Raw genomic sequence first — 115343 nt, forward strand, 5'->3', positions numbered from 1 at the left:
TTGATGCAAGAATTAACCAAATCAAAGCTCAAATTGCTGAAACAAGTTCAGATTATGATAGAGAAAAATTACAAGAAAGATTAGCTAAATTAAGCGGCGGTGTAGCGGTGATTAAAGTTGGTGCGGCTACTGAAACTGAAATGAAAGAGAAAAAAGATAGAGTTGATGATGCATTAAGTGCTACAAAAGCTGCAGTTGAAGAAGGTATAGTAATAGGTGGTGGCGCTGCATTAATCAAAGCAAAATCAAAAATCAGCTTGAATTTGCAAGGTGATGAAGCTATTGGTGCAGCTATTGTAGAAAGAGCATTAAGAGCACCTTTAAGACAAATTGCTGAAAATGCTGGATTTGATGCTGGTGTAGTTGTAAATACAGTAGAAAATAGTAAAGAAGAAAATACTGGTTTTGATGCTGCAAAAGGTGAATATGTAAATATGCTTGAAAGCGGTATTATCGATCCTGTTAAAGTAGAAAGAGTAGCCTTACTTAATGCGGTATCAGTAGCTAGTATGCTTTTAACAACTGAAGCTACAATTAGCGAAATTAAAGAAGATAAACCTGCTATGCCTGATATGAGTGGTATGGGCGGTATGGGAGGCATGGGTGGTATGATGTAATACCATCTTTTTTACTTCTTTTTGGAGTTGCTTTTTATAGCAACTCTTTTAAATTCTTTTATATTTTTTCATACTCGTTTTATTTTGTTATAATAGATGTAAAATTATAAGGATTTTACATGAAAAATTTACAAGAAGAGCAATTTTCTAACTCAAAATATATTAAACCTAAAAGATATACTTATATAGGTAAAGATAACAAAAAATATACTTGGGATTTTATAGAAGCATTAGATAGTGTTTCTGTTTTTTTATATCATACTCAAAAAGATTCTTTTGTTTTTGTAAAGCAATTTAGAATTCCTTTATGGGATTATCAAAAACGCAATAACTTAAATTTAAACGAGATGGGATTTAGCATAGAGCTTTGTTCAGGTCTTGTTGATAAAGATTTGAGTTTAGAGGAAATAGCTAAAGAAGAATGTGTTGAAGAACTAGGTTATGCTCCTAAGGTTGTAGAAAAAATAGGGGAATTTTATACAGGTTTTGGTTCAGGTGTTAGTAGACAATTTTTATTTTTTGCTGAAATTAATGAAGATGATAAAATTGGTAATGGTGGTGGAATTGAGGGGGAGGATATCCAAGCAGTATGGATAAAAAGAAAAGATTTTGAAAAGTTTTCTAAAGAAAATCCTATAAAAACTCCTTTACTTGAGTATGCGTATTTATGGTTTAAGGGTAAGAATTAATCTTACCTCTTTTTATTTTTCCTCTTTATTTTCAATATTTAGATCTTTTTCATCAAGCATTTCTTTAAAGATTCCAAATAAATCTTCAGAAGCCTTTTCAGCATTAGAGCATTTATCTAAAATTTGATTTTGTACTAGTTTATCACTTGTATCTTCATTATGTGCTAAAGCAACGGCTTGGTTCATATTTTCATGTACTTTTTGATGTGGTAAATTTAACTTACCAAAAGCTCTTCCGCCAGAAAATCTTTCCTTGCCAATACCAGCAATCCATTTTGCAAGTCTGCAACTTAAGTGATCAGATAAAGTTTTTCCTGAAGCATGAATAATTTCATTATATCCATTTAATTTAAATGCAATATGATCTAGTTTTGCTAGTGATATGAATATTTCAGAGGTAATGCTTTTAGCGTGAGAACTAGTTGAATTTGCATTAGAAATTAATTGAGCAAAATTACTAGAGAATTTTACTATATGCTCATTAGATTCTAATGATACTTTTTCTACTTGTTCACTTTGTCCATACATCTCATCAGCATTTTGTTTTAATAGGTTAATATTTAATTCTACTTCAGAAGTTGCTTTTTGTGTTTTTTCAGCAAGTTTTCTTACTTCATCAGCAACAACAGCAAAGCCTCTGCCGTGTTCTCCTGCTCTAGCAGCTTCGATTGCGGCATTTAGTGCTAAAAGATTGGTTTGATCGGATACATCTTTGATTAAGTTAATAACATTAGTAATCTCATCAACGCTGCGGTGTAAATTTCCCGCTGTATCTCTTGAGCGATTAGCTGATTCTATAATGCTTTGAAGTGAAGATATGATAGAGTGAGTTATTGAATTTAACTCTTGCATATCTTTTAAAGAGGAATCAGAATATTGAGAAATCATTTCCGCTTTATTAACATTTTCCTGCATATCACTTTGAACATTTGCAATACCTTTTAAAACACCATTTAATAGCATTTCCAAAAGATTTGTTTCAAGTTCAGTTTTTCCGCAATTTCCTTGAAGTTGTTTTTCATAATTTTTAATTAATTCTTGTTTTTCTGAAAGAAGTCTTTTGTTTTCTTCTTCTAGTTCTTTGATTTTATTTTGTAAATTTTCAAAGTCTTGTGATAATTGACTTTTTTTCCCAAACATATTTAATCCTTAAAAGTTAAAAAAATCGGTAGAAATTATTTTTTATAATTTGATAAATAAGTATTTAATTCATCCTTTAATTTTAACTTTTCTTTCTTTAGATTTGCTATTTCTAAGCTATCTAGATGAATTCTACCTTCTTCTGCATCTTTGATTTTGTGATCAAGTTTGTTGTGCTCTTCAAACAACTTATCAAAATGCATATCCTTGCCTTTTAACTCGGTGATTAAATCCCTAAATTCATGTAGCATGTAAGCCTCCTTTTTTTGAAATTTTATTGTTATTGATTATAGCTTAAATAAGTTAAATGTATTTTAACTCGTCAGGTTTTTGTTTATTTTTAATAATCTTTTTAGCTATTTTTATACTATCTGCTGTACCAACGATTAACAATTTTGCACCAGTGCCTATTAAAGTGTCTCCTCTTGGCATAGGGGTAAATTTTTTATTTTCCAAAATTCCTACTATGCTAACATTTGCCATATCTCTTAAATGGATTTCTTTTAGTCTTTTAAATCTTACCCATGACTCGTCAGGAATTTTAACCTCTTCTAAATCAATAGGGCTATTTTTTTTGTAAAGATAATTTTCTAATAAATTTTCCATATCAGGTCTTGCTGACATAGCACTAAGTCTTTGTGCGACCAATTTTGTAGCAGAAACTATGGAATTTGCTCCAAGTTTTTTTAGTTTTTCAGTTTCGTCTTCATTGCTTGAGCTAGCTAGTATAAAATAAGGATTGATTCTTTGTAATTCTTTTTCAAACAATCTCACTGAAGCAATGATGGCTATATTATCTGCTATGTTATTGCTAAGAGTAATTACACCTTTTGCGCTAGAAAGATTGGTCTTTAAAAAGGCTATATTTGTATGTGGAGCACTTTCTATATAATAAGGATAATTGTATTTTTCAGCTATCTCGCTAAAATTTTCTATTTCATCAACAACAACAAAAGGAATGTGATTTTCTTTGAATTGCTGTGCTAGTTCTATGGTAAAATCATTGTGATAGCATATTACAAAATGATTTTTTAATCTTGCAACTTTATGAAGCATTCTTCTCTCCTTGATTATTTTAGACAAGATTCCTTTTTTTACTATTTCTATCACTAAACCCATGCAAAAAGTAAATATTGTAAAAGTTAATAATACATATATAACGGTAAAAATTCTACCCGCTGTTGGTATGGGATTGACTTCAGTGTAGCCTAAAGTGGTAAATGTCATACCAGCTTGGTAAATAGCATCATTGAGATTATAATTACTTGTAAGCATATAACCAAAAGCTCCAATTAGTGTCATTATTACGACAGCAATAAGAGGAATTCTTAAAAATCTAAGTTGCTCGTAAAGCTCGTCATTGAGGTTGATTGAAGGTTTTGGAGAAGGGGACCAATTGAGGAATTTTTGTAGCTTTTTCAAAAAAGACATAATAATTCCTCGTTTATATTAAGGATTATTTGCTACTCTGTTTTTTAAGTGTTCTTAAAGTTGAAGCAGCAACTCTAACTTTTCTAGTAGTTCCATCTTCTAAAGTAATACGAACTGTTCTTAAATTTGGCAAAAAGCGTCTTTTAGTTTTGTTGTTAGCATGGCTAACATTGTTACCTACCATAGGTCCTTTTCCTGTAATTTGGCAAATTCTTGACATAAATTTTTCCTTATGAAATAAAAATAATTTTTAGCATTATATCTAAAGCAAGCTTAAAAAAATCAAATATTATTAAAAATACATAAAGAAAATTTGATAATAAGTATGATAAAATTATTTTTTATTTTATTGGAGATATATAATGTATGTAGCGCCAAGTTTATTGTCTGCAAATTTTTTAAACTTAGAAAATGAGATTAAAGAAGTATCTCAAGCGGGAGCTGATTTGTTGCACATTGATGTGATGGATGGACATTTTGTGCCAAATCTTACTTTTGGTCCTTGTGTGATTGAAAATATTTCAAAAATTACTTCAGTACCTTTAGATGTGCATTTAATGGTGCATAATGTTAGTAGTTTTGTAGATTTATTTATACCTATAAAACCAAAATTTATTAGTTTTCATTTAGAAGCTGAAAACCATCCTATTAGGGTGTGTGAGTATATAAGAAAAAACGGCATTCATCCTGCTATTGTATTAAATCCACATACTCCAGTTTCAAGCATAGAACATATTTTAGAATTTGTAGATATGGTGCTTTTAATGAGTGTTAATCCAGGCTTTGGCGGGCAAAGTTTTTTACCTTTGGTGTATAATAAAATTCGCCAGTTGAGAGAAATGATAGATAGGAAAAATCTTAAAGTTTTTATAGAGGTTGATGGTGGGGTAAATGGCTTAAATGCACCTGATTTGGATGAAGCAGGAGCTGATATTTTGGTCGCGGGTAGTTATATTTTTTCTTCGCAAGATAAAAAAACAGCAATTAATTCTTTAAAGCTTGAATTTTGAGCCAACAACAAATCGATGATTTAATCATCAAGCTAAGCAAAGAAAACAAACCTTTTCCTTGGGTTTTAAAAGAACTTGCAAAAATAGAAGAATTAAACCACTATGATTTTGATTTATATATTTTTGAGCTTTTAGGACTAGGGGTAGAGCTTAATGCACAAAATTGTTTGTGTTTAAAAAGTAAAAATAAAAAAATAAAAGATGAGATATTTTGTGTTGTAGATATTGAAAGTACCGGCGGGATAAAAAGTGGTCAAATTTTAGAAATAGGTGCTGTAAAAATTCAAAATTATAAAGAAATTGATAGATTTGAGAGTTTTGTAAAAGTAGAAAGCATACCTGAAAATATTACAGAATTAACTGGGATTAGTTTAGATATGGTAGAAAATGCTCCTTCTTTGAAAGCTGTGTTAAATGATTTTAAGTTATTTTTAAAAGATAGCATTTTTGTAGCACACAATGTGCGTTTTGATTATCATTTTATATCTAAAGCTATGTATGAAAATGATTTTGGAGTGCTTTTAAATAGAAGATTATGTACTATTGATTTAGCTAAAAAATGCATTGAAAGTCCCAAATACGGCCTTGATGCTCTAAAAGAGTTTTTGTGTATTGAAAGTAAGCATCATAGAGCTTTAAGTGATGCTTTGGCCGCAAGTGAAATTTTGAAATACTGTCTTAAAAAAATTCCTTTTTACATTAAAACTACTGAAGAATTGTTACATTTTAGCAAGCAAGCTAAAAATCAAACAAAAAAATAAACTTTGTTTTGTATTTATTGCTATACTTCTTTTGCATAAATGACGGGAGCTTGTGATACAGGCTGAGAGTAAGCTAAAAGCTTAGACCGCACCAGAACTAGGTAATACTAGCGTTGGGATAATTTATCAACTACTCACATACCCTTCATTTATCCAAAATTATTTCAAGGATAAATTCAAATGAAAACTCAAATGTCTTATGCAAAAGAAGGAATTTTCACAAAGCAAATGCAAATTGTTGCACAAAAAGAACAAGTAAGTGAAGATTTTTTACTTGAAAATATAGCATGTGGAAAAATCATCATTCCTGCAAATATCAACCATAAAGCATTAGATCCAAATGGTATCGGTTATGGACTTAAAACAAAGGTAAATGTAAATTTAGGTGTTTCAAATGATTGTGTAGATTATAGTGAAGAGATGAAAAAGGTAGAATTGGCTCACAAATTTAATATAGAAGCTATTATGGATCTTAGTAATTATGGTAAAACTAGTCGTTTTAGAGATGAGCTAATTGCTACTTCAAAAGCTATGATAGGTACTGTGCCTGTTTATGATGCGGTAGGTTTTTTAGAAAAAGATTTAAAAGATATTAAAGCAAAAGATTTTTTAGATGTAGTATATCATCATGCTAAAAGTGGAGTGGATTTTATGACAATTCACGCAGGGATAAATTCTCGTGCTGCTAGGGTTTTTAAAGAGTGTGATAGGATTACTAATATAGTTTCAAGAGGAGGTTCAGTTCTTTATGCTTGGATGCAAATGAATGATGCTGAAAATCCATTCTATGAATATTATGATGATTTGCTTGCTATATGTAAGGAATTTGATGTGACACTTTCTTTGGGTGATGCACTAAGACCTGGTTGTACTCATGATGCAAGTGATGGAGCTCAAATTGCTGAACTTATCGAACTTTCGTTATTAACTAAAAGAGCATGGGCTCAAGATGTACAAGTAATGATAGAAGGACCTGGTCATATGGCTATTAACGAAATAGAAGCTAATATGCAACTTGAAAAAAGAATTTGCAATGGAGCTCCATTTTATGTTTTAGGACCATTAGTTACTGATATAGGTGCAGGATATGATCATATAAGTGGAGCAATTGGTGGAGCAGTTGCAGCAGCAGCTGGCGCTGATATACTTTGTTATGTAACTCCTGCTGAACATTTAAGACTTCCAAATTTAGAAGATGTAAGAGATGGTATAGTAGCAACTAAAATAGCAACTCATGCAGGAGATATAGCCAAGCTTCCCAAAGAAAGAAAAATAGATGATGAAATGAGTAAAGCAAGACAAGATATTGATTGGGAAAAAATGTTTAAATTAGCAATTGATGGAGAAAAGGCTAAGAAAATGTTTAATGAAAGAAAGCCTGAAGAACTTAATTCTTGTTCAATGTGTGGAAAAATGTGTGCTATGAACACTATGAATAAAATTTTAAAAGGTGAGGATGTAAGTTTGATAAAAGAATAAACCCTCGATTGCGAGGGTTTATTTTGATTAATCTATTACTTTATAATTATAAGGTTTTAGATTTTTATCATCTTCAAGAAGTTTTGCTGGTGGATTACCATTTACTTCTTGGTGTTTATAGTAGCGATCACCTGCTTTATTACCATTTAGATCTACTTTATAGTGAATTTCACCTGGATTTAATTTTTGAATATCTTCAAAACCTAAATTTGAAGTTTTGAAATCTTTAATGCCATTTTTGGCTGCAATTTCTGCTAGCTTAGTTTGTCCTTGTCTTGACATATCAACTGATTGTAAAAGCATTCTTGAAGCTTCTCTAGGATTGTGGAAACCTGTTGAGTTTTCAGCACCTACAAAGTCTGCTCTAATTTGAGATTTTCTATGTAGTTCTAATACTTCTTTTAATTCAGTCGAAATTTTAGCATCATCTGCTTTGCCATCAGTTTGAAATTTAGGCATTTTTCCAAGTTCTGCACGAATAGTTTCTATATCTTTAATCAAGCTTACTAAAGAATATTCAGCTGTTCTTAAATCATGGGCTACTGAATTTTGAATATCTTTTACTTGTTTAGCTAGATAGCTTTCGCTTTGAGTGTGACAAGTTTTACAAGCTGAGTTAATATCAACTAAAGGTGAAGTAATATTGTGGTTAGTAACTTTTTTTGCACCTTTTCTAATATAAGGCATATGACAATCTGCACAACTTATACCATTTGCAGCATGTACTCCACCACTATAAAGTTCGCTTTCTGGGTGTTGAATTTTAATCATTGGCGCTTTTGTGATTTTATGAACCCAATCACTTGGAAAATTTTCTCTATTTTTTTCATAATAATCATCAATCATTTCTATTCTAAATGGCTCGCCTTTTTTCCACTCACTCCATGGAAATGCTAGCTCTATACCATCAACTTCGATTTCAACTGGCTTGTTACCATCTCTCCAAGAATCAAACTCATCATAAGTTTTTTGAGTGCCATTCCACCATTTTTTAGAACTATCATTAGCAATACTTTCGCCTATAGTTTTCACTTTAGTGCCTGTTGGTTTGAAGTAGTATTCAACATGACATTGAGAGCATACTAAAGTTCTCATTTCGCTTCTTGAAGCTTTAATGCCTTGTTTTTCGTCTGCTTCATAACCTCTTGAAATTAATGCTTTAATTAAAGCTGGTCTTGTAAGTCTTAAACTCATATCTGTTGGGTTGTGGCAATCTGCGCATGTTACACCCATTCTTTTTCCACCATGAGGTCCGCTGTGTTCAGGTGAGTTTTCTTTAGCTCCATTTACAGCTGGGATAGTTTTAACCATAGTCCAATATTTTGCAGAGTTAAATGCTACCCAATCACCTTTTGCAGTGTTGTTTAAAAGCCATGGAGTCCATCCGCTATGGCAGTTCATACAAGCCGTTGGTTGACCGCCAAATCCTGTAAAACCATGTGCATTTAAGAAATCTTTATTATTTCTAGCTGTATCCATTTGATCTACTTGAACCCAAAAGTGTCCTCTTTCTTCATTTGCATCAATGCTAAATGGATAACCTGCCCAAAGAACAGTTAGTTGTGGATAGCGAATAAGCTTTGAATAAGCTAAATTTCCACCAAATTCTGTTGCATTAGGTGTTTGTTTTTCTACTGCTGTGTGCATGTCTAAATAATCAGGAAAGTTCTTTCCCCAGTAATCAAAAGTAGGATTTTCATCACCAAGTTTTACAATTTCTTGTGAAATGATCCCGCCTACTGAATCATTTGTTTTAGCTGTAATGTCCTGATTAAGCCATAATACACCTGCAATAGCTACTATAGTAGCACTTATAGCACTATATAAAATGCCTTTGTTATTCATTAAATACTCCTTTCATTTAAAATCCTCTCTTGTGACCAACACCTTGGTGGCAAGATACACAACTTAAAGCATTATCTTTATGTGGATCTAGGGTAGGGTTGATAGTGTTACTCGCAATTTCTTTGTGACATTCTATACAGTTATTTTGGACTATTTCTTTACTTTTTGCATTTGCACTCAAATGTGTAGGTAAAGAATCTAGTTTGAAAGTAAATGCATAAGCATGTCCTAAGCCACTTTGAGCTTTAGCAATCCATTTTTCAAAAAAGCTATGTGGCAAATGGCAATCATTACAGGTTGCTCTTGGTTTACCATCAACTTCTTTAGAGTGCGAAGCTTTTAAATAATCATTATAAACCTCGTTCATAATATGGCAATTATTACAGCTTTCACTAGCATCGCTAAAATAAGAAGTGCCCTTAGCATTATGGAAAGTATACATTCCAACTCCTGCTAAAATTACAAGTAAGAAGAGGAAAACAGCAAAAAGTTTTGAGTTTGCTTTTTTCAAAGTCTCTCCTTTGAATGAAGTTTAAGTTACAAGAACTTGTGTATAATTATATAACACCATAAAGGTAAAAAAGTAAATATATATTTATTAATCATTTATTATTTTTTTAATAAGATAAAAAAAGTGTTATTTTTTTTTATATAATTATATTTACTATTATACAAATAAAATAAATTTTAATGAAAGAAATACTAAAATATAAATATCTAGAAATAAAGGTAGGTATATCATGCAAATTCAACCATCAATGTATATTAACAGAGAACTTTCTTGGCTTGCGTTTAATTCTCGTGTTTTAGATCAATGCTCTAAAGATCTTCCTTTGCTTGAAAAACTTAAATTTATTGCTATATACTGTACAAATTTAGATGAGTTTTATATGATAAGAGTGGCTGGATTAAAACAACTTTTTGTGGCAGGAATAAGCACAACAAGCAATGATGAAATGACTCCTCTTGCGCAACTTAAAGCTATTAGAAATTATCTACATGAAGAAAAATATGTAGTAGAGCAGTATTTTACTAAAATTACCCAAGATTTAGAAAAAGAAAATTTATTTATTCGCTCATACGAAGAACTTGATGAGGATTTAAAACAGCAATGTAATGAGCATTTTTTTTCTAATATTTTTCCTGTGATAGTTCCAATTGCAGTTGATGCAACTCATCCTTTTCCGCATTTAAATAACCTTTCATTTTCTTTAGCGGTAAAACTTTGTGATCCTATGCACCCTGAACTTTTAAAATTTGGCATGATACGCATACCTAGGGTTTTACCAAGATTTTATCAAGTAAGTTCTAATATTTATGTGCCTATAGAAAGTATAGTACGCTATCATACTGAGCATATTTTTCCTGGCTATAAGCTCTTATCTTCTGCTGCTTTTAGAGTAACTAGAAATGCAGATATGGAAATAGAAGAAGAAGAAGCTGATGATTTTATGTTGATTTTAGAGCAGGGTTTAAAACTTCGTAGAAAAGGTGCTTTTATACGCTTGCAAATAGAAAAAGGCGCAGATGAGCAGTTGATTGAATTTTTAAGTTCTCATATGAATATTTTTCATAAAGATATTTATGAGTATAATATACTTTTAAATTTAGCTTCATTATGGCAAATCATTTCCAACAAAGAATTTACACATTTGCTAAATCCTATGTATACACCAAAAATTTTACCACCTTTTGGGGATAATGTATCTATATTTAGTGCAATAGATAAACAAGATATTTTGGCTATACAGCCTTATGAGAGTTTTGAGCCTGTATATCAATTTATCAAAGAGGCAAGTAAAGATCCTAAGGTTGTTTCTATAAGAATGACTCTTTATAGAGTAGAAAAAAATTCAAACATAGTTCAAGCTTTAATTGATGCAGCAAGCGATGGCAAACAAGTTACTGTAATGGTAGAATTAAAAGCGCGTTTTGATGAGGAAAATAACTTGCATTGGGCAAAATCATTAGAAAATGCAGGGGCTCATGTGGTATATGGAATCACTGGTTTTAAAGTGCATGCAAAAGTAGCTCAAGTGATTAGAAAAGAAGGGGATAAATTAAAAATTTATAATCATTTAAGTACGGGTAATTACAATGCAAGTTCAGCTAAAATTTATACTGATGTGAGTTATTTTACTTCAAAAGAAGAATATTCTCAAGATACTACAACTTTTTTTCACATACTTTCAGGATATAGTAAAAGTCGTCGTTTAAAGACTTTATCAATGAGTCCAAAGCAAATCAAAGAAAGAATTTTAGATATGATAGCTACTGAAGCAAGCTATGGAAAAGATGGAGTAATCATAGCCAAAATGAATGCTTTGGTAGATGGTGATGTGATTAAAGCTTTATATGAAGCTTCAAATAAAGGTGTTAAAATAGATCTTATTGTGCGTGGAATTTGTTGTTTAAGACCTGGAGTAAAAGGATATAGTGAAAATATAAGAGTTAGAAGTATAGTGGGAAAATATTTAGAGCATGCTAGAATTTTATATTTTAAACATACAACACCAAATTATTTTATTTCAAGCGCTGATTGGATGCCAAGGAATTTAGAAAGAAGACTAGAATTAATGACTCCTATTTTTGATGAGCATTCTCGTGCAAAATTGGCTCAAATTTTAAAACTACAATTAAGCGACAATGATTTAGCTTATGAGTTAGACAACGAGGGAAGATATCGTAAGGTTATTTTAAATGAGACAGAAAAAATCAACAATTCTCAACAAACTTTAGAAGAGTATATTAGTAGAATTTTTAATACCTTGAAAAAAGATACTGATCACAGCAGGGCGACGCACTTAGCAACGAAGCTTTTTAGAGATAGCTAATCCTTGCTTTTTTAGCAAGGATTATTTCCAACCTTCTATGTAGTTTTTAAGTTTTCTACCAACTTTTGGGTGTTTAAGTTTTTTTATAGCTGAGCTTTCTATTTGTCTTACTCTTTCTCTTGTGACATTTAATTCTTTACCGATTTCTTCTAAAGTTCTATCACTTTCATCATCCATTAAGCCAAAACGCATTCTAATAACAGCCTTTTCTCTATCATTAAGCTGATCTAAAACTTCATCAATTTGTTCTTTTAAATCATCTTTTAAGATGTGATCCATAGGTGAAATTGAGGTTCTATCTTCTACAAAATCTCCAAATTTACCATCATCCTCGTTGCTAATAGGTGCTTCTAGGGAAATTGGTTCTTTAGTAATTTTAATAACTTGTTTTACTTTATCTATACTAAGTCCTACTTCTTTTGCAATAATACTTACATCCGGTTCTTTACCTTCTTTTTGTAAATACTCGCGAATGATTTTATTGATTTGATTGATAGTTTCTATCATATGAATAGGAATTCTTATAGTTCTTGCTTGATCGGCAATTGCTCTTGAAATAGCTTGTCTAATCCACCAAGTTGCATAGGTTGAAAACTTATAACCGCGTTTGTATTCAAATTTATCTACCGCTTTCATTAAGCCTATGTTGCCTTCTTGGATTAAATCTAAAAATGGTAATCCGCGGTTAGTATATCTTTTAGCAATGCTTACAACTAAGCGTAAATTTGATTTTGCCATTCTAGTTTTAGCCTCATCAGATATTTTTTTACCGCGTTTGATTTGCTCTAGAATTTCTTTTAATTGATCTTTTTCTAAATCAAAAGAATTTTGACTAGCTTCTTTAGTTTGAATAAGTTTTTTAATCTCCATATAAGTGCTTACCATGGTAGTTTCTAAAGCACGCTCGGCTATTTCTTCTTTGCTAAGTTTGGTAATATCTTTTAAAATATCTTGGTGTCTTTGTTTTAATTCTTCTGAAAACATCGGTAAGCGATACTCTAAGCGTTTTAATTCTTTATCAAATTCCTCATCACTTTTTAATGCCGTTTCCATAGATTTTACTATTTCAGAAATAAGTTTTGATGTTGGACCTAGATCCATTAGTTTTTCTTTTAGTATATTTTTCTTAAAAGCAATTATGAGTTTATCTAATAGTTCATCGTCATTTTTTTCTGCATTAATAGTAGATATAGTTTTTAACCATTCTTTTTTTGCTTTTTCTAATGCTTTAAAGCTTTCTATGACTTTTAGAGTTCTTTCATCTTCTTTTTTATTTGTTTTTTTAGGTTTTTTTTCATTAGAATTTTCATTTTCCTCATTTTCGTTTTCTTCTTCAGAGTCTATTTCTTCATCGCTTTTATCATCATCGCTTTTATCATCATCCTCAAAGCTTTTAAAAAGCTCTTTCACTCTTCTTTCTCTATTAATTAAAGGTTCTTTATAATCAAGTATAAAATCAATCAAATAAGGCACAGAACAAAAAGCATCGATGATAATGTCTTCGCCTAGCTCAATCTTTTTAGAAATTTCAATTTCTTCATCTTTGTTTAAAAGAGCAATTTGTCCCATTTCTCTTAAATACATTCTTACAGGAGAGTCTGATCTGCTCCACTCAAGTAAATCATTTTCATTGGCTAAATCAAATTCATTTTCCAAACTTGTATCTTGTAATTTTTGTTTTTCCTCTTGTAGCTTTTTTGCTTCTTCTAAATTTCTTTTTTTGGCAATTTCAGCTGAAGAGATTAATTCTACTTTATATTTATCCATTAGATCACGGATTTTTTTCGCACTTGTTGCGTTTGGAAGCTTTGCAAAATACTTGACAAGTTTTTCATATGTGATATAATCTTTAGAATTTTCTTTGAAAAGTTCTTCTAAAACATTAGTTTCATTAGCCATGGATACCCCTTGTATTTAAGTAATGAGTGTAAAACTAAATATTATGCCTAAAAATTAATTAAAAACAAATAAAAATATTTTGGAACGACTTTTGCTTTGTTAGTGAAAAATTAAGATTTTAGTTAGGAAAAATAATGCAAAATGGGTATTATCAAGCCACCGGTGCTATGGTTACGCAATTTAATCGCTTAGATGTTGTAACTAACAATCTAGCAAATGTAAATACAAGTGGCTATAAAAGAGATAATGTTGTTATTGCAGATTTTAAAAGGATTTTTAAAGAAACTCAAGATGAGTTACCTATACAAAATCACACAAGAGATGCTGCAAGATTTGTTAATACAACTATAGATAGAGTTCCGCAGGTTAATCATGTCTATACAAATTTTAGTGTAGGTTCTATGAAAATGACGCATAATCCTTTGGATTTAGCTCTTACTCGCGAAGATACTTTTTACTTGATTAAAACAAATAATGGAGAAATAAGATTAAGTCAAGATGGAAATTTCCAACTTGATGATGAGGGTTATTTGGTAAATCGTCAAGGATACAGAGTTTTAAGCAGTGATTATTTTAATAATCCCGAAAATGATGGCGTACGCATAGGAGATTCTACTTCTTTTATTAATGTGGATAAAAATGGAATCATCAGTGCAGCCAATCAAAATATTGCAAGATTATTTGTAGCACAAGTTGATGATTTAAGAGATTTGCAAAAAGATGGCGATAATATGTATAAAATTGATAATTTAAACAAGATTAGAGATTTACCAAATTCAAATGCCATTAAGCAAGGTTTTACTCAAGGATCAAATGTTAATCCAGTTACAGAAATGGTAGGATTAATTGAGGCAAATAGAATGGTTGAGATGTATCAAAAAGTTATGACATCTCATATGGATGATTTAAATCAAGAAGCTATTAATAAATTAGCAAGTACTAAATAAACTAAGGATAGATAAAATGTTAAGATCATTATACACAGCAGCATCAGGGATGGTATCGCAACAAACACAAATTGATGTGACTTCAAATAATATTTCAAATGTTAATACAGTAGGTTATAAAAAATCGCGTGCAGAATTTGCAGATTTGATGTATCAAACGATGAAATATGCAGGAACTTCAACCTCAAGCACCACAAAACATCCAAGCGGCATTGAAGTAGGGCTTGGAGCAAGAGTAACAGCTGTAAGTAAAATTTTTAGTGAAGGTAGTTTAAAACAAACATCAACTTCAGGTCTTGATATGGCAATTGCTGGTAATAATGGCTTTTTCCAAATTCAAATGCCTGATGGAACTATAGCTTATACTAGAAATGGTCAATTTACTAAAGATGCTGAAGGAAACATAGTAAATTCAGATGGTTATAGACTTTTACCGGAAATGACTATACCTGAAGATGCTATTGCTATAAATGTTGCAAGCGATGGGACAGTTTCAGTAATGCAGCCAGGAAATACAGCTGAAACTCAAATAGGACAAATTGAACTTGTAAATTTTATCAATCCTGCAGGTTTACATGCTTTAGGGGATAACCTTTTAGTAGAAACTGATGCAAGTGGGGCGCCTATTGCAGGTATAGCGGGCGAGAACGGTTTTTCTGTCATCAAACACGGCTTTGTGGAGCTTAGTAATGTTCAACTTGTAGAGGAAATGACTGATCTTATTACAGGACAAAGAGCTTACGAAGCAGGCTCAAAAGCAATCACTACAAGTGATGATATGCTTGGAATTGTAAATCAATTAAAACGCTAGAATTAACTAGCGTTTATAATATGTAAAAATATTTAAAAATATACTAAAAAACTCCTATTTATAAATACTTATAAAATATTCTTTTTTATAATTTAAATTTTATCATTAATGTAGTAATATTTTTTAGATGTATTAAAATACATTGAATAAACAATAACGAGGGATATAATGAACAGAAGAGATTTCATTAAAAACACCGCTATTGCTAGTGCTTGTGGTGTTGCAGGTCTTAGTGTTCCAAGTAGTGTACTTGCTAATACTGAGAATAAATGGCGTTGGGATAAGGCTGTTTGTAGATTTTGTGGTACAGGCTGTGGAATTTTAGTTGCAAGTTTAGATGGTAAAATTGTTGCTGTAAAAGGAGATCCAGCAGCTCCTGTAAATCGTGGATTAAATTGTATTAAAGGTTATTTTAATGCAAAAATTATGTATGGAGAAGATCGCTTAGTAACACCTTTACTTCGCGTAAATGCAAAAGGTGAGTTTGATAAAAATGGAAAATTTCAACAAGTTTCTTGGCAAAGAGCCTTTGATGAAATGGAAAAACAATTTAAAAAAGCTTACAAAGAAAAAGGTGTTGAAGGAATTGGAATTTTTGCAAGTGGTCAATATACTATACAAGAAGGATATGCTGCTGCAAAATTAGTAAAAGCTGGTTTTAGATCAAACAATATAGACCCAAATGCACGCCATTGTATGGCTAGTGCGGTTGTTGGTTTTATGCAAACTTTTGGAGTTGATGAGCCTTCTGGTTGTTATGATGATATAGAGCTTACTGATACTATTATTACTTGGGGTGCAAATATGGCAGAAATGCATCCGATTTTATGGTCAAGGGTAAGTGATAGAAAATTAAGTAATTTAGATAAAGTCAAAATTGTAAATTTATCTACTTTTTCTAATAGAACTTCTCATATAGCAGATACTGAAATCATCTTCAAGCCAAATACTGATTTAGCTATTTGGAATTATATCGCTAGAGAGATTGTTTATAATCATCCTGAAGCTATGGATAAAGAATTTATTGAAAAACATTGTATCTTTACAACAGGCTATGCTGATATTGGTTATGGAATGAGAAATAATCCAAACCATCCTAAATTTAAAGCAAGTGAGAAAGATACAGTAGCAAAACAAAATGCTATTATTGTAGATGAAGAAGAAGCGGTATCTTTGGCTTATTTAGGAGTAAAAACAGGTGATAAATTTGAAATGAAACACCAAAGTGCTCCTGATGCGCATTGGGAAATTTCATTTGAAGATTTCAAAAAAGCATTAGAGCCTTATACGCTTGATTATGTTGCTAAAGTTGCTAAAGGTAATGAAGATGAAAGCATTGAAGAATTTAAGAAAAAACTTCAAGAATTAGCAAATTTATATATAGAAAAAAATAGAAAAGTTGTAAGTTTTTGGACTATGGGCTTTAATCAACACACAAGAGGTACTTGGGTAAATGAGCAAGCTTATATGGTGCATTTTTTACTTGGCAAACAAGCTAAGCCAGGTAGCGGTGCGTTTTCATTGACAGGGCAACCAAGTGCTTGTGGAACTGCAAGAGAAGTAGGGACTTTTTCGCATCGTTTACCTGCTGATATGGTCGTTGCAAATCCTAAACACAGAGAAATTAGCGAAAAAATTTGGAAAGTTCCGGCAAAAACAATCAATCCTAAACCAGGTGCTCCATACTTAAAAATCATGAGAGATTTAGAAGATGGAAATATCAAATTTGCTTGGGTGCAAGTAAATAATCCTTGGCAAAACACTGCTAATGCAAATCACTGGATAGCAGCAGCTAGAGAAATGGATAATTTTATCGTTGTGAGTGATTGCTACCCAGGAATTAGTGCTAAGGTGGCAGATTTAATTTTACCAAGTGCTATGATTTATGAAAAATGGGGTGCTTATGGTAATGCTGAAAGAAGAACTCAACACTGGAAACAGCAAGTGCTGCCTGTAGGTGAGGCTATGAGTGATACTTGGCAAATTATGGAATTTGCAAAACGCTTTAAATTAAAAGAAGTTTGGGGTGAAACTAAGGTAAATGATAAACTTACTCTGCCAAGTGTTTTAGAAGAAGCTAAAGCTATGGGTTATAGTGAAGATGATACTTTATATGATGTATTATTTGCAAACAAAGAAGCAAAATCTTTCAAAGCAAACGATTCTATTGCAAAAGGATTTGATAATAGTGATGTTAATGGCGATGAAAGAAAAATTATAGGTAGTGATGGTAAAGAATTTGAGGGTTATGGCTTTTTCGTTCAAAAATATCTATGGGAAGAATACCGTAAATTTGGTTTAGGTCATGGGCATGATTTAGCTGATTTTGATACTTATCATAAAGTAAGAGGTTTAAGATGGCCTGTGGTAAACGGTAAAGAAACACAATGGAGATTTAATACTAAATTTGATTATTATGCTAAAAAAGCAGCTCCAAATTCAGATTTTGCATTTTATGGTGAATTCGCTAAAGAACTACCAAAAGGAGATTTACTGGCTCCGCAGACTAAAGAAAAATATAGCTTGAAAAACAAAGTGAAAATTTTCTTTAGACCATTTATGAAAGCTCCTGAAAGACCGAGTGAAGAGTATCCATTTTGGTTATGTACTGGTAGGGTTTTAGAACATTGGCATAGTGGAACAATGACCATGAGAGTTCCTGAGCTTTTCCGTGCAGTACCTGAAGCACTTTGTTATATGAATGAAGATGATGCTAAGGCAATGAAAATTAATCAAGGTGATATCGTATGGGTACAATCACGCCGTGGTAAAGTAAAAGCTAGAGTAGATTTTCGTGGTAGAAATAAACCTTCTAAAGGGCTTGTGTATGTGCCTTGGTTTGATGAAAATGTATATATAAACAAAGTTACATTAGATGCAACTTGTCCATTGTCTAATCAAACAGATTTCAAAAAATGTGCCGTAAAAATTACTAAAGCATAAAAATGAAAAATAGAAGAGAATTTTTAGCCTTTACTTTTAAGCTTTTATGTATAGGAAGCGGAAGTGCATTTTTAGCAAGTTTAGCATTTAGCTCAAATCAGGAGTATTTTTTAAGACCTCCTGGGGCAGATGATGAAAAAGAATTTTTATCAAAATGTATACGATGTGGACTTTGTGTAAAAGCTTGTCCTTATGATGTTTTAAAACTAGCAAATTTAGAAAATAGTGCTAAAAATGGCACACCCTTTTTTATAGCAAGAGAAAATCCTTGTAGATTGTGCGAGGATATACCTTGTATAAGAGATTGCCCTACAAATGCGCTAGATCATAAATATTTAGAGCAAAATGATGGAATTTATAAAACAAAAATGGGTATAGCTATAATTGATAGTGCAAGTTGTGTTGCTTATTGGGGAATTCAATGTGATGCTTGTTATAGAGCCTGTCCATTGATAGATAAGGCATTAAAGCTTGAAATAAAACGCAATGAAAGAACTGCAAAGCACGCATTTTTATTACCTGTAGTAGATCATGAAGTATGCGTGGGATGTGGGATTTGTGAGAAAGCCTGTATAACGCAAAAAGCTGCTATTAGAGTTTTACCTAGAGAATTTGTCTTGGGAAAAGCTGGGGATAATTACATCAAAGGTTGGGATGAAAAAGATGAAAAACGCTTGCAAGATGTAAACACAGATAAAAATTTCAATAAAAACAAGGCTAAAGATTATCTTAATGATGGAGAATTGTTATGAAATATCTTATTTTAAGAAGAATAGTGCAATTGTCTATCTTAACTTTTTTTTCTTTTGGTGTATTTAATTTTATATTAAAAGGAAATTTAAGCTCTTCAGTTTTATTTTCTTCGGTGCCGCTAAGCGATCCTTTTGCGTTTATTCAACTTGCTTTAGCAAGTTTGCAAGTAGATTTAATGGCTTTAAGTGGTGCTTTGATAGTATTTTTATTTTATGCTATTTTTGCTGGAAGAGCGTTTTGCGCTTGGGTTTGTCCTGTAAATATCATTACTGATTTTGCTTATTTTATTAGAAGTAAATTAGGTTTTAATCAAGCAAGGATTTTTAATGTAAATAAAAATTTGCGTTATTATGTTTTGGCTTTTGTTTTGATTTTTTCTTTTCTTTTTTCCTTTCCTGTTTTTGAGGAATTTTCTTATATAGGAATAATCCAAAGAGGAATTATTTTCGGCGGTATTTCTTGGCTTTTTGTAGCTTTGATTGTTTTTTGTATAGATACATTTTTTAGTCCAAGATTTATTTGCTCGCATTTTTGTCCTTTAGGAGCTTTTTGGGCTTTAAGTTCGCATTTTTCATTACTAAAAGTAAGATATAACTTACAAAAATGTACTAAGTGTTATAAATGCCTTGGAGTATGCCCTGAAAAGCAAGTGCTTTGGATGATAGGTAAAGAAAATCAAGATGTAAAATCAGGTGAGTGTATAAGATGTGGAAAATGTGTTGATGTTTGCGGTGATGATGCTTTAGGTTTTAGTATAATAAATTTAAGGAGAGAAAATGAAAAATAAAATCTTTTTATCCTTAGCAGCAGCTGTTTTAATAAGTGCTTGCGGACTTGCTGTTAAAAGTGTTGATTCAAAAGATATAGGTTTAAGAAAAACAAGTTTAGAAAGTGAAAATGTAGAGTTATTGGATGCAAAGTATTCTCAAGCAATGGCTGGAGAATCTGTTTTAATTGAGAGATCATTTGAAAATGCTCCGCCATTAATTCCACATACTTTAGAGGATATGCTTCCAATTACTAAGGATAATAATATTTGTTTAAGCTGTCATGATAAAGCTATAGCTAAAGATGTTGGAGCCACTTCGCTTCCAAGTAGCCATTATTTTGACTTAAGAAAAAACAAATCTACTAAAGATATGATAAGTGATGCAAGGTTTAATTGTACACAATGCCATGTGCCACAAAGCGATGCAAAACCTTTAGTAGGAAATAGTTTTGAAGCTAAATTTAAAAATGAGGAACTAAAGAAAAAATCTAATCTTTTAGATGTTTTAAATGAAGGCGTAAAATAAAACTATGAAAAAAATATTTTTAATCTTACTAATGAGTGTATATGTATTTAGTTATGAGCTTAAACTTGATTCAAATTTAAATGCCTTAAAACTTGTTGATAGTAGTTTGCTTATAGGACTTGATAATGGAGAATTAAATCAGTACTTTATTAAAGACAAAAAAATGCAAAAAATCACTCAACTTGATAAGATTAAAAATTTTTACGAAGAAAATCTTAGCCCTAGAATTTATAGTATTGATTACTTAAATGGGGCTATTTTGATTTTAAGTGAAGGTGATTTTGGTAGTAAAAGGCTTAGTATTTATAAAAATAAACAACTTTACAACTATAAGCTTTTAAGTGATGGAGTAAAAAAAGCTTTGTTTTTAGATGATGATACTATTTTATTAGCCTTGCTAGGTTCTAATATAGAGCTTTTTGATTTAAAAACAAAAAATATTATAAAAAATTTTACTTTCTCTAACTCAAGTTTAAGTGATGTGGTTTTAAATGAGGCAAAAACTCAATTAGTAGCAGGTTTTGAAAGTGGTGAAATAGTACTTTTTGATGTGAAAAAGTGGCAAAAAATAAAAAGTTATAAAAATCTTCATAAAGATAATATTTATCAACTTGATTTTAAAAATGCAATTATTACAAGTTGTAGCACTGATAGAAAATTAGGCATAGTGCGAAATGATCAAGAAAAAAGCATAGAAAGAGACTTTTTAATATATGCTTGTAGTCTAAATAAAAGTGGTTCTATAGCGGTTTTTGGAGATAATGAAAAAAATATTATAGAGCTTATAGATACTAAAAATTTAAAAACAATAAAAAAATTCCAAAATAAAGATTTTTTGCTAGAATATCTTATATTTTTAAACGAGCATGAAATTATTAGTGCTGGTTATGAAGATAAAATTATATTTTGGAGTATAGATGAATCTTTCTAGTGTATTGATTTTAACTAAAGAGGAAAAATTAGAAAAACTTAAAGAACAAATTCAACAAACACCATGTTGTAGTGTGGAATTAGCTCAAGAAGAAAAAATTATAGTGGTAATAGAAAGTGAAAATTTAGATGATGAGTTAAAAGCATATAAACAATTAGAACAGCTTGATGGGGTGATAAGTATTAATATGGTATTTTCGTATCAGGATTTGGATGAAGAAAGAGAAAAAATTTTAAAAGCAAATTTTGAGGCAAATACTTTTGATGAAAATTTAAAAAAAGATAATTTAGAATACTATGGTAATGTTTTTAGAAAGTATTGATTATGATTTTTTTAATTCCTTTAATTGTGATTATTTCTTCTATTTTTATCATTGATCACTTTTATTTTTCCAAAGAGAATGAAGTTGTAAAAGAAAAAAAACAAGTAGTGCAAAAAAATACCGATTCTGATAAACAAAGATATCTTGAAAATATATTAAATCAAAAATAATCATGCACACACAAATTTCATATAAAAAATTCTTTTGGATTAATATTTTAGTTGTGATTACTCTTGCTTTAAATTTAAGAGCACCTATAACTTCCATAGGTCCTATGATAGAACATATTCAAGAATATTACAATATCAATTCTACTTTAGCAGGTATGCTAACAACCTTACCTTTAATAGCTTTTGGTCTTATATCGTTTTTTGTAGCGTATTTTTCACAAATTAAAGCTTTGTTTTTTGCCTTAATTTTGATTGTCTTTGGAGAAGTTATTAGAAGTTATGGAGGAACTATAGGTTTATTTTCTGGGGTTTTTTTGATAGGAGCAGGCATTGCAATAGCTAATGTTTTATTACCTTCTTTTGTAAAAGAAAAATTTTCTAAAAATACTTATAAGATAATGGGTTTATATGGATCAATTATAGGCTTATCTTCAATTGCTGGCGTGGCCTTATCGCTTCCTTTGCTTAAATTTTTTGATGTACCTCAAGCTATGTTTTTTTGGGCTATATTGGCTTTAATTGCTTTGATTTTTTATTTTCCACATTTGAAAAATAAAAGATTATTACGCCCTAAAAAGAAAAATATTAATAAAGTGAATATCTTTTTAAACTTAACAGCCTGGAAAGTTACTATTGTAATGGGATTACAAAGTTTTTTATCTTATAGTCTTTTTGCATGGCTTAGTGTGATGATTAGTGAAAAGGGCTTTGGAATTGACTTTGGTTCTAATGTTTTATTATTATCTCAAATCATAGGAATGCCTGTGGCATTTTTACTACCTATCATTTTAGGAAAGCTTAGATCTCGTGCTAAAAGTTTTGCTATAGTGATGTTAGGGTTTTTGTATTTTTTAAGTTTTATGATGATTTTTCTTTTTAAAGTAAAAGCGATTTTGTTTTTAGCGGCTATTTTTTTAGGTTTTGCTTCTAGTGGAGTTTTTACAATTTCGCTATTATTTATTGCTATCAAAAGCTCAAATTCTATCATAGCGGCTAAACTTTCTGCTATGTCACAAGGTATAGGGTATTTAATAGCTGCTCAATCACCTTGGATTATAGGCATGCTTCATGATAATTTTAGAAATTTCACTTCAGGCTTTATTATGCTTATTATAGTAGCTATAATACTTAACATTTTTGTATTTTTGGCATATAAGGCTCCTGTGATTAAGTGAAAATTAAAAATAAATTAAAGCCTTTTTTGTTAGAATTTTAGGATTTTATTTTTGTGAGTTAATAATGCGATATACAGTAACAGAGGCTTCTATTTATGAAGCACAAGGCTTAAAAGATGAGGCTTTGGAGATTTATAAAAATATATTAAAACAAGATCCACAAAATAAAAATGCCATTGATGCTATAAGGCGTTTGAGTGGCTTGCGTTCTAATCATGAAGATTTAAATTATGATATGCTTGATTTTTTTGTCAATATGAAAAGTGAAGAAGAAATTAATGAATTTAAAAGGTGGTTGATAAAACTATGAATATAGAAGATTTAGCAAAAATGGCTATTAGTGAAGTTAATTCAGAGTTAGATAATAAAAAAAATAAAAACGATGAATTTGCCCCTATGGTAGAAGAAATTACTCAAGAAAAAAATGTTAATACTCAAGAGAAAAAAATCAAAGAAGAAATTAGTAAGGTTACACAAGAGCTAATCCAAGAACTAGATGATTTAGAAGTAAAAGTAAAAGATGATAAACAAAATGTCGCTATTAAGGTTGAAGCTTTAGAAGAAAAAGAAGAAAGCATTATAAATAATGAAGAATTTTTCTTGAAAAATCTTAGAGAGCGTATTTTGGTTTTATTTGAAGGATTAAAAAATACCAAAGATGAGCATATGGAAAAAAGACTAGATATGACCATTACTTTTTTAGAGTTTTTACTTGCAAAGATTGAAGATAGACTTAAAAAATGACCAAGATTTTTTAAGAATTAAAAATATACTTAAGCCTTACACACAAAGGGTTTATTTAGTAGGTGGTTGTGTAAGGAATTCTTTTTTAGATTTATCTAGTGATGATTATGATATAGAAATTTATGATATTGAGCCTATGCTTTTTGATGAGCTTATGCAAAAACTTGGTGCAAATGGAGTAGGAAGAAGTTTTTTTGTGTATAAATATAAAAAATTTGATTTAGCTCTAGCACGCTATGAAAATAAAATTTCTACAGGCCATAGAGGTTTTGAAGTTAAAGTTTGTAATAATGAGCAAGAAGGAGCAAGAAGAAGAGATTTTACCATTAATGCATTGATGGTAAATATTTTTGATTTTGAATTTTTGGATTTTTTTAATGGTTTGCAAGATTTGCAAGCAAAGATTATAAGACATATTGATGATAAAAGTTTTATTGAAGATAGTTTAAGAGTGCTTCGTGGAATTTCTTTTGCATGTAGGTTTGATTTAACAATTGCAAAAGAAAGTTTAAAATTAATGCAAACTATGGATATAAGCGATTTATCTAAAGAGCGTATTAATAATGAACTTTATAAAATTTTTAAAACTTCAAGACTAAATAAAGCTTATGAGTATTTTAAAATTTTAAATTTAGAAGAAAAAATCTTTTTTTATCAAAGCTGTAATAAAGAATTTGAGAGACTTTTAGAGTATAGCCAAAAGTTAATTTGTGATGAGGCTTTGTTTTTGTATTTGTATTTGAATTTTTTTCATATAAATAAAGAGGAATTTTTTAAAAAAACAAAATTAAAAAAAGAGCTTTTAAAAAAATGTGAACAAGAATTTATTTTAGGTAAAATTGATGATTTTAATTTAGCTAAAATTGCTTTAAAAATACCACTTTGCAAATGGCTTGGGCTTTGGAATAATGAGCGTATAACACAAGCAAAAAAAATAAATTTATATCATCATGCTTTTGAAAGTAAAATTAGCGCCAATGACTTACTAAAGGAAGGATTTAGCGGGAAAGAACTTGGAATTGAACTTGAAAAAAGAAAATTACAAGAATTAAAAAACTATATAAAGGAGTAAAAATGAATGAGTATATTTTAAAAATTTCATGCAGCGATGAAAAAGGATTGATTTATAGAATTTCAGATGTTATTTTTAAATATAGAATCAATATTATAAAAAATGATGAATTTGTTGGAGAAAATCGTTTTTTCTTTAGGGCACATTTAGAAGGTGAGCTTGATATAAAAGCTTTTAAAGGAACACTTGAAGCTATGCTTCCTGATAATGCACAAATTGAAATTACTTCAAAGAGAAAAAAAGATATTATTGTTTTAGCTACTAAAGAAACTCATTGTTTAGGTGAGTTACTTATCCGTCAATTTAGTGGAGAATTTAATGCAAATATTAAGGCAGTTATTGCAAATTATGATGTATTAAAACCTTTAGTGGATAAATTTAACATACCTTTTCATACTATTTTAGCACAGGATTTAAGCAGACAAGAGCATGAAAAAAAACTACTAGAGTGTTTAAAACAATATGAGTTTGATTATATTGTTTTAGCAAAATATATGAGAATATTATCTCCATCTTTTGTAGAGAATTTTGAGGGAAAGATTATTAATATCCACCATTCTTTTTTACCTGCATTTATAGGAGCTAATCCTTATAAGCAAGCTTATGAAAGAGGGGTAAAGATTATAGGCGCAACAGCACATTTTGTAAATAATAACTTAGATGAGGGGCCAATTATTACCCAAGATGTTATACCAGTTACTCATGAATATTCTTGGCAAGCTATGCAACAAGCAGGGCGTAATGTAGAAAAAAATGTTTTTTCTAAGGCCTTGGATTTAGTGTTTGATGATAGGATTTTTATATATGATAATAAAACAATAGTATTTTAATCTTGATGCTAAAAAGCATCAAGATTAGCATGAATAGCAAGTTTTAAACTCATATGCAGTTGGTCTAGCTTCTACAGGCCATACTTGGGTTTCAAATTTCATATGTTGATAATCATCAATAAATACATCACTCATAACAGGCTTTAAGAAGGCATTTTTTCTAATGAGTGCTTCCAAAGATCCTCTTAAAGTGTGAGGTAATTGCTCTATACCTTTTTCTCTAATTTCATCTAGGGTTAGTGCAAATAAATTTTCATCCATAGGACCTACCGGTATGGTTTTATTTTTAATACCATCAAGTCCTGCCATAAGCAGGCTTGTAAAAGCTAGGTAAGGATTGGAAGTGCTATCAGGAAATCTTATTTCAACTCTTGCGCTTTTTTCATTAATACCATAAGGCACGCGACAACTTGCAGAGCGATTTTGGCAAGAATAAGTTAGTATGCAAGGTGCTTCAAAACCTGGAACTATTCTTTTATAAGAATTTGAACTAGGATTGGTAAATGCAGCAACACTTCTTGCATTAGCTAAAATTCCACCGATGTAATTAATCGCATATTCACTTAATTTTCCATATCCTTCTTTATCATAAAATAAATTTACTCCATCTTTCCAAAGGCTCATATGCACATGCATACCACTTCCATTATCTCCATAGAGTGGTTTTGGCATAAAGGTCGCTGTTTTTCCATTTAAATGCGCTACCATTTTAACTACATATTTATAAATTTGTACATTATCAGCAGCTTCAACTAAATTCCCAAATTCTACACCAATCTCAGCTTGTCCTTGTGCTACTTCATGATGATGTACGAAAGTTTTTAAACCAACTCTTTCTAAAACTTGTACCATTTCAGCTCTAATATCCACACTAGAATCAATAGGACTTACAGGAAAATATCCACCTTTATTTCTTGGGCGATGTCCACTATTGTAACTATCTGTAAAATCTTTATTATCATTCCATTCACCTTCTTCAGTATCTACTTCATATTTTGCACAGTGAGAAGAATCAACTATTTTTACATTATCAAAAATAAAAAATTCATTTTCAGGACCAAAATAAGCAGTATCAGCGATATTGCTTGTGCTTAAGTGTTGCATTGCTTTTTTAGCAATACTTCTTGGACATTTTTCATACATTTGATCTTTGTAAATATCATATACATCGCAAATTACTATGATAGTAGGATCAGCTGTAAAAGGATCTAAAAACGCACTTTCCACATCAGGTTTTAAAATCATATCTGATTTTTCTATAGGCTGCCAACCATGCAAAGAGCTTGCGTCAAAAGGAATTCCGTTTTCAAAGGTTTTATCATCAATTGCTTTTATATTATAAGTGATGTGATGCCAAGTGCCTATCATATCAGTAAATCTAAAATCAACAAATAAAACTTCATGTTCTTGACAATAACTAAAAAACTCATCAATGCTATTTACAAATTTACCCATTTTTTCTCCTTTTTATTTTTTGGGTTTTTTAATTTATTTTATAGATTGTAGTATATTTTTTTAAATTAAGTTTAAATTAATATTTTTTTATAATCAAATTAAAAAAAAGATTATTTTGTGTAAAAAAATAATTAATTGGTAAAATTAATGTTGATTTATATTTTTTTGTAATATAATCTCGCATTAGTTTTTTTATTAAAAAAGGTGTAACAATGACTCAAGAAGAATTAGATGCTTTAATGAATGGCACTGAAGACTTAGATCTTGATTCTGTAGAAGAAACAGAAGAAAAACCAGATACAGATTATGAAGATGAGGAAAAAAATAAGCAAATTGTCAATGATATGATTAATGGTGATTATAAAGCAAGAGCGGATATGGCTTGGCCACCACCACCACCTAGTAAAGAACATAAAGTTGTACATCAACTTGATGATGTTACAAGAGATAGTGAAATAAAAGCCACAGAGATGATGGAAAAATTAGAAGCTATTAACGATTTTTTTGCAAATTCTGAGAGTGATCTTTGTGTAATCAGTGATGCTTTAAATAAAAATATAGAAATTTTTGAAAAATTAAATGCAAAATTTCCTAATGTGGTAAGCTTTAAAGAAGCTATTGAGATAAATAACAATGCTAAAAATATCATAGATGAGATTACAGGTTGTTTGCAAACTGGACAAGATGAAGTTATGATGGCAATGGATGCTATGCAATATCAAGATATTCATCGTCAAAAAATTGAGCGTGTTATTAACGTTATGAGAGCTTTAAGTAGATATATGAGTAGTTTGTTTGAAGGTAAAATTGATGATGAAAAACGCGTGGGATCTGCTGTGCATATCGAAGGAGATACAACTGCAGATGTTGTAAGTAATGATGATATTGAGGCATTAATTGCAAGTTTAGGAAAAAAATGATTATTCCTGAAATAGTAGCTCCTGCAGGTAATTTTACAAAATTAAAAATAGCTTTAGCTTATGGAGCTGATGCTGTTTATGCAGGAGTGAGTAATTTTTCACTAAGAGCAAGAACTGCTAGAGATTTTAATTATGAAACTTTTAAAGAAGCTATTGAGTACACGCATGCAAAAGGAAAAAAAATTTATGTAACGATTAATGGATTTCATTTTAGCTCACAAATTGAAGGTTTGAAAAGGCATATTTTAAAATTAAAAGAAATGAAACCCGATGCTTTTATAGTAGCTTCTGTAGGTGCTATGCGTTTGGTTAAAGAGCTTGCACCTGAAATCAATCTTCATGTATCAACCCAAGCTAATATTTTAAATTACTTAGACGCTCAAGTTTATAAAGATATGGGAGCTAAGCGTGTTGTTATAGCAAGGGAACTTGGTTTAAAAGATGCAAAAGATTTGAAAAATAATTGTGACATAGAACTTGAAAGTTTTGTCCATGGTTCTATGTGTTTTGCGTATTCTGGCAGATGTTTGATAAGCTCAGTGCAAAGTGGACGCATGAGCAATCGTGGATCATGTGCAAATGATTGTAGATTTAACTATGAACTTTATGCAAAGAACCCAGAAACTAATACACTTTTTAGACTTGAAGAAGATGAGAATGGCACGCATGTGTTTAATTCTAAAGATTTAAATTTAAGCTCGTATATTCAAAAAATTATGCAAGAAGATTGCATTCATGCTTTTAAAATAGAAGGAAGAACGAAAAGTGAGTATTATGTAGCTTTGACTACAAGAACTTATAAAATGGCAGTGCAAGATGTGTTGCAAAATACTTTTGATGCGGCTAAGTATGAAAAAGAAATTCATACTTTAAAACACAGAGGTTTTACAGATGGATATTTAGTTTCAAGAGCTTATGAAAAAACCGATTCAATAAATCATAATACAAGCATAGAAGAAGGAACCCATCAAGTGCATGCTATTAGCGAAGATGGTGAATTTTTTAAATGTAAGGGTAAGATAGAATTAAACAAAGAATATGAAATTCTAGCTCCGGTTGATTCTAATATAGAATTAGGGGAAAATAAACTAGGTTTAGTATATGAAAATGAAGGAAAAAAATTCATAGTGTTTAAACAATTGTTAGCAAAAAACAATAAAGAATTTAGTGAAATTCATAGTGGTAATGAAAATGAAATTACTTTGCCGTTTAAACTTCCAGAATTTAGCTTTTTAAGAAGGAGTGTTGAATGAAATTTGTTTCCATATTGATGGGAAGTAAGAGTGATTATGATATAGTAAAAGAAGCTTTAGGAATTTTGGAAAAATTTGATGTTAAATATGAAATCTTGATCACTTCAGCTCATAGAAGCCCTCAAAGAACCCAAGAATACATCAAAAATGCTGAAGAAAAAGGCGCAAAAGTATTTATTGCTGCAGCGGGTATGGCAGCTCATTTAGCAGGAGCTGTTGCAGCACATACAACAAAACCTGTTTTAGGTATACCTATGCCAGGAAGTAATTTAGCTAGCATGGATTCTTTATTTTCTACTGTGCAAATGCCAAGTGGAATTCCTGTAGCAACTGTGGCTATAGGTAAAGCAGGGGCTATTAATGCAGCTTATTTGGCAGTACAAATTTTAGCAATAGAAGATGAGTCTTTAGCGCAAAAATTATTAGAAGATAGACAAAAACAACAAGAAAAATTAATCCAAGATTCTAATACAATCGAAGTTTTTCTTTAAGGAGCGTATATGCAAACTTACTTGGAATTAAAAGAATTTTGTCAGTTAGTTCATTTATCCGAAGATGTTGTAAAAGGAATGATGGCAAATGGTGCTTTAAATTTCAAAGAAGAAGAAGGTAAAATTTATATAGAAGCTAATCAAGGTACTTTTAGTGTAGTTCCTTCAAGTTCAAAGCAACCTGCTATGGTAAATTCTATGACCTTGGCAGGAGAAAGTTTTGTAGAAAAAACTATAGGGACTATTTTAAATTTACATGAAAAAGTTCTTGATGCTAAGGATGAAACCTTAGAAGCTTTAAAGGGTGAAAATAAATTTTTAAAAGATGCTCTTTATTCTATGCAAGAGCTTTATGATGAGGATAGAAAAACTATAGAAAATCTTAACGAGCAACTTAAATATGCGCGCAATGAAGTTGAATTTCTAAAAAGAAAATATAAAATGATGTGGAATAAAACAGTGGAATTATATGCAAATTCGCCTGAGAAGTCTGAAGAATTAAAGGAAGAAAAATGACTTTTTCTCAAATGATTTTAAATTTACAAGAATTTTGGCAAAAGCAAGGTTGTGCTATTATGCAACCTTATGATTTTCCAGCAGGTGCAGGGACTTTTCACCCGGCAACTTTTTTAAGAAGTTTAGGTAAAAAACCTTGGGCGGCTGCTTATGTAGCACCAAGTAGAAGACCAACTGATGGAAGATATGGTGAAAATCCTAATAGGTTGGGTGCTTATTATCAATTTCAAGTTTTAATTAAACCAAGTCCTGATAATATCCAAGAATTATATTTAAAAAGTTTAGAAAATTTAGGCTTTGATTTGAAATCACATGATATTCGTTTTGTTGAAGATAATTGGGAAAGTCCAAGTTTAGGTGCTTGGGGTTTGGGCTGGGAAGTTTGGCTTGATGGTATGGAAGTTACACAATTTACTTATTTTCAACAAGTTGGTGGTATAAGCGTAGATTTAGTTAGTGCTGAAATTACTTATGGCTTGGAAAGACTTGCAATGTATTTACAAGATGTAGATAATGTATATGACATAGTTTGGAATGAATTTAACGGCGAAAAAATTACCTATAAAGATGTTCATAAGCAAGGTGAGTTTGAATTTAGTAAATATAATTTTGAAGTAAGTGATGTAAAAACTTTAAATATACAATTTGAAAATGCTTACAATGAGTGTAAAAATGCATTAGATGCAAAACTTGCTTTACCGGCATATGATTATTGTATGTTAGCAGCACATACTTTTAACTTGCTTGATGCAAGAGGAGCTATTTCAGTAACTCAAAGACAAGATTTTATGCTTAAAATTAGAGAATTATCTAAAAATTGTGCTTTAGTATATAAAGAAAGTTTAGATGAAAATTAAAGAAATTTATGATTATTTAGATACTATTAGTCCATTTAATACGCAAAGTTCATGGGACAATAGTGGTTTATTGCTTGGAAATTTCGATCAAGACATAAATAAGATTTATCTTGCGCTTGATGTAGATATGCATTTAATTGAAAATGCAAGCGAAAATTCACTTTTTATAGTCCATCATCCTTTAATTTTTAAAGGTTTGAAGAATTTAAGTGGAGTGCTTTATCCGCAAAATCTTCTTACAAAAATGATACAAAAAAATATAGCCTTGATTGCTATGCATACAAATTTTGATTTAAGTCATTTAAATACTTATTTTACTAGCGAAATTTTGGGTTTTAAGATCAAAGAACAAAATGAATTTTTGATCTATTGTGATGTAGATTTTCAATTAGATACATTAGTTGATCATGTTAAAAAGTGTTTAAAACTTAATCATATTAGGGTTGTTAATGCTCATCAAGAAAAAATAAAAACTTTAGCAATATGTACAGGCAGTGGTGGAGATTTGATTTCTAGTGTAAAAGCAGATTGTTTTTTAAGTGGGGATTTTAAGTATCATCAGGCCTTAGAAAGTTATCATAATAAACTCAATTTGATTGATATAGGTCACTATGAAAGTGAGTCATACTTTGGTGAAATTTTAGCAAAAGATTTGCAAAAATTTCATTTAGAAGTTATAATATCAGTTTCAAAAAATCCATTTCAATATTTTTAAGGAAAAAATCAATGAATAAATATTTAGAACAACTTATAGCTTTATCGCAAATTGATAAAGAGTTAGATGGTTTTGCAAATAAAGTAGAAGATGCTACAAAGGATTTAAAAGAAAAGCGTAATTTGCTTGATAAAACTGAAGAAGAAATTGCAGGTTTTGAAAAAGATATTAAAGATATAGAAAATCAAAAAATACAAAACAATAACCATATTGCAGAATTTGGTGTGAAAATTAAAGAAATAGCCAAAAAAAGTGCTGCAGTGAAAACTGAAAAAGAAGCAAATGCTTTAAAAATCGAAGAAGATATAGCTAAAGAGCAACTTGATGCAGCAAATGAAGAGATAGAAAGATTAGATAAAATTTTAGAAAACAAAGAAAAATTTATACAAGAATTGCAAACTAAGAGAACTGAACTTGAAAATGAAGTGGATCAAATAGATGCTCAAACAAAAGTTGTATTAGTTGATATTGAAAAAGAAAGATTAGAGATTTATGATAAAAAAGTAAAGCTGGTTGGCGAAATAAATCAAAAAGTTTTAACTTTTTATGAGAAAATTAGAAAATGGGCGGGAAATAGTGCTGTAGTTCCTGTGAAAAAACATGCTTGTTATGGCTGTTTTATGAGAATTTATGATAAAACTTATTTAGCAGTTTTAAAAGGTGATGAAATCGTAACTTGTCCGCATTGCGGAAGAATTTTATATAAAGAAAAAGAAGAAAATCAAAATTGATTTTTTTTTATTACATTTTTGCTGTGATTATATATGTAATCGCAGTTCCTTTTTTGTTGATTTTAAGTTTTTGTAAAGAAAAATATAAAGCGTCTTTAAAATCTAGATTTTTTCTTTATAAAAACTTAAAACAAGAACAAGGGGATATATATTTTCATGCTTGCTCCTTTGGGGAGATTAAAAGCATTGTTCCCTTAATAAAACTTTTTCCAACTTGTAAAATTTCAACTATCACGCAAACCGGATTTAATGAAGCTTTAAGACATTCTAAAAAAGTAAATTTTTTACCATTTGAAATTTTTATACCATTTTGGATGAAACCTTGCAAAGTTTTGATTATTTTTGAAGCAGAGCTTTGGCTTATGCTTGTATTGATGGCTAAATTTTATAATGCAAAAGTTATTTTATTAAATGCTAGGATTAGTGATAGATCTTTAAAAAACTACAAGCGTTTTAGCTTTTTTTATCGTTTGATTTTTAAATATATTGATGTTGTGTTTGCGCAAAGTCAAAAAGACAAAGAAAGGTTAGAGTGTTTGGGTGCTAAAAATGTTGCAGCATATAAAAATATCAAAGCATATATAAAACAAGAACAAGTGAAAAATTATTCAAAACCTAAGGCTAGGGTTATTATATTTGCTAGTACGCATGAAAATGAAGAATTATTATTGCTTAATGAGATTAAACTAGAAGAAAATGATAGATTAATTATCGCTCCAAGACATCCGGAGCGTTTTGGCGAGGTTGAGGGGATTTTAAAAGATTTTTGCCAAAAAAATCATTATAATATGCAAAAATTTTCAGACTTTACTTTAAGTGAAAATGATTTTGCAAATTTTTTTAAGACCAAGTGCTTATTACTAGATACTTTGGGTGAGCTAGAAAGTTTTTATAAGATTAGTGATGTGGTTTTTTTATGCGGCTCTTTTGTAAATAATATAGGCGGGCATAATCCTATAGAGGCAGCTAGATGGAATAATGTTATTATCTCAGGGAAATATTATTTTAATCAAGAAAGTTTATATCAAGAAGTTGATGATTTGTATATTTGTGAGAGTGTAAAAGATATAAATGATTTTTTAAAGCAAAAATTATCACAAGCACGAGTCAAAGAGCAAAATGATTTAAATGAAGTTATATTAAGTATAAAAGAAGGTTTAGATGCAAGAAAAAGCTTATAAATTGCTTGCAATGCAAGAAAAAATTTCCAATAATGCAGCAAAAGATTTGATTGATAAAGGTTGTGTTTTTGCTATGGGAAAAAAGGTTGTTATAGCTAGAGCTTTGATGAGCTCAAAAACAAGATTTGTCGTGCAAAAAATAAAAAAAGCAAAAATACTTTTTGAAGATGATAAAATCATAGCTTTAAATAAGCCTTATGGGGAAATTAGCGAGAATTTAGAAGGTGTTTATAATGCTAAATTAATTAACAGGCTTGATAAAGAAACAAGCGGGGTTTTGCTTTTAAGCAAAGATGAGGAATTTAGACTAAAATGCATTCAAGAGTATAAAAAACAAAATGTTCATAAAAGCTATTTAGCTATTGTCGATGGAGTAATTGCTGAAGAACTTGAAATTTGTGAAAAAATAACTACTATAAAAAATAAATCCGGAGCTTTTAGTAAAATCGATAAATTTGGCTTAGAAGCTCATACTCAGGTTATACCTTTAATGGTAAATGCAAAAAAAACTTTAATAAAAGCAGTCATTAAAACAGGTAGAACACATCAAATCAGAGTGCATTTAAATCATATAAAACATGGTATTATTGGCGATGAAAAATATGCAAAAAATAGCTCTTCTAGAATGTATTTGCATTCTTATGAAACGCATATTTTTGATTATCAATTTAAAGCTTTACTTGATGAGAGTTTTAATGCTTATGGTTTTGAAATAAAAAATTTAAATTTTTAAAGGCGTTTAAAGCTAAAAGGGTTTATAATTTAGCTTTTTAAAATTTTAATAAAGGGAAAATAAAGTGTTTGAAATAGTTAGTGAGTCATTTAAATCCGCGGTTAATAAACTTCGTTTTGTTGATGATGAAAAAGCTTTAAAAAATGCTCTTGACACTTTAAAAAAAGCCCTTTTAAAAGCAGATGTACATCATAAAGTTACAAAAGAATTACTCACTTTAGTAGAAAATGATGTAAAAACTAATGGCATAGGCCAAAAGCAATTTTTAGACTCAATTAAGAAAAATTTAGAAGAAATTCTTAGTGTTAAAGGTAAAAATCAAGGTTTTGTATTTGCTAGTAAGCCACCTACGGTTGTTTTGATGTGCGGTTTGCAAGGTGGTGGTAAAACTACTACTACGGTAAAAATTGCTAATTACTTAAAACTAAGAAATAAAAAAGTATTAATTGCTGCATGTGATTTGCAAAGATTAGCTGCGGTAGAGCAATTAAGACAACTCACTCAAGCTAATGAGCTTGATTTATTTTTCATAGAAAATGAAAGTAATCCTTTAAATGTAGCTAAACAAGCTTTAGAAAAAGCAAAAAATTCTATGTATGATGTTTTGCTTGTAGATACTGCCGGCCGTTTGGCAATTGATATAGCTTTGATGAATGAGCTTAAAGAAGTAAAAGCTATTTTAAATCCTGATGAAGTATTTTATGTAGCTGATGCTATGAGTGGTCAAGATGGAGTTAAAACAGCAAGTAGCTTTAATGAAGCTTTAGAAATCACTGGGGTTATTTTAAGTAAATTTGATGCAGATACTAAAGGTGGTGTTGCGCTAGGTACAGCTAAACAAATTGGTGTGCCTTTAAGATTTATTGGTGTTGGTGAGAAAGTAGCTGATTTAGAAGTATTTATCCCTGATAGGATTGTTAATCGTATCATGGGTGAAGGTGATTTGGCGACTTTGGCTGAAAAAACTGCCGCTATTATAGATGAAAAAGAAGCAAAAAAACTTAATAAAAAAATCAAAAAAGGTGAATTTAATTTCAATGACTTTTTAAATCAAATGGAAAGTGTTAAAAAACTTGGTAGTATGAAATCAATCATTGGTATGATACCTGGTTTATCATCTATGGCAGCAAATATTAAAGATATTGATTTGGATAATTCTAAAGAAATTATTCATATTAAAGCAATGATTTCATCAATGACGCCAAAAGAAAGAGAAAATCCTGATTTATTAAACAACGCAAGAAAGCGTCGTATTGCAGAGGGTGCTGGTTTATCTCAAATGGAAGTAAATCGCTTTTTAAAACAATTTAGTAATGCGGCTAAGTTGGCAAAAAAATTTTCAAACAAAAAAGGAATGGAAAATTTTATGAATATGTTGCAGCAAGCTAAAAGACCGCAATAATTAAAGCTTTTTTATGGATATATGAGTTAAAATATCTATAACAAAATTTTAATTTTTTTAGGAGTATTAAAATGACGGTAATTAGACTTACAAAAATGGGACGCAAAAAAAGACCATTTTATCGTATAGTTGTAACTGATAGTAGAAAAAGACGCGATGGTAGTTGGATAGAAAGCATTGGATATTATAATCCTATGGTTGAACCTGAAGTAGTAAAATTTGATGCTGAGCGTTTAGCTTATTGGAAGAGCGTAGGTGCTAAATTAAGCGATAGAGTAGCAGCTATTACAAGCAAATAAAAATGGTTGAAAATTTTTTAAGAGAATACGCAAAATTAATTGTTGATTTTCCTGAAAAAGTTGATATACAAAAACAAAATTTAGAAAACAATTTTGCTGAAATTATCATTTATGTTGATCCGACTGATACTGGTAAGTTGATCGGAAAAAATGGGAAATTAATCAACGCAATAAAAACAGTTATTATGGCTTATAAAGTTAAAGATGCAACTTCATATCGTATAACGGTAAAAGCTATTGAAGAATGATTTGGTCCAAGTTGCTAAACTTGGGAAAAGTGTTGGTTTGAAAGGTTATGTAAAATTACATAATTTAAGTGATTTTTATGAGCAGTTTAAAGCAGGTGCTAAATTTTTTGATGGTAATCAAAAAATTTACACCATAAAAGCTTTCGATAAAACAAGATCTTTGGTTTTATTTGAAGATTTTGAGAATTTAGAATCTGCAAAAAAACTAACTAATATTACACTATTTCAAAGCATAAAAACTACAAAAGAAACTTGTAAGTTAAAAAAAGATGAGTATTTTTATTTTGATATTATAGGCTGTGAAATTTTTGAAAATAAACAAAAATTAGGTGTAGTTGAAGATATTTTAGAAAATGGAGCTGGATTTTTATTCTGTATAAAATGCGATGAAAAACTACAGACAAAGGTTAAAAACTTTTATATTCCTTATGTTGATAAATATATTCAAAAAGTTGATATAGAAAATAAAAAAATATTCACACAATCTGCTTTAGATATTTTAGAAAATTCATGAAATATACTTTTGTAAGTTTATTCCCAGAGCTTATTGAGCCTTATTTTAAAACTTCTATTTTGGCAAGGGCAAAAGAAAAAGGAATTTTAGAATTTGATTTTGTTAATCCTAGAAATTTTACTACAAATAAACATCTAAAAGTAGATGATTATAAAATAGGCGGTGGTGCGGGACTTTTATTACAAGCTCAGCCTTTATATGATTGTTTAACGCATATTAAAAGCCAAGATAAAAATACGCATTTTATTTTTCTTTTACCATGTGCTAAAACTTTTAAGCAAATAGATGCTAAAAGATTAAGCGTCAAAGAGCATATTTGTTTTGTATGTAGTAGATATGAGGGTTTAGATGAGCGTATTGTGGAAGAATTTGCTAATGAAGTGTTTTCTATAGGAGATTTTATACTTACAGGTGGAGAGTTGGCATCTTTGGTGATGTGTGATGCTATTAGTAGAAATATTCAAGATGTTCTTGGAAATAGTGAAAGTTTAAGTGAAGAAAGTTTTGAAAATGATTTATTAGAAGCACCATCATTTTCTAAGCCATTTGTTTTTGAAAAGGAAAATAAAAAATTTTATGTTCCTTCAGAGTTTTTAAAGGGAAATCACGCTAAAATCACAGCTTTAAAAACTACTTTGGCGTCTTGCAAAACGAAATATTTTCGTCCTGATTTGTATCAAAAGCATGAACGCAAATTTTAAGGAATATCGTTATGAAAAATAAATACATTGAGCAATTTGAGCAAAAACAAATTGAAGGTAAAAATGTTCCAGAATTTCGTGCTGGAGATACTTTAAGACTTGCTATTCGCATTAAAGAAGGCGATAAAACAAGAATTCAAAATTTTGAAGGTATTTGTATAGCGCGTAGAGGAAATGGTGTAGATGAAACTTTCATTGTGCGTAAAATAGGCGCTAACAATGTAGGTGTTGAAAGAATTTTCCCTATTTATAGTGAAAGTTTAGAAAGTATTACAGTATTAAGAAGAGGTTGTGTACGCCGTGCTAGATTATTCTATTTAAGAGATAGAAGAGGTAAGGCTGCTCGTATTAAAGAACTTAAAAAATAAAATGAAATTTAGAACTCAAATGCATGAAGTAATTTCTTGGAAACAAGAAATTGAAAATGGCATAAATATATCTAAAAAAATAGAAAATGCTTATGCTAAGGAAATATGCATAAATATGTCAAAGGATAGCTTTATGAAAGATCATAAAGCACCTTTTGATATTACTATACAAGTATTAAAAGGCTCTATTGATTTTGGAGTTTTAAATCAGCAAATTCTACTTAAATCTTTAGATAGCATTAGTTTGAAAGCTAATGAAATTCATAATCTTTTAGCACTAGAAGATTCTATAGTGCGTTTAACTCTATATAAACAAGATAGCTTTGAACGCGTTGAGAGCGTTTTGAAATCTTAATTTAAGTCTCATTTTGTATAATTTTAGCTTACTTAAAATTAGGAAGTTAAGCTATGAAATGGATTAAAGATTCTTGGAAAAATTATAAAATTCAGCAACAGCCGCAATATCCTGATGAAAATGAATTACAAGATGTTGTTAAAAAATTAGAAAAATTACCACCACTTGTTTTTGCAGGTGAGGTAGATAAGTTAAAAAAATCCCTTGCTAAGGTTGTAAATTCTCAAGCATTTTTACTCCAAGGAGGAGATTGTGCAGAGAGTTTTGTAAATTTTGGCGCTGATAATATAAGAGATATGTTTAAAGTTATGCTTCAAATGGCCATAGTACTTACTTTTGCAGGATCTTGTCCTATTGTTAAAGTAGGGCGTGTTGCAGGACAATTTGCAAAGCCAAGAAGTAGTGATTTTGAAGAAGTAGATGGAGTAACACTTCCAAGTTATCGTGGGGATATTATTAATGGTTTTGAATTTAATGAAAAATCAAGAATAGCCGATCCTAAAAGAATGCTAGAAGCGTATTATCAAAGTGCTACAACTTTAAATTTATTAAGAGCTTTTTCAAGAGGTGGTTTAGCGGATTTAAGAGTAGTGCATAAGTGGAATTTGGGTTTTTTAAAAAAAGCAGAGCTTGGGAAAAAATATAATGAACTTAGTGAAAAAATCACTCAAGCTTTAGCTTTTATGCAAGCTTGTGGTATCACTGATACCCCAAATCTTTCTCAAACAGTCTTTTATACTTCTCATGAAGCCTTGCTTTTGCCTTATGAAGAAGCTTTAACTAGAGTAGATAGTTTAAGCGGGGAAATTTATGATTGTTCAGCACATATGCTTTGGATAGGTGAGCGTACTAGAAAAGCAGATGAAGCACATGTGCATTTTTTAAGTGGAGTAAAAAATCCACTCGGTGTTAAGCTTAGTGCTAATTATGATTTAGATGAAATAAAAAAGCTAGTAAGTATTTTAAATCCGCATAATGAAGCAGGAAGATTAAATTTCATCATCCGTATGGGATGTGATAAGATAGAAAATGCCTTGCCAAAATTATTTAAAGAGTTAAAACAAGAAGGGTTTAATATACTTTATAGCATAGATCCTATGCATGCAAATACGGTTAAATCAGGTAATTTTAAAACAAGAGAATTTGATAAAATTATTCAAGAAGTGCGTGCGTTTTTTGAGATAGCTATGAGTGAAGGAGTGTATCCTGGTGGGGTACATTTGGAAATGACAGGGCAAAATGTAACAGAATGTGTAGGAGGCTCTTTAAATATCACTCAAGAAGAACTTTCTAAACGCTATGAAACACAATGTGATCCAAGATTAAATGCTGACCAAGCTTTAGAATTAGCATTTATCATAGCAGACTTAGTGAAAAAGGCAAGAAGATGTTAAAATTTTATGGTATTAAAAATTGTAATAGTGTTAAAAAAGCTATGGATTATTTAAATTCTAAGCAAATTGAATTTGAATTTTTAGACATTAAAAAGCTAGATGAAGAAACTTTGGATTTTTGGCTTAGCAAAAGGAGTGTTTTAGAGCTTGTAAATACAGCGGGTATGAGTGCTAGAAAATTAGGGTTAAATAAAGAAAAACTTCAAAATTTAAACCAAGATGAAATTAAAGTGATGATTTTGCAAAACCCAACGCTTATAAAACGCCCATTAATTGTAAAAGATGATGAAGTTTTTATAGCTAAAGAGTATGAGAGTTTTTAAAATGCTAGAGTGAAAAACTCTAGCATTTAGGAGTTTCTCAAAAAATATTTTTTTTAGAATTTGTATTTAAAACCTACTTGACCACTTACATAAGTTTCATTTTTACCATCTGTTTTACCAGCTAGTATTTGTTTAGCTCCAACACCTGCATTTAGGCTAAATTGCTCACTAATATCTACATTTCCACCTATGATGATTTGTCCATAAGTTTTTTTCTTATCATCGCTTTTTACGCTAGGTAGCGCCACTCCATTTAAACTCGCTACATAATCATCTCCATTATTCATTACATATTGTTCTATTTTTGGAGTGATAAATAAATATGATGTTTCGCTCATATATTTTCTAAATTCAGCACCAAGTTCTAAAGAAATAGAATTATTACTAGCGCTATTGACATCTTTTCCTGCAATTCCATTTTCTTTATAGCTTGGGGTATATGCATAGTAGTAGTTTGCTCCGGCAAAAGGTTTGATAAATAAGGTATTATTACTAAAATCAAAAATATATCCCATGTTAGCACTCAAACCAAGGAATTTTCTATTAAAGTCAGCACTATTTGTAGTGTTAAATCCTCTATTTACAATATCTTGATCTGTTGGAGAAATTTGAGCATAAGCCTTAACATTAACTTCTACCTTTGGACTTATATGGATATTAGAATAAGCACCAAATTGGAAATTATCTGATTTTTGGGTTAAAAGATTATCTTTTATTTCAGCGTTTGCATAAGTAAAATAAGCACCAATAATAACATCATCGTTAATTTTTCTATCCATACCTATAGTGGCTCCATATAAAGCACCACTATCTCCATCTATGATGTTTGCACCGCCTATTACATTACCCCAAATGCTGTTATTATAATTATCAATATAATTTCCTCTATAATCATTAGTAGCAAATCTTATTTGAGATAATTTTGTAGCGTAATTTCCATAAGGATTATTTAACATAGCTACACGAGAACCTATAGATACATCATTTGATACATTGATAGTTGAGTTTATACCTGATGAGGCTTGATTTACATTTGAGATAGATTTAGCTGAATCTTTTATATCATTTGCTACTTGTTCCCCGACTTTATCAAATTTAATACTACCTATTGCATTTAAATCTCCACCAATTTTAAGTCCATCTAAAATTTTAGAAACAAAGTCTTTGTTAGAAGCTGAAACACTAGAATCGTTTTTAATGTAATCATCATTAGAGATTATTCCACTTCCAGCATTGCTAATCATATCTTGAATTTGTTTTATTTGCTCATTAATTTTTGCAATAGCTTTATCAATTTTTTCTATATTAACACCTTCATCATCTTTGGCATCTTTTAAATCAGTTTTAATTAATTCTAGATATTTTTTATCGCTTTCTAGAATCATCTTATTGTTATTTACATTTTCATTTGCACCACCACTAATTAAAAGCTTATTATCTTTTGTAGAAAGTTCATATTCAACAAAATCTTTTACATCCATAGCTCTTACAACTTCATAATCAAGTCCTAAGTCTTTGTTGCTCATACCAACAATGCTTTCAAAATTTTTACTTATGTTTACACTAGCTTTGTTTGAGCTTGTTATATCTTCATTAAACCCTTCACTTGCACTCATAAAAACATAATTATTTAAAGCTAAATCACCAAAACTTGTTGTTCCTATGGAAAAGTTTGAATTTGTGATATTTGCTTTACCATTTACTTGTATGTGGTTTTGACTTTTATTACCACCTATGGTAAATAGAGTAGATTTATCTGCTGTAAAATTTCCATTTACTTCAAGAGAGCCTTGTAGGCCATGCCCATCAGCGATTAAAATAGCTGAAGATTTTATATCATCTAAAATACCCTCTGCAGGATTAGATGAACCTTTTATGCTAAAATCTCCATTTACGATGGATTTTCCATCTAAGCTTTGAAATATCACATCTGTTGCCTCAGTTTTTTTAGCATTAATGGTATAGTTTGTTACATAACTAGCACCTTCGGAGGTATTTTTAAAACTAAGATTATTAGAATTTAAGTTAATATTTACTCTTGAGAGATCTTTATATTCATCATTAACTATATCATTAGCTAGGTCTGTCATTGTGAGATTTATAGTTAAGTCTTGATTGGTATGTTCTTGTTTTAGATTGAAATTTTGACCATCACTGGTTTCAAAATAATTTTTCATAGTGTCATCTGTTATGGTAATTTCTTGTGTTAAGATAGCATTGCTTAATAAAGCACTAATACCAACTCCCATTAAAACTTTACTTGTGTAATAAGAAAGTTTCATTTGATTACTCCTTGTAAATTTAAATTGAAAAAAGCATTATACCCCCCCCCTAAATTTAAGTTTAAAGTAAATGAAAAAAAATATAAATATTAGATTATTGCAAAGTAAGAAAGTTTTTAAGTAGCTTTTTGCCATTTTGACTCAGTATGGCTTCAGGGTGGAATTGAACTCCATAAATATCGTATTTTTTATGTTTTAAAGTCATGATGATATTATCTTCACTATGGGCTAAAATTTCACATTTTTTACCTATATGATTAACATAAAGAGAGTGATATAAACAAATTTTAAAATTTTGTTTAAGATTTTTAAAAAGTGGGTTTGGTTTGAATTTTATAGTTTTTACCTTACCATGAGTTGGGTTTGGAAGTTTAGAAATTTTACCACCAAAAACATGTGCTATACATTGGTGTCCTAGACAAATTCCAAGAATTTTTTTATCTTTTTTAAAATATTTTATAGCTTTTAAACTTAACTTTGATTTTTTTGGAGAATTTGGTCCAGGGGAGATTAGAAGATGGGTAAAATCATATTTTTTAAGCTTTTTTGGATTTTTAAATTTATCGTTTTTAATAATTTTATAAGCAATGTTTAATTCTTTTAAATAAAAGGCTATGGTGTAGGTAAAAGAATCATAATTATCTATAATCAAAACTTTCACAAAAATACCTTTTTTAAGCCTCTTAAAGAATTAATAGCATAAATTTCTTTAGCATTTAAAAGCTCATCTTTAGTGATATCTTTTTCTTTGATGAGCTTGTGTTTTAAGAGTGTTTGTCTATAAATACCATTTAGGCAGTTTTTAGCATAAGGGGTAAAATACTCATCATTTAAATTTATAATAATGTTACTTCTTGAACCCTCACAAAGTATGCCTTTTTCATCAAAAAAAACTATGTCATAGCAAATATTTTCTTTCCATAGATAAGAATTTGCTTCATATAAACTACGCAGAGAAGTTTTATGGTGTGTTAAAAGATTTACTTTTATGATGTCTTTACTTATGAGTAGTTTTTTGCTTGAATTTTCTTGTATATTGCTAAAATCAAACTCATAGAGGCCATTTTCAAAAAGTTTTAATTTAATAGCCTTTGAGCCTTTTTGAGTAAAATTACTTTTTGTAAAAAAATGATGATGATTGAAAACAAAATTGTTAAAATTTTGTAAAGATTTAAAATGGAATTTTTTATCTTTACTCTCTAGTATATTTTTAAAATCATGTTTTAATCTTTGAGTATCAAAGCCAAAAAAATTAGCTGAGTTTAAAATTCTTGTCAAATGTTCTTTGAAAAATAAAATAGAATGATTTTTATAATACATTGTTTCAAATAAATAAAAGTTAGGTTTTAAAATTTTACTTTTTAGTTTTAATTCTTCAAATTCATCTTGTTTTTGTGAGTCCCACACAAGTCCGCTTCCTACACCATATCTTAAAAAATCATCATTATTTTTTTTCTCTAAAGTGCGTATGGCTACGCTAAATTTTGCTTTATCTTTATGGATTAAGCCTATCGCTCCACAATAAATCCCGCGTTTTCTTTGCTCTAAATTTTCTATGAGTTTAATAGTTTCTATTTTGGGTGCACCTGTGATAGATCCACATGGAAAAAGGGCTTTGAAAATTTTAAAATAATCATTTTCTTGTTTTAATTTCCCACTTATTTTTGAAATGAGTTGGTGTAAGGTAGGGTAGGTTTTAACCTTAAAAAGTTCGCATTTTAAAGAATGTTTTTTGATGAGTTTTGAAATATCATTGCGTAATAAATCAACTATCATTACATTTTCACTAATAGTTTTTTCATCGCATTTTAAAAAGTTTTTTAGACTTTCATCTTCTTTTGGATTATTTGAGCGTTTGATTGTGCCTTTCATGGGTTTTGTGATGATTTTTTTATTTTTGATTTTAAAAAAAAGTTCAGGTGAAAATGAAGCCAATTCTAAAAATTCATTTTTCATATAAGCTTTATAGGGTGTATTTTGCTTAGGATAAAGGCTTAAAAAACTCTCATACACATTAAGATTTGATTGTAAATGTAGTTCTTGAGTAAGATTAACTTGATAACTTTGACCTTTAGCTATGGCTTCTTTGACTTTGTCAAAGTTTTCAAAATACTTTTCTTGGTTTAAATTGGATGAAAAACTTGGATAAAAGTCTAAATTTTTTTCTTCGTTTGTAAAGATTTTTTTTGATTTAAAAGCAAAAAAATATAAAAAAGGCTCTTTGCTTTTATAATTTTTATCTTCTAGATATTTATAGAATTCATATTGAATATAGCCTAAAAAATAATATTGATTTTTATATTTTTCTATGATTTTAAAAGCTTTTTTACTTTCTTTTTGAGTGTGAGCTTTAAGAGTGAAGACAAGATCATCATAAAGGTATTTTCCAAATATAGCAAATGCCATTTAAAATCTTTGATTTAGAAAAATACAAATAAAGCTAATAATACACATATTTTTGCTCTAAATTGCTAAGTTAAAAAGCTTTTGACGAGATTTTGTATAAGCAAATTCCATCCATCTACCAAAACAAAAATAAGCAATTTAAAAGGCATGGAAATCATAACAGGTGGTAACATCATCATACCCATAGCCATTAGCACTGAGCTTACTACCATATCAATAACTAAAAATGGCAAGAAAAGCAAAAAGCCTATTTCAAAAGCAGTTTTGAGTTCACTTATCATAAAAGCAGGCACTAAAACCGTTAAAGGAACATCATCTATGGTTTTTGGATTTTCTAAATTTCTGATCCTATAAAAAAGTGCTAAGTCTTTTTCTCTGGTATTTTTTAACATGAAATCTTTAAAAGGTTTAACGCCTTTAGCAAAGGCTTCTTCATAGCCTATTTGTTCAGCAATATAGGGTTTTATGCCTTCATTGTATGATTTTGTAGCAACAGGTTCCATAATAAAAAAAGTTAAAATCAAAGCTAGTGTCGCTAAGATAGTATTTGGAGGCATGGTTTGTGTGCCAAGAGCAGTTCTTAGAAAAGAAAAAACTACTATAAGTCTTAAAAATGAAGTCATTACAAAGATGATAGTTGGAGCAAGTGCTAGTATAGTTAAAACTATAATTATATTTAAAGTTGTTACGAGCTGTTGAGGGCTATTTGGGGCACTAAGGCTTAAATTTACAGTTGGTATAGTTGCTTCAGCGCCAAAAAGAGCTAGGCTTGATAAAAATAAAACTAGTAAAACCCTCAAAATATTTCCTTGGTTAAAATTAAAAGCATTATTTTAGCAATTTTACTCTTAAAAATGCAATTTATATGATTGAATTAATGGTTTATTTTTAAAATGCTAGAGTGAAAAACTCTAGCATTTAGGAGTTTCTCAAAAAATATTTTTTTTAGAATTTGTATTTAAAACCTACTTGACCACTTACATAAGTTTCATTTTTACCATCTGTTTTACCAGCTAGTATTTGTTTAGCTCCAACACCTGCATTTAGGCTAAATTGCTCACTAATATCTACATTTCCACCTATGATGATTTGTCCATAAGTTTTTTTCTTATCATTACCTTTGATGATAAAATTTGAATTTGATCCAACAAATCCAGCTACATAATCATCTCCATTATTCATTACATATTGTTCTATTTTTGGAGTGATAAATAAATACGATGTTTCGCTCATATATTTTCTAAATTCAGCACCAAGTTCTAAAGATATGGAATTATTTGTCATACTTTGAACATCTTTTGCAAACATACCACTTTCTTTATAACTTGGAGTGTGTGCGTAGTAGTAATTTATACCAGCAAAAGGCTTGATGAATAATGATGATGAATTTGGATTAAAAATTCTACCGGCATTAGCACTTAAACCAAAGAATTTACTATCAAAATCAGCCTTATTAGAATCATTTAACATTACAACACTTTGATCTGTTGGAGAAATTTGCCCGTAAGCTCTTAGATTAATTTCCCATTGATCGTTTGGATTAATTAAAGAATAAATACCAAATTGATAGTTATCTGATTTTTGTTCCATAACTCCATCTTTGATAGTTGAATCAGCATAAGTAAAGTAAAAACCAAGCAAAGCATTATCATTGATTTTTCTATCAGCACCTAGTGTAAATCCATATAAAGCACCACTATCTCCATCTATGATATTTGCACCACCAAAAACATTACCCCAAAAGCTATTATTAAATGAAGAATTTCCATAATAATTATAAACATCGCTTGCTAGTGCTGCTATATGGGTTGTAGCAAATTTTTCTACTAAAGCTTTATCTTGATAAGGATTTGAAAGTTTTGCTATTCTTGTTCCAATTGCTAGGTCATTTGCTACACCTATAGATGAATTAACAGAAGAATTTTGAGCATTATTTACTATAGCTTTTGCACTTGCTTTTGTATTTGTGGTAAGTGTGTTTAGATTTTTTCCTGTGGTATCTAGAGTGAGTGCTGCGATAGCATCATTGCTAAGTTTAGAATCTAAAATACTATTTAGCATATTTACAGCTAAATTTTTATTTTCTAAGCTAACATCTTTCATATTTTCAACTAAATCACTACCATCAAATTTTCCACCATTATCTTGTATATCTTGGATTTGTTGTTCTAATTTTTTAATTTGGTCCTGTAGTTCTTTTTCTGCTTGTGCTATGGCTTCAAGCATAGCATCATCGCCAATATATCCTGGTTTTTGGTAGGTTCCAAATCCAGAATTTTCTAAATTTTCATTTCTTTTAATATCTTCTTTTATATTATTAAAGCTATCTAAAGCTTCTTTTCTAATATCAATTTCAGATTTTAATATTTTTGATAAATCTCTTACATTTTCATTAGCACCACCGCTAAATAAAAGACTTTTGCCATCATTAGAAACACTAAGTTTATAATCTGTAAATTGAGCCAAATCAGTATCTTCAAAAAATTCATTTTTTGGAAGTAAATTTAAATTGAAAAAAGCATTATACCCTCCCCCATAAATTTAAGTTTAAAGTAAATGAAAATCTGTAAAAAACAAATAACAACTAGTAAGAATTTTTACTTTAGCTTGTTAAAATAAGCAATAATTTTTAAAACAAAGGTAAATTATGAAAATTTCTGTGCTTATTTTGGCTGCTGGACTTGGCACGCGTATGAAATCACAAAATCCAAAAGTACTTCAAAAAATTTGCTCAAAAGCAATGATTTTACATATTTTAAAACAAGCATATAAAATTAGTGATGATGTATGTGTGGTGCTTTCTCATCAAAAAGAAAAGGTTGAACAAGTTGTTTTAGAGCATTTTCCAAATACACGTTTTTTAGAACAAGACTTACAAAATTTTCCAGGTACTGCAGGGGCTTTAAGGGGTTATGAGAGTAAGCATGAAAAAGTATTGATTTTATGTGGTGATATGCCTTTAGTTAAAGCAGATGATTTAGAAAAAATAGCTTTAAATGAGAGTGATTTTAATGTGGCAGTTTTTGAGGCAAAAGATCCAAAAAGTTATGGAAGAATAGTATTAAAAGAAAATAAAATTCAAAAAATAGTAGAAACAAAAGATGCAAGCAAAGAAGAACTTGCTATAAACATTTGCAATAGCGGTGTTTATGCTATAAAAGCACAAATTTTAAAAGAAGTATTGCCTTTGATAAAAAATGATAATAAAGCCAAAGAATATTATTTAACCGATGCGGTTTATTTAGCAAAAGAAAAGGGCTATGAAATCGATGCAGTGTTTGTAAATGAGCAAGATTTTATGGGGGTAAATGATAAAATTGAGCTTTGCTTAGCTCAAGATCTTATGCAAGAAGCGATTAAAAAAGAATGGATGAAGCAAGGAGTGATTTTTCATATGCCTGCGACGACTTTTATTTCAGATGAAGTTGAGTTTGTAGGCGAGTGTGAAGTGTATGAAAATGTGCGTATAGAGGGAAAATCAAAAATCATTAATTCTATCATCAAAAGTTCAAGTGTGATTGAAGATAGTATAGTAGAAAATAGCGATGTAGGGCCTTTAGCGCATTTGCGTCCAAAATGCCAGCTTAAAAATACCCATATAGGAAATTTCGTAGAATGTAAAAATGCTTTATTGAATGGAGTTAAAGCAGGGCATTTGAGTTATTTAGGGGATTGTGAGATAGATGAGGGAACTAATATAGGTTGTGGTACTATCACTTGTAATTATGATGGGGTTAAAAAGCATAAGACCAAAATAGGTAAAAATGTTTTTGTGGGTTCAGATACGCAATTTATCGCTCCGGTTGAGATAAAAGATGAGGTAATCATCGCAGCAGGAAGCACTGTGTGTAAGGATGTAGAAAAAGGCTCTTTGTATATTAATAGAGCAAAGACGCAAATTATAGAAGATTTTTACTATAAAAAACTAGGTAAAAAATGAAAACAATCTTACTAGCAGTAAGTGGAAGCATAGCCTTTTATAAAGCTTATGAGCTTATTTCTTTATTAAAAAAAGAAGGTTTTAGGGTTAAAGTTTTACTAAGTTTGGGAGTTTTAAAATTTGGCACTAAGCTTAGCTTTGAAGCTTTAGCGGATGAAGTTTTATGTGAAGATAATGAAAGTTGGCAAAATACTAATAATCATATAGCTTTTAGCAAGACTTGCGATTGTGTACTTTTTGCGCCTGCTAGTATAAATTCTATTAATAAATTAAACTATGGTATAGCAGATAATTTATTTATTCAAACTTTAATAGCAGTAGATAAAAATAAACCATTTTTAATCGCACCCGCTGCAAATACAAACATGTATTTACATTTTAGCACTCAAAATTCTTTAAAAAATTTAAAAGAGCAAGGTTGTATTATCATTGATCCTATAGTTAAAACTCTAGCTTGTAAAGATGAAGGATTAGGAGCTTTGGCTGAGCTTGATAGTATTATAAATGCTTTAAAAAGAAGTCTAATGCAAGAAGATTTTTTTAAAGATAAAAGTTTTATTGTAAGTGGTGGTGGCACTAAAGAAAAAATTGATGATGTAAGATGTATTAGTAATTTTTCAAGTGGAAAAATGGCAAAGGCGGTTGCTGATGCCTTGTATTTTTTAGGTGCTAAAGTAGTGTTAGTTAGCTCAGTAGAGTTTAAAACACCTTATAAATTAGAAAAATTTGAATCTTCTTTAAAACTAAAAGAAAAATTGCAAAAATACAAAGATTTTGATGCTTTAATTATGGCTGCTGCTGTGAGTGATTTTACTCTTGAGGCTTATAAGGGTAAGATTAAGAAAAATGAGCATTTAAACGGACTTGATTTAAAATTAAAGCTTAATGAGGATATCTTAAAAAATTTAGATTTTAAAGGCAAAAAAATAGGCTTTAAAATGGAATTTGATGAGCAAAATGCTTTAGAAAATGCTAAAAAATCTTTAGTTAGTAAAAATTTAGATATGGTGTGTTTAAATGTCTTAAATGAGCAAATGAACTTTGGAAGTGATGAAAATAGCATTTGTTTTATCACTAAAAATAGCATCTCTCAAAGTTCCAAACAAAGCAAAGAAAAACTTGGTTTTATTTTAGCACAAGAATTAAGGAAACTTTGGTGAATATCATCAACTCAACCTTACCTGTAAGAATGCAAATTTTAGAAAAACGCGCATATAATCGCTATGTATTGCTTTTAAACACTAAAAAGCTTGAAACAAAAAGTTTGATAGAGCTTGAAGTAGGGGAGGAGTATTTAGCTGAAGTTTATGAAGATAAAGGCGTGATTTCTTTTAAAAATCTTTTGAAAAAGCCTAAAATTAGACTTTTTGAAGAAGGGACTGAACTTATAGAAAAGCTTTTACAAGAAGGTGATGAAAAAGCTTGGTATAAAAAATTCATTATCCAAAGACTTATGGAAAGCAAAAGCGCATATGAGTTTGAAATTTATAAGGAAATGTTTTTTGCGTTTTTTGAAGGAATTTATCATATACCTTTTGTTTATGAGGGAAATAGAGCTTTATTTGAAGCTAAGAAAAATGGAAATATTTTAGAGGTGTATTTGTATTTTGAAATTTTTGGTGCTTTAAAAATTATAATTGATAATGGTAAAATCACACGCATACAAACACCTTTTGCCAAAGTAGCACATTTTTTAAACGAGTATTTTAAATTTGAAGTAGTTAATACGCTCAATCCTATGTTTGTTTTTAAAAGATTGATGGATATAAAGGGATAGAATGAATGAGTTAAAGCATCTTGCTGTAGTAATGGATGGCAATAGAAGATGGGCTAGAAAAAATGAACTTTTAGAAAAAATTGGCTATAGTCAAGGTGCTAAAGTTGTTGAAAAAATTATAGAAGTATGTATAGATGAAAAAATTCAAAATCTAACCCTTTATGCTTTTAGTACAGAAAATTGGCAAAGACCAAAAGAAGAAGTGGAGTTTCTTTTTAAACTATTAAATAAATATCTTGATGAATCTTTAAATAAATTTATAGCTAATGAAGTGCGTTTTAAAGCTATAGGAAATTTAAGTCTTTTAGATGAATTAACCTTGAAAAAAATACAAAATTTTCAAGAACAAACTAAAAACCACACAAGATTATGTGTAAATTTAGCTATTTCTTATGGAAGCAAGGATGAAATAGTTAGAGCGGTTAAAAAGGTGATTGAAAAAAATCTTGAAATTAATGAAGCAAATATACAAGCAAATCTTGACTTAAGTGAAGATGTGGATTTGTTTTTAAGGGTAGGGAGCGCTAAAAGAATTTCAAATTTTTTATTATGGCAATCAAGTTATGCAGAAATTTATTTTAGTCAAACCTTATTTCCTGCACTTACTAAAAAAGAAATCACAAATATCATTACTGAGTTTAAAAAACGCAAAAGAACCTTTGGTAAATGATATTTTTATTTTTATTACTAGGGCTTTGTGTGGGTTCTTTTGTCAATGTTTTGATTTTAAGAACGATTAATAAAGAAAGCATAATAAGCCCAAGATCAAAATGCCCTAAGTGTTTTAAAACTTTGAAATTTTATCATCTTTTTCCTTTGTTATCTTTTGTATTTTTAAAAGGCAAATGTGCTTTTTGTAAAGAAAAAATTTCTTTGATTTATCCTTTTAATGAATTTATTTGTGCGTGTTTGTTTGTCTTTGCTTTTTATTTAATCGAAGATGTTTTTCAAATTTTAATTTTTGCTTGTATGCTAGCTGTATTATTAGCACTTTCTTGGATGGATTATTATCTAAAAGCAGTGAGTGAGCTATGGCTTTGGATTTTATTTATTTTAGCTTTTTGTTTTGATTTTTTGCAAAATGGTTTAAATTTAGAGGATTTTCAAGATAGCTTTTTATTTAGAGTGTGTTTTGGAGCGGGGTTAATTTTTATACTAAAAAGTGTGATTAATTTTATTAAAAATTTTAAAAAAAGAGATGAAATTTTAGAAAGTTTAGGGGAAGGTGATGTTATAATAATAGCTTTGATTTTTGGAATTTTTGGCTATGAAAAAGGCTTTTTGATTTTATTTATTGCAAGTTTTTTAAGTCTTTTGATGTTTATAAAAATAGCCAAGAAAGATTATCAAATGCCTATGATTCCTTTTTTATTTTGTGGAATTTTGATTAATCTAAGTGTAGAAAGTATATTATGAAACTAGTTTATAAGTATTTGCTTAATCAGTTTTTAAGTACAATGTTATCTTTATTTTTTACTTTATTTATTATTGTTTCGATTATTTTTTTTATACAACTTGCTAAAATTACTGCTTATATTGAAATTACTTTTTTTGAATTAATCAAATTATATATTTTTCTTTTACCAAAGATATTAATTTTTACTCTACCCATATCTTTTTTCATAGCTTTGACTTTGGCCTTTTATAGGCTTTCTAGAGAAAATGAAAGCACAGTGTTGTTTGCTTTGAGTATAGCTCCAAGCATGATAGCAAGTTTTTTTGCAAAAATTGCAGCTTTAGTAAGTGCTTTTATGCTTGTGGTGGTCTTGGTTTTTATACCTATATCTTTTGAACTTTTTGATAATTTTGTAGATTATAAAAAAATTAGTGCTAAAGTAAGTATAAAAACAGGGGAATTTGGACAAAGATATGGAGAATGGCTTGTTTTTATCGATGCCAAAAATTCTGATGAAACTTATAAAAATATCATAATGTATCATCCAAAGAAAAACCCACAAGATAAAGAACAAGTGATTTTAGCTAAAGAAGGAAAGTTAGAAACAAATGATGGGGTTATTACTTTTAAGCTAGATGAAGGAAAAGCTTATGAGATTAAAGAAGAAGATTGGCATATTTCTAGTTTTAAAAATTTATTAATTAAAAGCAAACTTTCTTCTAAAGAATTAAATACTCAAAGTTTTTATGGGTATTGGTCTGATGTAACAAGCAATAAAGAAAAAGCAAAAGAATTTGTTATTTATATTCTTATAGCTTTATTTCCTTTAGCTAGTGTGCTTTTTGCACTCTCTTTTGGTATAGTAACTTATCGTTATGAAAAAGGTTTTGCTTATTTTGGAATTTTTGTGATTATTTTTGCCTATTTTACGCTTTTGATTAGTTTTTATAATCCTCCTTTTGTAGCTATCGCTGTGATTTTTTCAAGCTTTTTAATTACTTCTTTGTTTTATTTTAAAGCAAAAATTGCAAGTAAGTATTAATGCTTTTAAAATTAACTTTTTCTTATGATGGTTCTAAATTTCAAGGTTCAGCCACCCAACCACATAAGCTTAGTGTCCAAGATACCTTAGCGCAGGCCTTGTCGCATTTGGGTATTTATGAAAAACCTTTATTTGCTTCAAGAACTGATAAAGGTGTGCATGCATTTAATGCAGTTGCTTGTGTAAAAGCAGGAGAACATTTTAAAGATTTTGTATATTTAAAAAATAAAATCAATCATTTTGCACACCCATTTATACATATAAAGCATATCCAAAGAATGCAAGAAAATTTCCAAGTGCGTTTTGATGTGCAAAAAAGAGCATATCGCTATATTATAAGTCATGAAAAATATAATCCTTTTTTAGCCTCATATGTGCATTTTTATCCAAAAATAAATATTAAATTAGCCAAGGAAATTGCTTTTTTATTTGAAGGAGAGCATGATTTTAAACTCTTTCAAAAAGAAGGCTCTGATAATAAAACAAGTATAAGAAAAATGTATAAAACTAGAGTTTATGCTTATAAAAATTACACTGTGTTTTATTTTGAAGCAAATGGTTTTTTAAGATCTCAAATTAGAATGATGATGGCAAGTATTTTAAAAGTATTAGAAGGAAAAATGAGCAAAAATGAGCTTTTAGATCAAATCAATGCCAAAAAAGCTCATTGTAGATTTTTAGCTCCTGCTAGTGGTTTGTATTTGAGTAAGATTTCTTATTATAATAATGCATGATTTTTCTATGTATAAAAAATGAAAAAAGAATGATCAAGGTCCCTATGCAAAAAGGTAGTAGCTCTACATCTACTCCAAAAATACTCATATTGATAAAAATACTTATAGGTATAATGGCATTATTCATCAAAGCTAAAACCCCGCTATCTACTTCAGTGGAGCCTTTGTTCCATAAAAAATATCCAAATCCTGAAGCAATAGTCCCAAGATAAATCAAAGCTATCCAAGAACTTAAATTGGATGGTAAATTATTATAATCTCCAAAAAATAAAAAAGCAGGTAAGGTTATACTGGTTGCGCCTAAATAAAAATAAGCGAAAGCTTCTTTTTGATTTAAATTTGTATTTTTTTCTAATAAAATTTTATAAAAACTTTGTCCAGCGCCAAATACTAAATTAGCTCCTTGAATAAGTAAAAAGCCATATAAAAAATTAGAGTTAATATTATCAAATTTAACTACAAAAGCACCTACAATACATATAAAAATACTTATAAAATATAAATATCTAAGATTTTTTGAAAAAAGCCCATAAAAAAGTACAACATAAAAAGGTGTAAAAATCGTAAAAAGTGCCACTTCGCTTACACTTAAATATAAAAAAGAATGATAATAAAATAAATTCATCACACCAAGTTGTAAAGCTCCAATGCTTATGAGTTTTAGTTTTAAATGCAAATTCAGCTTAAAATTTAAAAAAGGTAAAAATACTAATAAAGACAAAAAAACTTTTGCAAATGCAGCAAAAAAACTATCCATTTCTAAGGTTATAAAATGCCCAATTAATGGAAAAGAAAAAGCCCAAATAAAACTTGCTAGTAATAAACTTGGCATTTTAAAGCACACCTTCTAATTTAAGTAAAGCTTCTTTGATAAATAAACCACCATTGTATCCGCCTAAGTGATTTTTAGCTACCACTCTATGACAAGGTATAAAAATTGCAAGTTTGTTTTTAGAATTTGCATTACCTACCGCTCTAAAAGCTTTTGGATGATTGATAAAAGAAGCAATTTCTTGATATGTTTTAGTTTGTCCATAGGGAATTTTAATTAAAGCTTTATATACTTTTTGCTCAAATTCGCTCCCCTGAAGAGCTAGGGGTGTATTAAAGAAAAAAAGTTTTTTATTAAAATAAAGGTCTAGTTCTTCTAAGGCTTGTTCTAAAATAATGTGTTTATCTTTGCTAAAATTGGGCTTATATGTTATAAAATCAACATTGATAAGTTTATTTTCATTACTCTGCAAAAGAATATAAGCAAAACTAGCTTTGTAAAAACTTTGATACATTTTTTCCTCATTTTAAAATAATCATTGTATGAATTTTAAATTAATTAATTGTTATTAAAGCAAAAATTTAGTTAAAATAGTGATTTAATTTATATCAAAGGAAAATATTTGAGGATTTTATTATTTAGTTTGATTATAAGTTTAAATGCATTAGCTTTAGATTACACTTGCGGGTATGTCAAAGAAAATAAGATGGATTTTTTTAAAGAGTTTAAACCACAAGTTTCTCAAGATTTTGCTCAAGTAGATTTAAATTGCGATTTTTCTTTAAAAAATAATCAAATTACAAAAAGATTATATGAGCTTGCTAATGAAATTAGAGGAAGTAATAGTGCCTGTATGGGAGGGGAATATTTTAGCGATTTGAGAAAATTTGATTTTAAATTATTAGAAATTGCGCTTGATCCGCAAGTTTATCAAAAAACTTTACAAGATCCTATAATACTTGAAGAAAAATTTGCAAAATTAAAAGCTTATTTTAGATTTTGGGCTTATCAAAGTATAGGAAATTTTAAGCTCTTTAAGGAATTTTGGAAAGAGTATAATAATGCGATTAATCCTTTAACAAAATATTTTCAAAACGAATTTAATCTAGATAAAGCAAGTGCTATTTACTTTGCTAGTAATGCTTTGAATGAATTTTTAAATTGGGCAGTTGGCGAGACTAAAATCTTTAAAGATATTTCGGACTTTGAAAAATTTGTGGCTAATAAAAACAACTCTTTAGAACAAATAAAAGAATATATTTATTCTAAAAAAATTAGCAATTTAGAATTAAATAATGGTTTTAAATCTGCTTTGTTAAACAATAGAGAAAGTCAAATTATAAGTGAGTTTATAAAATTAGGTGTAAAAATAAATGAAGGTTATGAGTCTGCTTTGTTTTTTGCATTAGATAGTGCAGATAATGTCAAGCTTTTATTAGAAAATGGGGCTATTATTGATTATAGAAATTCTTTTGGAAAAACACCTTTGTTTTATGCAGTTGAATACAACAATTATAAGGTTGCAAAAGTTTTGTTAGAAAATGGAGCTAATGTAAATCAAAAATACATTAACGATAATGAAAAACTTTCTATTGCTAGTATGGGAAGTAATACGCCATATTTCATTACTTTATGTGCACTTGAGCATACTTCTAAAAATATTTTTATGCATGGAGCAAACTATGCAGATGTAAAAATGCTTAAGTTGCTTATAGATTACAAAGCAAATTATAAAGAAATTGATGATTTGGGATTTAACGCTCTTGATTTTGCCATAATTGCAAAAAAAGAACAAAATATTAAATATCTAAAAAAACTTGGTTTAAAGGAAAATGAGAATTTGATGCTATATGAAGAGACACAACCATGAAAACTGCTTTAATAACTGGAGTAAGTTCAGGTTTTGGACTAGAGAGTTTAAAAGCTTTAATAGAACTTGATTATAAAGTTATAGCTATAGCAAGACGCAAAGATAGATTAGAAAAACTACAAGAGCTTTATGGGGATAAAATTTATCCCATAGAACTTGATGTTAGAGATAAACAAGCAGTTTTTGCATCAATTGAAAATTTACCTCAAGATTTTGGCAATATTTCTTTGCTTATTAACAACGCAGGTCTTGCTTTAGGTTTAAATGAATTTGATTCTTTGGATATTGAAGATATTGAAGCCATGGTAGATACTAATATCAAAGGCTTTTTATATGTAGCAAGAGCTGCTTTACCTTTACTTAGAAAAGTAAAAAATGCCCACATAATTAATCTTGGCTCAATTGCAGCTAATGTACCTTATTATGGAGGTAATGTTTATTGTGGTACGAAAGCTTTTGTGGCACAATTTTCTAAAGCTTTAAGAACGGATTTGCGCGGAAGCAATATAAAAGTAACAAATATTGCTCCAGGGCTTTGTAAAACTGAATTTAGTGAAGTGAGATTTAAAGGTGATATTAAAAAAGCTGATGAGGTTTATGAAAATACTAAATATATCAAAGCTGAAGATATAGCAAAAATTATTACTTTTATCATTAGCTTACCTGAGCATATTAATATTAATGAAATAGAGCTTATGCCTGTGACTCAAACATGGGCGGGAACTTTTAGCGAAAAAATATAAAAACTTAAGGATAATTATGAAAATTTTTTATTTATTATTAGCTCCTTTGTTGTTATTTGCTGATACACAAGCAAATGCAGAACTTTTTGGAGCTTGGACGCTTTTACCACCGGTGATAGCTATTATTTTAGCTTTTGTTACTAAAGATGTAGTACTTTCGTTATTTATTGGTGCATTAAGTGGTACTTTTATGTTAGGACTTATTGAAAATAGTATTTACCATGCTATCATTGCTTCTTTTACAGGCTTTATTTCCAAAGTGGTAAATGCCATGGCAAGTCCGGGTAATGCAGGAATTTTATTGCAAGTTTTAACTATAGGTGGTGTTGTAGCTCTTATTACCAAAACAGGGGGGACAAAAGCAGTAGCTATTTGGCTTTCTACTAAAGCTAAACAAGCAAAAAGCTCACAATTTGCTACTTGGTGCATGGGAATTTTTATTTTCTTTGATGATTATGCCAATTCATTAATCGTAGGTCCTATCATGCGTCCGGTAACAGATAAATTTAGAGTAAGCTGTGAAAAGCTTGCTTTTATAATGGATGCAACTGCAGCACCAATTACCGGTCTTGCTATCATTTCTACTTGGATAGGACTTGAAATTTCTTTAATTCGCAGCGGATATGATCTAATTGATAATGCAACTTTTGCACATTTAGGTGTAGTAAAAGAAGAAATTAACGCTTTTGAAATCTTTGTACAAACCTTACCTTATAGATTTTATAATCTTTTTATGTTGATTTTTGTTGTTTTGACTATTTATACAGGTAGGGAATTTGGACCTATGTTAAAAGCTGAGCTTAGAGCTAGAGCGGGTAAATTTTCTCATGGTCATGAACAAATTGATAATATAGAAGATAAGGTCTTAGAGCCAAAAGAGCATGTAAAATTGCAAGCTTCTAATGCTATTATACCTTTAGCTATCTTGATTGTGTTTTCATTTATAGGTTTTTATTTTAGTGGTTATAATGCCTTAGATGATGTGAGTGTTAAAGCACAAATTGATGCAGCACCGCTTAGTTTATTTGCTTTTAGAGAGACTTTTGGCGCAGCTGATGCTTCAGTTGTATTATTTCAAGCAGCACTTTTAGCTACTATAGTAGCTATTATTTTGGGAATGTATAGAAAAATATTTACTTTAAAAGAAGCTATTGCGGTTTGGACTCATGGCTGGAGAACTATGATTATGACTGTGATTATTTTACTTTGTGCATGGTCATTAGCTTCTGTGATTAAAGATTTGGGAACTTCTAAATATTTAATTGACTTATTTTCAGATAAAACACCTCTTTATTTGCTTCCTACAGCAATTTTTATTTTTGCTTCTATTATTTCTTTTTCAACGGGAACTAGTTATGGAACTATGGGTATTTTAATGCCTTTGGCTATTCCTTTAGCTATGGCTGTTGGGGTTCATAATGAATTAAGCGGAGCAGAGTTGCACCAATATATGATTATTAATATTTCAGGGGTTTTAACAGGAGCTATTTTTGGAGATCATTGCTCACCAATTTCTGATACAACTATACTTTCATCTATGGGAAGTAAGTGTGATCTTTTAGCTCATGTTAGTACACAAATGCCTTATGCTTTGAGTGTTTGTGCTATTAGTATACTTTGTGGTTATTTACCGGTAGCATTAGGACTTAATGTATGGTTAGGACTTGTTTTTGGAATCTTAGCTATGATAGCTTTACTTTTTGTGGTTGGCAAAAAGGTAGATGCGTAAATGTATTTTGAAGAAAAAATTGCTTTAAACAAAGCATTGTTTTCTTCTTTATATGATGGAGAAATTCAGTGCTTTAAATCACCTTTAAAAGCTTATAGAACTAGGGCGGAATTTTCTATATATCATCATGAAAATGGGAAAATTTCTTATGCAATGTTTGAAAATAAGAAAAAAATTCCTATTGAAAATTTTGATATAGCAGATGAAAAAATTCAAAAATATATGCCTATTTTATTAAATAATCTAAATGAAAATTTAAAAGAAAAGCTTTTTGGAGTAGAGTTTTTAGCTACAAAATTAGATTTAAGTATAACTTTACTTTTCCATAAAAATATAGAGCTAATCACACAAGATTTACAAGAATTAGCAGAAAAATTAAATCTCAAGCTCATAGCAAGAAGTAGGGGTAAAAAACTTGTATTTAATGGAGAAAATTTAAGACAAATTTTAAACATCAATACAAATGAATTTTCATATGAGTTTAATAATGATTGTTTTATCCAACCCAATACTTTTATTAATGAAAAGATGATCGAATGGGTTGTATCTTGTGTAGAGAGTGATTTTAAGCAAGATTTATTAGAGCTTTATTGTGGTTATGGAAATTTTACTATAGCTTTAGCAAGAAATTTTAAAAAAGTTTTAGCAACTGAAATTTCTAAGAAAAATATTGAGTTTGCTTTAAAAAATTGCGTTTTAAATTCTATTGAAAATATAACTTTTACAAGGCTTTCTAGTGAAGAGTTAAGTCAAGCATTGAAAAAAGAAAGGGAATTTAATCGCTTAAAAGACATAGATTTAGATGGTTTTAAAATATCTCATGTCTTAGTTGATCCTCCAAGAGCAGGACTTGATTTAAGTGTGATTGAACTTATTAAAAATTATGAAAATATCATTTATATATCGTGCAATCCTATCACTTTAAAAGAAAACCTTGAGAAATTATGCAAAACTCATAAAATATCCAAATTTGCATTTTTTGATCAATTTGCAAACACAAATCATCTTGAATGTGGTGTTTATTTGAAAATCAAATAACAATATAAAACATTAATTTTGCACATATTACAATAATTATAGTAAAAATAAATACAATAGGATGAATATATGCATGAAAAGGATTTTGTTTTTTTAAGATTATTTTATAAAAAAGAGAAAATAGTATTAATATAAAAATACAAAAAGCAAAGAATATTTTGCAAATAAATATCCAATTTAATAAATTTAAGTGAAAATGAGCTAAATATAAACCGCTAAGAAATAAAATCAATACAATAGGTGGCATTATTTTAATTGTATTTTTTATATCCAAATTTAATTTTCTTAATAAGAATACATCGGTAAATAAAAATCCTATAAAAAATATAGCACAAAATAAATGTATTATTAGTATATAAGGATAAATATCGATCATGATTACAACCTTTATTGTGATAATTTTTAATATTTTATAATACTTAGTGGTAAAATTTATTGACTTATGTTCAATTATGTTAAGCATTATAAAATAATAATGCAAGTTTTATTAGTATAAATAAAGTCTCTAAAGTCATAGTTTAATCTAAGCTAATTTGAGTTTGTCAATACTACAAATATTTGTAAATTTAAAATATTATAACAAAGTTACAAGCTTTAATTTTTTGATATTTTTTATCTTAAATGCAGAATGTATTTAAGGAAAAAACTTATATAAGTTAGAATTTATGTAATCTTTGTTACTATTAAAATAGTTGATTTAATCAATTAATTTTTACAAAGGATTTCTCATATTTTTTCAAAAAATTACTTATACAAATAGAAAAATACTCTATAAAGTCAATGAAATTTTAAAGCCATTTGGATTGAAATCAAGTGATTGGAGAGTTTTTGTTTATTTAAGCCATCATCAAAATAGCACTTTAGCTCCAATATGTGAATTTTATCAAATGGATAAAGCTATACTTTCTAGAGTTGTTTCCAAACTAGCAAAACTTGAATATATAGAGTTTTTAAAAGCTGATGATAAAAGAGAAAAGATCATTACTTTAAGTGCCAAGGGTAAAGAAATTTTTTTTGATGCAAATGTTTGTATAAGAAAATATGAAAAAGAAATCTTAGATATATTAGATGAACAAGATCAAGAAGTGCTTTTAAAATTACTTGATTATATCAATGAAAAAATTTAAGAAAGGTTTTTTCATGGGTCTTAGTAAGAAATATAATTTATTTAATATAAATTTTTTCTGTATTTTTGGGATAAATTTTGTTATTTGTCTTGTTTTTTATATGAGTACTATTTCTAGTACAGATTATGTTTTGGGTGTTTTAAATCTTCAAACTAGCACCGCAGGACTTATAATGGGTGCTTTTGTTATAGGCGCTTTGCTTTCTAGACTTTATTTTGGTTCTATTATTGATGGTATTAATATAAAAAAAGTGATTATATTTTCACTTTTATTTTATCTTTTTATTAATTTAATGTATTTGAAATTTTATAATGTGTATTTTTTGGTATTGATACGCTTTTTAGCTGGAGTTTGCTATGGAATTTGTTCTTGTGCTTGTGGGGCAGCTATTGCTAGAATAATACCTAGTAATAAAAGAGGAATTGGTATAGGGTATTATGCTACGAGTGTTGTTTTAACTTCAGCTTTAGGGCCTTTTTTGGCCATAAAACTTGACTCTATCAACTTATTTCAACTAAGCTTTTTAATTGTAAGTGTGAGTATTATCTTTGCATTAGTTTTATCAATTTTTTTAAAAGTAAGAAGATTTAAAAAACATTATCATGTAAAAAGAAAATTTAGTATTTATAATTATTTTGAAAAATCAGTTTTAAATTTGGCTTTGATTACTTTTTTGATCGCATGTCCTTTTGGAGCTATTATAGCTTATATGAGTGCTTATACTCAAAGTTTAAATTTAAGCTTTGCTGGATCTATGTTTTTTGTAATATATGCTGGATTTTCTATAGTTTTTAGACCTCTTGCTGGAAAAGTATTTGATAAACATGGAGCTAATATTGTAATAATTTTTTCATTATTTAGTTTTATATTGTGTTTACTTTTACTTGCGTTTGCAAAAAATTTTTATATGATTATTATCGCCGGTATATTTTGTGCACTAGGTTATGCAAATGCTACTTCAAGCGCACAAGCTTTGGCTATCAAACTAGCTCCTAAAGAAAAAATGGGGTTAGCTAATTCTACTTTTTTTCTATCTTTGGATTTTGGCATAGGAGTTAGTCCTTATCTGTTGGGTATTGTTGAACCAAGTATAGGTTTTGCTAATGTCTATGCACTTTGTGCTGTACTTGTTTTGTTTGCTCTTGTTTTATATTATTTATTAATAGTTAAAAAAACTTTTTGTTAATTTTATTTTAGATACAATGCTTTTTTTAAAAGTAAGGAAAAAGCATTGTGTGATACTCATAAAATACTAAGTTCTATGAAAAATATCGCCATTATAGGACTTAGTCCTAATCAAGAAAAACCTTCGTATTTTGTAAGTAAATATTTACAAGATTTATCTTATACAATTTATCCTATCTATCCCAAAGAAGATTTTATTTTAAACGAGAAAGTTTATAGAAATTTAAGGGAAATTCCTTTTGAAATTGATACGGTTGTAATGTTTAGAAAAGCAAGTTACGCAAATGAAATTTTTGAAGATCTTTTAGCTAAAAATGTTAAAAATTTTTGGATGCAACTTGGTATTATTAACGATGAAATAATGCAAAAATGTAAAAAATTTGGTATAAATTGCGTTCAAGATCGTTGTATTAAAATAGAATTAGATAAAAAGGTAAATCATGATTGAGTTAAATAAAATTTATCAAGCAAAGCAAAAAATTGCAGATTTTGTATTAAAAACCCCTTTGGTGCACTCTTCTTTTTTAAGTGAGTTTTTAGATACTGATGTTTTTCTAAAATGTGAAAATTTACAAAAAACAGGTGCTTATAAAATCAGAGGTGCTTATAATGCTATTGCTAATTTAAGTAAAGAACAAAAGCAAGCAGGTGTAATAGCTGCAAGCGCTGGAAATCATGCACAAGGAGTTGCAATTAGTGCTAAAAAATTTGGGATAGAAGCTGTGATTGTTATGCCTGAAGCTACACCTTTGCTAAAAGTAAGTGCAACTAAAAATTTAGGTGCAAAAGTGATTTTAAAAGGAGATAATTTTGATGAGGCTTATGCTTATGCGTTAAATTATGCTAAAGAACATCATTTAAATTTTATTCATCCTTTTGAAAATGAAAGTATTATAGCAGGGCAGGGTACTTTAATGCTTGAAATGCTTGATGAAATAAGTGATTTAGATATGATTTTAGCTCCAGTTGGTGGTGGAGGTTTGATTAGTGGAGTGGCGAGTGCTGCTAAGCAGATTAATCCTAATATAAAAGTTATTGGAGTAAGTGCTAAAGGAGCTCCTGCTATGTATGAGAGTTTTAAAAGTAAAAAAATAATCAATTCAAAGGCTGTGAGAACCATAGCTGATGGTATTGCGGTGCGTGATGTAAATAAAATTAATTTTGATATTATTCTTGAATGTGTTAATGATTTTATTCAAGTTGATGATGAAGAAATAGCTAATGCGGTGTTGTATTTACTTGAAAAACACAAAATCACAGTTGAAGGTGCTGGAGCATCAGCAGTTGCTGCACTTTTACATAAAAAAATAGATTTAAAAAATCATAAAAAAATAGGCGTGATTTTAAGCGGTGGAAATATTGATGTACAAATGTTAAATATTATCATAGAAAAAGGTTTGTTTAAAGCTTTTAGAAAAATGCTTATCAATGTTACTTTGGTTGATAAACCAGGAGCTTTGAGTACTTTGAGTGATGCTATAAAAGAAGCTCAAGCTAATATAGTTAAAATTGATTATGATAGATTTTCCACTAAGCTAGAGTATGGTGATGCGATGATTTCAATTACTTTGGAAACAAAAGGAAAAGAACATCAAGAATTAGTCAGAAAGATACTTTATGACAAAGGTTTTAATTTCAATGAAATTTTATGATAAATGAAATATAATATTTTGTAAATAAATTATAAGGAAAAAAATGTCGCAAGAAAAAATTTTAGAACCAGATACATTAATAACCTCTAAGACAGATTTAAAAGGGGATATTATTTATGCTAATGATGATTTTTTAAAATATGCGGGTTATAAAATGGAGGAAATTTTATATAAACCTCATAATATTGTGCGTCATCCTGATATGCCAAAAACTGTTTTTAAATGTTTATGGGATTATATACAAGATGGAAAAGAAATTTTTGCTTTTGTTAAAAATAAAACCAAACAAAATGATTATTATTGGGTTTTTACTAATGTTACAGCTTCTTTTGATGAACAAGGAAATATTATAAATTATTATTCAGTTAGAAGAAAACCTAAAAGAGAGGCAATATCAACCATAGAGCAAGTTTATAAAATTCTTTTAGAAATAGAAGAAAAAGATGGTATAAAAGCCGGAGTGGATGAACTTGTTAAGATAGTTAATTCTTATGGTATGAGTTATAATCAATTAATTTTAGAGCTTCAAAGATGAATTTGATAAATTTTGTTTATAAATTATTATTTTATATTGAGATATAATTACTCCCATTTTAATTTTAAACTAAGGAGATTGTGTTATGTCTTCAGAAAAAATTCTAACCTCGGATGTTTTAATAACATCAAAAACTAATTTAAAAGGTGAGATTATTTATGCAAATGAGGATTTTTTGAGATATTCTGATTATAAAATTGAGGAAATTTTATACAAACCTCACAGTATCATGCGTCATCCTGATATGCCAAGAACGGTTTTTAAATATTTATGGGATAACATTCAGCTTAAAAAAGAAGTTTTTGCTTTTGTAAAAAATAAAACAAAATATAATGATTATTATTGGGTTTTTGCTAATGTAACTGCTTCATGTGATGAAAATGGAAACATTTTAAATTATTATTCAGTTAGAAGAAAACCAAATATGGAAGCTATCAAAACAATAGAAGAAATTTATAAAGTTCTTTTGTTGAAAGAAAAAGATGGTGGTATTAAATCTGGAATAGAAGAGTTAAAAGCAATAGTAAAATCTTATGGGGTGACCTATAATGAACTAATGATGAAAATTCAAAAATAAAAAAGGATTTCTTATGAAAAATATTTTGTTTCTTGGTATAGTTTTAAGCATAGTAGCCTGTATTAATTCTTTGTTTTATACAGAGTTTATTTCCTTAGGTTTCTTTTTAGTTTTGTTTTGTTTATTTATATATGGATTGTTTATTTTAAAAAAAGAAGAACAATTTAGCGATAAGATTTTACATCTTAGTAGAGAGTTAAAAAATGGTAATTTTGATTCAAGAATTGTATATATTAAATGTGCTAATAAAAAATTAAAAGAAATTGCTGATAATCTTAATAATACAATAGATGGTTTAGAAGCTTATTTAAGAGAGATAAATACTTCAATTGCTTGTTCTCAAAAAGGTGAATATTTTAGAAGAGCTATCCCTGAAGGTTTAAAAGGTATTTTTGTTCATAATATTAACTTTATTAATAAAGCTTTAGATGATATAGAAAAAACAGGAAAATCTGTTTTTAAAAATGCTTTATCAAGAGAACTTATGGACTTGAGTTTAAATAGTCAAAATAAAAATTTAAATGATTTGTCTTCTGCATTAAATAAAATCATCAAACTTATGAGAGAAGTTTTTGGTGATATTAGAATAATCTCAAATACAGCACAAAAAAATGGTTTAGAAGTAGGTAATTTACAGGATTCAATTTCATCAATGATGCAAGTGGCCGATGAAAGTAAAAATGCTGTAAATACTTTTGCATCTAATGCTCAGAGTATCAATGCAATTGTTGAGGTAATTAGGGATATTGCAGATCAAACTAACCTACTTGCATTAAATGCAGCTATTGAAGCAGCTCGTGCAGGAGAGCATGGTAGAGGTTTTGCGGTAGTTGCAGATGAAGTAAGACAACTTGCTGAAAAAACACAAAAAGCAACAGGTGAAATTACTTTAGCAATTCAAGTAATGAATCAAGAAATTGCTTCTATACAAGAAAATAGCGAAAAAGTATTTGATATTGCAAATTCTTCTGATAGTAAAGTTGCTGATTTTAGTGAGGCATTTAAAGAATTAGAGGATAAAAGCTCTCATTTAGGAAAAGAATTTGTTAATTTTGCTTCTGATTTAACTCTTTCTGCAATGAAAATAGATCATATATTATATAAATCTGATGTTTATTTAACTCTAAATGGTTCTCAAGAAAATCTTCAAAATCTAGATCCTATTTCAACTTTATGTAAAGATGAAGATGCAAAAAGTATTTTCTGTCCTTTAATTTCTCAAAATGAAATGGAGATTAAGAGTGAGAAAATACAAAGCGCGGCAAGTAAAGCTATAAAAATAGCTAAAAAGGACAATATATCAAAAGAAGATTATGACTCTATTATTAATGATATAAGAGAACTTGAAAATGAAAGTAGAGTAGTTATGAATAAATTAGAAGCTTAAAGCTTCTAATTTAGATAAGAGCTATTTTTAAAACTTCTTGTAAATTTTTCACCCCAATAATTTTCATATTTTTTACTACTTCTTCAGGAATATCTTTTAAATCTCTTTCATAGTTTTTATGTGGGATAATGGCTGTTTTAATATCAGCTTTATAAGCAGCAATAAGTTTTTCTTTTAAACCACCTATTGGTAGAACATTGCCCATTAGATCAATTTCTCCAGTCATTGCAACATTTGATTTTACTTTCTTGTCGCTAAAAATAGAAGCAATGGCTGTGGTAATAGTTATGCCTGCACTTGGTCCGTCTTTTGGAGTGGCTCCATCTGGTACATGAATGTGAAGATTGTATTGATTGTATATGTTTTCATCTTCTTTGTAGAAAAGTTTCTTTGAGACTTTAATTTGTTCATCATCGATTAAATTCTTAACAAGACTTTGAGCAATTTTTGCTGATTCTTTCATTACATCACCTAAGCTCCCTGTTAAAGTTAGATCACCCTTGCCTTTGATTTTAATGGCTTCGATTTTCAATACATCTCCACCTACTGCAGTCCAAGCAAGTCCATTTACCTGTCCGATTTTATTTTCTTTTTCGTGCTTTTCTATTTCAAAGACTTTTTTACTTAAAAAATCTTTTAAATTTTTATCATTAATTTCAATATTTTTAATATCTTTTTCTAAAAGAAGTTTTTTAACACATTTTCTACAAATTTCAGCAATTTTTCTTCTTAAATTTCTTACACCTGATTCTCTAGTATATTCATTCACTATTAATTCTATAGCATCATCACTAAAGCTTATTTCTTCTTTTTTTAATCCATGTTTTTTTATTTCATCAGGTATGAGATAGTTTTTGGCTATTTGGAATTTCTCTTGAGGAGTGTAAGAGCTAAGTTCTATAAATTCCATTCTATCTTTTAGAGCAGGTGGAATTAAACTTGCATCATTTGCAGTAGCTATGAAAATGATTTTGCTTAAATCGATGTTGAAATTTAGATAATAATCTCTAAATTTAGTATTTTGTTCAGGATCTAAGATTTCAAGTAAAACTGCACTTGGATCTCCTCTATGATTGCGACTTAGTTTATCAATCTCATCAAGCACAACTACTGGGTTGCTTTGTTTTGCTTCTATAAGTCCTTGTATAATGCGTCCTGGCATAGCTCCTATATAGGTTCTTCTATGTCCTCTTAGTTCATTAACATCTTCTAAACCACCTAAAGCTATGCGCACTAACTCTCTTTTTAATGCCTTTGCGACTGAATTTGCTAAAGAAGTCTTGCCAACACCAGGAGGGCCAACTAAGCACAAGATGACTTTTGCACCATCTCTATCTTTAATCTTGCGTTTTTCTAAAAGTTCTTTAACTGCAAAGTATTCTTCAATACGCTCTTTTGGTTTTTCTAGGGCATAGTGATCACTATTGAGTTGTAAAGATACATCTTTTAAATTTAGTTTTTTCTTTGAGGAGTGCTCAAAAGGTATATCTAAAACCGTTTCTATGTAAGTTTGCACCATAGAAGCTTCTGAATTATCTTGATGAATTCTTTCATATTTTTGAATTTGCTTTTTGATTTCTTTATAAGTCTCTTCATACATAAAAGCTTTTTTCTTTTCTAATTTTTTATTATATTCCTCTACTTCGCTTTCTTTTTGTATATCGCTTCCAAGCTCTCTTTGAATTTGTTTGAGTTGTTCTTTTAAAAAGTATTCTTTATTAACCTTGTCAATTTTAGAGTGAACTTTATTTTTGATTTCTTTTTGGATTTTATTTGCTTCAATTTCTTTAGCTAAATAATCAATTAAATTTAAAAGCTTAGTTTCTAAATTAGTTTCGATAAAAAATTCATAAGCTTGTTGTTTTTTGATTTTAATAGAATTTAATATTAGATCACAAATTCTGCTAGGCTCGACATCTTCTTCTATAGTTCTTAAAAGATCAGGTGGAAAATAATGACTCACAGTCGATAAAGCTTTGGCTTTTTCTCTAACTACTTCTATAATAGCTTCTTTTTTTGTATTACAAATTGGCTCTTGATGAATTAAATCAACTAAAGCATATAAAGGATCATCCGAAATTCTCTCAACAATCTTGGCTTTTGCATATCCTTGGAATAAAATTTTAATCCTACCATCAGGCAGTGGAACTTTTCTCATAATACTCCCAATGACACCACAATCATATATATCATCAAAGCCACGCCCACCTTCAATTTTTGATGGTGCCACAAAAATCATACTTTCATTTTGTAAAGCGGTATCTAAGGCTTTAATATTTTGCATATCATTTAAAAAAATAGGTGTTATCATAAAAGGGTATAAAAAAAGCTCATCTTCTACAAGAATGGGAAGTTTTGTTGGATAGTTTTGAGTATTTTCTAATTTCATTACATTATACCTTCTTCAAATATTTTTCTATACCATGGAAGTTCTGGTTTAATCATATCGATTTTATTAAAATCGGAATTTTCGATTTTTTGCTTATAAATCTCATAGCTTTGCTCTCTGTTTTTTTTCTGATATAACTCTGCTATACTTGTATCAAGGTAAAAAACTGCAAGATTAAATTTAGTTAGCATAGTATCGATTAAATCATTATATTGTACATTGGGATAGTTTTGATTGTATTCTTTGATTTCTTCTATTGTTTTTAGCATTAAGGCTTGGTTACGATTTGGAACAGCAAAAGAGTCAAATTTAGCTTTGATTTTTAAATATCTTATATAAGCTACATTTTTAGAATCACCAAATTTATTTAAATATTCATCAAGATAAAAATTTGCCATTTCATATTCTTCTTCACTAATATGAGCTTGAGCTAATATAAGTAAAGTTTGTTCTAATAATGGATCAGCAATATGCTCACCTGCCATTGAGGTATAGTGTTTATCAGCTGCTTCAAGATTTTTTTCTTGTAAATCTTTTATAATTTGTTGATACCATTCCATAGAACTTAGATTATATAAATCTTCAGCTTTTTTCGAGCTACATGCTCCTAAAAATAAACCTGCAATAATAAGTGAAAAAATAAAAAGTTTTTTCATTGTGTTACCTTAATAAATTTAATAATTGTAATTATAATGTTTTTATGTTTATGAAATTGTTAATTTTTAAAACTAAAATTATAGTCAAAAACTCTTAATTAGTGTAATTTTTAAAATTGGAACTAAAATTGCTTAATGAGTTGTAATTTCTTAGTTAATAGATTTTAGGAGGCAAGATGAACTTAGAAGTTAAATGTCCTATTTTAGGTTTTGAAGATACCAAAAATATGAATTTTTATAAAATAGACGAGGTTTTTTATAGACTTAAAAGCCTTGATGGTAAAGATTTTTCTTTTGTGATGATTGATCCTTATATGATCCGTCCTGATTATGATTTTGAAGTGCCTGATTATTATCAAGAATTATTAGCTTTAAATGAGCAAACTAATTTTGGTGTGTTTGTTATAGTGGCTATTAATGAGCCATTAGAAGAATCTACGGTAAATTTTTTAGCACCTGTTGTGATGAATTATGATAATAACTCTTTAGTGCAAGTGATTTTAGATACAAGCAAATATCCTAATTATTTTCAGTCTGAAAAGATTTCAGCTTTTATTAAACAAACAAAATAATGTCTGAAATTTATATTTTAGGAAATGGTGCTATGGCAAGTGCTATAGCTAAAGGTTTAGAGGATACTTATAAAGTAGTTATTGTTGCTAGGGATTTAAAAAAAGCCAGTGGTTTAAATTTAAAAGTATTATCATATGATGAGTTTGATATGGATAATAAAAATATTATTTTGGCTTTTAAACCTTATGCGTTAGAGGAAGTAGCTGTTAAATTAAAAGGCAAGGCAAGATGGCTTATTTCGGTTTTAGCAAACACTACTTTTGAGCGGCTTCATTGTATTGATGCACAAAATTATGTGAAAATTATGCCAAATACAGCAGCCGAATTTAAAGCTTCTACAACTGCTTATTTAATGGAAAAAGATTTATTTAAAGATGAAATTTTATCTTTGTTAAATACTTTTGGTAAAGCCATAAGTTTGCAAAATGAAAAAGAATTTGATATAGCTATGGTTTTGAGTGGTTGTGCTCCTGCATTTTTAGCTTTGGTAGCAGAAAGTTTAGCTAATGCAGGTGTGAAAAATGGTTTAAAAAATGAGCTTAGTTATGAGCTTACTCGCGCAAGTTTTGAAAGCTTTAGTGCTTTGTTTAATCATGCTCATCCTGCTATTATTAAAGAAAAAATTTGTTCTCCAGCAGGGGTAACTATAAAAGGAATTGAAGCTTTGGAAAAAAGAGCTTTACGCGGTGCCTTTTTTGAAGCTTTTAATGCAAGTTTAAATAAATGAAGCAAGCTTTTAGTCTCCTAGAGCTTGCTTTTTGTATTGTAATTTTATCTTTTATTTTTGGATCTTATTATCTTGTATTTGCAAATAAATCTTTAAATGTTATATGGCAAAATCAAACCCTTTTTAATGAAGAAAAAGAATTGCTAAAGAAAATTCCTTCATATAAAGCAAAAGAGATAAATATAAATACTTACAACTTTTTAGAATACACTAGTGATGAATTTAAACTCAAATCTTTAAAAATAAAAGATTTATCCTATAAAGAAGCTTTTGTGGATGAAAAAGGCTTTTAGTTTATTGGAACTTGCGTTAAGCCTTGTTATTTTGGGTATTTTGATTACTATTTTAATTAATCCAGCTATGTATATTTATAATTATAGTTTTAATGTTAAAAAATCTAGTGAAATATTTTTTGATTTAAATCAAGCTTTACTTAGCATGGAGAAAATTTATAATTCTTGCTTGAATGCAATATTTACAAGTAATTCTTTTGAGTGTTATATGAGTGCAAATGATGATATTTTTTATGATTTGTCATTAAAAAAATTAAACTTCAGTGGTATTATTTTAGAAAATAATGGAAGTTTTTTTAGCCCAAAAAGTAATTTGCATTTTATAGAAAATGGAATTTCTGAAGGAATTTTGAGCAATTATAAAGATATGCATAGTATGAAGAAGTTGAAAATATACACTAGTGATTATATGTATATTTATGATATAAAAAATTCAAAAATCTATAAAATATTAGTTGATGATAGAGAAAAAATCAATTTTTTTGATGAGAGTTTTAGCGGATTTTATACTATTTTATATGCTTATATTAAGGTGTATTTGAAAAATAAAAATATTTATATGCAAATTGATGATTTAAATCACAACAAACAAGTATTTTTATTAGCTCAAAATATTTCAAAACTTATTTTCAAGCATGATGGTGAGTTATTAAAAATTACAATTTGCAGTAATACTCAAAATAGATGTTTAGATAAATGGATGCTTTTGTGAAAAAATCATTTGCAATGATATATACAATATTTTTTATTTTATTTATTTCTTTTATTATGGCGTTTATAATAAAAATTTCTTCATATCCACCAAGAATTATGAAAGATTTAACGCTTTATACCCAAGGAAATATTTTACTTCATGATGCAAAAGAGTTTGCTAAATATTTTTTATATCAAGCCTATTTGGAGGGTAAAGAATGTTTAAGTGAATATAATTTTGAATATAATAATACAAAAATACGAATTGATTATGCTTATCCTTTGGGTGAATGTAAAAATAATAAATTAATTGCAAAGTATATTCATGCAAAAAGTATTATAGTGGTAAATATTAGTGTGTTGTTAAATACTAATAAAGCAGTAAATGAAGAAGTGTTTTTACAAAAAAGTTTTTTTATTTATCCTAGGTAGATTGAATGTAAGTTTGAATTCCAATAGCTATCATTTTTACTCCCATAGCCATAATAAAAACTAAAGCAATGCGTGAAAAAACATAAAGCACAAGCTTACCGATAACTTTTTCAATAGTAGCTGAAAAGTGAAATAAAGCAAAAATAAAAGCAAAAGTAAGTAATACAGAAGCTATGGCTATAGCTAAATTTTGATCTTCTGAAATAACTACTATGGTAGAAAGTGTTCCAGGTCCTACAAGCATAGGAAATGCCATTGGCACTATACTTTTTTTTAATAATTCTTTGTGGCTTAATCCTTGATAGTGTTGAAATTGAGTGCTTGATGGGGTGAAAAGTAGATTTTTTGTACTCATAATGATTAAAATCAAACCACCTGCAACTCGTAAATCATTAATATCTATTTTAAATAAATATTTCATGATAAATGGTCCAGAAAGTAAAAAAACTAAAACAATACAAAATGCAGTGTAAATGATATTTCTAAAAAGTTTTTTTCTTATATCAGCATCTAGACCTTCAGTCATTGCAATAAATTGTGGAAGATTTCCAAAAGGATTTAAAACTGCTATAATAGCAACGGATGCAAGTAAAATAACATAAATTTCAGATTCTATATCTGAAAACATAAAACAACCTTTTATTTTCCCAAGCTTAAAAAGCTTGGGTTTGATTTAATAATTATAGTCCTTCAAAAGGATTAGTAACAACTTCTTTTCTATCTACGATATAAGGGATAAGTGCTACATGTCTTGCACGCTTAATAGCAACTTCAACCATTTCTTGGTGTTTTTTGCTAGTGCCTGTTAAACGGCGTGGCATGATTTTAAATCTTTCTGATAAAGCATGTTTTAGCAATGCTGTATCTTTATAGTCTATAAAATCAACTTTAGCTTCAGTATATTTACAATATTTGCGTGAGTATTTTCTTTTTTCTGCCATGTTTTTTCCTTTAAAATGGTAATTCTGTATCATCATCATATTTATCAATATCAATTTCCTTCATAGGGGCTTCCTTTTGAGGATTTTGATAGGTATTATTAGATGAATTTGTTCTAGTTTGTACTTGAGCATAAGGATCAAAGCTTTGTTGTTGATTAAAATTTTGATTATAACCATAATTTTGATTTTCAAAATTACTTTGTTGGTTATTTTGTACAGTTGAACCTAGCATTTCTAAATTTTCAACTTGAATACTATGCTTTGATCTGTTTTGTCCATTTTGATCGCTCCATTGCTCAAATCTCAAACGACCTTCGATTAAAATTTTACTACCTTTATTAAGGTATTGATTAGCAATTTCTGCAGTTCTTCCAAAAAAGCTAATGTCGATAAAGCAGGTTTCCTCTCTTTTTTCTCCTGTATTTGTACTAAATCTTCTTGTTACAGCTATAGCAGAAGAGCCTATTGCGCTACCTGATGGAGCATAACGCATTTCTATGTCCCTTGTAAGATTCCCTACTAAAACGACTTTGTTAAACATTAATTAGCCTTCTGTGCTTTCACTAGCTTTAATTTCTTTTTTATTTTGTTTGATACCCTTGCTTAGTCTTTCCCAAGCTGCAATTTCTTTTTTATTTTCATATTTTACGATTAAAAATCTGATTACTTCTTCAGTGATTCTTAATACCCTTTCAAGCTCTGCTATTAAATTTGTAGGAGCTTTGAAATAAATCACAAAATAAGTTCCTCTTTCATATTTTTTAATTTTGTACGCAAGTTTTCTTGTTCCCATTGGAACTACGCTTTCAATTTCTGCGCCATTTTTTGTAAGGACTTCTTTTACGAATTCCAACTTAGCACTTACTTCTTCTTCTGTAAGTGTTGGTTTTAATATGAATAAAACTTCATAATGTCTCATTTAATTTCTCCTTATGGATATAAAGCCTAAAATTTTAGGCAAGGATTTTGCATAAAATGCAAATTTCATTTTACCATAAGTTTTCTTAATTTAACTTTTTAATATGGAGCTAAGTTGTAAAAGTGTTGCGATTAAAAATTCTTTTTTTTCTATTTTAGAATTCTTTTTTAATTCATATTCGCAATTACAAAGTGTCAGAAAGATATTTTTATATTGTGATATTTTGATCATAAGAGCTTGTTTTTGAAGATTTTGTGCCACAGAAATAGGTGGAGCATAGCCTAAAATTTCTTTCAAGTCTAAATTTCCATAAATTTTAACATATAAAGCTATTTTAAAAAGTCTAGAAAAATTTGCATATAAGGCATTAATCAATGCTATTTCATTGTAATTTTCTAAAATATTTTCAAGTTCACTCCTTAAATCTTTTTTTTGCATTAATTTATCAAAAAAACTTTCAAAACTAATAGTACTTAAACTATAACAATGCTCTTGGATGATTTTTTCATCGATATTTAGACCACTAAATTTATTTAACTCATTAGCCGCTAAATATAAATTTTCATTAAAATTATAAAAAAGAGCATAAAGGGCATTTTGAGTAATGTTAATATTTAATTCTTTAGCTTTTAAAGCTAGTAATTCCATGCCTTCCTTAGCTGAATTTACTTTATAAAATCTACAAAAATTATTAGCAAAAATTTTCTCCGCTTCACTTTGTTTGGAGCTTTCATCATAAATTTCAAGTAAAAAATAATTATCTTGCGAATTTTGACAAAGCTGTAAAAGTTGCTTGAGTTCTTTACTTGGGATTTTCTTTTGAGTTTTGATTTCTAGCAATTTTCTTTCGCTAAATAAGGAAGCGCTAGATAAATAATCATATGCTTGCTTAAAATCATATTCTTCAAAATAAAATCTTAAACTCTCATCAAAAGAGTATTTGTCTTTAATAAATTTAGTATAAAGCTCTATTTGGAAATTATCCGCTCCATAAAGTAAGAAATAATTAGGAAAATTATTGCTATTAAGTAAGCTTTGGAGTTGATTTTTATACATTTTGGTTTCTTTCTAAACTAAAATGCTTGGTGATTTTGCCAAAAATTTTAGCACTAACAATATCTACTTCAGTGATTTCTACTTCTATATTTTCTAATAAATTTGCCCTTGAACCTATGATGGTAATCAAAGCCCCCTTAATTTCATCATTTAATTTTACTTGCAATGAACTTTGATTTTCTACCACTAAAGCCTTAAATCTTTTTCCTATATTTTCTTTTGCCCATCTTGCAAATTTTCTATCCATGAAATGCCAAGCAACTTTATCTGCTTCTCTTTCTAATAAGCTTAATTCCTCACAAGTGCTTTGTATGTTTAAAAGCAAATAATTAAACATTTTTTCATCATTATTGATTTTAGCTTTTAAAAGTCTATGTAATATAAGATCAGAATATCTTCTAATAGGACTTGTAAAATGGGTATATTTATCAAAACCTAAGCCAAAATGCCCTGCATTTTCACTAGAATATTCTGCTTTTTTTTGCGCTTTGATGATGAGTTTATCTACTTCTTCTCTTATATTTAGCTCATTTGCTAAGACTTGAATGTCTTTAAATAATTCTATGACATTATTTTTAGGATTAATATCTATACTAAGTGTTGAAAGATCAGCTAGCAATTGATCTATTTTTTTATAATCAGGATTTAAATGATTTCTAAAAACTCCTATATCAATGAGTTTTGCTGCAGCTTTATTAGCTAAAAGCATGCAATCTTCGATTAAATTATGCGAGGCAGTGTCATTTTCAAGGCGTGTTTTTGTGAGTTTATTATTTTCATCTAAAGTCATTCTTAGCTCTTGGGTTTTAAACTCACAAGCATTTTTTAATCGTTTTTTTCGTAAATTTTGAGTGATTTTGAAAACCTCATAAAGCCAATTGATTGCGCCTAAATCTTCTTGCTTTTGTAAATACTCATCAACTTCATCATAATTAAAACGGCGTTTTGAGTTGATAATAGCCTCAAAAAGCTCTTCTTTAATCACTTCATTGTTTTGATCTAAGCTTATTTTAAAACAAAATGCTAATCTATCTTTATTAGGTTTTAGTGAGCAAATATTTTCACTCAAAGCTCTTGGTAACATAGGTATAGCAATATGAGGAAAATAAATCGAAAAACCCCTCGATCTTGCTTCTTTATCAATAGCACTATAAGCATGCACATAAGTACTTACATCAGCTATGGCTACATAAATAGCATGCTCATTTTTATCATAATAAATTGCATCATCAAAATCTTTTGCATCAATTGGATCAATGGTACAAAAATTTAAATTTCTAAGATCTTTTCTTGATGGATACATACTCGCATCAACTTCATTTCCATAAGCTCTTGCTTCATTTTCACATAAATTATCAAAAACTGCATTTTTATTAAAAAGTGCTAAGGAAAGTTTTTCATCTACAAAATCATCATCAATATGCCCTATCACTTCAGTGATATTATTATCATGATTTTCTATTTTTAAAATAGTTCCTAAAGGTAGAGTTTTTAAGGATTTTTGAGAGGCTTTTAAGGCACATGTGAGTCCTGTTTGAATATTTACTCCAAGGACTGCTTCGCCGTATTTTTTAGTTATAACCAAAGAAGTTTCATGGGCTCTTTTAAGTATTAAGATAACTTTAGCACTTGGACGCTTTTTTTTAAGAGGAAGTAATTTTGCCACAACTATATCAGCATAATTTGCTCCTTTTAAATTTTTATTTTCTATGAGCAAATCACGCTTAAAAACAGGATCAAAACTTTCTAAAAATCCCGTTCCATTAGCTGAAATATCAATCTTACCAAAAGTAAAGCCATCTTTTAAATAGTATTTGTTTTTATAAAATTTAATGATATCGCAAGTTAGCAACTCTCTAATGATTTGCTTGCTTTTATTGGTAATTTCATCAGCATTTAGACCATAGCTTAGTTGATTAAATAATTCTTTCATAATACTCTTTATAGTAATTTTTCAAAACTTAAATTTTATCATAAAAGGATTAAATTTATATTTTTTAGTTATAATCTTTGCTTTAATTTTAATTTTAGGAGTGCATAATGGCTGTGTCAATTTATTATGATAAAGATTGTGATATTAATTTAATAAAATCAAAAAAAGTAGCTATTATAGGTTTTGGCTCTCAAGGTCATGCTCATGCTATGAATTTAAGAGATAGTGGTGTAGAAGTGATCATAGGCTTAAAAGAGGGTGGGCAAAGTTGGGCAAAAGCTCAAAAAGCAAATTTTATAGTAAAAAGTGTAAAAGAAGCTACTAAAGAAGCAGATTTGATTATGATTTTAGCTCCTGATGAAATTCAAAGTGAAATTTTTAATGAAGAAATTAAAACTGAATTAAAAGCAGGTAAAACTCTAGCATTTGCACATGGATTTAATATCCATTATGGACAAATTGTTGCTCCAAAAGGTATAGATGTGATTATGATAGCTCCTAAAGCTCCAGGTCATACTGTAAGACATGAATTTAGTATAGGCGGGGGCACTCCTTGTTTAATTGCTATCCACCAAGATGAAAGTAAAAATGCTAAAAATTTAGCTTTAAGTTATGCTAGTGCTATAGGTGGTGGTAGAACAGGTATTATAGAAACGACTTTTAAAGCTGAAACTGAAACAGATTTATTTGGCGAACAAGCGGTGCTTTGTGGAGGACTTAGTGCTTTAATCCAAGCTGGTTTTGAAACCTTAGTTGAAGCAGGGTATGAACCTGAAATGGCGTATTTTGAGTGTTTGCATGAAATGAAATTAATTGTAGATTTGATTTATCAAGGTGGTATTGCTGATATGAGATATTCTGTTTCTAATACTGCTGAATATGGAGATTATATCACAGGGCCTAAGATTATTACCAAAGAAACTAAAGAGGCTATGAAAGGTGTTTTAAAAGATATACAAAATGGAAGTTTTGCTAAAGATTTTATCTTAGAAAGAAGAGCGAATTTTGCAAGAATGCATGCAGAGCGTAAATTAATGAATGATTCTTTGATAGAAAAAACAGGACACGAACTTCGCGCTATGATGCCTTGGATTAGTGCTAAAAAATTAGTTGATAAAGATAAAAACTAATTTGAAAACTATAAATAAAAAATACAAAGTGCTTTTAGCGCTTTGTCTTGTTGTAATTGGAATTTTTCTTTTTGCATTTGGAGCTTTGTTTTTAAAAAAAGAAGAAAATAAAGGTTTAGATTATAATCAAACAATAAACAAAAAAGAACCATTACCTATAATAGAACAAGAAAATAATTTTAGTTTTAATGATATAAATTTGACTTTAGAAAATGAAAATTTAGAATTTTTAGATAAAAATATTAGTGAAATTTTAAATTTAAACCCTGTAAATACAGAGTTAAATCAAACTAAAGAAGATAATCAAACTTCAATTTTAGAAGTAATAGATCAAAATACAAGCAAAGAATCAAAAAATGAAGAGCAAAATATATCAGATAAAAGCGAGGATAATAAAACTCAAATTCTAGTACAAAAAAATACCAAGCCTCGTCTAGCAATTATCATAGATGATATGGCAAGTCACACTCATGTAGATATGCTTAAAAAAACAAATTTAAAATTAATCCCATCTTTTTTTCCACCTGATAAACGCCATCCTTATACAGCTGAGTTTGCAAAGGATTTTGACTTTTTTATGGTGCATTTGCCTCTTGCTGCTATAAAATATGACAAGGCAGAATTAAACACTTTACACCCTAGTGATGATATGGAAAAAATAAGCAAGCGCATTGCTTTTGTAAAAGAACAATTTCCAAAAGTAAAATTTATTAACAACCATACAGGAAGTTTATTTACTGCAAATAAGCAGGCTATGGAAAAATTATTTAATGCTTTTAAACAAAATGATTTTATTTTTGTAGATTCAAGAACCATAGGAAATTCTAAAGCTAAAAATTTAGTAAGTCAATTTAATCAGCCTTATATAGCCAGAGATGTTTTTTTAGATAATGAAGATGATATAGCATATATTAAAAATCAACTCAAACAAGCAGTAGAAGAGGCAAGAAAGAAAGGTTTTGCTATAGCTATTGGTCATCCAAGAGAAAAGACTTTTAAAGCTTTGGTGCAAAGTAAAGATTTGTTAAATTCAGTTGAACTTGTATATTTAAATGAAATTTATTGAGAATATTGAAGATTTTAAAAATCTTTTAAATCCACCTTCAAAGATTTATTATAAAGGCAATTTAGAGCTTTTAAATGCTAGAAAAGTAGCTATTATAGGTTCTAGAAAAATGAGTGTTTATACTAAAAATTGTCTCATTGAGTTAGTATCTTTGTTAAAAAAAACTAAGGTTTGTGTAGTAAGTGGTGGGGCTTTGGGTGTGGATATCCAAGCAGCTAAAATAGCTTATCCTCAAACTATAGCCATATTTGCTAATGGACTTGATGAGATTTATCCAAAATCTAATACAAATGAAATTTTAAATATTTATGAAAATGCATTAGCTTTAAGTGAAAATGAAGCAAAATATAAAGCAAAGCCATATGATTTTTTATTAAGAAATAGGCTTATTATTGCTTTAAGTGAGGTTGTTATAATAGCTCAAGCTGATTTAAAAAGTGGTTCTATGCAAAGTGCAAGGCTTGCTTTGAGTATGAATAAACCTATATATGTATTACCTCATAGGAAAGATGAAAGTGAAGGAACAAATTTACTTTTAGCCACAAAAAAAGCAAATTTAATTCATAATTTTGAGGAATTTGTAAAAATGTTTGGAGAGCTTTATCAAGAGCAAAGTGAGGATGATTTGTTAAGCTTTTTAAAGCATGAAAATGATTTAGAAAAAGTTTTGAAAAAATTTGGTGATAGAGTTTATGAATATGAACTTGAGGGTCTGGTGGAAATTTCTGGAGTGAAAATAAGAGCTTGCATATGAATACTTTAGCGTTAGATATAGGTTTAAAGCGTATTGGTGTTGCTTTGTGTATTAATAAAAGCATGGCCATGCCACTTGAAGCTATCATTAGAAAAAATCGCAATCAAGCAGCAAATGAGGTAAAAAAATACATTAAAGACTATGATGTAAATACTTTGGTGGTAGGAATTCCTTTGGGTGGATCTAGTGAAGATGAAATGCGAAAAAGAATAGAGCATTTCATATCTTTACTTGGTTTTGATAAAGAAGTTTTTTTTGTTGATGAGAGTTTTAGCTCTAAAAACGCACAAGAGCTTGGTGTAGTGAATTTAAAGAAAAAAGATGGCAAACTTGATTCTTTAGCTGCATATTTATTTTTAAAGGATTTTTATGGCCTTGCTTGATTTAAATACAGCTTTAGATGAAATTTATACAAAAGAGCAAAAAGAACAAATCCTTCAAAGTTTTAATCAAGAAAAATATCTCAATATTTTTAGAAATTCTTTGCTTATTGACAATGAAAAACTAGAAGAAATTCTAAATGAAAAAAATATAAAATTTGAAAAAATTGATTTGTATTGTTATAAAATACCTACTATTTTTAAAAGTAAATTAAGCTCAATGAATGCTTTTAATGAGGGTAAGTTTTATATACAAAATTATTCTTCGTATTTATGTGCTAAAACTTTGGGTGTTAAAGCTGGTGAGAATGTATTAGATATGTGTGCAGCTCCTGGTGGAAAAAGTTTAAATTTGGCCAATTTTATGCAAAATGAGGGTTATTTAGCAAGTTGTGAATTATCTAAAACACGCTTTTTTACCTTAAAAAAAACTATGGAAAATTATCAAGTTAAAATTGCAAAATGCTTTTTAAAAGACGCACGCACTATAGGTAAAGCTTGTCCTTTGAAATTTGATAAAATTTTGCTTGATGCGCCTTGTTCAACTTTCGCAAAAATGGGTTTTGAAATACAAAAAAACACAAAAGAAATTAAGCAAATAGCAAATTTACAAAAAAAACTTTTACATTCAGCATTACTAGCCTTAAAACATGGTGGGGAATTGGTTTATAGTACTTGTACATTTTTAAGAGAAGAAAATGAAGCTGTTTTAGAAAATGCGTTAAGAAGTGAAAATTTTAAATTAGAATTACTAGATTTTGATTTATTAAATGTTAACTTCATTAATGCAAAAAGTGATGATTTTGACTTGTCATTTGCCAAAAGAGTTTTACCAGATAATTATGCAGATGGGTTTTTTATAGCAAAAGTGAAAAAACATTAAAAATCAATAAAATTAAATGTGAAAAATATTTTTACTCATAAAACTTAAAGTGCTATTTTTAGATACTTAGAAGCTAAAATCACATCGTGAAACTCTTGTGAATAAAATATTGAAATTTTGAAAACTTAAATTAAAGAAGTGGTAAATAACTAAAATAAAATATATTAAAGATAAATAAGCACGAGGCTTATTTATCTCTTAAATTTAATTCGCTGATTAATTTAGAATAAGCTTGATAATCTTTTCTTTTTAGATAAGATAAAAGTCTTTTTCTTTGACCAACAAGCTTTAAAAGACCTAAACGAGAAGAAAAATCTTTTTTGTAGATTTTTAAATGTTCTGTTAAATCTGAAATTCTTGCACTTAAAAGTGCGATTTGAACTTCTGGAGAACCCGTATCTCCTTCTTTTCTAGCAAATTTTGCAACTATTTCTGCTTTTTTAGCCGAATCTAAAGCCATAATAGACCTCCTGAGCGGTATTTAAAATAAAAAGTGCAATTATAACTAAAAAAACAAAAAAAATGCTGAAATTTAAAAAATAAGAAATTTAATATTTAACAACACATATTTTTGATATAATTAAAATTTTTATTTAAAGTTAAAAATAGATATTGTTTATTAATATTTCAATGAAAGGAAAAAAGTGTTATTTACCAAAGCTAGCGAATATGCTTTATTGTCTTTAATTCATATAGCAAAATCCCAAGAACCACAAGATGTAGATACTATGTCAAGTGTTTTAGATATACCAAAAAGTTTTTTAGCAAAAATTTTACAAGCACTTGCCAAAGACGCACTTTTGAAATCTTATAAGGGTGCTAAAGGTGGATTTATGCTTGTTAAAAAGCCAAGTGAATACACTTTAAAAGAAATTATTAATAGTGTAGAGAAAAAATCTATCAATGTATTTGAGTGCAGTAATGGAATTTGTCCTTCGCAAAAAGAAGAAAATTGTAAAATTATGCCTGTGTTGGTGAAGCTTCAAAATAAGATAGATGATTTTTTAGTTTCTATTACTCTAGAGGATATTATTCAAAATAATGGCTAAAAGGGATATTTTTAGCTTAGTATTGCCTTGGATTGCTCCACTTGTTGCACCTATTTTAAAGGCAAAGAGTCTAACTATAGTAGCTGTAATTATTGCAATTTTAGCTATTATTATAGTACCTTTACCAAGTATAGTTTTAGATTTTTTTCTTGCTTTAAGTATAGCAATTTCAGTTTTAATTATTTTAATTTCTTTATATATACCAAAACCTACAGATTTAACAACTTTTCCAACTATGATTTTAATTATTACGCTTTTTAGACTTTCACTTAACATAGCTACAACGCGTATGATTTTAAGCGAGGGTCATCAAGGTCCAGCTGCTGTTAGTGATATAGTGGCAAGTTTTGGTGAATTTGTTGTTGGTGGAAATTATGTTATAGGTATGGTTGTTTTTTGTATTTTAGTTTTAATCAATTTTATGGTTGTAACTAAAGGTAGTACAAGGGTTTCTGAAGTTCAAGCAAGATTTACCCTTGATGCAATGCCAGGTAAGCAAATGGCTATTGATGCGGATTTAAATGCAGGTTTGATTGATGAAAAAACTGCACGCGCAAGACGCCAAGAAATCATAGCTGAAGCAAATTTTTATGGAGCAATGGATGGTTCTTCTAAATTTATAAAAGGGGATGCTGTTGCTGGGATTATTATCACCATTGTAAATTTAATTGGTGGGTTTATGATAGGTTATTTTCAGCATGATATGGAGCTTGGAGAATGTGCTTCAACTTATACTATATTAACAATAGGCGATGGACTTGTTTCTCAAATTCCTGGACTTATAACTTCAACGGCAACTGCAATTATCATCACGCGTGCTAGTAAAGATGAGGATAATTTTGCTGAAGGTTCTATCAATCAGCTTTTAGGGGAATACAAAACTTTATTAATTGTAGGCTTTGTTTTATTTATATTTGCTTTAGTACCAGGCTTGCCACATTTTTCTTTGGGCTTTATGGCTTTGGTGTTTTTAGGACTTGGTTATATGATAAAGCAAGTGCAAGAAGGTAAAATTCAAATCAATGCAATTTCAGCTAAAAAGTCTCAAGAAACCCATGAAGAAGAACAAGCTAAACCTCAAAAACGCAGCGAAGAAGAAATCTTAAAAGAAGAAGAGAATAAAATCACAGATATTTTAAAATTAGAAATTTTAGAATTAGAATTAGGTTATGGACTTATCAAACTAGCAGAAAGTGAATTAACAGAGCGTATTAGATCAACAAGACGCAATATAGCTCAAAGTTTAGGTTTTTTAATGCCAAAAATTAGAATTAGAGATAATTTGCAATTAAAACCAAATGAATATACTTTTAAACTCAAAGGTGTAGGTATAGCTAGTGCTGAAATTTATCCCGATAAATATCTAGCTATGGATAGTGGTTTTATAACTGAACCTATCGAAGGTATAGCTACTAAAGAACCTGCTTTTAATTCTGATGCTTTATGGATAGAATCATCTTTAAAAGATGAGGCAACGCTGAATGGTTATATTGTAATTGATCCAGCAAGTGTGATTTCAACCCATATGAGTGAGCTTATAAAAGCTAATGCTTCAGAGCTTTTAACTAAACAAGAAGTGCAAAATTTACTAGATAAAATCAAAAATGATTATCCTATCGTGGTAGATGATTGTTTAAGGGTTGCTAGCATAGGTTTAATTCAAAAAGTTTTAAAAGCTTTACTTAAAGAGCATATTCCTATTAAAGATATGCTTACAATTTTAGAATCAATTAGTGATATAGCTGAAGTAAGCAAGAGTTTGGATATGATTATTGAGCATGTAAGGGCCTCTTTAGCAAGAGCAATTACAAATTTATATGTGGATGAAAAAGGACAAATTAGCTTTTATATTTTTGATGCTGCTGCGGCTGCAAAATTAATGGAGCATGTGCAGTTTAAAGATGGTTCGTATCATTTAATGATAAATGTAGCTCAAACCGGCGCTTTGGTAGAAGCTTTAAAAGCTGAACTTGCAAGTGTGGCAAATACAAGAATTAAGCCTTTCTTGCTTTGTGTTGAGCCGCAACTTAGAAAATTCATTGCTGATATTTGTTCTAATTTTGGTATTAATATTACGGTCTTAAGTTTTGCTGAGATTGCAGAAAATACCAAGTTTGAAACAGAAGGTATTATAAAAGTTGATAATTTATAAAGGAAAAATATGAAAATTTATCATCTTTCACATACGGATTTAGATGGTTATGCTTGTCAGTATGTGCTAGATTTTTATTTTAAGAATTGTTATTTTTATAATTCTAATTATGGTAAAGAGATTAATGAAAATTTTAATGTGATTTTTAAAAATATAGAAGAAGATTTAAAGCAAAATCCTAATGAAGAATTTGTGATTTTAATCACGGATTTAAATTTAACATTAAGTCAATGTGAAGATTTTCAAAAAGCCATAGAAGGTAAAAAAATCAAGCTTTTACTTTTAGATCATCATCAAAGTGGCTTAGAATGTATGCAAAAATATCCTTGGTATTTTTTAGATGATAAAAGATGTGCTACTAAGATTGTTTATGATTTTTTTAGTAAATGTTATGGCGAAAATAAGGCTTTGTCAGAATTTGTGGATGTGGTAAATGCAGTAGATATTTGGTTGAGTGAAGATGAGAATTTTGAACTTGGAAAAGTACTGCTTGGTATGGTTTCTGGAGCAAAAGAAATCAATAGGGTAATGTTTGCGCAAGAAAATATCAAATATCTTTTTTATCTTTTTGATGTTTGTAGAAAATACATTCATCAAAAAAATGCTCATATTAATTTAGATGATGATTTACATGGCTTAAAAAAATCTTTTTTTAAAAAAGAAAATGATGATACTTTAAGCAATTTAATTTCTAAATTTGTGGTAGAAAGATTAAGTGTAAATAAAGAAAAATTTAGTGTATTTTATAAAGGAAGTAAAGGTTTATTAACTTCAAATATAGGCAATACTTCCGTAATTGGAAATGATTTTTTAATGCAAAATCCTGATTTTGATTTTTTTGTTGATCTTAGTTCGAGAAAAACCTTAAGTTTTAGAGCAAATAATAAAATCGATGTGAGTTTGATGGCTAAAAGTTTGGTCAATGGGGGAGGGCATAAAAATGCTAGCGGTGGATTGTTTGCTGCGTATAAAGATAGCTCTAACTATGATTTCATAAAAGCACAATTTGTAGATTTAATTAAAAGTAAAGAATTAAAGGAAAATAATGAAAACAAATCATGATTTTAAAGAAGAAATAGAAAATTTACAATATGAATTAAGCATAGTTTTAGAAGCAATGCTCTTGTTTGCTGGGGTAAAAAGAGCAAAATTAGAAAAAGCAATTGGAGTTTATATTGATTGTATTGATGAAGTTTGTCAAAATACCCAAAAAGAAGGAGTTGATGAGATCTTAGAGGTAGTGGAGTACTTAAAAATTCATCATAAAGATTTATTTGAATGAAAAATTTATTATTGCTTTTTATAGGAATTTTTTCTTATGCAAATATCTATGAAGATTTAAGTGATTTTGCTTATAATAAACAAAACACGCTAAATTTAAGCTCTAGTCAAGCTTTATTTTTAGAATACAAACAAAACAAGCAAGCTTGTGTGGATATAGTACTTGCTAAAGATAAGGCTTTCGTAGTTAAAATTTATCCATTGTGTGAAAATTTAAACGAAAAAAGTCTAAATGAATACTTAAATACGCAATTTATAAGTTTATACACTAAAGATTTATCAAAACTAAGAAAAGAAATTGCTGATATTAAAAATATTATGCGCGATTTTATGATTTATTATACCTTGCATCAATCTTTTGCAAATGAAATTAAGAAAATGAGTAAAAATGATAAATTACAAGCGTATGAACTAGATGGGAAAAAAGGTGGAAAAATTCTCTACAAGGTCAATAATCAAGCTTGTGTAATTTTTGATTTATATTTAGATGAAAATTTGCAAGCTAGTATGCAAGTAAGTGGAATGGAAAATTTGGATAAAACTTGTATGGAGTTAATCTCATCCCCTGATTTTAAAGACTTATCTTTCACAAAAGAGGGTATGAGAAAATATAAATTAAAAAACTAGTCTAAAAAATCTTAAATAATATAACTTTAAAATTCTACTTAAAGCCATTTTTTTTCTTTCTATATTGGAAAACACATAAGCTTCAAGATCTTGCTTTTCTCTTAAAGTAAGATTTTTCATTATTATAAACCTTTTAAAAAATATTGCTAGACGCAATTATATTATCTTTTCTTTTAAAAAAACTGAAAAATGAGTTTTTATATATTATATATAAATGGCTAAATAAACTTTAGTTATATAGACTAAATAATTTTAAATATTTTTATTTAAAAATAACTTGACATTATTATACTAAAGTTGTATAATTATCTTGTCACTTAAAAACATTGAGTGCTAAAATAAAAAATTTAAGGTTTTATAGTGAAGTCTTATAGTAAAAAAGATTTAATTTTAAAAACTATCATTGAAACCTATCTAGAGGGTAATAACCCTGTGGGTTCTAATGAGTTAAATCATAAAGTTAGCATACCTGCTTCTACCATAAGAGTTTATTTTAAAAAATTAAGTGATGAAGGTGTATTAACGCAACTTCATATTAGCAGTGGTCGCATACCAACTTTTAGTGCTATGAAGGCTTATTGGTATGAGCAACTTTGCGAAGATGAGATTGTGATTAACGATCTTGCATTGTTGGAGTTTTTGCTTGATAAGTTTGAAATTTATACTTTAGTTTATGGTGGCGATGAGCTTATTTTGCAAGATATTACCAAGGTTAATGATAAATTTATCATACTTGATTTTGGACAAAATGAGTTGGTTTTAAGATTTAACCAAGATAGTCTGGTTTTCTTACAAAGACTTATAGGGCTTGATCTAAAAAGTATTGAAAATTTAGCTTTTAGAGTTGAGTTTAAAGAGTTATTGGAAAAAATAACTATGCTAAAAGAAGCTATGGTTTATTATAGATATAATGAGAGTAAAGCTTATCAAATTTATCAAAATGATGAATTTGCTAAGCTTTTATCTCCTCAAATTGGATTTTATTTTAACGATAAATTGCAATTTGATCCTTTATTTGAAGAGGGTTTTATGGGATTAAAGCTTAAGAGTACATTTTTAGGCAAAGAATCTAATGTGGTTTTTGCCGGTAGTGTGTATTCTGATTTTAAAACAATGTTAAATATTATAAAGGAGGCTGCGTGAGCGAAGAAAAGCAAAATGAGCAAATGCAAGAAGAAGCAGTGGAAAATTCAGAAAATCAAAACAATGAATTAGAAAAACTTCAAGCAGAGTATAATGAGTTAAAAGATACTTATTTAAGAGCAAATGCTGAATTTGAAAATATCAAAAAAAGAATGGAAAAAGAAAAAATTTCAGCAACAATTTATGCAAATGAAAGTTTTGCTAAAGATTTGCTTGATGTAGTTGATGCATTAGAGGCGGCTATTAATGTAGAAGCTAATGATGAATTAAGTTTGAAAATAAAAGAAGGGGTTCAAAACACTTTAGACTTGCTTTTGAAAAAACTTGAAAAACATATGGTTAAAGTTATAGAAGCAAATGGTGAGTTTGATCCAAATTTACATGAAGCGATGTTTCATGTTGAAAGCGCTGATCATGAAAGCAATCATATTGTCCAACTTTTACAAAAGGGCTATATGATGAATGATAGAGTAATTAGATCAGCAAAAGTTAGTGTTGCAAAATAAAATTTAATAAAAAGGATTAAAAATGGCAAAAGTTATAGGTATAGATTTAGGTACAACAAATTCTTGTGTGAGTGTGTATGAAAGAGGTGAGAGTAAAGTTATCCCAAATAAAGAAGGTAAAAATACTACTCCTTCGGTAGTTGCTTTTACAGATAAAGGTGAAGTTTTAGTTGGAGATAGCGCTAAGCGTCAAGCTGTGACTAATCCTGAAAAAACTATTTATTCTATAAAAAGAATTATGGGTTTAATGATCAATGAAGAGGCAGCAAAAGAAGCTAAAAATCGCTTACCTTATCATATCACAGAAAGAAATGGAGCTTGTGCGATTGAAATAGCAGGTAAAATTTATACTCCACAAGAAATTTCAGCGAAAGTTTTAATGAAATTAAAAGAAGATGCAGAAGCTTTCTTGGGCGAGAAAGTAGAAGATGCGGTTATTACTGTTCCAGCGTATTTTAATGATGCACAAAGAAAAGCTACAAAAGAAGCAGGACAAATTGCAGGGTTGAATGTATTAAGAATTATCAACGAACCAACTGCAGCAGCTTTAGCTTACGGACTTGATAAAAAAGAAAGTGAAAAAATTGTAGTTTATGATTTAGGTGGTGGTACATTTGATGTTACTGTGCTTGAAACAGGTGATAATGTTGTAGAAGTTTTAGCAACAGGCGGTAATGCATTTTTAGGCGGTGATGATTTTGATAATAAATTAATCGACTTTTTAGCAAATGAGTTTAAAGATGAAACAGGTATTGATCTTAAAAACGATGTAATGGCTTTACAAAGATTAAAAGAAGCAGCTGAAAATGCTAAAAAAGAATTAAGTTCAGCTAATGAAACTAATATTAATTTACCATTTATCACAGCTGATGCAAGTGGCCCAAAACACTTAACTAAGACTCTAACAAGAGCTAAATTTGAAAGTATGATTGATGGTTTAGTTGCTGAAACTATTAGCAAAATTAATGAAGTAGTAAAAGATGCAGGGCTTGATAAAAGTGAAGTAAAAGAAATTGTTATGGTGGGTGGTTCTACTCGTGTTCCACTAGTACAAGAAGAAGTTAAAAAAGCCTTTGGAAAAGAGCTTAATAAATCAGTAAATCCTGATGAAGTTGTTGCAATAGGTGCGGCAATTCAAGGTGCGGTTATTAAAGGTGATGTTAAAGATGTATTATTGCTTGATGTTACTCCGCTTTCTTTAGGTATTGAAACTTTAGGTGGTGTGATGACTAAAATCATCGAAAAAGGTACAACTATACCAACTAAAAAAGAGCAAGTTTTCTCAACTGCTGAAGATAATCAAAGCGCAGTTACTATCAATGTTTTACAAGGTGAGAGAGAATTTAGCCGTGATAATAAATCTTTAGGAAATTTCAATCTTGAAGGAATTCCACCAGCACCTCGTGGTATGCCACAAATTGAAGTAACTTTTGATATTGATGCAAATGGTATTTTAACAGTTAGTGCAAAAGATAAAGCTACAGGTAAGGCTCAAGAGATTAAAATCACAGGTTCAAGCGGACTAAGTGAAGAAGAAATCAACAACATGGTAAAAGATGCAGAGCTTCACAAAGAAGAAGATAGAAAACGCAAAGAAGCAGTAGAAGCTAGAAATGCTGCTGATAGTTTGGTACATCAAGTAGAAAAATCTTTAAGTGAGCTTGGAGATAAAGTGGGCGATGATGATAAAGCAAATATTCAAAAAGCTTTAGATGAGTTAAAAGAGACATTGAAAAATGCTAATGCTTCTAAAGAAGAAATCGAGGGCAAAATGAAAGCTTTAAGTGAAGTTTCTCATAAATTAGCAGAAAATATGTATAAAAAAGAAGAACCAAATGCTCAAAAGAAAAAAGACGATGATGTAATCGATGCTGAAGTTGAGTAAAAACTAAACTAGAAGCCTTGTTGCTTCTAGTTTAATCAATATATTTTTTACAATCTTCCTTAAAATAATTTCTATCAAATCTTGCAAAATTATCATTATTTGGCACTTTATAACATTCAGTGAAATTTTTAGCCTTAAGAATTTTGATATAAAAACTAGGAATGGATATGTTATTTTTAATGCGTTTTGGCTTATCATCATAAAGTACTAAATTTAAGACTTCCAATTCTTTATTTTTCTTTGCTAAATATCTTTCTCTTTGTTCGATTTCATTCCAAATTTCTGCATTAATATCTTTTTTTGCGGAGTGATATTGCTCATTAAAAAAGTGCTAAGTTGGGCTTGTGGGGTTGCATTCATGGATTGATTTGGTACGACATGCCCTCTTGTATAACCACTTCTTAGATAATCCTCCCAATAAGTTCTATACTTTTTAGGAATATTGGTATCATCTTTAAATTTTGGGCGTTTTTTGATGTGCCCTTGATTTAAAATTTTAGCTTCTAGTTTATAAGCAATTGCTTTAGTACCTTTATAATTATAATCATAACAATTAATATAATAATATTTATCCATTAATAAAGAGCAGTCTTTAAAATAAGCTTTAAAGCTAGGATGTAATTCATATTGAGTATAAGCAAAAGAGCTTAAAGCTAAGGCACAAAGTGTTAAAACTTTTTTCATGCTAAAAGCTTTCTTACCATTTCATTAAGTCTTTTACCATCAACGCTTGCACCAAAAGCTGTTTTAGCTTCTTTCATCAAAATACCTTGTTCTTTTAAAGAGCTAATTTGTAGTTTTTCTATAAGTTTTTTTAGCTCACTTTCTAATTCCTCATCGCTAAGTTGTTTTGGTAAATAAGCACTTAAAATAGCTACTTCTTGGAGTTCCTTTTGTGCTAAATCTTCTCTAGAACCTTTGCTAAAAGCAAGTGCAGCTTCATTTCGTTTTTTAATCTCACTCGCAATGATTTTGTATATTCTTTCATTATTAAGTGTGATTCTCTCATCAACTTCTATTTGTTTAAAGCTAGCATTAAGCGTTCTTAAAGTGTTTCTTTTAAAATCATCTTTATTACGCATAGCTTCTTTAATGTCTTCTAAAATTTGATCTTTTAAACTCATTTTTTCTCCTTTAAAATTTGATATTTTTAAAATGTGCTATACACACACCTTCTCTAACACCATCATCAATCACAATGAGCTTTTGCTTATTAAATAAAGCAAAAAGTATCATTGAGCCTGCTATGAGGTATTTTTTTCTATTTTCTCCAAGATAAATTTTAGCTTTTTCTTGTTCTAAATTCCAAATTTTTAATGCAAAATCAAAAAAATCTTTGCGTTTGAGTATTTTACCATTTACACTTTCTTCTAGGTAGTCTTTGTATTTTATGTTTTGTTTATAAGCACAAAGTGTGGTAGGTACTCCTGAATTTAGTATGAAAAAATTTCCTTTTAATTTTATATCTTTACTAAGATTAAAAGCTTTTAAGGCAAGTTGCTTTAAATGCGCAGGGTAGGGGCTTAGATGAATTTTTAATTTTTCATCTTTAATACGCACAAGATTTTGTGGATATTTTTTAAAAAATCTTACATAAACACTTGGTTTTATGGCTTTAAAATGCATTCTTTCATAAAAACTAATGATTCCAAAATCATAACTTTTGCTAAATTTATCATTTGAAATTTCACAAGAAGCACCGCCCAAATCACAATAACTTAAGTCTTTTCTAAAAAGTTTAAGAGCTTTAAGACGCTCTTGCATACCTAAAACGCTTAGTTTTGCTTCGGTTTTTGCATCGATTAATTTTATATCAAGTTTAAATTCTTTTTGAATTTTTTCAAAAATAAGCTTAGTATTTTTTGCTTTTCTAAAAGCAGCTGTGGCGACTGCTTTAGCTTGACTTAAGTTATAATTTTTTTCTTTTAAGATTTTCAAAGCGCTAAAAATTCTTTCTATAGCTTCATCACTAATGGTGTCATTTTGCATATTTTTAGCTGCTCCTATGATAAATTCTTCGCTTTTTAATTTATTAAAATTCTCATCCATCAAAACAGCTCTTAATGTATTTGAACCCATATCAATACCTAGCACTAGCTCTCCTTAAAAAATTTAAAGTATAATAGCAAAAAACTTATAAGGAAAACTTATGCTTTTAGGGGTTAATATCGATCATATAGCAGTTTTAAGAGAAGCTAGAAAAGTAAATGATCCTGATTTACTTGAAGCTGCTATTTTGAGTGCAAATTTAGCTGATCAAATCACTATCCATGTAAGAGAAGATCGTCGTCATGCTAATGAGTTTGATTTAGAAAATATCTTAAAATACTGCAAGTGTGTAGTGAATTTAGAATGCTCTATTGATATGATAGAATATGCTTTAAAATACAAACCCTCGCGCGTTACTTTAGTACCTGAAAAAAGACAAGAGCTTACAACAGAAGGTGGTTTAAATTTAGACAATGAAAAATTACAAGAAGCCATTAATGCTTTAAAACAAGAGCAAATCGAAGTTTCTTTATTTATTGATCCAAATTTAGAAGATATTAATAAATCATCTTCTTTAAATGCTGATTTTATAGAGCTTCATACAGGATTGTATGCTAATATTTATAATGCATTATATACCAATATCAATCAAACTTCTTATGCATTGCCTGAATTAATTTTAAGTAAAAATGAACTCAAAAAGCTTTTAGAAAATGAACTCCAAAGATTAAAACAAAGTGCGAGTTTGGCTAAGGGTTTAAATTTAAGAGTGGCAGCTGGTCATGGGCTTAATTATAAAAATGTAAAAAATATTGTGGATATTTTAGAAATAGAAGAGTTAAATATAGGTCAAAGCATAGTAGCAAGATCGGTTTTTGTAGGCTTAGAAAAAGCTATATTGCAAATGAAAGCTTTGATTAAAAGATGAAAAAAATTGCTATTAGCATAGGAGATTTAAATGGTATAGGTATGCAAATTTTATTATCTTGTCATGATGAGCTAGTAAAAATTTGTGAGCCATATTATTTTGTACATTATGAATTATTTCAAAAAGCAAGTAAGCTTTTGAAAATAAATCCTAAATCTAAAATCAATTTAGTTGAAATTTCTAATGCTTTAAAACCACATTTTGCTTTTAAAGAAGAAAAAGAAAATTTTTTAATTTATGAGTTTTCGTATCAAGCTAATAAAATTATTGATTTTGATTTTGAGTTAAATCCTGCAAATTTAGACGCTAAAAGTGGAGCTTATTCTTTTTTAAGTTTTGAAGGAGCTAGTTATTGCACGCATTTATTTTTAGATGCTTTAGTAACTTTACCGATTAATAAAAAAACTTGGCAAATGGGAGGAGTGAGCTATAAAGGTCATACTGAGGCACTAAGAGATTTTTTCAAACAAGATGCTATTATGATGTTAGGGTGTGATGAGCTTTTTGTGGCTTTATATACTGAGCATATGCCTTTAAGAGATGTTTATAAAGAAATTAAGGCTTTTGAACTTGCGAAATTTTTAATTAATTTTTATCAATGCACTTTATTTGAAAAAATTGGAGTTTTGGGTTTTAATCCTCATGCAAGTGATAATGGCGTAATAGGCGGAGAAGAAGAGCAGGAAATAAAAAAAGCTATAAGAATGGCAAATGTATTTTTAAAAGATCATGCATTAAATTTACAAAATTTAGAAAATGAATATTTTTTAAGTCAAAAAGAAAAAGAGTTTTCTTATAAGGAAAATATTTTTTTAAGTGAGCCTTTAGTGGCCGATAGTGCTTTTACTCCTTTTGCATTAAGTAAATGCAAGTATTTAGTCAGTATGTATCATGATTTAGCTTTAGCACCTTTAAAAGCTTTATATTTTGATAAAAGCATTAATGCGAGTTTAAATTTACCCATAATTCGAACTAGTGTTGATCATGGAACAGCTTATGATAGGGCTTATAAAAATGAAAAAATAAACTTACAAAGTTATATGCAAGCAGTAAAATCTGCTTTACAATTTTTACAAATCAAAGAAAAAAATAAGTAAAAGTTACTAAAATATTCTTAAAATAATTTTTTAAGGAGAATGCTTGAGTAAAGACAATACCATTGCATTTTTTATTTTTATTGTAAGCGTTTTGTGTTTTTTTGTTTGGGGTTATAATTACATTCCTAATAATTCCATGATATTATTTATTCTTGCTAGTGTATTTGGAATTTTTATGGCCTTTAATGTTGGCGGTAATGATGTTGCAAATTCATTTGGCACTAGCGTGGGAGCTAAGACAGTTACTATCAAGCAAGCTTTAATTATTGCAGCAGTATTTGAATTAAGTGGGGCTGTGTTTGCAGGTGGGGAAGTAACTAATACTATAAGAAGTGGTATAGTGGTTTTACCAGATAGTGTTGATCCTATGGTGTTTGTATGTGTTATGCTTTCTGCTTTGCTAAGTTCAGGTATTTGGTTATTTATAGCAACAAAAAAAGGACTTCCAGTTTCTACTACTCATAGCATTATAGGTGGTATTGTAGGTTCAAGTATAGCTATGGGGTTTGTATTTTTTGATCAAGACCAAGCTTTTTCTATGGTAAATTGGAATGGTATTTATAAAATAGCTATGAGTTGGGTTATTTCTCCTTTACTTGGTGGACTTGTGGCGTATTTAATTTATGCTTATATTTATAAAAAAATACTTCAACCTTCGGCTTTGATTAATATGCAAATAAAAGAAATTAAAAAAGAAAAAAAGGAGTTTAAAGAAAATTTTTTTATCAATTTAAAAAACAAAAGTCAAGAAGAGCAAATTAAAGAATTAAGCGCCATTGTTTTAGATGATGATGAAAAAAGAAGTGAATATAAGTTAAAAATTAAAGAATTAAAAGAAAAAGAAAAAAATATAGATGTTTTTTCTAAAATGAAATTCCATGTTCCTTTGGTTGCAGGGATAGCTGCTTTAATAATAGCGTCAATGTTTTTATTTAAAGGTTTAAATAAAGTTTCTACTTTAGATATGGTGCAGAATTTATGGATAGTTTCTATTATTTCTATTTTTGCTTATATAGTTACTTTGGCTGTTGTAAGATTGATGAAAAAAACTGAAGTAAATAAAACTATAGAAAAGATTTTTTCGTGGTTTCAAATTTTTACTGCTTCTAGTTTTGCTTTTTCGCATGGAGCTAATGATATAGCTAATGCTCTTGGGCCATTTGCTGCGATTTTAGATGTGCTTAAAAATAATACCATTAATCCAAGTTCGCCAGTGCCATTTGCTGTAATGCTTATGTTTGGTATAGCTTTGGTTATTGGACTTTGGTTTTTAGGTAAAGAAGTTATTCAAACTGTTGGTTCAAAACTAGCAGAAATTAAGCCAACAACAGGCTTTAGTGCTGAACTTGGTGCAAGTATTGTTATACTTTTAGCAACTCAACTTGGAATTCCAGTTAGCTCAACCCATATTTTAATCGGCGCTATTTTGGGTATAGGGGTGTTTAATAAAGATGCTAAATGGGGTATGATGAAACCTATTGGTTTAGCTTGGGTTATTACTTTACCAGTTGCTGGAATTCTTTCAAGTATTATTTTTGTAATTTTTGTAAATATAATCTTATGAGTTTAAACTCATAAGATATTTTTTAGCTTCATTTAAATTAGAGCTATTTATAAAATAATCAATTTTTGCAGGTTTTTTATATACTTTATCATAATATTCAAAAAGCATTTTTACACAAAGTTCTAAATTATTTTCTTCATAATTTTTACAAAGTCTTAATTTAAAATCCTTGCTGATATAAGGTGATATTTTTTCAACGCATTGATAAAATACTTTTTTATCCATTGGAGTATAGTTTTTTAAAACTCTTTGAATGCGTAAATTTATATCACACTCGCACCAAATTTTTTTAGCTTTTTGCATACTATTGTATAAATTTAGTGGGATAGTTAAATTTCCAATTTGTCTGCTTTCAGCTTCTATAAAACAAGTTTTGTGAGTATAATCTTTTAAAAAATAAAACAACTTATCTTCAAAGGCTTTTTGGCTTGGTTGTTCTCCATAAATTTTACCAAAACTTGATCCTTGGTGATTAGCTAGTTTTTCTAAATTTAAAGCATTGTTTAAAGTTTGGATTAAATCACTTTTACCACTTGCTGTATTACCACAAAGACATAAAAACTCAATATTTAAATCTTTCCTAAAAAACTCACTCACATAACTTCTATAGGCCTTGTATCCACCTTCTAATCTTACAACTCTATAACCAAGTTCAGCCAAGATTAAAGCAATAGCTTTTGATCTTTTACCACCTCTTGCACAATAAATTCCCACCAAAGAACCTATTTTATAATTTTGATAAAGTTTATTAATATGTTCACTCATATTTTTACAAATATAACTTGCACCTTTTGCTTTAGCTAAGCCTTTATTTTTCTTATAAAGTGTGCCTATTTCTTCAAATTCATTATCATTTAGTGCGTAGTAATTTTGCGCAGATTTTATATGAGCAAGTTTGTATTCTTTGGGACTTCTTACATCAATTAAAAGATCAAAATTAAATTTTAAAAAATTTTCAAAATCAACTTCTTTATACATAGTCTTTAAAAGCTTTGCATAAGGTGGTATAAACTTTTTCCAAATCACTCCCACAAACTCTAGTTTGTCCTATGGTAGTGATAAAATTTGTATCCCCTTGCCATCTTGGGATTAAATGATAATGACAATGCGGCGCTATGCCAGCTCCTGCTGCACTGCCTAAATTCATACCTATATTAACACCCTTGGCATGAAAGTTATCTTTTAAAATTTTAACTCCAATACGCACAAAATGGCTAATTTCTAGCCATGTATCATTATTTAAATCTTCTATATTTTCTAAATGCTCATAAGGGATAATCATGAAATGACCCGGACTATAAGGGTATTTATTCATAATGCCAAAACATTCTTTAGCTCTAAAAATTACCCCAAGTTTTTCATCTTCATTAAGTTCATACTTACAATGACAAAAAGGACAAAAATTTTTATCTTTATTATTAAAATAAACATCTCTCCAAGGTGCATATAAATACTCCATCAACTCTCCTTTATGCAAGCATGTAGATTTTTGATATTTTTACTTATAAGAGCTTTATTTTTTGGTATCAAAGGTAATAGCTTTTCATCTTCTAATAAAAAAATTCTAGCTCCTGCTAAAATAGCATTATTAAGATCGCTTTTGCTTTCAATATAAAAAATGGCCTCTAAGCCAAGATGTATTGCAAAATTATAAAGTTTTTTTAGTTGCATAGTTTTTAGCATTTTAGGAAATACAATAAACGCATCAGCTCCATATACCAAGCTTTCTAAAATTTGATATTCATCAAAAATAAAGTCAAATTGCACAATGGGTTTTTCATGATAGCGTCTAAAAAGACTTAAATTTTGTATGTCTTGATTAAGCAAAGGACTTGTTGGTAAAACGATAGCATCAAAATTTTCATGATTAAAATTTAAATCTTTAGAATATAAAAAATGCGAAAGTTTTCTTTCAAGCAAAAGTGTGTAAATATCTTTAGGATAAAAAGCATTAGAAGCTAGGCTTCTGCCTAGCATATCATAAGGAAAAATTTCTTTTTTATTTTCTAGAATTTTTTGTGTTTTTGAAAAATGATCTTTTAAATCTATTGTTTTAAACATTTTTCAATGGCCTTTAAGTGATCTTTGCTTTCTTGGGAATTTGCAAATTCTTTATCGTGGAATGTTTTTTGTAAAATTTCATAAGCTTTTTTGCAATTTTTAAGTTTATAATAGCCCCAAGCTAAAGAGTCTAGGTAGTAAAGATTTTGTGGTTCTTGTTCAAGTGCCCAGCCTACTAATTCTATACCTTTTGCAATATCAATATCATATTCGATTAAGGCATAGCCATAGTAATTTTGATATAAAGCATCGCTACGCACATCTACACTTTGTTCAAATTTTTTCATAATAGAAGCTAGAATTTTTGGATCCGTGATTTTTTTACTTTTAGAATCCATATAAATTTCAAATTCTAAAACCCCTGCCATAGAAAGGTATTTTTTATCTTTGCTAAGTTCATAATGTTTTAAAGCTATTTCGTAAGCTTTTTTATAATTTTTTGTTTGTGTATATAAGAAAATTTTAGTATCAGGATCTATGTTGTATTGTTGGACTAAATTTAGAGCTTGTTTATAATTTTTTTCTTGCACTAGTAATTCTATCATAGCATATATATATTTAATATCATTGTTGAGTTTATATAGTTTTTCAAGGGTTTGAATGCTTGCCTTATTGTTTTTTTGCTCTTGATAAATTTTTAAAAGTAGGGTGCATGTTTTAAGAGTGCATTGTGAATTTTTTACAAATTCTTCTAAAGCTTTTTTAGCTTGATCAATATTTTTATTTTTTATATTAATTTCAACTATTTTAAGTAATAAATTTTCATGTTCAAAAAGCTTATAAGCAAGATTGTATTGCTCTAAAGCTTTGGTGTATAAAGCTTTTTTAGCAAAAATATCACCTAGTATTTCATAGTTTCTATAATCTTGCTCTTCTTTAATGAGTTTATAAAGTATAGTTTCGGCTTGTTTATAATCTCCTATTTCAAAAAAATGCAAAGCATTTAATCTTGCAATAGCTGTATGATTTAAAAATTCTTTAGAGGCTTTTAAAAGTTCATCTTTTTGTTTTAAGTTAGCACCCAAAGCTAAAAGCAATGCTTTTTGCAAATAGATACTTTCATTATTTTCATGAAATAAATTTGTATAAATATCACATGCTTTTTGAAACTGTCCATGTTCTTCATAAATGAGTGCTTGTAAGATTTTATCTTCGCTTTTAGCCAAAGCAAGGTTTGTTAGGATAAAAACGATAATTAGTGAAAGCAAACCCCTATACATTCTTCTTTCAACTCCTCTTTGTGTGTTTTAAAATACTCCCAAAATGGAAAAGTTCTACATTGTTTTGGTCTATGCTTGTAAATTAAACATTTTTTATACATTGTATCAAAAAAAATACAACGATAGCCATTTTCATGCTTTACTTCTTTAAAACTATATTTAAATCCAACTTTGATAAGGTATTGTTCTTTAAAGGCTTCAAAGTTTAAATTTAAAAAAGCAGCAATAGCTTCTAGCTCTTCTTTGCTAGCATAGATATATCCACTTTCTCCAGTGCAGCATTTTCCACCGCATGTTTTACAAGCATTTTCATCAAAAGAATAATCAAAGTCTTTTTCACATATCATAGCTTATAGTTCCTGTATTTTCATAAATTTCACTAATTTTTGGATTTAAAACATTATTTTCATACATAAAAAGCGTAGGCATTATCGCGCAAGGACTTTTACTATTTTTTTTAATATGTATTAAAACAAGCCTTGCATTAGTTTGTGTATTGGTGTGAATGCATTGAAGGGAAACTAGTTTTAATTTAAATTGTTTTAAATAAGCACAAATTTCATCTAAAAAACTTGCCTCATAGCACATAAAAAAACTACCATTTGGCTTGATTAAAGTATTTATTTTAGCAAACATCTTCTCAAGCGGCATAAATTCTTGATATCTTGATATACATAAATGCAAATCTTGGCTTTTTTGTGTATTTTTTTTATAAAATGGAGGATTAGAGATCAAAAAATCAAATTTTATATCACTTTTATAGTTTAAAAAGTCTTCGCAAATGCTTTGAATTTCAAGTTTATTTTCTTTGGCATTTTTATAACTTAGTTTGATATTTTGCTCTTGAATATCTAGTAGATAAACTTTTGAATTTGGAAATTTTTGCTTTACTAAAAGTCCTAAAATTCCACATCCACATCCTATATCAAGGATATTTCCTTTTAAGTTATTTTTAGATAAAAAGTCAAAAAGTAAAAGGCTATCATTATTATAACGATAGCCTTTTGAATATTGAAAGAGTTTTAGCATTTATAAAGATGATCGCAGATTTTAAATGAATCATTTAAACCCACTACAATAGAAGCTCCGTTTTTACTCGCTATATCACCTGCTACAAATAATCCTTTTACATTACTTTCTTTGTTTTCATCAAAGCTTGGCACACCTTTTTCATCAACTTCTATAGAGCATTTTTGTAAGAAATCAAGTGGGGTTGAACCACCAATAGCATAAATAATGCGATCATAAATTTCACTTGTATTGTTAGTGAAATTTACTTTAGCTTTACCATTTTCATCTTCAATACCAGTTATATCTATGCCGAGTTTTGCTTTTACACTGCCTTGTTCAAAAGCTTTTTGAATATCTTCAAGATTAATATCATTTAATCTTGAGAAAGTTTCTCTTCTATAGCAAAGTGTAACATCGTTATTTTTAGCTAAATCTATAGCGTATTCTGCTGCTGAATTTCCACCGCCTACAACTAAGATTTTTTCATCTTGGCTTGTTGAATTTGCATTAAAATTGATGATTTTAGTTAAAGTTATAGGTAAAGTATAGTTTGGTTTATTTGGCTTACCCATTCTACCTATGGCAATAACTGCATTTTTACAAATATAATTTTCATTTGCAGTGCTAACTATGAAATTTTCTCCATCTTTTTTAACACTTTCAACTTCACTAGAAAGCTTTACTTCAAGATTGTGCTCTTTAATGGCATTTTGGAAAGTTTCTATTGTGCTTTCTCTGGTTCCATCTTCAAAATTTATATGTCCATGATTTGTGCTATCACAACCTTTATAAGCTTTGTCTACTCTTTTGCCTTCTTTGTAAAATTTTACTAAGGTTTGACAAATCGCATCAGCTTTTTCTAAAACAATAACTTCTTTATTTTTTATTTTAGCTTCTACTCCAGCTGCAATACCTGCAGGGCCAGCGCCAATAACTACCATATCAAAAATTTTCATTATTTCCCTTTTTTAATTTTTAGTTTATGTAAATGTATCAAAAAAACAATAATAAAAAATAAAAAACAGAAATTATTTTTATCTTGTAAATAAATTTTTTTATGCTTATAAATTATTAAATTAATAAAATTTTATAATAAAGTAGATTAAAATGATATTATTATAATATTTTTTGCATAAAATCACTTACATAAAAGCAAAAAAACATAAAAATTATATATAGTATGCAAAAGGAGTTTTTGATGGGACAAAATACAGGACAAAGTTTAAAAAATAATTTTTTAACATTATTGTTATTATCCTTTTGCGGATCTATTATTTATGGTTTGCCTTATTTTAGAAAGTATTATTATGATGATTATATGAGTCTTTATCACTTAAATAATTTTGAAATGGGGCTTTTGGGTAGTGCTTATGGATTGCTTGGTTTGTTTTCTTATGCTTTAGGAGGTTATTTAGCAGATCGTTTTGCACCAAAAAAATTATTGATTTTTTCTTTAATTGCTACAGGACTTGGTGGTTTATTGCATTTATATTTTACTTCTTTAAATGCACTTTTGATTATTTATGGAATTTGGGGGATTACTTCTTTATTAACTTTTTGGCCTTCTTTGATGAAAATAGTAAGGAACTTAGCAAATTCTAAAGAACAAGCAAGGGCTTATGGAATTTTTGAAGGCGGTAGAGGAGTTGTTGGTGCTGCACATTTGGCTATAGCTACGAGTATTTTTGGATATTTTCAAACAAAAGCCTTGGCCGCACAAGGTATAGAAATGGTTATTGTGTTTTATTCTATAGCTCCTATTGCAAGTGCTATTTTATTGTTTTTTCTTTTGAAAGATGATATTAATGAGCAAAGTGAGAAGATTAAAATCAAAGACTTGGTTTTTCTTTTGAAAAATTCTGCTCTTTGGCTTGTGGTTGCTATTACTTTTTGTACATATTTTTTTAACATGAGTTTTTATTATTTTACTCCTTATGCAAGCAATGTTATAGGAACTTCTGCTGTTTTTGCAGCTATTTTAACGGTATTGGCTCAATATATTCGTCCGGTTTCTTCTGTAGTGGGTGGATTTATAGCAGATGGATATGGAAAAGCTAAAATAATGATGATAGGCTTTATTTTAATGGGAATTGGTGTTATTTTTTTAATGCTTAGTTCAAAATTAAATGGATTTTTACAAATGAGTGTTTTAACTTCTGCTTGTGTCGTAATTTATATAGCTATGTATTCTAATTTTGGAATTTATTATTCTTTACTTAGTGAGGGAAAAATTCCTATACATTTAGCGGGTATGGCTATAGGTATTGTATCTACTTTTGGGTATTTGCCTGAAGTTTTTGCACCATTACTTGCTGGAGATTTATTAGATAGATACCCAGGTGTAAAAGGTTTTCATATATATTTTACCATCATGATAGTTATGGCTATTTTGGGTGTAATGTTTTGTTTGATTTGGATTAAAAAATACAATAAAAAGGAGATGAAATGAAGGAAATTGTTTTTAACTTTAAAAACAAGGTTAGAGTAATAGAAAATGAATGGATAGTTTTAAAAGATGGCACTAAGCTTTCATCACGAATTTGGCTTCCTCAAGTAAAAGAAAAAGTTCCTGCTATATTAGAATACATTCCTTATAGAAAAAATGATGGAACAAGGGGTAGAGATGAGCCTATGCACGGATATTTTAGTGGTAATGGCTATGCGGTTGTTAGGGTTGATATTAGAGGAAGTGGGGAATCTGATGGTTTATTAGAAGATGAATATTTAAAACAAGAACAAGATGATGCCTTAGAAGTCATTGAGTGGATTGCAAAGCAAGAATGGTGTGATGGGAATATTGGTATGATGGGTAAATCTTGGGGTGGCTTTAATTCTTTACAAGTTGCAGCAAGAAGACCTAAAAATTTAAAAGCAATTATAGTAGTAGGTTTTACTGATGATAGGTTTAATGAGGATATTCATTATAAAGGCGGATGTTTGCTTAATGATAATTTTTGGTGGGGTAATATCATGCTTGCATATCAATCACGCTTTGTTGATCCAAAAATTGATCCAAATGGTAGAAAAAAATGGCTCAATAGGCTTGAGAATATGCCTTTATGGCCCACATTATGGCTTGAGCATACTTTAAAAGATGATTATTGGAAGCATGGATCTGTTGGGGAAAATTATGATGATATACAAGTCCCTGTTTTTGCATTAGATGGATGGGCTGATTCTTATACTAATCCTGTTTTTACTCTAATGAATGGTTTGAAAGTTCCAAAAAAAGCTATCGTTGGTCCTTGGGCTCATGTTTATCCTCATGATGGTTTACCTTTGCCTGCAATGGGTTTTTTACAAGAAGCACTTAAATGGTGGGATAAATGGCTTAAAAATGAAGAAAACGATGTGCTTGAAGCTCCTATGATACAAGCATATATTGAAAATAGCTCTAAGCCAAATTCAAAAACAGAGAAAGTAGAAGGTCGTTTTGTTGCTTTAAATGATTTTAAAAATGATATTAGCTATAAAAGATACTATTTAAATCCGCATAAATTAACATGTAAAAAATCAAGTGAATTTATCAAAATTAACACTCCATTAAATCATGGGCTTTTATCAGGAGAGTGGATGGGAGCTGGTGTTTTAGGAGAAAGTCCTAGCGATCAAAGGTTAGATGATGGGATGGCAGTTGTTTTTGAAAGTGATTTTTTAGAACAAGATTTAGATGTCTTAGGCTTTCCTATGTTAAATGTAAAAATTGCAAGCGATCAAGAAAAAGCTATGCTTTTTGCTCAACTTAGTGAAGTTAGAGCTGATGGTTTTGTAAAAAGAGTAAGTTATGGAGTAATCAATCTTGCATTAAGTGATAATAAAGAGCAATTTATACCTTTAAAAAAAGATGAATTTATCCAAAAGCAAATCAAACTTGATGCTTGTGGATATAGATTTGCCAAGGGTTCTAAGATAAGATTATCATTAGCAAATTCTTTTTGGCCTATGTTTTGGCCTATGCCAAAAATTTCAACCTTGACTTTAGATTTAAATGAGTGTGAATTTAATTTACCATGTTTTAATGGTCAAGATAGCGATAAAATCAATATGCAAGCACAAAGTGCTCCTTTAACCCCAATAACACTTTTAGAAGAAGGTAGGGTAGATAGAAGCATTTCTTATGATATTTTAAACGATACTTGGACTTGTATTACAGATGGTGTTGGCGGGGTTTTTGGAGAAGGTGTTTATAGATTTGATGAGGTTGATGTTTTAGTAAAGCATAATTTAAAAAGAGAATTAAAACTTCAAAATGAAAACCCATTAAGTGCAGAATATACCATTACTCAAACAATGCAAATAGGACGCGAGGGTTGTATGATGGAGGCGGATATAATCTTAACACAAACTAGCGATTTGGAGTATTTTTATATTAAGGGAAAATTAGTAGTTAAGGAAAATAATAAGCTTGTTTTTGATAAAAAATATGATTGTAAAACTAAAAGAAATAGTTTATAAAATTTCCCAAAGTAAAATTTACTTTGGGAATTAATTTTCTTGCAAGATTTTAGCTAAATCTTTAGCACCTTTTAGATCCACTTTGCCAGAGCCTAAAAGTGGGATTTGTTCTACCTTAAAATATCTACTTGGTTTAAAAATAGCAGGCATAGTAGAGTTTTTAATTGCTTCACAAATTCCTTCAAAATCTTGCTCTTGGCATTCTACTAATAAGCATACCATTTCACCTTTTTTATCATCATCTAGTGCAACTGCGCAAAATTTTACTACATCTGTATTGATAAATTTAGCAATTTCTTCTTCTAAAGCTCCTAAAGATATCATCTCACCACCAATTTTTGCAAAACGAGAATAACGATCTACTATATATAAAAAGCCATCCTCATCTACATGGCCTTTATCGCCGGTATTATACCAGCGTATGCCATCGATTTCTTTGATAACTTCATCGGTTTTTTCTTTATTGTTTAAATAACCCACCATAACCTGATGGCCACCAATGAGTATTAATCCATCTTCTCCATGATTTAAACTTTCATAAGTAGATGGATCTACTATGCGTATAGCACTTCCTGGTAAAGGCATACCTACACTACCTTCTTTATTTGCACGGTGTAAAATCCAATAGTCAGGATCAAATTTATTCGGTAAATTTACACTTGCAACTGGAGTGGTTTCAGTGGCTCCATAGCCTTCAAAAATAGGTTTTTTAAATTTAATTTCAAAGGCAGTTCTTACTTCGCTTTTGAGTTTTTCAGCACCTGAAACGATAATCCTTAGGCTTTCAAACATAATCGCATCAAGTTTTTTATTTCTTGCATAAATACCTAAAAAAGTTGAAGTAGCACACATAATGCTAACATTGTTTTTTACTATAGCTTTTGCTACACCTAGTGCATCTGTTGGATCAGCATGTGTTATGCTTTTAATCCCTTCTAATAAAGGCATAAAAGTAGTTACAGTTAATCCAAAAGCATGAAAAGGTGGCAAAGAAGATAAGACAACATCTTCATTTTTTGCACATAATACATCTGAAATTTGAGCTATATTGCTTAAAATATTGCGATTATTTAGCATTACCCCCTTAGGTGTTCCCTCGCTACCACTACTAAATAATATAGCAGCTATGGCAAGGTTTTGTTTATTAGATGCAAATAATGCTTTTATTAAACAAGTAGGTAAGATACTTACTAAAGCAAGCATAGAAAAGATTTTGAGTTTTTGTCTTTTAAAGTTTGCGATAATATCTTCCATAAAAATAATTCTAACATGCTCTTCAAATTCTAGTTTTATGCCTTTATTTTCTAATTTTTCCATAAATTTTCTAGAAGTATAAATTTGTTGAATTTGAGAGCTTTGAATGGCTTGATTTATTGCTTTTACACCTGCTGTGAAATTTAAATTTACCACGATTTTATTTGCAAGTAATACAGCTAGATTACAAAGAGAGCTAGCCATGGAAGCAGGGAGCAAAATTCCTATACATTCTTCTTTTGGAGCATAGCTTCCTTGGGTAGGTTGTATATTTAACTCATGTGATCTATTTTTTATAAAAGAGCTAAAAACTAGACTTAAAGCAAGCATTTTTCTATAAGTAATACCACCTATTAAAGGATCAACAATAGCTATTTGACTTAAATTTCTTTTAGCGCTATCTATCCAAGCTCTAGCTATAGTATGCATACTTTCACATTGAGATTTCCAAGCAATAAATGAAAGTTCAAAAACCTTTGCTTTAACCACTTCTTTTTTAGTGTGTATTGGCAAGCTTTTTCCAAAAGCAATAGCGATTTTTCTTTTGCTTATTTTGCGGTTTCTTGCTGAAAATTCTTCATCACTTCTTGAAAAAGCACTTCCCCAAAGTCCTCTAATATAAAAAGGTAAAATCACTCCATCTTGCTCTTCTAATTTTGAGCAAACTAACTCAAATCCACCTTTAAATTCATTAAGCTGTCCATGGCGTGAAAGCACTCCTTCTGGGAAAAGGCAAACTAAATTTCCATTTTTAATATGCATAGCAATAAGCTCTAAGCTTGATTTGCTAGAAGCACTTGAAACAGGAATAACTCCAAATTTATCAAGAAAAATTCTAATATACCACTTAGAATAAATGCTTTTTTCCATAACAAAATAAATTTTTCTTGGTATAGCCATTTGCACAATAGCCCAATCTATAAAAGATATATGATTACCAAGCAATAACGCTCCACCTTTTTCAGGAATATTCTCAAAACCTTCTACCAATAAACGGTAGCGTTGAAAAAACGCTATACTCATTAATAAACGCACTAAAGAAAAAGGCAATTTACTTAGCACATAAATGCTTCCAAAAAATGCCACAGCGATGATAAAATAAAACAAATTTATCACTTCAATTTTAACATAAGCAGCAAAAGTAGCTAGTGCTAAAAAGCCTAACATAAAAATATTTTGTATGAAATTATTTCCTGCTAAGACTTTTCCTAGTTCATTTTCTTTTGCATGAAATTGTATTAGAGAGTTTAAAGGTATGATAAAAAATGCTCCGCTTAAACCAAAAATAAAAAACACTACACTATAACTTAGTAAGTTTTCTAAAAATGGCATTAAAATGCTCATTAGAAAAACCCCTAAAGCACCTAGTGGTATAAGACCTAATTCGATGTAATTTTTAGAAAACTTACCACTAACAAGCGATCCTATAATCACTCCTATACCAGAAAAAGCTAAAGAGCATTGTACATAAAAGGTATTTTCTATAAAAAGATCATTTTTTGCATATACAGGAAAACTCACTAAATAAAGTTGTGATATGGCCCAAAAAAGTGAAATTCCTATAATGCAAAGCCAAATAATTTTATGAGAAAATATTGTTTTTAAATTAGAGGTTAAAAGCTTTCCTTGTAAATATTGTTTTTTATCAAAACTTAAATTTTTATCTTCTTCTTTTAAGCTAGGAAGTTTATAAGCTAAAAAAAGTTCTAATAAAGCAAAAGCTATTAATACAAAACCCAAAGGTGCAATTTGTGTTAAAATATCCGAAGGAGTGTTAAAATTTGACTCAAAAAGCATTTCAAAGCTTAGAGAAAATACTGCCATACCGGCTAAAATAGCCACAATACTTACTGCATTGACAGCTCCATTTCCCATAGCTAAAAGCTCTTTTCCTACTAATTCTTTTATAAAGCCATATTTTGCAGGAGAGTATAAGGCAGATTGCACTCCCATGATAAAAGTCATTGTAAATGCAAGCCAAAATGCTCCAAGATAATAACACAAACAAATAATACAAGTTAATATTACTGAAAATAATGCAGATATTTTCATGATTTTATTTTTAGGAAATTTATCCGCTAAAAATCCAGATGGTGAAAGCATAAGAATAAAAGGCAAAAGCATTAAAGCATTGACAATAGCAGTTAGAAAAAGTTGGGTGCTATCTTCATAAAATTTATAAATGGTATTTTGTATGATGATTTTGTGTCCTAAATCCACAAAAGCATTAATAAAAGCTACTGCTAAAAATGGCAATACGCCAAAAATCTTTAAAAAATTTCCTTGCATTTAAAACTCCATTTTATTTTAAAAATATTATTTTATTATATAAAATTTAAATGGAGTTTTGATATTTGATTAATCTTTAAATTCTACCACTTCATTAAATGCAAAACGAGCTTTTTCTGTACCAGAATTTTTTTGGGCATGTCCTAGAGCAATGAGCATAGATACTCTTTGTTTAGCGGTGTCTAAATTTAAATATTGATTGATTTTATCTTTATCAAAACCACCGATAATACACGAACCCAAATTTAAACTATAAGCAGCATTGATAATATTTGCAATAGCAAGATGACTTTGCTCTTTTGCATAAATAAAACTTTGTTCTAAATCCATTGCGTCTAAAAATGGCTTATAGGTTTGCAAGCGTTTATTTAACTCTTCTTGGCTTAAACCACGCTTTTTTAGTTTTTCTTCAAAATAATCTTTAAAATCAGCTCTTGAGATCACAACAATAATAGCAGCACAATTTGCTACATGATTTTGATTGTTAGCTATTTTGGCAATTTCTTTTTTATGTTCATCTTTTTGAAAAACTAAGAATTTCCAAGGTTCAAGTCCTAAAGAACTAGGAGATAATCTAGCACATTCTAAGATATATTCTAAGTTCTCTCTAGAAATTTTTTCTTGAGTATATGCTCTAATAGAAGAGCGATTTTGCATTAAATTTAAATAATCTTGCATATAATTTCCTTATTTTTAGTTTAATTTATCTTATATCTTATAAGCTTTAAAATTGTTAAAATTATATTTTATTGCTACAATTTTATTTTTACTTCATACAAATATTTTATTATACGGTTTTTAAAGGATTAAAATGAAAAAAATAATTTATTTGAGCATATTTTTGATTATACTTATTATAGGGATGTATTTTTTCTTTTTTGCAAATAAGGAAGAATATAATTATCTAACTTATGAGGTTAAAAAACAAGACATTACTCAAAGCATAGAAGCAATAGGTGAAGTTTATGCAAAAACCCAAGTTGATGTTGGTGCACAAGTTAGTGGGCAAATTACTAAACTATATGTAAAATTGGGCGATCGTGTTAATGAGGGTGATTTAATCGCACAAATTGATAAAGATAAACAACAAAATGATTTAGATATTACCAAAGCTAGACTTGAAAGTGCAAAGGCAAATTTAGAAAGTAAAAAAATTGCTCTTGATATAGCTACTAAACAATACCAAAGAGAGCAAAAGCTTTATGCTAAAAAGGCTACCTCTTTAGAAAATCTTGAAAATCTTAAAAATACTTTTTATGCCTTAAGAGCAAATGTGGCTGATTTAAAAGCTCAAACTACTCAACTTGAAATTTCTTTAAAAAATGCTCAAAAAGATTTAGCTTATACTACTATAACTGCACCTAGTAAGGGTGAGATTATCAATGTAGCAGTTGAAGAGGGGCAAACTGTAAATGCAAACCAAAATACACCAAGTATAGTGCGTTTGGCTGATTTAAGTGAAATGGAAATTCGTATGCAAATAGCTGAAGCTGATATTAATAAAATTAGTGTTGGAAAAAAGGTTAAATTTAGTATTTTAAATGAGCCTGATAAAAAATATGAAGCAACTATTTCAAGCATAGATCCAGCAAATACTACCATAAGCGATGCAACAAGCAATACAAATTTAAACTCAAACTCAAGTACTAGCACTAGCGCTGTGTATTATTATGCAAGGGTTTTTGTAAAAAATGATAATAATTTTTTACGCATAGGTATGAGCACAGAAAATGAAATTGCTATTAAAACAGAAAATAATACTTTAGTTATACCAACTTTAGCTATAAAAAGCGATGTAAGTGGTTATTATGTAGAAATTTTAAAAGCAAATAATATAAGTGTGAAAACACCTGTTAAATTAGGTATTAAAGATAGTTTAAATACTCAAATTTTAGATGGTATTAATGAGGGTGATTTAGTTATCATAGGTAAAAATAAAAAATGATACGCTTAGAAAATATACAAAAAAAGATTAATAATACAACTATTTTAGAAAATATTAATCTTTATATTCAAAAGGGAGAATTTGTAGCCATTATAGGGCAATCAGGTAGTGGGAAAACCTCTCTTTTAAATATTATAGGAACACTTGATGAACCAAGTAGTGGAAAATATTTTTTAGATGCATATGAAGTAACTAATTTAAGTAAAGATGAAAAAGCAAGGATTAGACGCGAAAAAATTGGTTTTATATTCCAAAGATATAATTTGCTTAGTCTTTTAAATGCTAAAGATAATGTAGCCTTACCTGCTGTTTATGCAGGAAAAAATAAACAAGAAAGATCGCAAAAGGCTAAAGAATTACTTTCTTTTTTAGAGCTTGATCATAAAGAATTATCAAAGCCAAATGAACTAAGTGGTGGGCAACAGCAAAGAGTTTCCATAGCAAGAGCTTTGATGAATGGTGGTGAGCTTATTTTAGCAGATGAGCCAACGGGTGCGCTTGATTCTAAAAGCGGTAAGATAGTTTTAGAAATTTTAAATAAACTAAATGAGCAAGGACACACCGTAGTTTTAGTCACTCATGATAGAGAAATAGCTGCTAGAGCAAAAAGAGTTATAGAAATTAAAGATGGTAAGATTATAAGTGATAATGGTGCAAAAAAAACAGATGAAATAAAAACTAAGTTAATGCCAAAAGAGAAAAAAAGCTTTAATTTGCTTAAAAATCAGCTTTTTGAAAGTTTAAAAATGTCCATAGCTTCCATTGTAGCACACAAACTACGCTCTTTGCTTACTATGCTTGGTATTATCATAGGCATAGCTTCAGTAGTTTGCGTGGTTGCTTTAGGGCTTGGAGCCCAACAAAACATACTTGCTTCTATTAGCTCTATTGGGACTAATACCATAGAAGTTGTTTCAGGGCGTGGCTTGGGAGATATTCGATCAGGCAGAACAAGGCTTAATTTAAGCGATTTAAAAACCTTAAGTTCTTTGCCTTATTTAGAAGCAGTAGAAGCAGATGTGGGTAAAATAGGGGTGGTAACTTATAAGAATAATTCTTTGCAAGCTAGAATTTATGGAGTAGGACCAAATCATCTAAGACTTAGAGGTTTTGTGATGGTAGATGGTAGGTTTATTAATAATGAAGATATAAAAGATAATACTAATATTTGCATTATAGATGAAAATGCTTTGAGAATTTTATTTGATAATATCAGCGTTAAAGATGTTTTAGGTAAAAGCGTGATTTTTAACAAGCAACCTTTAACTATAGTTGGTGTTTTAAAAAAAGAAAGAGATAATAAAGGCTTTAGAGCTGATGAAAATACCATTAAAATTTATACTCCTTATTCTACTTTGATGAATAAAATCACAGGAGATAAACAAATAAGAGCCATAGTAACTAAGGTAAAAGATGAGGTAAATCCTGCTTTGGCTGAAGAAGCTATGGTAAAAATTTTAGAGATTAAACGCGGAAAAAAAGATTTTTTTACTATAAATTCTGACGCGATTAAAAATGCCATTGAGGAAAATACTGCTACTTTGACTTTACTTATTTCTTCTATTGCAGTGGTATCTTTGATAGTAGGTGGTATTGGTGTGATGAATATCATGCTTGTTTCAGTAAGTGAGCGCACAAGAGAAATTGGAGTTAGAATGGCTATTGGAGCTAGAAAAGAAGATATTTTAATGCAGTTTTTAATCGAAGCTGTGTTGATTTGTTCTTTAGGGGCTATTTTTGGAGTAATACTTTCTTTTATCATCATTGAAGTATTTAATTCTTTAAATTTTGGTTTTACGATGATACTTTCATTAAATTCGGTATTTTTAGGGCTTTTAAGTTCGGTTTTAATCGGAGTGGTTTTTGGATTTTTCCCAGCAAAAAATGCAGCAAATTTAAATCCTATTAGTGCTTTATCAAAGGAATGAGATGAGAATATTTTTATTATTTTTTATAGCCTTTTTTTTAAATGCCTGCGTAGGAGTAAAATTAGAACAAGTATCTCAAGAACAAATAAAAAAAGAATATTTTGAAGATTTTAACGCAAGCAAGGCTTGGTGGGAAAAATATAACAATCAAGACTTAAATAATATCTTAAAAGCTATTATTGATAATAATAAAGACTTAAATATAGCAAGGGTTAATTTTTTAAGTACTTTAGCTAGATATAAGCTTTTAAATTTAGATCTTTATCCTACTTTGAGTGGAAATTTTGGTGCAAATATAAGAAAAAATTTAAACAATGGCACAAAAACGCATAGTTTTTCAAATGGCATTATGTTAAATTATGAGCTTGATATATATGGCAAAATTTCAGATCAAGTTGCTAGTTCTGAATTTTTAGCAAAAGCAAGTGAGTATGAGTTACGCTCTTTAGAGCTTGATACGATTAATTTAGCGATAAATAGTATTTTTGAATTTATTTATTTCAATGATGTAGATCATTTATTAAACAAACATTTAAAAAATCTAGAGCAAATGCTAGAAATTTATACTACTAAACTTAATTATGGAAAAGTTGAATATATAGATCTTTTAAATATTAAAAAATCTTTATTAAACACTAAACAAAATATCATTACAAATTTACAAAATAAAGACTTAACTCTTAAAAATATAAAAGACTTACTGGGTAAAGATGATGAGCATTTGATTAATAAAATGCTAAATTATACTCTTGAAGATTTTTCTTTGCAAAAAATTAATTTTGATATAGAATTAAAAATGCTTGCTTATAGACCACAAGTTCAAGCAAAACTAAATCAACTTATGGCTTCTTACAAGGATTATACAAGTGTGCAAAAAAGTATTTTACCTAGCATAAAAATATTGGGAAATTTAGATGGGAATAATAAGAATATTGATGAGAGTTTTAAATTTTTAATTTTAGGAGGCAATGTCGCCATTGACTTACCATTTTTGGACTTTTATAGAGTAAAACAAAATGTAAAAATTTCTGAATTAACATACCAAGCTCGTTTGGTTGAATATAAAGATGTATTACAAAGAACTATCCATGAATTTAATTTTTGTTATGAAAATGACAAGTATTATAATGATTTGTTAAAATTAGTAAAAAATATCAATATTAATCAAGAAAAAATTACACAGCTATATTTAGAAAAATATGAATTAGGTCGCAGTGAACTAAAAGATTATCTTGATGCGGACGCTTTGCTTATAAATTCACTCCAAGAGCTTAGCAGAGCAAAGCTATCTTTGCTTAAAAATATTAATTTATATCACAATATTGTTTTAATTTCAGAGTAAAAAAGACTAAAAGTGTTTCATTTTGTAATATTATAAGAAAAGAGTGTTGTTTATTTGCGTTGTTTTAAAGTCATTTAGAATACAATTGATAAATAAATCAAACAAAGGAGAATTATGAAATTTGATTTTTATGCAACGCTAGTTACTATGGTTATAGTATTGCTTTTAGGCGTATTTGTCATTAAAAGGGTAAAATTTCTTCGTGATTATAATATCCCTGAGCCAGTTGTTGGTGGTGGGATTGCTGCGATTATTCTTTTGATCTTACATAGTTTCTTCTCATTGGATATTAAATTTGATGAATCTATGAAAGATCCTTTAATGCTTGCATTTTTTTCAAGTATTGGTTTGTTAGCTGATTTTGCTTCTTTAAAAAAGGGTGGAAGAAAATTAGCAATTTTTTTAGTTGTTGTTGTTGGCTTGCTTTTTGCACAAAATATAGTTGGCATAGGTGTGGCAAGTGCTATGGGGCAAAATCCACTAATGGGACTTATAGCAGGTTCTGTTACAATGAGTGGCGGTCATGGAACAGGTGCAGCATGGGCAGCTGAATTTATTAAAGAACCTTATTTTTACTCTAGTGCAACTACTGTTGCTATTGCTTGTGCTACTTTTGGGCTTATTTCAGGTGGTATCATAGGTGGGCCTGTTGCAAGATATTTAGTCAATAAATATAAGTTAGTAGTTCCAAAGCAAAATGATGATAAAGATGCGATTTTAAATTTCCAGTCTCCAGAAAAAGAAAGACTAATCACACCTTCTTCTTTTATAGAATCTTTGGCATTAATTGCTTTATGTTTATTAATAGGTAGTGCTTTGTCTACTTATATTAAAACAAATACAGGTTTTACTTTACCAACTTTTGTGTATTGTCTTTTTGTAGGTGTGGTTTTAAGAAATGTTTTATCAGCTACAAAAATTCATCATGTATTTGATAGAGAAGTATCAGTTTTGGGTAATGTAAGCTTATCTTTATTTTTAGCTTTAGCTCTAATGACTATTAATCTTTGGGATTTAGTAACTCTTGCACTACCGATGTTGGTAATTTTAGCTGTTCAGGTTGCTATGATGGCTGCTTATGCTATATTTATCACTTTTAGGGTATGTGGAAAAGATTATGACGCAGCAGTTTTAGCAGCAGGGCATTGTGGTTTTGGTTTGGGCGCTACTCCAACAGCTATGGTAAATATGCAAACTGTAACAAATCACTATGGTATGAGCCATATGGCATTTATTATTGTACCTTTAGTGGGTGCGTTTTTCATAGATATAGTAAATGCTTTAGTGATTAATGCTTTCTTGTATCTACCATTCTTTCATTAAAATCATCTAGCACTAAATTGGTGCTAGATTAAATTTTCTTATCTTTACTTTTGCACAAATGATTTAAAAAACACTCTTTGCATAAAGGATTTTTAGCTTTACATGTATAACGCCCAAAAAGCACCATAGCTTGATGAAGATAGTTTAGATTATCTTTAAAAATTTTAGTTAAGTCTTTTTCGGTTTCTTCAGGAGTTTTGGCTTTGCTAAGATTAAGTCTATGCGAAACTCTAAATACATGGGTATCTACAGCCATGCAATTAGCCCCGCACCATTCTATCATCACTACATGTGCAGTTTTTTGTCCTACACCTGCTAGAGTTTTCAAATCTTGCTCGTCCATTGGAATTTCACCATTAAATTGCTCGCAAACTGCTTGAGCCATTTTGATTAAATTTTGTGCTTTATTATTATAAAATGAGCAAGAATTAATCAAAAGTTTTAAAGAAGATAAATTTGCCTTAGCTAAATCTTGCACGCTAGGGTAAGCTTTAAATAAAGCAGGTGTGATGAGATTAACCCTTTTATCAGTACATTGAGCTGAAAGCATAACACAAACTATAAGTTCATAAGCATTACTAAAAACTAATTCTGTTTTTGCTTGTCCAAAATGTTTTAAAAATAATTCTTTAATTTCTAAATTTCTTTTCATAAACTTATTGTATGTTAATCGGCTTTAAATAAAGTTTAGATATAATAAAATCAACAAAACTATTTCAAAGGAAAAACAATGAAAAAAATTTCTTTAGTTGCTGCGACTTTATTAACAGGTTTGAGTTTAAATGCTGCGGTGGTTGCAACCCTTGATGGAAACAATATTAGCGATACAGAAGTAAATGAGTTTTTTGCTCCTATGTTAAGAGGTGCTAAAATCACTGACTTACCAGCTGAACAAAAAAAAGCAATCATTGATCAATATATCATCCAACAACTTGTATTAAAAGACGCTAAAGCTCAAAAAATAGAAAATGATCCTTCATATAAAGAAGAATTAGAGCGTGCTAAAGAAGCTATCATGGTAAATATCTATCAAAAGAAAATTTTTGATTCTATCAAAAATGATGATGCTAAGGCTAAAAAATACTATGAAGCAAATAAAGATAAATTTACTAAACCAGCTCAA

At 29.1% G+C, this 115343-nt stretch carries 121 protein-coding genes, 2 pseudogenes and 1 riboswitch (2 of these 124 cut by a window edge); of the genes and pseudogenes, 84 read left to right on the forward strand and 39 right to left on the reverse strand.

Features of this window, described 5'->3' with window-relative positions:
* Both groL and L8W40_RS00295 read left to right on the forward strand, forming a co-directional pair.
* Positions 1-617 carry the 3' end of a chaperonin GroEL gene (gene groL / locus L8W40_RS00290; RefSeq protein ID WP_070256698.1) on the forward strand. 1021 nt of this gene lie to the left of the window's left edge, so 617 of the gene's 1638 nt are visible here — the last part of the coding sequence; its start codon lies off the left edge, out of view; its stop codon occupies positions 615-617.
* A 119-nt stretch (positions 618-736) separates the two neighbouring features.
* Entirely contained in the window at positions 737-1306 is a 570-nt protein-coding gene (locus tag L8W40_RS00295; RefSeq protein WP_263664384.1) for an NUDIX domain-containing protein, read from the forward strand.
* A gap of 12 nt (positions 1307-1318) precedes the next feature.
* Here L8W40_RS00295 and L8W40_RS08075 read toward each other — a convergent pair whose 3' ends face one another.
* From L8W40_RS08075 to rpmB, 5 genes and pseudogenes are all read right to left on the reverse strand, one after another.
* Positions 1319-1780, reverse strand: coding sequence for a CZB domain-containing protein (locus L8W40_RS08075; RefSeq protein ID WP_412175450.1), 462 nt, complete (start codon positions 1778-1780; stop codon positions 1319-1321).
* Positions 1766-2050, reverse strand: a pseudogene (locus tag L8W40_RS08080) (methyl-accepting chemotaxis protein); the annotation flags it as partial. The pseudogene L8W40_RS08080 and the gene L8W40_RS08075, both read right to left, overlap by 15 nt.
* Before the next feature lie 431 nt (positions 2051-2481).
* Positions 2482-2697, reverse strand: a complete 216-nt coding sequence (locus tag L8W40_RS00305; RefSeq protein WP_133318720.1) for a YdcH family protein — start codon at positions 2695-2697, stop codon at positions 2482-2484.
* A gap of 52 nt (positions 2698-2749) precedes the next feature.
* Complete coding sequence (locus L8W40_RS00310; RefSeq protein ID WP_220566855.1) at positions 2750-3877, reverse strand: potassium channel family protein; 1128 nt, start codon at positions 3875-3877, stop codon at positions 2750-2752.
* 25 nt (positions 3878-3902) lie between these two features.
* The gene (gene rpmB / locus L8W40_RS00315) at positions 3903-4097 is read right to left on the reverse strand and encodes a 50S ribosomal protein L28 (protein ID WP_012661734.1); all 195 of its coding nucleotides are present in this window, start codon (positions 4095-4097) and stop codon (positions 3903-3905) included.
* A 142-nt stretch (positions 4098-4239) separates the two neighbouring features.
* On the opposite strand from rpmB, the gene rpe reads away from it, so the two are divergent.
* The 3 genes from rpe (at position 4240) to thiC (ending at position 7127) form a co-directional block, all read left to right on the forward strand.
* Positions 4240-4887 (forward strand): ribulose-phosphate 3-epimerase, encoded by a 648-nt coding sequence (gene rpe / locus L8W40_RS00320; protein WP_220566854.1) that lies wholly within the window; start codon positions 4240-4242, stop codon positions 4885-4887.
* The gene (locus L8W40_RS00325; protein ID WP_263662503.1) at positions 4884-5648 is read left to right on the forward strand and encodes a 3'-5' exonuclease; all 765 of its coding nucleotides are present in this window, start codon (positions 4884-4886) and stop codon (positions 5646-5648) included. The genes rpe and L8W40_RS00325 overlap by 4 nt, the downstream gene beginning before the upstream one ends.
* A gap of 32 nt (positions 5649-5680) precedes the next feature.
* Positions 5681-5785, forward strand: a riboswitch (TPP riboswitch).
* Positions 5786-5828: 43 nt separating this feature from the next.
* Entirely contained in the window at positions 5829-7127 is a 1299-nt protein-coding gene (thiC, locus tag L8W40_RS00330) for a phosphomethylpyrimidine synthase ThiC (RefSeq protein WP_263664385.1), read from the forward strand.
* A gap of 27 nt (positions 7128-7154) precedes the next feature.
* Here thiC and L8W40_RS00335 read toward each other — a convergent pair whose 3' ends face one another.
* Together L8W40_RS00335 and nrfH are read right to left on the reverse strand one after the other, a co-directional pair.
* Positions 7155-8972, reverse strand: a complete 1818-nt coding sequence (locus L8W40_RS00335; protein ID WP_263664386.1) for an ammonia-forming cytochrome c nitrite reductase subunit c552 — start codon at positions 8970-8972, stop codon at positions 7155-7157.
* A 16-nt stretch (positions 8973-8988) separates the two neighbouring features.
* Entirely contained in the window at positions 8989-9483 is a 495-nt protein-coding gene (nrfH, locus tag L8W40_RS00340) for a cytochrome c nitrite reductase small subunit (RefSeq protein ID WP_039618639.1), read from the reverse strand.
* A gap of 229 nt (positions 9484-9712) precedes the next feature.
* Here nrfH and L8W40_RS00345 point away from each other — a divergent pair, with 229 nt between their 5' ends.
* Positions 9713-11806 (forward strand): RNA degradosome polyphosphate kinase, encoded by a 2094-nt coding sequence (locus L8W40_RS00345; protein WP_263664387.1) that lies wholly within the window; start codon positions 9713-9715, stop codon positions 11804-11806.
* Between the two features lie 21 nt (positions 11807-11827).
* Here the strand turns inward: L8W40_RS00345 and rpoD are convergent, their stop codons facing one another.
* Positions 11828-13705, reverse strand: coding sequence for an RNA polymerase sigma factor RpoD (gene rpoD / locus L8W40_RS00350; RefSeq protein ID WP_133318727.1), 1878 nt, complete (start codon positions 13703-13705; stop codon positions 11828-11830).
* A 134-nt stretch (positions 13706-13839) separates the two neighbouring features.
* Between rpoD and L8W40_RS00355 the strand changes: the two genes are divergently transcribed.
* The 14 genes from L8W40_RS00355 to purU all read left to right on the forward strand — a co-directional run bounded on the left by L8W40_RS00355 (position 13840) and on the right by purU (position 25698).
* Positions 13840-14652: a flagellar hook-basal body protein gene (locus tag L8W40_RS00355; protein WP_263664388.1), complete on the forward strand. Its 813-nt coding sequence runs from the start codon at positions 13840-13842 to the stop codon at positions 14650-14652.
* Between the two features lie 16 nt (positions 14653-14668).
* Positions 14669-15463, forward strand: a complete 795-nt coding sequence (flgG, locus tag L8W40_RS00360) for a flagellar basal-body rod protein FlgG (RefSeq protein ID WP_133318729.1) — start codon at positions 14669-14671, stop codon at positions 15461-15463.
* Between the two features lie 168 nt (positions 15464-15631).
* Positions 15632-18406, forward strand: a complete 2775-nt coding sequence (gene napA, locus L8W40_RS00365) for a periplasmic nitrate reductase subunit alpha (protein WP_263664389.1) — start codon at positions 15632-15634, stop codon at positions 18404-18406.
* A gap of 2 nt (positions 18407-18408) precedes the next feature.
* Entirely contained in the window at positions 18409-19158 is a 750-nt protein-coding gene (gene napG, locus L8W40_RS00370) for a ferredoxin-type protein NapG (protein ID WP_133318731.1), read from the forward strand.
* Positions 19155-19946 (forward strand): quinol dehydrogenase ferredoxin subunit NapH, encoded by a 792-nt coding sequence (gene napH, locus L8W40_RS00375; RefSeq protein ID WP_263664390.1) that lies wholly within the window; start codon positions 19155-19157, stop codon positions 19944-19946. Before napG ends, napH begins: the two co-directional genes overlap by 4 nt.
* Positions 19936-20454, forward strand: a complete 519-nt coding sequence (locus L8W40_RS00380; protein WP_263664391.1) for a nitrate reductase cytochrome c-type subunit — start codon at positions 19936-19938, stop codon at positions 20452-20454. The genes napH and L8W40_RS00380 overlap by 11 nt, the downstream gene beginning before the upstream one ends.
* Positions 20455-20458: 4 nt before the next feature.
* Entirely contained in the window at positions 20459-21385 is a 927-nt protein-coding gene (locus tag L8W40_RS00385) for a WD40 repeat domain-containing protein (RefSeq protein ID WP_263660117.1), read from the forward strand.
* A complete protein-coding gene (locus L8W40_RS00390) occupies positions 21372-21707 on the forward strand; it encodes a chaperone NapD (RefSeq protein WP_133318735.1) in 336 nt (111 codons plus the stop codon). Before L8W40_RS00385 ends, L8W40_RS00390 begins: the two co-directional genes overlap by 14 nt.
* 2 nt (positions 21708-21709) lie before the next feature.
* Positions 21710-21877, forward strand: coding sequence for a hypothetical protein (locus L8W40_RS00395; protein WP_087699327.1), 168 nt, complete (start codon positions 21710-21712; stop codon positions 21875-21877).
* Between the two features lie 2 nt (positions 21878-21879).
* A complete protein-coding gene (locus L8W40_RS00400) occupies positions 21880-23052 on the forward strand; it encodes an MFS transporter (protein ID WP_263660995.1) in 1173 nt (390 codons plus the stop codon).
* Positions 23053-23113: 61 nt separating this feature from the next.
* The gene (locus tag L8W40_RS00405) at positions 23114-23362 is read left to right on the forward strand and encodes a hypothetical protein (protein WP_087691144.1); all 249 of its coding nucleotides are present in this window, start codon (positions 23114-23116) and stop codon (positions 23360-23362) included.
* The gene (gene ciaD / locus L8W40_RS00410) at positions 23359-23796 is read left to right on the forward strand and encodes an effector protein CiaD (protein WP_263660994.1); all 438 of its coding nucleotides are present in this window, start codon (positions 23359-23361) and stop codon (positions 23794-23796) included. Before L8W40_RS00405 ends, ciaD begins: the two co-directional genes overlap by 4 nt.
* Entirely contained in the window at positions 23765-24868 is a 1104-nt protein-coding gene (locus L8W40_RS00415; protein ID WP_263664392.1) for a CCA tRNA nucleotidyltransferase, read from the forward strand. Before ciaD ends, L8W40_RS00415 begins: the two co-directional genes overlap by 32 nt.
* A 2-nt stretch (positions 24869-24870) precedes the next feature.
* Complete coding sequence (purU, locus tag L8W40_RS00420; RefSeq protein ID WP_133318739.1) at positions 24871-25698, forward strand: formyltetrahydrofolate deformylase; 828 nt, start codon at positions 24871-24873, stop codon at positions 25696-25698.
* A 24-nt stretch (positions 25699-25722) separates the two neighbouring features.
* Here the strand turns inward: purU and glnA are convergent, their stop codons facing one another.
* Positions 25723-27153 carry a type I glutamate--ammonia ligase gene (glnA, locus tag L8W40_RS00425; protein ID WP_263664393.1) on the reverse strand — a complete coding sequence of 477 codons (1431 nt, stop codon included), beginning with the start codon at positions 27151-27153 and terminating at the stop codon, positions 25723-25725.
* A gap of 212 nt (positions 27154-27365) precedes the next feature.
* On the opposite strand from glnA, the gene L8W40_RS00430 reads away from it, so the two are divergent.
* The 18 genes from L8W40_RS00430 to L8W40_RS00515 all read left to right on the forward strand — a co-directional run bounded on the left by L8W40_RS00430 (position 27366) and on the right by L8W40_RS00515 (position 40154).
* Positions 27366-28073 carry a protein phosphatase CheZ gene (locus tag L8W40_RS00430; RefSeq protein WP_263659057.1) on the forward strand — a complete coding sequence of 236 codons (708 nt, stop codon included), beginning with the start codon at positions 27366-27368 and terminating at the stop codon, positions 28071-28073.
* Positions 28070-29326 carry a peptidase U32 family protein gene (locus tag L8W40_RS00435; protein ID WP_263664394.1) on the forward strand — a complete coding sequence of 419 codons (1257 nt, stop codon included), beginning with the start codon at positions 28070-28072 and terminating at the stop codon, positions 29324-29326. The genes L8W40_RS00430 and L8W40_RS00435 overlap by 4 nt, the downstream gene beginning before the upstream one ends.
* Entirely contained in the window at positions 29323-29817 is a 495-nt protein-coding gene (gene purE / locus L8W40_RS00440) for a 5-(carboxyamino)imidazole ribonucleotide mutase (protein ID WP_039618602.1), read from the forward strand. Before L8W40_RS00435 ends, purE begins: the two co-directional genes overlap by 4 nt.
* A 9-nt stretch (positions 29818-29826) precedes the next feature.
* Positions 29827-30333: a DUF3972 domain-containing protein gene (locus tag L8W40_RS00445; protein ID WP_220566839.1), complete on the forward strand. Its 507-nt coding sequence runs from the start codon at positions 29827-29829 to the stop codon at positions 30331-30333.
* Positions 30330-31190 (forward strand): glycine--tRNA ligase subunit alpha, encoded by an 861-nt coding sequence (glyQ, locus tag L8W40_RS00450; RefSeq protein WP_263664395.1) that lies wholly within the window; start codon positions 30330-30332, stop codon positions 31188-31190. Before L8W40_RS00445 ends, glyQ begins: the two co-directional genes overlap by 4 nt.
* Positions 31180-31905: a Nif3-like dinuclear metal center hexameric protein gene (locus L8W40_RS00455; protein ID WP_258107573.1), complete on the forward strand. Its 726-nt coding sequence runs from the start codon at positions 31180-31182 to the stop codon at positions 31903-31905. The genes glyQ and L8W40_RS00455 overlap by 11 nt, the downstream gene beginning before the upstream one ends.
* An 11-nt stretch (positions 31906-31916) precedes the next feature.
* Positions 31917-32636: a zinc ribbon domain-containing protein gene (locus L8W40_RS00460; RefSeq protein WP_133318747.1), complete on the forward strand. Its 720-nt coding sequence runs from the start codon at positions 31917-31919 to the stop codon at positions 32634-32636.
* The gene (waaA, locus tag L8W40_RS00465; protein WP_263664396.1) at positions 32633-33817 is read left to right on the forward strand and encodes a lipid IV(A) 3-deoxy-D-manno-octulosonic acid transferase; all 1185 of its coding nucleotides are present in this window, start codon (positions 32633-32635) and stop codon (positions 33815-33817) included. The genes L8W40_RS00460 and waaA overlap by 4 nt, the downstream gene beginning before the upstream one ends.
* The gene (locus tag L8W40_RS00470; protein WP_263660109.1) at positions 33798-34550 is read left to right on the forward strand and encodes a pseudouridine synthase family protein; all 753 of its coding nucleotides are present in this window, start codon (positions 33798-33800) and stop codon (positions 34548-34550) included. The genes waaA and L8W40_RS00470 overlap by 20 nt, the downstream gene beginning before the upstream one ends.
* A 64-nt stretch (positions 34551-34614) precedes the next feature.
* Positions 34615-35952, forward strand: a complete 1338-nt coding sequence (gene ffh / locus L8W40_RS00475; protein ID WP_263664397.1) for a signal recognition particle protein — start codon at positions 34615-34617, stop codon at positions 35950-35952.
* Positions 35953-36023: 71 nt separating this feature from the next.
* Positions 36024-36251 carry a 30S ribosomal protein S16 gene (gene rpsP / locus L8W40_RS00480; RefSeq protein WP_012661702.1) on the forward strand — a complete coding sequence of 76 codons (228 nt, stop codon included), beginning with the start codon at positions 36024-36026 and terminating at the stop codon, positions 36249-36251.
* A 2-nt stretch (positions 36252-36253) separates the two neighbouring features.
* Complete coding sequence (locus L8W40_RS00485; protein ID WP_043019956.1) at positions 36254-36499, forward strand: KH domain-containing protein; 246 nt, start codon at positions 36254-36256, stop codon at positions 36497-36499.
* A complete protein-coding gene (rimM, locus tag L8W40_RS00490) occupies positions 36489-37013 on the forward strand; it encodes a ribosome maturation factor RimM (protein WP_263664398.1) in 525 nt (174 codons plus the stop codon). The genes L8W40_RS00485 and rimM overlap by 11 nt, the downstream gene beginning before the upstream one ends.
* Positions 37010-37714, forward strand: a complete 705-nt coding sequence (trmD, locus tag L8W40_RS00495) for a tRNA (guanosine(37)-N1)-methyltransferase TrmD (protein WP_133318752.1) — start codon at positions 37010-37012, stop codon at positions 37712-37714. The genes rimM and trmD overlap by 4 nt, the downstream gene beginning before the upstream one ends.
* A gap of 11 nt (positions 37715-37725) precedes the next feature.
* Complete coding sequence (rplS, locus tag L8W40_RS00500; protein WP_263664399.1) at positions 37726-38082, forward strand: 50S ribosomal protein L19; 357 nt, start codon at positions 37726-37728, stop codon at positions 38080-38082.
* A gap of 1 nt (position 38083) precedes the next feature.
* A complete protein-coding gene (locus L8W40_RS00505) occupies positions 38084-38437 on the forward strand; it encodes a cupin domain-containing protein (protein WP_263664400.1) in 354 nt (117 codons plus the stop codon).
* 53 nt (positions 38438-38490) lie between these two features.
* Positions 38491-39831, forward strand: a complete 1341-nt coding sequence (locus L8W40_RS00510) for a class II 3-deoxy-7-phosphoheptulonate synthase (RefSeq protein WP_263664401.1) — start codon at positions 38491-38493, stop codon at positions 39829-39831.
* Positions 39825-40154: a Spx/MgsR family RNA polymerase-binding regulatory protein gene (locus L8W40_RS00515; RefSeq protein ID WP_220725370.1), complete on the forward strand. Its 330-nt coding sequence runs from the start codon at positions 39825-39827 to the stop codon at positions 40152-40154. Before L8W40_RS00510 ends, L8W40_RS00515 begins: the two co-directional genes overlap by 7 nt.
* A gap of 53 nt (positions 40155-40207) precedes the next feature.
* Here the strand turns inward: L8W40_RS00515 and L8W40_RS00520 are convergent, their stop codons facing one another.
* The 5 genes from L8W40_RS00520 to L8W40_RS00540 form a co-directional block, all read right to left on the reverse strand.
* Positions 40208-42436, reverse strand: coding sequence for an autotransporter outer membrane beta-barrel domain-containing protein (locus tag L8W40_RS00520; protein WP_263664402.1), 2229 nt, complete (start codon positions 42434-42436; stop codon positions 40208-40210).
* A 94-nt stretch (positions 42437-42530) separates the two neighbouring features.
* Complete coding sequence (locus tag L8W40_RS00525) at positions 42531-43097, reverse strand: anthranilate synthase component II (RefSeq protein WP_263664403.1); 567 nt, start codon at positions 43095-43097, stop codon at positions 42531-42533.
* Complete coding sequence (locus L8W40_RS00530; protein WP_263664404.1) at positions 43094-44842, reverse strand: bifunctional anthranilate synthase component I family protein/class IV aminotransferase; 1749 nt, start codon at positions 44840-44842, stop codon at positions 43094-43096. The genes L8W40_RS00525 and L8W40_RS00530 overlap by 4 nt, the downstream gene beginning before the upstream one ends.
* A 65-nt stretch (positions 44843-44907) precedes the next feature.
* Positions 44908-45642: a flagellar type III secretion system pore protein FliP gene (gene fliP, locus L8W40_RS00535; RefSeq protein ID WP_133318758.1), complete on the reverse strand. Its 735-nt coding sequence runs from the start codon at positions 45640-45642 to the stop codon at positions 44908-44910.
* Positions 45643-45787: 145 nt separating this feature from the next.
* Positions 45788-47308: an autotransporter outer membrane beta-barrel domain-containing protein gene (locus tag L8W40_RS00540; RefSeq protein WP_263664405.1), complete on the reverse strand. Its 1521-nt coding sequence runs from the start codon at positions 47306-47308 to the stop codon at positions 45788-45790.
* 181 nt (positions 47309-47489) lie between these two features.
* On the opposite strand from L8W40_RS00540, the gene glmU reads away from it, so the two are divergent.
* The 7 genes from glmU to truA are packed head-to-tail and all read left to right on the forward strand — an operon-like array spanning position 47490 to position 53731.
* Complete coding sequence (gene glmU, locus L8W40_RS00545) at positions 47490-48782, forward strand: bifunctional UDP-N-acetylglucosamine diphosphorylase/glucosamine-1-phosphate N-acetyltransferase GlmU (protein ID WP_214118230.1); 1293 nt, start codon at positions 47490-47492, stop codon at positions 48780-48782.
* Positions 48779-49942: a bifunctional phosphopantothenoylcysteine decarboxylase/phosphopantothenate--cysteine ligase CoaBC gene (coaBC, locus tag L8W40_RS00550; RefSeq protein ID WP_263664406.1), complete on the forward strand. Its 1164-nt coding sequence runs from the start codon at positions 48779-48781 to the stop codon at positions 49940-49942. Before glmU ends, coaBC begins: the two co-directional genes overlap by 4 nt.
* Positions 49939-50559: a hypothetical protein gene (locus L8W40_RS00555; protein WP_263664407.1), complete on the forward strand. Its 621-nt coding sequence runs from the start codon at positions 49939-49941 to the stop codon at positions 50557-50559. Before coaBC ends, L8W40_RS00555 begins: the two co-directional genes overlap by 4 nt.
* A gap of 1 nt (position 50560) precedes the next feature.
* Entirely contained in the window at positions 50561-51229 is a 669-nt protein-coding gene (gene uppS / locus L8W40_RS00560; protein ID WP_263664408.1) for a polyprenyl diphosphate synthase, read from the forward strand.
* Entirely contained in the window at positions 51226-51975 is a 750-nt protein-coding gene (locus L8W40_RS00565; RefSeq protein ID WP_263664409.1) for a prepilin peptidase, read from the forward strand. Before uppS ends, L8W40_RS00565 begins: the two co-directional genes overlap by 4 nt.
* Positions 51972-52997 (forward strand): LptF/LptG family permease, encoded by a 1026-nt coding sequence (locus tag L8W40_RS00570; protein ID WP_214100351.1) that lies wholly within the window; start codon positions 51972-51974, stop codon positions 52995-52997. Before L8W40_RS00565 ends, L8W40_RS00570 begins: the two co-directional genes overlap by 4 nt.
* Entirely contained in the window at positions 52997-53731 is a 735-nt protein-coding gene (gene truA, locus L8W40_RS00575) for a tRNA pseudouridine(38-40) synthase TruA (protein ID WP_263664410.1), read from the forward strand. Before L8W40_RS00570 ends, truA begins: the two co-directional genes overlap by 1 nt.
* Here truA and L8W40_RS00580 read toward each other — a convergent pair.
* Both L8W40_RS00580 and L8W40_RS00585 read right to left on the reverse strand, forming a co-directional pair.
* A complete protein-coding gene (locus tag L8W40_RS00580; protein ID WP_263664411.1) occupies positions 53685-54563 on the reverse strand; it encodes an EamA family transporter in 879 nt (292 codons plus the stop codon). The genes truA and L8W40_RS00580 overlap by 47 nt on opposite strands.
* A gap of 1 nt (position 54564) precedes the next feature.
* Positions 54565-55017, reverse strand: a complete 453-nt coding sequence (locus tag L8W40_RS00585; RefSeq protein ID WP_220567261.1) for a methylated-DNA--[protein]-cysteine S-methyltransferase — start codon at positions 55015-55017, stop codon at positions 54565-54567.
* A gap of 108 nt (positions 55018-55125) precedes the next feature.
* On the opposite strand from L8W40_RS00585, the gene L8W40_RS00590 reads away from it, so the two are divergent.
* The 11 genes from L8W40_RS00590 to L8W40_RS08085 all read left to right on the forward strand — a co-directional run bounded on the left by L8W40_RS00590 (position 55126) and on the right by L8W40_RS08085 (position 66346).
* Positions 55126-56373, forward strand: coding sequence for an ankyrin repeat domain-containing protein (locus L8W40_RS00590; RefSeq protein WP_133318769.1), 1248 nt, complete (start codon positions 55126-55128; stop codon positions 56371-56373).
* Positions 56370-57116 (forward strand): SDR family NAD(P)-dependent oxidoreductase, encoded by a 747-nt coding sequence (locus L8W40_RS00595; RefSeq protein WP_263659074.1) that lies wholly within the window; start codon positions 56370-56372, stop codon positions 57114-57116. Before L8W40_RS00590 ends, L8W40_RS00595 begins: the two co-directional genes overlap by 4 nt.
* A 16-nt stretch (positions 57117-57132) precedes the next feature.
* A complete protein-coding gene (locus tag L8W40_RS00600; RefSeq protein WP_263664412.1) occupies positions 57133-58845 on the forward strand; it encodes a Na+/H+ antiporter NhaC family protein in 1713 nt (570 codons plus the stop codon).
* A complete protein-coding gene (gene trmA / locus L8W40_RS00605; protein ID WP_263659076.1) occupies positions 58846-59883 on the forward strand; it encodes a tRNA (uridine(54)-C5)-methyltransferase TrmA in 1038 nt (345 codons plus the stop codon).
* Positions 59884-60686: 803 nt separating this feature from the next.
* On the forward strand, positions 60687-61010 hold the full coding sequence (locus tag L8W40_RS00610) for a MarR family winged helix-turn-helix transcriptional regulator (protein ID WP_133318774.1): 324 nt from the start codon (positions 60687-60689) through the stop codon (positions 61008-61010).
* Positions 61011-61023: 13 nt separating this feature from the next.
* Positions 61024-62196 carry an MFS transporter gene (locus L8W40_RS00615; protein ID WP_263664413.1) on the forward strand — a complete coding sequence of 391 codons (1173 nt, stop codon included), beginning with the start codon at positions 61024-61026 and terminating at the stop codon, positions 62194-62196.
* Positions 62197-62271: 75 nt separating this feature from the next.
* On the forward strand, positions 62272-62643 hold the full coding sequence (locus L8W40_RS00620; RefSeq protein WP_257928492.1) for a CoA-binding protein: 372 nt from the start codon (positions 62272-62274) through the stop codon (positions 62641-62643).
* On the forward strand, positions 62636-63847 hold the full coding sequence (gene ilvA, locus L8W40_RS00625) for a threonine ammonia-lyase (protein ID WP_263662534.1): 1212 nt from the start codon (positions 62636-62638) through the stop codon (positions 63845-63847). Before L8W40_RS00620 ends, ilvA begins: the two co-directional genes overlap by 8 nt.
* 43 nt (positions 63848-63890) lie before the next feature.
* A complete protein-coding gene (locus L8W40_RS00630) occupies positions 63891-64382 on the forward strand; it encodes a PAS domain-containing protein (RefSeq protein ID WP_133318778.1) in 492 nt (163 codons plus the stop codon).
* An 85-nt stretch (positions 64383-64467) separates the two neighbouring features.
* A complete protein-coding gene (locus tag L8W40_RS00635; RefSeq protein WP_263659078.1) occupies positions 64468-64959 on the forward strand; it encodes a PAS domain-containing protein in 492 nt (163 codons plus the stop codon).
* A gap of 652 nt (positions 64960-65611) precedes the next feature.
* Positions 65612-66346 carry a methyl-accepting chemotaxis protein gene (locus tag L8W40_RS08085; RefSeq protein ID WP_412174898.1) on the forward strand — a complete coding sequence of 245 codons (735 nt, stop codon included), beginning with the start codon at positions 65612-65614 and terminating at the stop codon, positions 66344-66346.
* 10 nt (positions 66347-66356) lie between these two features.
* On the opposite strand, the gene lon is transcribed toward L8W40_RS08085, so the two are convergent.
* Both lon and bamD read right to left on the reverse strand, forming a co-directional pair.
* Positions 66357-68735 carry an endopeptidase La gene (gene lon, locus L8W40_RS00645; protein ID WP_263664414.1) on the reverse strand — a complete coding sequence of 793 codons (2379 nt, stop codon included), beginning with the start codon at positions 68733-68735 and terminating at the stop codon, positions 66357-66359.
* Positions 68735-69391 (reverse strand): outer membrane protein assembly factor BamD, encoded by a 657-nt coding sequence (gene bamD / locus L8W40_RS00650; RefSeq protein ID WP_133318782.1) that lies wholly within the window; start codon positions 69389-69391, stop codon positions 68735-68737. Before bamD ends, lon begins: the two co-directional genes overlap by 1 nt.
* Before the next feature lie 176 nt (positions 69392-69567).
* Here bamD and fliW point away from each other — a divergent pair, with 176 nt between their 5' ends.
* The 5 genes from fliW (at position 69568) to L8W40_RS00675 (ending at position 72109) form a co-directional block, all read left to right on the forward strand.
* The gene (gene fliW / locus L8W40_RS00655; RefSeq protein ID WP_012661666.1) at positions 69568-69963 is read left to right on the forward strand and encodes a flagellar assembly protein FliW; all 396 of its coding nucleotides are present in this window, start codon (positions 69568-69570) and stop codon (positions 69961-69963) included.
* A complete protein-coding gene (locus L8W40_RS00660) occupies positions 69963-70691 on the forward strand; it encodes a pyrroline-5-carboxylate reductase (protein ID WP_263659080.1) in 729 nt (242 codons plus the stop codon). The genes fliW and L8W40_RS00660 overlap by 1 nt, the downstream gene beginning before the upstream one ends.
* Positions 70688-70984, forward strand: coding sequence for a hypothetical protein (locus L8W40_RS00665; RefSeq protein ID WP_263664415.1), 297 nt, complete (start codon positions 70688-70690; stop codon positions 70982-70984). The genes L8W40_RS00660 and L8W40_RS00665 overlap by 4 nt, the downstream gene beginning before the upstream one ends.
* A complete protein-coding gene (locus L8W40_RS00670) occupies positions 70968-71696 on the forward strand; it encodes a prepilin-type N-terminal cleavage/methylation domain-containing protein (RefSeq protein ID WP_263664416.1) in 729 nt (242 codons plus the stop codon). Before L8W40_RS00665 ends, L8W40_RS00670 begins: the two co-directional genes overlap by 17 nt.
* 98 nt (positions 71697-71794) lie before the next feature.
* Complete coding sequence (locus tag L8W40_RS00675) at positions 71795-72109, forward strand: hypothetical protein (protein ID WP_263660089.1); 315 nt, start codon at positions 71795-71797, stop codon at positions 72107-72109.
* On the opposite strand, the gene L8W40_RS00680 is transcribed toward L8W40_RS00675, so the two are convergent.
* The 6 genes from L8W40_RS00680 to L8W40_RS00705 all read right to left on the reverse strand — a co-directional run bounded on the left by L8W40_RS00680 (position 72102) and on the right by L8W40_RS00705 (position 76958).
* Entirely contained in the window at positions 72102-72737 is a 636-nt protein-coding gene (locus tag L8W40_RS00680) for a MarC family protein (protein ID WP_263659084.1), read from the reverse strand. The genes L8W40_RS00675 and L8W40_RS00680 overlap by 8 nt on opposite strands.
* 52 nt (positions 72738-72789) lie before the next feature.
* Positions 72790-73050, reverse strand: coding sequence for a 30S ribosomal protein S18 (gene rpsR, locus L8W40_RS00685; RefSeq protein ID WP_039618521.1), 261 nt, complete (start codon positions 73048-73050; stop codon positions 72790-72792).
* A gap of 10 nt (positions 73051-73060) precedes the next feature.
* Positions 73061-73591, reverse strand: coding sequence for a single-stranded DNA-binding protein (locus tag L8W40_RS00690; RefSeq protein WP_133318788.1), 531 nt, complete (start codon positions 73589-73591; stop codon positions 73061-73063).
* 3 nt (positions 73592-73594) lie between these two features.
* A complete protein-coding gene (gene rpsF, locus L8W40_RS00695) occupies positions 73595-73969 on the reverse strand; it encodes a 30S ribosomal protein S6 (protein WP_133318789.1) in 375 nt (124 codons plus the stop codon).
* Positions 73970-74059: 90 nt separating this feature from the next.
* Entirely contained in the window at positions 74060-75025 is a 966-nt protein-coding gene (gene holA, locus L8W40_RS00700; RefSeq protein ID WP_263664417.1) for a DNA polymerase III subunit delta, read from the reverse strand.
* Positions 75018-76958: a VacB/RNase II family 3'-5' exoribonuclease gene (locus L8W40_RS00705; protein WP_263664418.1), complete on the reverse strand. Its 1941-nt coding sequence runs from the start codon at positions 76956-76958 to the stop codon at positions 75018-75020. Before L8W40_RS00705 ends, holA begins: the two co-directional genes overlap by 8 nt.
* A 107-nt stretch (positions 76959-77065) precedes the next feature.
* Here L8W40_RS00705 and ilvC point away from each other — a divergent pair, with 107 nt between their 5' ends.
* Genes ilvC through L8W40_RS00730 form a run of 5 tightly spaced genes read left to right on the forward strand, consistent with a single transcriptional unit; the run spans position 77066 to position 81171 of the window.
* Entirely contained in the window at positions 77066-78088 is a 1023-nt protein-coding gene (gene ilvC, locus L8W40_RS00710; protein ID WP_263664419.1) for a ketol-acid reductoisomerase, read from the forward strand.
* A 1-nt stretch (position 78089) separates the two neighbouring features.
* Positions 78090-79154, forward strand: a complete 1065-nt coding sequence (locus L8W40_RS00715; RefSeq protein ID WP_263659088.1) for a divergent polysaccharide deacetylase family protein — start codon at positions 78090-78092, stop codon at positions 79152-79154.
* A complete protein-coding gene (locus L8W40_RS00720; RefSeq protein ID WP_263664420.1) occupies positions 79141-79908 on the forward strand; it encodes a DNA-protecting protein DprA in 768 nt (255 codons plus the stop codon). The genes L8W40_RS00715 and L8W40_RS00720 overlap by 14 nt, the downstream gene beginning before the upstream one ends.
* Positions 79905-80291 carry a Holliday junction resolvase RuvX gene (gene ruvX / locus L8W40_RS00725; protein WP_263664421.1) on the forward strand — a complete coding sequence of 129 codons (387 nt, stop codon included), beginning with the start codon at positions 79905-79907 and terminating at the stop codon, positions 80289-80291. The genes L8W40_RS00720 and ruvX overlap by 4 nt, the downstream gene beginning before the upstream one ends.
* Positions 80278-81171: an RsmB/NOP family class I SAM-dependent RNA methyltransferase gene (locus L8W40_RS00730; protein ID WP_263664422.1), complete on the forward strand. Its 894-nt coding sequence runs from the start codon at positions 80278-80280 to the stop codon at positions 81169-81171. Before ruvX ends, L8W40_RS00730 begins: the two co-directional genes overlap by 14 nt.
* Positions 81172-81358: 187 nt before the next feature.
* Here L8W40_RS00730 and rpsO read toward each other — a convergent pair whose 3' ends face one another.
* Positions 81359-81631 (reverse strand): 30S ribosomal protein S15, encoded by a 273-nt coding sequence (rpsO, locus tag L8W40_RS00735; RefSeq protein ID WP_012661650.1) that lies wholly within the window; start codon positions 81629-81631, stop codon positions 81359-81361.
* Positions 81632-81815: 184 nt separating this feature from the next.
* On the opposite strand from rpsO, the gene L8W40_RS00740 reads away from it, so the two are divergent.
* From L8W40_RS00740 to L8W40_RS00760, 5 genes are read left to right on the forward strand one after another with little or no spacing between them, the layout of a single operon-like run.
* Complete coding sequence (locus L8W40_RS00740; RefSeq protein ID WP_220567238.1) at positions 81816-82220, forward strand: Rrf2 family transcriptional regulator; 405 nt, start codon at positions 81816-81818, stop codon at positions 82218-82220.
* Complete coding sequence (flhA, locus tag L8W40_RS00745) at positions 82213-84372, forward strand: flagellar biosynthesis protein FlhA (protein WP_133318796.1); 2160 nt, start codon at positions 82213-82215, stop codon at positions 84370-84372. The genes L8W40_RS00740 and flhA overlap by 8 nt, the downstream gene beginning before the upstream one ends.
* Positions 84373-84381: 9 nt before the next feature.
* Entirely contained in the window at positions 84382-85434 is a 1053-nt protein-coding gene (locus L8W40_RS00750; protein ID WP_039618500.1) for a DHH family phosphoesterase, read from the forward strand.
* The gene (locus tag L8W40_RS00755; protein ID WP_133318798.1) at positions 85418-85654 is read left to right on the forward strand and encodes a hypothetical protein; all 237 of its coding nucleotides are present in this window, start codon (positions 85418-85420) and stop codon (positions 85652-85654) included. The genes L8W40_RS00750 and L8W40_RS00755 overlap by 17 nt, the downstream gene beginning before the upstream one ends.
* Positions 85651-86280: a hypothetical protein gene (locus L8W40_RS00760; protein WP_263664423.1), complete on the forward strand. Its 630-nt coding sequence runs from the start codon at positions 85651-85653 to the stop codon at positions 86278-86280. Before L8W40_RS00755 ends, L8W40_RS00760 begins: the two co-directional genes overlap by 4 nt.
* Here L8W40_RS00760 and L8W40_RS00765 read toward each other — a convergent pair.
* Positions 86269-86400 carry a hypothetical protein gene (locus tag L8W40_RS00765; RefSeq protein WP_256374638.1) on the reverse strand — a complete coding sequence of 44 codons (132 nt, stop codon included), beginning with the start codon at positions 86398-86400 and terminating at the stop codon, positions 86269-86271. The genes L8W40_RS00760 and L8W40_RS00765 overlap by 12 nt on opposite strands.
* Positions 86401-86640: 240 nt before the next feature.
* Here L8W40_RS00765 and L8W40_RS00770 point away from each other — a divergent pair, with 240 nt between their 5' ends.
* From L8W40_RS00770 to dnaK, 3 genes are read left to right on the forward strand one after another with little or no spacing between them, the layout of a single operon-like run.
* Entirely contained in the window at positions 86641-87423 is a 783-nt protein-coding gene (locus L8W40_RS00770; RefSeq protein WP_263664424.1) for an HrcA family transcriptional regulator, read from the forward strand.
* A complete protein-coding gene (grpE, locus tag L8W40_RS00775; protein ID WP_087685043.1) occupies positions 87420-87929 on the forward strand; it encodes a nucleotide exchange factor GrpE in 510 nt (169 codons plus the stop codon). The genes L8W40_RS00770 and grpE overlap by 4 nt, the downstream gene beginning before the upstream one ends.
* A gap of 22 nt (positions 87930-87951) precedes the next feature.
* Positions 87952-89814, forward strand: coding sequence for a molecular chaperone DnaK (gene dnaK / locus L8W40_RS00780; protein WP_114640400.1), 1863 nt, complete (start codon positions 87952-87954; stop codon positions 89812-89814).
* A gap of 31 nt (positions 89815-89845) precedes the next feature.
* On the opposite strand, the pseudogene L8W40_RS00785 reads toward dnaK, so the two are convergent.
* The 3 genes and pseudogenes from L8W40_RS00785 to L8W40_RS00795 all read right to left on the reverse strand — a co-directional run bounded on the left by L8W40_RS00785 (position 89846) and on the right by L8W40_RS00795 (position 91908).
* Positions 89846-90498 (reverse strand): annotated as a pseudogene (locus L8W40_RS00785) (DNA/RNA non-specific endonuclease).
* Complete coding sequence (locus tag L8W40_RS00790) at positions 90495-90938, reverse strand: GatB/YqeY domain-containing protein (RefSeq protein WP_263664425.1); 444 nt, start codon at positions 90936-90938, stop codon at positions 90495-90497. Before L8W40_RS00790 ends, L8W40_RS00785 begins: the two are co-directional and overlap by 4 nt.
* Before the next feature lie 10 nt (positions 90939-90948).
* A complete protein-coding gene (locus tag L8W40_RS00795) occupies positions 90949-91908 on the reverse strand; it encodes a Ppx/GppA family phosphatase (RefSeq protein ID WP_133318803.1) in 960 nt (319 codons plus the stop codon).
* Between the two features lie 55 nt (positions 91909-91963).
* Between L8W40_RS00795 and L8W40_RS00800 the strand changes: the two genes are divergently transcribed.
* From L8W40_RS00800 to L8W40_RS00810, 3 genes are read left to right on the forward strand one after another with little or no spacing between them, the layout of a single operon-like run.
* A complete protein-coding gene (locus L8W40_RS00800; RefSeq protein WP_263659101.1) occupies positions 91964-92731 on the forward strand; it encodes a pyridoxine 5'-phosphate synthase in 768 nt (255 codons plus the stop codon).
* The gene (gene pdxA / locus L8W40_RS00805) at positions 92728-93828 is read left to right on the forward strand and encodes a 4-hydroxythreonine-4-phosphate dehydrogenase (RefSeq protein ID WP_263664426.1); all 1101 of its coding nucleotides are present in this window, start codon (positions 92728-92730) and stop codon (positions 93826-93828) included. The genes L8W40_RS00800 and pdxA overlap by 4 nt, the downstream gene beginning before the upstream one ends.
* 43 nt (positions 93829-93871) lie before the next feature.
* Entirely contained in the window at positions 93872-95392 is a 1521-nt protein-coding gene (locus L8W40_RS00810; protein WP_133318806.1) for an inorganic phosphate transporter, read from the forward strand.
* Here the strand turns inward: L8W40_RS00810 and mnmH are convergent.
* The 7 genes from mnmH to L8W40_RS00845 are packed head-to-tail and all read right to left on the reverse strand — an operon-like array spanning position 95387 to position 100640.
* On the reverse strand, positions 95387-96370 hold the full coding sequence (mnmH, locus tag L8W40_RS00815) for a tRNA 2-selenouridine(34) synthase MnmH (RefSeq protein WP_220567121.1): 984 nt from the start codon (positions 96368-96370) through the stop codon (positions 95387-95389). The genes L8W40_RS00810 and mnmH overlap by 6 nt on opposite strands.
* A complete protein-coding gene (locus L8W40_RS00820; protein WP_263664427.1) occupies positions 96363-96851 on the reverse strand; it encodes an HIT family protein in 489 nt (162 codons plus the stop codon). Before L8W40_RS00820 ends, mnmH begins: the two co-directional genes overlap by 8 nt.
* Positions 96851-97453, reverse strand: coding sequence for an indole-3-glycerol-phosphate synthase TrpC (locus tag L8W40_RS00825; protein ID WP_133318809.1), 603 nt, complete (start codon positions 97451-97453; stop codon positions 96851-96853). Before L8W40_RS00825 ends, L8W40_RS00820 begins: the two co-directional genes overlap by 1 nt.
* Positions 97438-98673 (reverse strand): tetratricopeptide repeat protein, encoded by a 1236-nt coding sequence (locus L8W40_RS00830; protein ID WP_220567118.1) that lies wholly within the window; start codon positions 98671-98673, stop codon positions 97438-97440. Before L8W40_RS00830 ends, L8W40_RS00825 begins: the two co-directional genes overlap by 16 nt.
* On the reverse strand, positions 98649-99020 hold the full coding sequence (locus L8W40_RS00835; protein WP_220567117.1) for a YkgJ family cysteine cluster protein: 372 nt from the start codon (positions 99018-99020) through the stop codon (positions 98649-98651). Before L8W40_RS00835 ends, L8W40_RS00830 begins: the two co-directional genes overlap by 25 nt.
* Positions 99010-99702 carry a tRNA1(Val) (adenine(37)-N6)-methyltransferase gene (locus L8W40_RS00840; protein ID WP_263664428.1) on the reverse strand — a complete coding sequence of 231 codons (693 nt, stop codon included), beginning with the start codon at positions 99700-99702 and terminating at the stop codon, positions 99010-99012. Before L8W40_RS00840 ends, L8W40_RS00835 begins: the two co-directional genes overlap by 11 nt.
* Positions 99696-100640 (reverse strand): NAD(P)-binding domain-containing protein, encoded by a 945-nt coding sequence (locus L8W40_RS00845; protein ID WP_220567115.1) that lies wholly within the window; start codon positions 100638-100640, stop codon positions 99696-99698. The genes L8W40_RS00840 and L8W40_RS00845 overlap by 7 nt, the downstream gene beginning before the upstream one ends.
* A gap of 242 nt (positions 100641-100882) precedes the next feature.
* On the opposite strand from L8W40_RS00845, the gene L8W40_RS00850 reads away from it, so the two are divergent.
* On the forward strand, positions 100883-102133 hold the full coding sequence (locus tag L8W40_RS00850; protein ID WP_263662542.1) for an MFS transporter: 1251 nt from the start codon (positions 100883-100885) through the stop codon (positions 102131-102133).
* Complete coding sequence (locus L8W40_RS00855) at positions 102130-104139, forward strand: CocE/NonD family hydrolase (protein WP_263664429.1); 2010 nt, start codon at positions 102130-102132, stop codon at positions 104137-104139. The genes L8W40_RS00850 and L8W40_RS00855 overlap by 4 nt, the downstream gene beginning before the upstream one ends.
* 30 nt (positions 104140-104169) lie before the next feature.
* On the opposite strand, the gene L8W40_RS00860 is transcribed toward L8W40_RS00855, so the two are convergent.
* Positions 104170-107682 (reverse strand): acyl-[ACP]--phospholipid O-acyltransferase, encoded by a 3513-nt coding sequence (locus L8W40_RS00860; RefSeq protein ID WP_263660938.1) that lies wholly within the window; start codon positions 107680-107682, stop codon positions 104170-104172.
* Between the two features lie 69 nt (positions 107683-107751).
* Positions 107752-108360 carry an NAD(P)H-dependent oxidoreductase gene (locus L8W40_RS00865; RefSeq protein ID WP_263664430.1) on the reverse strand — a complete coding sequence of 203 codons (609 nt, stop codon included), beginning with the start codon at positions 108358-108360 and terminating at the stop codon, positions 107752-107754.
* Positions 108361-108493: 133 nt separating this feature from the next.
* On the opposite strand from L8W40_RS00865, the gene L8W40_RS00870 reads away from it, so the two are divergent.
* From L8W40_RS00870 to gltS, 4 genes are all read left to right on the forward strand, one after another.
* Positions 108494-109627: an efflux RND transporter periplasmic adaptor subunit gene (locus tag L8W40_RS00870; RefSeq protein ID WP_263660936.1), complete on the forward strand. Its 1134-nt coding sequence runs from the start codon at positions 108494-108496 to the stop codon at positions 109625-109627.
* Complete coding sequence (locus L8W40_RS00875; protein ID WP_133318819.1) at positions 109624-111555, forward strand: ABC transporter permease; 1932 nt, start codon at positions 109624-109626, stop codon at positions 111553-111555. The genes L8W40_RS00870 and L8W40_RS00875 overlap by 4 nt, the downstream gene beginning before the upstream one ends.
* A gap of 1 nt (position 111556) precedes the next feature.
* Positions 111557-112897, forward strand: coding sequence for a TolC family protein (locus tag L8W40_RS00880; protein WP_133318820.1), 1341 nt, complete (start codon positions 111557-111559; stop codon positions 112895-112897).
* Between the two features lie 114 nt (positions 112898-113011).
* The gene (gltS, locus tag L8W40_RS00885) at positions 113012-114220 is read left to right on the forward strand and encodes a sodium/glutamate symporter (protein ID WP_133318821.1); all 1209 of its coding nucleotides are present in this window, start codon (positions 113012-113014) and stop codon (positions 114218-114220) included.
* A 28-nt stretch (positions 114221-114248) separates the two neighbouring features.
* On the opposite strand, the gene nth is transcribed toward gltS, so the two are convergent.
* Positions 114249-114872 carry an endonuclease III gene (gene nth, locus L8W40_RS00890; protein WP_133318822.1) on the reverse strand — a complete coding sequence of 208 codons (624 nt, stop codon included), beginning with the start codon at positions 114870-114872 and terminating at the stop codon, positions 114249-114251.
* A 78-nt stretch (positions 114873-114950) separates the two neighbouring features.
* Between nth and L8W40_RS00895 the strand changes: the two genes are divergently transcribed.
* On the forward strand, positions 114951-115343 hold the start of the coding sequence (locus L8W40_RS00895; RefSeq protein WP_263664431.1) for a peptidylprolyl isomerase. The gene runs 423 nt beyond the window's last position; only the first 393 of its 816 coding nucleotides appear in the window; it begins with the start codon at positions 114951-114953; its stop codon lies off the right edge, out of view.

The sequence above is a fragment of the Campylobacter sp. IFREMER_LSEM_CL1846 genome (assembly GCF_025772105.1).
Lineage (GTDB): Bacteria > Campylobacterota > Campylobacteria > Campylobacterales > Campylobacteraceae > Campylobacter_D > Campylobacter_D lari_D.

Bases quoted from the DNA above. Each gene is read 5' to 3' on its own strand.
- L8W40_RS00295 (WP_263664384.1), top strand. From the start codon at position 737: ATGAAAAATTTACAAGAAGAGCAATTTTCTAACTCAAAATATATTAAA.
- L8W40_RS00305 (WP_133318720.1), bottom strand. From the start codon at position 2,697: ATGCTACATGAATTTAGGGATTTAATCACCGAGTTAAAAGGCAAGGAT.
- L8W40_RS00310 (WP_220566855.1), bottom strand. From the start codon at position 3,877: ATGTCTTTTTTGAAAAAGCTACAAAAATTCCTCAATTGGTCCCCTTCT.
- rpmB (WP_012661734.1), bottom strand. From the start codon at position 4,097: ATGTCAAGAATTTGCCAAATTACAGGAAAAGGACCTATGGTAGGTAAC.
- rpe (WP_220566854.1), top strand. From the start codon at position 4,240: ATGTATGTAGCGCCAAGTTTATTGTCTGCAAATTTTTTAAACTTAGAA.
- thiC (WP_263664385.1), top strand. From the start codon at position 5,829: ATGAAAACTCAAATGTCTTATGCAAAAGAAGGAATTTTCACAAAGCAA.
- L8W40_RS00335 (WP_263664386.1), bottom strand. From the start codon at position 8,972: ATGAATAACAAAGGCATTTTATATAGTGCTATAAGTGCTACTATAGTA.
- L8W40_RS00345 (WP_263664387.1), top strand. From the start codon at position 9,713: ATGCAAATTCAACCATCAATGTATATTAACAGAGAACTTTCTTGGCTT.
- rpoD (WP_133318727.1), bottom strand. From the start codon at position 13,705: ATGGCTAATGAAACTAATGTTTTAGAAGAACTTTTCAAAGAAAATTCT.
- L8W40_RS00355 (WP_263664388.1), top strand. From the start codon at position 13,840: ATGCAAAATGGGTATTATCAAGCCACCGGTGCTATGGTTACGCAATTT.
- flgG (WP_133318729.1), top strand. From the start codon at position 14,669: ATGTTAAGATCATTATACACAGCAGCATCAGGGATGGTATCGCAACAA.
- napA (WP_263664389.1), top strand. From the start codon at position 15,632: ATGAACAGAAGAGATTTCATTAAAAACACCGCTATTGCTAGTGCTTGT.
- napG (WP_133318731.1), top strand. From the start codon at position 18,409: ATGAAAAATAGAAGAGAATTTTTAGCCTTTACTTTTAAGCTTTTATGT.
- napH (WP_263664390.1), top strand. From the start codon at position 19,155: ATGAAATATCTTATTTTAAGAAGAATAGTGCAATTGTCTATCTTAACT.
- L8W40_RS00380 (WP_263664391.1), top strand. From the start codon at position 19,936: ATGAAAAATAAAATCTTTTTATCCTTAGCAGCAGCTGTTTTAATAAGT.
- L8W40_RS00385 (WP_263660117.1), top strand. From the start codon at position 20,459: ATGAAAAAAATATTTTTAATCTTACTAATGAGTGTATATGTATTTAGT.
- L8W40_RS00390 (WP_133318735.1), top strand. From the start codon at position 21,372: ATGAATCTTTCTAGTGTATTGATTTTAACTAAAGAGGAAAAATTAGAA.
- L8W40_RS00395 (WP_087699327.1), top strand. From the start codon at position 21,710: ATGATTTTTTTAATTCCTTTAATTGTGATTATTTCTTCTATTTTTATC.
- L8W40_RS00400 (WP_263660995.1), top strand. From the start codon at position 21,880: ATGCACACACAAATTTCATATAAAAAATTCTTTTGGATTAATATTTTA.
- ciaD (WP_263660994.1), top strand. From the start codon at position 23,359: ATGAATATAGAAGATTTAGCAAAAATGGCTATTAGTGAAGTTAATTCA.
- purU (WP_133318739.1), top strand. From the start codon at position 24,871: ATGAATGAGTATATTTTAAAAATTTCATGCAGCGATGAAAAAGGATTG.
- glnA (WP_263664393.1), bottom strand. From the start codon at position 27,153: ATGGGTAAATTTGTAAATAGCATTGATGAGTTTTTTAGTTATTGTCAA.
- L8W40_RS00430 (WP_263659057.1), top strand. From the start codon at position 27,366: ATGACTCAAGAAGAATTAGATGCTTTAATGAATGGCACTGAAGACTTA.
- L8W40_RS00435 (WP_263664394.1), top strand. From the start codon at position 28,070: ATGATTATTCCTGAAATAGTAGCTCCTGCAGGTAATTTTACAAAATTA.
- purE (WP_039618602.1), top strand. From the start codon at position 29,323: ATGAAATTTGTTTCCATATTGATGGGAAGTAAGAGTGATTATGATATA.
- L8W40_RS00445 (WP_220566839.1), top strand. From the start codon at position 29,827: ATGCAAACTTACTTGGAATTAAAAGAATTTTGTCAGTTAGTTCATTTA.
- glyQ (WP_263664395.1), top strand. From the start codon at position 30,330: ATGACTTTTTCTCAAATGATTTTAAATTTACAAGAATTTTGGCAAAAG.
- L8W40_RS00455 (WP_258107573.1), top strand. From the start codon at position 31,180: ATGAAAATTAAAGAAATTTATGATTATTTAGATACTATTAGTCCATTT.
- L8W40_RS00460 (WP_133318747.1), top strand. From the start codon at position 31,917: ATGAATAAATATTTAGAACAACTTATAGCTTTATCGCAAATTGATAAA.
- L8W40_RS00470 (WP_263660109.1), top strand. From the start codon at position 33,798: ATGCAAGAAAAAGCTTATAAATTGCTTGCAATGCAAGAAAAAATTTCC.
- rpsP (WP_012661702.1), top strand. From the start codon at position 36,024: ATGACGGTAATTAGACTTACAAAAATGGGACGCAAAAAAAGACCATTT.
- L8W40_RS00485 (WP_043019956.1), top strand. From the start codon at position 36,254: ATGGTTGAAAATTTTTTAAGAGAATACGCAAAATTAATTGTTGATTTT.
- trmD (WP_133318752.1), top strand. From the start codon at position 37,010: ATGAAATATACTTTTGTAAGTTTATTCCCAGAGCTTATTGAGCCTTAT.
- rplS (WP_263664399.1), top strand. From the start codon at position 37,726: ATGAAAAATAAATACATTGAGCAATTTGAGCAAAAACAAATTGAAGGT.
- L8W40_RS00505 (WP_263664400.1), top strand. From the start codon at position 38,084: ATGAAATTTAGAACTCAAATGCATGAAGTAATTTCTTGGAAACAAGAA.
- L8W40_RS00510 (WP_263664401.1), top strand. From the start codon at position 38,491: ATGAAATGGATTAAAGATTCTTGGAAAAATTATAAAATTCAGCAACAG.
- L8W40_RS00515 (WP_220725370.1), top strand. From the start codon at position 39,825: ATGTTAAAATTTTATGGTATTAAAAATTGTAATAGTGTTAAAAAAGCT.
- L8W40_RS00520 (WP_263664402.1), bottom strand. From the start codon at position 42,436: ATGAAACTTTCTTATTACACAAGTAAAGTTTTAATGGGAGTTGGTATT.
- L8W40_RS00530 (WP_263664404.1), bottom strand. From the start codon at position 44,842: ATGGCATTTGCTATATTTGGAAAATACCTTTATGATGATCTTGTCTTC.
- glmU (WP_214118230.1), top strand. From the start codon at position 47,490: ATGAAAATTTCTGTGCTTATTTTGGCTGCTGGACTTGGCACGCGTATG.
- coaBC (WP_263664406.1), top strand. From the start codon at position 48,779: ATGAAAACAATCTTACTAGCAGTAAGTGGAAGCATAGCCTTTTATAAA.
- uppS (WP_263664408.1), top strand. From the start codon at position 50,561: ATGAATGAGTTAAAGCATCTTGCTGTAGTAATGGATGGCAATAGAAGA.
- L8W40_RS00565 (WP_263664409.1), top strand. From the start codon at position 51,226: ATGATATTTTTATTTTTATTACTAGGGCTTTGTGTGGGTTCTTTTGTC.
- L8W40_RS00570 (WP_214100351.1), top strand. From the start codon at position 51,972: ATGAAACTAGTTTATAAGTATTTGCTTAATCAGTTTTTAAGTACAATG.
- truA (WP_263664410.1), top strand. From the start codon at position 52,997: ATGCTTTTAAAATTAACTTTTTCTTATGATGGTTCTAAATTTCAAGGT.
- L8W40_RS00580 (WP_263664411.1), bottom strand. From the start codon at position 54,563: ATGCCAAGTTTATTACTAGCAAGTTTTATTTGGGCTTTTTCTTTTCCA.
- L8W40_RS00585 (WP_220567261.1), bottom strand. From the start codon at position 55,017: ATGTATCAAAGTTTTTACAAAGCTAGTTTTGCTTATATTCTTTTGCAG.
- L8W40_RS00595 (WP_263659074.1), top strand. From the start codon at position 56,370: ATGAAAACTGCTTTAATAACTGGAGTAAGTTCAGGTTTTGGACTAGAG.
- L8W40_RS00600 (WP_263664412.1), top strand. From the start codon at position 57,133: ATGAAAATTTTTTATTTATTATTAGCTCCTTTGTTGTTATTTGCTGAT.
- trmA (WP_263659076.1), top strand. From the start codon at position 58,846: ATGTATTTTGAAGAAAAAATTGCTTTAAACAAAGCATTGTTTTCTTCT.
- L8W40_RS00615 (WP_263664413.1), top strand. From the start codon at position 61,024: ATGGGTCTTAGTAAGAAATATAATTTATTTAATATAAATTTTTTCTGT.
- L8W40_RS00620 (WP_257928492.1), top strand. From the start codon at position 62,272: ATGAAAAATATCGCCATTATAGGACTTAGTCCTAATCAAGAAAAACCT.
- ilvA (WP_263662534.1), top strand. From the start codon at position 62,636: ATGATTGAGTTAAATAAAATTTATCAAGCAAAGCAAAAAATTGCAGAT.
- L8W40_RS00630 (WP_133318778.1), top strand. From the start codon at position 63,891: ATGTCGCAAGAAAAAATTTTAGAACCAGATACATTAATAACCTCTAAG.
- L8W40_RS00635 (WP_263659078.1), top strand. From the start codon at position 64,468: ATGTCTTCAGAAAAAATTCTAACCTCGGATGTTTTAATAACATCAAAA.
- L8W40_RS08085 (WP_412174898.1), top strand. From the start codon at position 65,612: ATGATGCAAGTGGCCGATGAAAGTAAAAATGCTGTAAATACTTTTGCA.
- lon (WP_263664414.1), bottom strand. From the start codon at position 68,735: ATGAAATTAGAAAATACTCAAAACTATCCAACAAAACTTCCCATTCTT.
- bamD (WP_133318782.1), bottom strand. From the start codon at position 69,391: ATGAAAAAACTTTTTATTTTTTCACTTATTATTGCAGGTTTATTTTTA.
- fliW (WP_012661666.1), top strand. From the start codon at position 69,568: ATGAACTTAGAAGTTAAATGTCCTATTTTAGGTTTTGAAGATACCAAA.
- L8W40_RS00660 (WP_263659080.1), top strand. From the start codon at position 69,963: ATGTCTGAAATTTATATTTTAGGAAATGGTGCTATGGCAAGTGCTATA.
- L8W40_RS00665 (WP_263664415.1), top strand. From the start codon at position 70,688: ATGAAGCAAGCTTTTAGTCTCCTAGAGCTTGCTTTTTGTATTGTAATT.
- L8W40_RS00670 (WP_263664416.1), top strand. From the start codon at position 70,968: ATGAAAAAGGCTTTTAGTTTATTGGAACTTGCGTTAAGCCTTGTTATT.
- L8W40_RS00675 (WP_263660089.1), top strand. From the start codon at position 71,795: ATGAAAGATTTAACGCTTTATACCCAAGGAAATATTTTACTTCATGAT.
- L8W40_RS00680 (WP_263659084.1), bottom strand. From the start codon at position 72,737: ATGTTTTCAGATATAGAATCTGAAATTTATGTTATTTTACTTGCATCC.
- rpsR (WP_039618521.1), bottom strand. From the start codon at position 73,050: ATGGCAGAAAAAAGAAAATACTCACGCAAATATTGTAAATATACTGAA.
- L8W40_RS00690 (WP_133318788.1), bottom strand. From the start codon at position 73,591: ATGTTTAACAAAGTCGTTTTAGTAGGGAATCTTACAAGGGACATAGAA.
- rpsF (WP_133318789.1), bottom strand. From the start codon at position 73,969: ATGAGACATTATGAAGTTTTATTCATATTAAAACCAACACTTACAGAA.
- holA (WP_263664417.1), bottom strand. From the start codon at position 75,025: ATGTATAAAAATCAACTCCAAAGCTTACTTAATAGCAATAATTTTCCT.
- L8W40_RS00705 (WP_263664418.1), bottom strand. From the start codon at position 76,958: ATGAAAGAATTATTTAATCAACTAAGCTATGGTCTAAATGCTGATGAA.
- ilvC (WP_263664419.1), top strand. From the start codon at position 77,066: ATGGCTGTGTCAATTTATTATGATAAAGATTGTGATATTAATTTAATA.
- L8W40_RS00720 (WP_263664420.1), top strand. From the start codon at position 79,141: ATGAAATTTATTGAGAATATTGAAGATTTTAAAAATCTTTTAAATCCA.
- ruvX (WP_263664421.1), top strand. From the start codon at position 79,905: ATGAATACTTTAGCGTTAGATATAGGTTTAAAGCGTATTGGTGTTGCT.
- L8W40_RS00730 (WP_263664422.1), top strand. From the start codon at position 80,278: ATGGCCTTGCTTGATTTAAATACAGCTTTAGATGAAATTTATACAAAA.
- rpsO (WP_012661650.1), bottom strand. From the start codon at position 81,631: ATGGCTTTAGATTCGGCTAAAAAAGCAGAAATAGTTGCAAAATTTGCT.
- flhA (WP_133318796.1), top strand. From the start codon at position 82,213: ATGGCTAAAAGGGATATTTTTAGCTTAGTATTGCCTTGGATTGCTCCA.
- L8W40_RS00750 (WP_039618500.1), top strand. From the start codon at position 84,382: ATGAAAATTTATCATCTTTCACATACGGATTTAGATGGTTATGCTTGT.
- L8W40_RS00755 (WP_133318798.1), top strand. From the start codon at position 85,418: ATGAAAACAAATCATGATTTTAAAGAAGAAATAGAAAATTTACAATAT.
- L8W40_RS00760 (WP_263664423.1), top strand. From the start codon at position 85,651: ATGAAAAATTTATTATTGCTTTTTATAGGAATTTTTTCTTATGCAAAT.
- L8W40_RS00765 (WP_256374638.1), bottom strand. From the start codon at position 86,400: ATGAAAAATCTTACTTTAAGAGAAAAGCAAGATCTTGAAGCTTATGTG.
- dnaK (WP_114640400.1), top strand. From the start codon at position 87,952: ATGGCAAAAGTTATAGGTATAGATTTAGGTACAACAAATTCTTGTGTG.
- L8W40_RS00790 (WP_263664425.1), bottom strand. From the start codon at position 90,938: ATGAGTTTAAAAGATCAAATTTTAGAAGACATTAAAGAAGCTATGCGT.
- L8W40_RS00800 (WP_263659101.1), top strand. From the start codon at position 91,964: ATGCTTTTAGGGGTTAATATCGATCATATAGCAGTTTTAAGAGAAGCT.
- pdxA (WP_263664426.1), top strand. From the start codon at position 92,728: ATGAAAAAAATTGCTATTAGCATAGGAGATTTAAATGGTATAGGTATG.
- mnmH (WP_220567121.1), bottom strand. From the start codon at position 96,370: ATGTATAAAGAAGTTGATTTTGAAAATTTTTTAAAATTTAATTTTGAT.
- L8W40_RS00820 (WP_263664427.1), bottom strand. From the start codon at position 96,851: ATGGAGTATTTATATGCACCTTGGAGAGATGTTTATTTTAATAATAAA.
- L8W40_RS00825 (WP_133318809.1), bottom strand. From the start codon at position 97,453: ATGTTTAAAACAATAGATTTAAAAGATCATTTTTCAAAAACACAAAAA.
- L8W40_RS00830 (WP_220567118.1), bottom strand. From the start codon at position 98,673: ATGTATAGGGGTTTGCTTTCACTAATTATCGTTTTTATCCTAACAAAC.
- L8W40_RS00835 (WP_220567117.1), bottom strand. From the start codon at position 99,020: ATGATATGTGAAAAAGACTTTGATTATTCTTTTGATGAAAATGCTTGT.
- L8W40_RS00840 (WP_263664428.1), bottom strand. From the start codon at position 99,702: ATGCTAAAACTCTTTCAATATTCAAAAGGCTATCGTTATAATAATGAT.
- L8W40_RS00845 (WP_220567115.1), bottom strand. From the start codon at position 100,640: ATGAAAATTTTTGATATGGTAGTTATTGGCGCTGGCCCTGCAGGTATT.
- L8W40_RS00850 (WP_263662542.1), top strand. From the start codon at position 100,883: ATGGGACAAAATACAGGACAAAGTTTAAAAAATAATTTTTTAACATTA.
- L8W40_RS00855 (WP_263664429.1), top strand. From the start codon at position 102,130: ATGAAGGAAATTGTTTTTAACTTTAAAAACAAGGTTAGAGTAATAGAA.
- L8W40_RS00860 (WP_263660938.1), bottom strand. From the start codon at position 107,682: ATGCAAGGAAATTTTTTAAAGATTTTTGGCGTATTGCCATTTTTAGCA.
- L8W40_RS00865 (WP_263664430.1), bottom strand. From the start codon at position 108,360: ATGCAAGATTATTTAAATTTAATGCAAAATCGCTCTTCTATTAGAGCA.
- L8W40_RS00870 (WP_263660936.1), top strand. From the start codon at position 108,494: ATGAAAAAAATAATTTATTTGAGCATATTTTTGATTATACTTATTATA.
- L8W40_RS00875 (WP_133318819.1), top strand. From the start codon at position 109,624: ATGATACGCTTAGAAAATATACAAAAAAAGATTAATAATACAACTATT.
- L8W40_RS00880 (WP_133318820.1), top strand. From the start codon at position 111,557: ATGAGAATATTTTTATTATTTTTTATAGCCTTTTTTTTAAATGCCTGC.
- gltS (WP_133318821.1), top strand. From the start codon at position 113,012: ATGAAATTTGATTTTTATGCAACGCTAGTTACTATGGTTATAGTATTG.
- nth (WP_133318822.1), bottom strand. From the start codon at position 114,872: ATGAAAAGAAATTTAGAAATTAAAGAATTATTTTTAAAACATTTTGGA.